Origin of the sequence: Terrimonas alba, assembly GCF_042434975.1 — a bacterium.
Taxonomy (GTDB): Bacteria; Bacteroidota; Bacteroidia; order Chitinophagales; family Chitinophagaceae; genus Terrimonas_B; species Terrimonas_B alba.
The window spans coordinates 403,701-518,452 of the sequence record NZ_JBHMQM010000002.1 but is presented as its reverse complement, the minus strand read 5'-3'; the positions used below and the strand labels follow the sequence as shown (position 1 = coordinate 518,452).

The window sequence follows — 114,752 nt, the reverse complement described above, 5'->3', positions numbered from 1 at the left end:
GCATCATATTGTTTTTTGTACCAGTTCTCAATGCCGGCATAAAGTCCATAATAAAAATCATTGGCGAGCTTTGTTCCTTCGGAGTAAGGAACGGCGGCTTGCTGCATTTGTTGAAGGCATTTACCCAGCAGCAATTGAATGGCGGCGCTGTTATTCGTTTCATTTCTTTCCCGCATCGATTGTTCAAAAGCAGCATCATCTCTTTTCACCGTCTTATTGCTCATATATTTTTTCAGCTCTGCTTCTTTCTGCGCCTCGGTCATCTTGTTATATTTCTGTTGGTATTCTTTATCGGTCATCAGGCGTTGCATCATCGCATTCATTCCTTCGTCAGGCACGCCACTGTAAGCCGCTGTGTTGGGCATCGCACCCGGTTGTATTTTTTTAGCGGCCGCTTTTCTTTCTGCTTTACTCATATTCATCACTGCATCGACGCCACCCATCTGCATCACCACGGCGTTTTTATTGGTCATATTTTTGGCATCCTGCATCATGCTGGCCTGGTCGGTCCTTTGCTGGCCCAGGTGCTGCTGCTCCATATCGCCCAACTGCTTTTTCATCATTTCCACCTTATCAATATAGTTTTGATATTTGTCGAAATTGGTTTGTACAGCTTCCGGCAGGGATGGAACAGGCGCCGGTATTTCTTCCCAAATGGGAAACAGGTTCATTTCACCGGGCTTATGATTGTAGCCGGGTTGATAGTTTTTCTTAAACTGTGCCTCTTCTTTTTCGTTGTTGGCAATCCATGTTTTCAGTTTTACCATCATTTCATCTATAGCTTGTTCCAGTATTTTTTCCATTTCTTTTTCCGCGGCTCTTTTCACTTGTATCTCCCTGAATTTGGCCAGCATGCCATCCAAAGCTTCATCGGGTATGGCAGATCGTTGTTGTGAGAAAGATGAAGTGGCAAATACCATACATGCCACTGCAACAACAAATATTTTCTTCATACAAACTGTTTTTTTGATTGAGGCTCAAAACTATTCTCCATTAAAAAAAACAGTGAGCGCAGTTGTGATGAAATGAAGTTTTCTATGAGTGAATTGATTTTCCTGAGGGCAAAAGTCAGTCTACAAAAGGGGACTTTTTTATTAAAACTGCCTGCAGTAGAGTATGTAGAAAAAACTTGCTTATATTTGAAATAGAGCTTTTCCACCTCAATAACAAGCCAAACCTTCTTCTATGTCTTCACAAAACTCTACGCATTTGAAGATTATTCAAATGCTCAAATCTGACAATTTTTATATTGAATGCCCCTGTTGCAACAAAGAAGTGCCATTAAAGACCATGCAATTATTTGACAACAACAACTTCAGTAATGAGGCCTTAGAAATTTATACTGCGCAATTAGAAGCAATCAAAGAAAAAAAGCAGTACTTAAAAAAGTTAAAGGAAGTTGGGACAACAAAATCAGAACGGGGGGCTCTATCAATAAATATAGGTTTTATACTAGAAAGATTGGCTCCCACAATGGGTTCCTTTCGTTTTAGTCATAACGATTGCAGATCATTATTTGATCCAATAGATTATATAATATTTGAAGGTCTTTCTAATAATGGAAAAGTGAATAAAGTCTTTTTTGTTGACATAAAAACGGGAAATGCAAGATTGACAAAAAGACAAAAAGAAATTAAATCCGTTATCGCCAATAAAAATGTAAACTTCAAAATATTTTAACTATGCAAAAACAGGTTCTTGAGTTTTACTCAGCATTAAGGCAAATTTTTGGAGTTTGCCCTGAGTGTGACGAAATAATTAGATTAAGCGATGGAAAGCTTTATCAAAAGCAAAAACCCGAAAATGATTGGAAAGAAAATATTGATAGAGAAATTTACAAACTTGAGTTATTAGAAGAAAAAATAGAAGAAAAGATTAAAACCGCACGTGAAGCAGCAAGAGAAGCAGGAAGGAAAGCAGCAAAAAAAATTATTAGAAAGATTGATCCAATCTTTCATCCGTTAGGTTTGGATTGTAATGACTGCAAGGTTATTTTTCATCCTGTTGACTTTGTAGTTTTCAAAGGGATGAATAGTACCTCGGGTGATTGCTCAATCAAAGAATTACTGCTATTAGATAAGAATAGCAAAAATGGTGAATCTCTTTCAGTTCAAAAAAGTATTGAAAAAGCAATTCACAATGAAAACTATGAATGGTTGACTTTAAGAATCGAAAATAACGGCAATATTGTCGAGGAATAATATTTTTAAACCGATGTCCAAACCACATTCACCCAATCAAGCGGTAAATCAATTAGGAGATCAGCTATCATCTGAAAAAAGAAAACTTAGTTTTTTCTTTGGTGCGGGTACTTCAATGTCTGTAGGATTACCTGGAGTTTTTGCATTAACATCAAAAGTCATTGATGATATTGACGCAAAATATAAGGATAAGCTAATCAAGTTAAAAAATCTGTGCAGCTCTTCGAACATCGAAGTAATACTAAACAAACTGCGAACGATACGGGAATTAATAGATGATAGCGAGACAGAATCTTATCATGATATAACGGGAAAAACATTTGCCCAAGAATTCGACCTCGCAATTTGTAGTACTATAGCAACTCTTGTTGCCAAAACTGCAGCCACGTCAATAGACCCACATCTAAATTTTGCAAACTGGCTTTTTAAGTATCAAATAAATCGACTTAGTCCAGTGGAATTATTTACTACAAACTATGACCTGTTATTAGAAGAAGCCTTTGAGGAAAGAAAAATTCCATATTTTGATGGCTTCGTAGGTACAATCAACCCTTTTCTTGTACCTGAATGCATAGATGCTGAGAATACAAAACAATACGACCATGTTTATGTACCCCCAAGCTGGTTAAGGCACTGGAAAATTCATGGTTCCGTTAATTGGTTTCTTTACAAGGATGGTGGAGCAAAAAAAAGAATTACAAGAAATACTAGTCGAAAAATTATCCCGGGTGATGAACTAATGATTTTCCCTTCAAGACAGAAATATGATGAATCCAGAAGATTACCTTTTTTATTATTTCAGGATAGACTTAGAAAATTTTTGTCACAAGGAGAAGTATTATTAATTATAAACGGATACAGTTTTAACGATGAGCATATAAATGAAATAATATTTCAAGCCTTGAGAGCAAACAAAAGATTAGCTGTAACAGCACTAATGTTTGGTGACTTTGTCGATAACTCTTCTGGCGGTCCAAAAATTAGAAAAATAGATGAAAAAATCCTTAAGTATGGATTAGAATATCCAAATCTAACAATCCTCGGCCCAGATAAGGCATGCGTTGGTGGCAATATTTCCACCTGGTTATTCGATGGCACACCAACATCTGATGATATTTTTTGGATCGATACTGAAAAAATATTTGATCTGGGAGACTTTGTGACTTTTACTAACTACTTAAAAGTACAATTCCATCATGCGTAGTGACGTAACTTTTTTAGGAACTGTTATAAGAGTAGTGGGCTCAAAAGTATTTATTGAACTTAGTGAAGCTCTCCCATCGTCGACACCGATCATCAGTGGAAAAATATATAAAATAGGTCAGGTCGGATCTTTTGTAAAAATCCCTATGGGTACTTTAAGTGCATTTGGTATCGTTACTATGGTTGGCGCGAATCCTTATAAAACAACAGATGAACATGCTGAGCAATTTCCTTATGGCAATCGTTGGTTAGAAATTCAATTAATTGGCGAAGCTACTGGTGAAAAAGATTTTCAAAGAGGAATTAGCGTTTATCCTACAATTGATGACGAGGTGCATATTGTCACGGATCAAGATTTAGTTCTTATTTATGCCACTAGCAGTCCGACTGCAATAAAAATCGGAACTCTTGCATCCTCAGAGGATTTATCGGCTTATATCGACATTGATAAATTATTGACTCGCCATGGAGCTATTTTAGGTTCTACTGGTTCAGGAAAGTCAAATACAGTATCGGCTATTTTAAAAGCAATTACAGCAGGCCTTTTTCCAAAAGCGAAAATAATCTTAATTGATCCGCACAGTGAATACCGCTCAGCGTTAAAAGATTATGCAAAAGTGTTTTCATTAGAGGACGAAACGAACCCATTACAAATTCCATTTTGGGGTTTATCTTATTTAGAGTTAGCTCTCATTCTTTTTGATAAAAAACAAGCTGCGGATTCCCCACAGGATACAGCAGTGAAAGAAAGGATATTTGAATATAAAAAAGAAATTATTGACAAATTAAAAACCGGTGCACTTTCGCCTGAGCAAATAACTGTAGATTCCCCGATACCATTCGATATAAAGAACCTTTGGTTCACTCTTTATGAAGAAGAATTCGCTGTGGTAAATACAAGAGGAGACTTGTCTACGGCCGTGTACAAAACCGACAATCAGAGTCAGCCAATAAAAGGTGATAAGAGCAAATTACTTCCGCCAGAATATGTCCCCCCCGGTCTTGGAACGTCTGCGCCCTTTAGATTTAAAGACCAGAAAATTCTTTCTTCATACATTCATCAGTTAGGAGGTAAAGTAAGAGATAACAAATTGAGTTTTTTGTTCGATGTGGATGAGTTTGATGGTATCAATAAAGACCTTGGAGATTTATTAAATATTTGGTTGAACCATGACAAACCAATAACAATACTTGACTTGGGAGGAATTCCTTTTGATATAATGGATTTAGTTGTTGGATTAATATCAAGAATATTATTTGAAAGTATGTTTTGGGGAAGAAATATTGAAGGCATAGGAAGGCAGCGACCTGTTTTATTAGTCTTTGAAGAAGCTCATTCATATTTGCCTAAAGGAGGCAGTAATCAAACAGTTTCCGGATATGCCAGCAAGGCTGTAAGAAGAATTTGTAAGGAAGGGAGAAAGTATGGTGTAGGTGCCTTAGTGATTAGTCAGCGTCCTTCAGATTTGGATGAAACAATTTTATCGCAGTGCGGTACTTTTATTACTCTAAGACTTTCGAATAGCCAGGATCAAAGTATTGTTGGAGCTGCAATGCCTGACAATTTAGGAAGTTTATCCGATTTACTTCCGTCATTAAGAACTGGCGAAGCCATAATCGTTGGAGAATCAGTTAAAGTTCCAAGTAGAGTCAGATTGCCGTTAATTGTTCCAAGACCTGATAGTGGCGATCCTGAACCATCAGAACAATGGAAAATTACTGAACCAGAAAACCCTAATTTTAATCTTGCCATAAATAATTGGCGTAAACAAAAAATACCTAAAACTTAGCTTATGGAAATGATTCCTGTTTCATCCAGCAATCTATCTGCTGTAGGGTACGATTATGATACATCAACTCTTCGTATCGAATTTTTAAAAAGTGGTACTTATATATACCAAGGGGTACCTGCAGAAGTCTATGAAGGATTACTAGCAGCTGGTAGCAAAGGACAATATTTTGACCAGTTTATAAAAAAAGGTGGTTACCCTTATTTTAAAGAATAAGATTATAGCTGGCTTGGTTCTTGAAATACATTCAGGAAAAGAAAAGATGGAAAATCTATCTTTAATTCCTGAACAGGAAAGGTATCACTATATAAGGTGCGTGCTTTGTAATCATTACTTTGATTGTAGAGATTTATCCCAAGTTTTTGATCACATTCATGAAAATATGCCCCAGCCTGTATTCACGTCTTCAAAAAAAATTGACGAGCCCATTGAGTATATAAAGGGCAAGCTTGAAGTGATTCAAAATTAACCCTCAGCTCTCGAAACTTACGGTTTCATGGTTTTTTCGCCACTGTTCCCGCCCTTGCAGGTGTTCGCCGAAAAAAGCACGCCGTGGCCGGTGTTTTCTTTCACCGGCCACTCGAACTAAAGACTATCTTCTTCCTTCCCGAGTGTCCCGCCCACTTTTATAGTAGGGCGATGTGTCAGATAGCCTTGTGCGTCGCTTTGTGGCACACGCTATATTATGGAAATGTAGATGAGTAACTGGCGAAAACAATTCTCAGCGTACATAGTTTTTTGTTTCAATTAGTATTGATAAATAGTTAGATTTGGAACAATAAACGTCAGTACAGGCACTGGGGTGCATAAGAATTACCGGGCAAAAAAAAGAATCATGCTGTACAGCTACGAAGAGCATTTAGTTAATGAATAGTTCTGCGTAATAATTAACTTAGCGATAGTCTATTTTATGCTGATTAAATGCTTATGCCTGCAGATACATATGTAATAACCGAAAGAACCATTAAGGAACCACCGGTTTCTTTTCTTAAAAGATTAAAATTTCTCGGACCCGGATTTATTCTTTCAGCTTCCATTGTAGGTTCAGGTGAATTGATTGCTACCACAACATTAGGAGCAAGAGCAGGATTTATTGCTTTCTGGATCATCATTGTCAGTTGTCTTGTAAAAGTGGCAGTACAATTGGAGTTTGGAAAAAGAGCCATATTAACCGGGCAAACAGCTATGTGCTCATTTAATAAACTGCCCGGTCCACGCCCCTCGAAAGGCAACTGGGTTGTTTGGACCGTGTTCATATTGATATCGCTTAAAATAATACAGATAGGCGGCATACTCGGTGGGACTGCTATTGTATTACGTATGCTTTTTCCTTTTGTTCCTGTCTATGCATGGGCTTTCTTTATCGGCCTCATAACTTCAGCCATGATATACAAAGGTTACTATAGTGTAATAGAAAAGGTATCGCTGCTGATGATCGCTGGATTTACCATTGCTACTATTACCGCTGTTTTTATGCTGCAGTTTACATCGTTTAGTTTTTCATGGGCTGATATAGCCGAAGGGTTTCAATTTGAATTACCTCCCGCCATCGTAGCTGTTGCCTTTGGCGCTTTTGGTATTACAGGAGTCGGCGCCGATGAAATTATTGCATACAATTATTGGTGCATTGAAAAAGGATATGCCGCTTATACAGGCCCTCGAAATGACAGTCCTGAATGGAAACATAGAGCCCGTGGCTGGATCAGCATAATGTATCTTGATGCCGCTATCGCCATGATCATCTACACAATAGTAACAGCAGCCTTTTATTTACTCGGTGCAGCAGTACTTCATGGTAGTGCCATTATTCCGGAAGGGAACGGTGTGATAGAAACACTAGCACTTATCTACACACAATCATTAGGGCCTGGAGCCAAGACACTATACCTGGCCGGCGCTTTCTTTGTCTTATTCTCCAGTGTATTTGCTTCGCTGGCGGCATGGACAAGAGTATTTCCGGATATATTCGGGCAAATGGGCTGGATCAATTTTTTCGATATTCAACAACGTAAGAAAGTGGTAAGTTGGCTTGCATGGATAATACCCATGCTATGGGCTATAATGTATCTTTTTATCAAGCTGCCGGTGATCATGATTATATCCGGCGGTATCATAGGTTCCGTTTTGCTTTTTGTTATTGTATTCACAGCTATATCGTTTCGCAATAAGAGAGCGCAATTTTTTCCTTCGGGCATTTTGTACAATATCGCTTTTGCGATCAGCGTACTATCCATAATCACTATTGGTGTGTATGGCTTAGTACAGTTTTTTTCAAAATAAATTTTTATACATCTTACACAACAAAATTATTTCTTCCGCCCTGGGAGGTGTGCACGCCGTGGTCGGTGTTTTTCTTCACCGACCACACGATCTAAAGACTATCTTGCTAAATTAGCCATACCATTAAAATCAAACCTACATGAGCTTTACTGAAACTGAAATACTCAAACAATTAGATCTCACTTTTTCGCCTCTGTTGGTGTTTCCAAACTGTAGGCCGCCTTTGTTGTGTGTTGCGCCCGGCTTTTGTGCCAGGCTGAGCACCAACAAAGCTGGTATAGGACACTCAAACTCATTTATTACATCAATCCCGATAGTAAGAAAGCCCCAATTATCTATTCCTGTTTCATAAAATAATGCAGATGAATAATTGTATTCTTCCGGCAATTGACATAGGCCAGCTTTTACCGGAGTCCAATGCAGGTAATTCAATTTTTGCCGGAATACTTTATCAGTTCTCAACTCTATACTTAATGCATTGCGCTCCCAAAACTGGTATTCCCTGTCCTTAGCATCTACTTTAAAACTTGCCATCACCTGCGGATGATTTTTTTCTAAATCATTCTTAATACGTTGAGCTGTATATTTCAAAAAATCCCGTTGCACGGCTTCCGGATCCATATCAGGCTGCATCTGCCATATTAAATGCACGTGGTTGTCCATTATAATAAAAGCAAATAAGGTTATCCTTTTATGTTGTACTAAAAACCGCAGGCTATTTATAATAATGTTCTTATATTTTTCAGGCTGCAATAACTTTTTCCACTCCAGATTGGTAGCAGTGAAGAATTGAGGATATTCAGTTACAAAGGATGGCATGGTCGTTGGCGGGGTAAAGATATTAGTTTCCTTATTTCGGTTGTTGGTGCCCCCCTTCACACATCCCCCATGCGCAACACACAACAACGGCCGCCTATGTTTTCGAAAAAGCAATGCCTTCGTGTGTTAGCCATTGACCCGGCGGCAAAGCTGAAAAAAATATCATGAAGGAGAAACGCCGACACGGCGTAAATGCAGTACAGTTCATATATTTATACCTATATGCATATTTTTATTTACACCTCATGCATATTTTGATAATCATCTAAATTTTGAAAATGAAAACAACAAGGCATCTTTGCCTCTTCATTTTTTTATTGGCGGTGCTGCACTTTCGTTCTTTCGCCACCTGGTCGATTATCGTGATCGATCCCAAAACAAAAGAGATAGGAATAGCCGGCGCTTCCTGCACGATGAGCGTTTATGGCATCGGCGCCATCGTTCCCGGCAAGGGCGCCATAGTGGTGCAGGCCATGAGCAATGGAATAGCAAGATTACAGGGATTCAGAATGATCATGGACGGCGCCACACCGGCCGCCATCCTGGAAGAAATCAGGAAACCGAATTACAATCCTGAACAACAGCAGTATGCCATTCTTTGTATGAATGACATCAAACATCCCGCAACCTATACGGGTACAGAAGCCACACCACACAAAGGCACGTTGACAGGCAATGGCATTTCCGTGCAGGGTAACACGCTGACCCATCCCGAAGAATTGCAGGCGATTTTCGATGCGGCTGTAAAAGCGCAGAAAGATTCGCTGCCTATCCAGGATATATTGATGCTGGCATTGGAAGCAGGTGCAAAATCCGGCGGCGACAAACGATGCGGGGAACGAAAAGCATCCAGCGCTTTTGTAACCGTTTCTAAGCCTGGCGACGTTGAAACGCACTGGCTAAACCTGGTTATTTACGGAAACGATGACCATACCAATGCAGTGGAAGCGCTGCGTCAAAAATTCGATGACTGGAAATCCAAAGAAAAATCTGCTAGCAAGAGTCCATAACCCCGATCTTCAATCTCACGAACCGGAATCAATTAATTTCATTGCATGTAAGAATACATATGACTATAAATATTCTTCTGCCTGGTACTATGAGTTGAACGAAAAAAACTTCTCCTTTTTAAAAGATTTATGGGAAGTGTTTTAGTTTGCTGGTTCGTGGGACACGAACTAAGGCTACGGAAAATATTAATCCGCCATTTCCTTTTTCAAACTATTCAGCAAGACATCGAACCTTACCCAATAAATATTACAGTCTTGCTCACCTGTACCTCTGGTATAAAACAGGTATTTTCCATCTGGTGAAACATATTGGCCGAAACGATGAGCCAGGCCATCATTTATCTTTGGACCCAAGCTTCGGGGGGATGACCAGGATTCGTCAGCCTTTCTGAAACTTATCCAAAGTTCACTTTCATAAGTAGGAGTCTCTTTGGCTGATATGATAATGTATGATTCATCTGGTGCTATAAAAAAATCACCATCGAAGGCCGGAGTATTGATGGCTGTTCCGAGGCTGCTGATAATTGTATCTGTCCCGGCAATGGTCATTTTACAGAAATCGTAGGTACTCCAGTCGCTTTTGCTGCCCTGGATACCATTGCTGCCCAAATAAAATGTACCGCTGTTCGCTTCCTGAAAATTGTAAAGCCCGTAGTTTTTTTCCAGCCAGAATTGTGGCTTTGACCAGCCCTGGCCCATTTTGTTTAATACCCATACCTGGCCACCCCCTGCGCCGAGATACAATTTTGTTTCATCAGGCGAAAATGCGGGATTGGTGATTTTTTCGGCTATCACATTTGGTTTCTGCCATTTCTTTCCGTCAAAACGGATTTCTTTGGTGCCTGAGCCATTGTCATCAAACCAATGCCTTGCAAAGGAGTAATAAAATGACTTGCCGTCTCCGGAGAAAGCTACTTTTCCAAGGACTATCCCCGAATCAGCAAGCATACCGGGAGCAAAAATTTTTGGAGTATTCCCCGGAGACGTTTGTCCCAGGTAAGCAGCTTTACTACTCAAAAAACTTTTTTGAGCACAGGAGCTTACTATAAGGTGCATAGAGAGAATAAATATAAGGCAGGCATTTACTAATTTCAATTGAGGAAACTTTTCCATTTTTGATTTTTTTTGGGTGAGATCGTAAAGTTGAAAAACACTTTAAATAATGTAAATTCATCGCTTGTTCAAGGCTATTCAAGTTTGTTCAAGCGTAAAACCTGTTTAATAAATGCCGGATGAAACGTTTTATATTGAAAAATGCCGCAAGCTGATTGAAGAAAAATTGGCCTGGGGAAGCAGTGAAACCTGGCAAAGCACCGATTTCGAAAATTTAAGCGAGAGAATTTTTGAAGAAACTAATTCCATGATCAGCAGCAGTACCCTGAAAAGAATTTGGGGAAAGGTCCGGTACGACAGTAAACCCAATATGGCTACCCTAAATGTTTTAGCCCAATTTATAGGATACGAAAATTGGAGAGCCTTTACTTCTGCCGGTTCTCAGGCTGTAAAAGAAAAAGAAGATGTAAAAGTTACAGAAACAAAACCTGCTTTAAAATTTTCTGTAAAGTGGTTGCTAACAGGTGCGGTCGTTATCGTTTTAAGTATTGTTCTTCTTTCTTTATTTCAAAAAAATGATCATCATCTAAAGATTGGTAATGTGTCATTTTCCAGCAAGCCGGTTACATCGGGTGTGCCGAATACCGTCATTTTCAAATATGATGCAACAGATTCTAACGCTGATTCTGTGTTTATTCAGCAAAGCTGGGATGCAAGGCTGCGGTTTAAAGTAGATAAACAATTACATGAGTATGCCAGTACCTATTATATGCCCGGTTACTATAAAGCTAAATTAGTATTAAACGATTCGATAGTTAGACAGCACGATGTATATATTGAAACAGGCGGCTGGATTGGACTTATTGAAACGAAACCTATACCCGTTTATTTGCCAAAATCTGTTTATGAAAATAAACAGCAAATGGGCATTACAGAAAAAATATTGGCTGATCAGAACATTGATTTTAGAAAAGAACCACCCATTTTTACACTTACTAAGGTTGATAAAGACATTGACTTGCCAGGTGACAATTTTATAATAGATGCAGAATTGCAGAATACTTTTAATGATAACAGCAACGGAATTTGCAGGGAAACACATATCTCTGTTTTAGGAACAGAAGGACTGATTGACATTCCTCTTTGCAAAAGCGGTTGTGTCGGGGCGATTGGCATCATGTTAGGGATGAAATATATTAGTGGCAAAACGGCAAATTTATCGGGGCTGGGTGTAGATTTTGACAAACCGGCGAAAGTGCATTGCGAAACCAAAGATGGGCGAATTAAAATAGTTGTGAATGGTAAGATAGGGTATGAAGGTGAGTTCAGGCAAAATATTGGGCGTATTGTTGGTTTCCGGATTACGTTTATGGGAACCGGTGTGTTAAATAGTTTTGATTGGAAAAAATCCTAAAGGATAGTTTCATTGTTCCGCCTTTGTTGGTGTTGCGCCCGGCTTTGGCATGGGCTATCACCAACAAAGCTTGTATAGACAACAGTCTTTACTTGTTACATCAATCGCAATAAATAAGAAATGGGTTTCCTCATTTCGGTCGTTGGCGTCCGCCTTCGCACATACCCATGCTCAACACACAACAATGGCCGCCTCCTTTTTCAAAAGACCAGCAAAGGGCTGATATTATGAATTGGGCAAGTATGGAACTTCTTTTAAACCGGTAAAACCCGACCGATTACTAAAGGATGGTGATACCATCCTGCTGGGCAATATGCAACTGGTGATGCTGCATCATCCCGGACATACGAAAGGCTCCTGCAGTTATTTGTTTACAGTTACCGATGAGCAGCAATCTTACAGGGTGCTGATCGCCAACCTGCCGACGATCGTTACAGAAGAACGATTTGAAAGTATTGCCACTTATCCCGGCATAGCCGCGGATTATGCTTACACATTTAAAGCAATGAAAAATATCTCTTTCGACATATGGCTTGCATCCCATGCCAGCCAGTTTAAACTGCATGATAAACATCAGCCCGGAGATGCATACAATCCTGCTGCCTTTAAAGACCGGCCCGGGTATGATAGAGCCCTAAGCGATTTGCAAAAGCAATATGAGGAGAAGATTGTATCCAACCGTGGTTCCCACTAAACTATCTTCAATGGCTAAAACATTTTCCGCCTGGCGAGATAAAGATATTGGTTTCCTCATTCCGGTTGTTGGTGTCCGCCTTCGCACATACCCATGCTCAACACACAACAACGGCTATCTGTGTTTCCGAAAGACCAGCAAAGGCTAAACACTAACAGCGGCGTAAAAAGATAAAGCTGACTATTTAGGGAACGCCGCTGCCTCGTTGCGTGTCTCCACGCAACGAAACTTTCGTTGTTAATACTGGTGCGTGAGACACGCACCACGGCAATAGGAATTATCGAACCATGAAGTGTGCGACGCAACAGACGATGCCAGTAGTACAAAAGCCGGCCACATAAATATCTTCGTCGCTGCCTCCTGGCTACCTGACATCATTCATCTATTTGCCTGGGAATGTTTTACTTTCATTTTTGTAAATTACAATCACATAAAAACCTTAATCATGGTTTTAACTATTAATGGTGTAAAGCACGAAGTAACGGTGGATCCCGATACCGACTTATTGACCGTATTACGTGACACGATTGGCTTAACCGGAACCAAATATGGTTGCGGCGAAGGAGCTTGCGGCGCCTGTACGGTACTGGTAAATGGTAATCCTTCACCATCCTGCATTACACCTGTCAATTCCATTGCCGGCAAAGAGATCACCACCATTGAAGGTCTCGAAATAAATGGAAAGCTTCATGCTGTGCAGGAAGCGTTTTTGGCGGTAGATGGTTTTCAATGTTCCTATTGTGCTTCGGGCATGATCATGTCGGCCGTGGCACTGCTGAAGAATAATCCTTCCCCTTCGGAAGATGCCATTATAAAAGCCATGAACAGGAATATCTGCCGTTGCGGAACCTATCCCTATATTATCAAAGCCATTCAACTGGCTTCCAAATCTTAAATACATGACGATGGAAAATCCGGATCATTTATCTCATCCGTTTGAGCCAACCAAAGATGAACTACCACCTGCACCACGCTTTTCCTTTTCACTGGACCGGCGTAAATTTCTTCAACTCACCGGTGGAGGTTTAGTCGTTGCGTTTGTATGGCAGGATATATTTTCCGCTAAGAACAAAACTTTATTACACGAATCCTCGCCTGACCCGGTAAGCGGAGTAGACGCATGGATACACATTGGCAAAGACGGAAAAGTGACCGTGTACACAGGTAAAGTGGAAGTGGGACAAAACATACGGACATCTTTGTCTCAATTGGTGGCGGAAGAACTGATGGTGCCTCTCTCCTCTGTTATTATGATCATGGGTGATACGGACCTGGTGCCTTATGATAGGGGTACTTATGGCAGCCTCACCACGCCGCAAATGGGTCCGCAATTGCGTAAAGCTGCGGCAACTGCCCGCGAAGCCATGATAGAAATGGCGGCAAAAAACTGGAACACTCCCGCTGCTAATTTAAAAGCAGCAAACGGGATGATCATTGATACCGCTGCCAATAAAAAAATAGGATATGGTGAATTAACAAAGGGTCAGCAATTGCTGATGCCCGTTTCAGAAAAAGTTCAATTGATCGCGGCAAAGGATTGGAAGGTCGCAGGAAAGACGGTGCCCAGGGTAAATGGACGGACTTTTATCACCGGTAAACATGTATATGTCTCGGATATGAAGTTGCCGGGTATGCTGTATGGTAAAGTATTGCGGGCTCCTTCTTACGTAGCAAAATTGCTGGAAGCGGATACTACAAAAGCAAGCAGTATACCGGGTGTAACGGTAGTAAAGGATGGAAATTTTGTTGGCGTAACAGCACCGGATGTAAAAACTGCGGGAAAGGCATTGCAGTCCATTAATGCCAAATGGGAAGAACGAAAAGGGCAACCATCGAATGAAAACATATTTGACTGGCTCGTTCAGGATGCGGTCCGTACCGATGGCGGCAGAAACCCGGGTGACCTTAAAGGAGATATAGAACGCGGATTAAAAGAAGCTGACTTCAAACATTCCAAAACATATAACATCCACTATATCGCACATGTACCACTGGAGCCAAGAGCAGCGGTGGCAGAGTGGGTTGATGGAAAGCTGACTGTATGGACCGGTACGCAGCGTCCCTTTGGTGTTCAGCAGGAACTGGCTGAGGTTTTTAAAATGAATAAAGAAAAAGTGCGGGTAATAATGCCCGACACCGGATCGGGGTATGGAGGAAAACACAGCGGTGAAGCGGCTATTGAAGCTGCACGTCTTGCAAAAGAAGTAAAGAAGCCGGTCAAACTGGTCTGGTCAAGAGAAGAAGAATTTGCCTGGGCTTATTTCAGACCGGGTGGCGTTATTGAAGTAAATGCCGGCGTTAAGAAAGATGGCACCATCACTGGTTGGAAATTTATTAACTACAATTCCGGCGGCGCCGGGCTCGATACGCAATACAAAATCAGTAACCAGCAAATAAAACATCTTCCTGCCGATTCGCCATTAAAACAAGGCTCCTACCGTGGGTTGGCGGCAACGGCGAATGTGTTTGCAAGGGAATGTCATATGACCGACCTGGCAAGATTGATTAAAATGGACCAGCTTGCCTTCCGGGTAAAAAATTTAGAAGACGATCGTTTTATCGCAGTGCTGCAAACTGCCGCTGATGCGTTTGGCTGGAACGGCTCCAAAACCCGCGGGCATGGATACGGTATAGCAGGAGGTTTTGAAAAAGGCGGTTACGTAGGTTGTTGCGCCGAAGTAATGATCAATAAGGATAAAGAAGTAAAGGTGGTTCGCATCACGCAGGCATTTGATTGCGGCGCTATCATTCATCCGAAACATTTGGAAAACCAGGTGATGGGTTCCATTGTGCAGGGCCTTGGCGGCGCTTTATTTGAAGCGATTCATTTTGCCAATGGCAAAATCCTTAACGCAGGTCTTTCCGCTTACAGGGTTCCCCGCTTTAGTGATATGCCAAAAATTGAAATCGTTTTAATCGACCGGAAAGACAGGCCATCCGCCGGCGCTGGCGAAGCATGTATCGTTGGCATTGCTCCTGCCATCCGCAACGCCATCGTGGATGCCACAGGTATAGCTTTGAATACTTTGCCCATGTTGCCAAAGGGAGTATTGGTTTAAACTTCGTTAGCAGCCGGGGTAAAAGACCTGGTCAATAATTATCTTTTCTGATTTCCTGGCCATCCAGCTTGTGCCTGTTTAATTATTTCCAGGCCTGACTGATTACGGCGCTCATTGGAGCAATCATGGGTGCGGCTCCAAATTTTTCAGCGAGTTCTTTTTCTACTTTAATTTTTATCTCGTCTATCCAGGCAGGATTGCATTTTTTGATCTCCTTATAAATGAGTCCTCCTTCTACAAGGCCGTATGTCGCATCTTTTGCAGTTGGACTGACGGAAAAATGTTTTACTTTTTCAATTGATATTTTTGAAAAGCCAGCATCCTGCAGTAATCGTCTTAGGAAGGCTTCATCACTCATCGAGGTCGCCAGATTATAAGACTCAGGCAACGGCTCTTCCAAATATTGCTTTGCTATAGATCTGGAAACATAGGACGCGGCATTATGCTCCAACGCATCCCAGGTTGTAATTAAAAACATGCCTCCTGGTTTTAAAACGCGATATGCCTCGGCAAATGCCTTCGGCTTATCCGGAACGAACATATAACCAAAGCAACAAACAACCAGGTCGATATTATTGTCGCAAATAGGGAGTTGTTGTGCATCGATATTTTGCCAGTCAATATTAAGATGGCCTAATTTCTTCTTTGCTTCCGCCAACATTTCCTCGCTAATATCCGAAGCGATTAGTTTTGCTGAGGGTTGAATACGCTCCCGAATATGGCGGGTAACCCGGCCCGTTCCTGCAGCAATTTCCAGTGCAATAGCAACCGGGGCTGGATCAATTCGTTTTGCCACTTCTATGGCATATGGTTCAAAAAATAAGGGGCCAAGAAATTGATCATAATGAGTGGCAATTTCTCCGGAGAAGTCAGCGGAAGGAACTTTAGCCGAAGTATCATTCATAATTTATTGTATTTATATTTTAAGAAACGGCGCACCGTTTAATTTCCCGTAAAGATACCCTTTCGCTTCTGTTGGTATTCCCATTACTGTAGGCCGTCTTTGTTGTGTGTTGCGCCCGGCTTTTGTGCCAGGCTGAGCACCAACAAAGCTGGTAAAAGATATTGTCTTACAAAATAGCATTTCATATTTGGTTTTATTCCCTTCGGCAATAATTTATGTGTATTGGTCAATTGATTATAGTGGATAGAATAGAAACGAATAGTTTTGATCACTAAACAATAAACAGGTCAATTATGAAATTTATAGTAAAGCTGATTTGCGTTGTCCTTTTAACGACGGATTTACACGCACAGATTTCGAATGGTACCGAAGAAGAAATGAAATCATTGGGTAAACACATCGCAGCGTTGACTGAAGCGTTCGCTAAAGGGGATGCAGCAGCAGTCGCCAGGTTGCATCACCCGAACATCGTAAAATGCTTTGGGGGCAATAACGTAGTCACTGGTCGCGACGCCCTGCAGAAAGGGGCTGAATCCTGGTTTAAAAATGCAACTATTGAATTTGTTGAAAACATAGTGGAAAGCACTTTTTTTAACGGGGAAACGGTGATCCAAACCTGCATCTTTTCAATAAAGAATACACCAAAAAACGGTGGTAAACCGGAAATCTCAAGGGGACGAGCCATGGTAATATATATACGCGACAAGGATAGTCCCACCGGGTGGTTATCGCTGCGCGAAATGACACAGGCTGCTCCAGAGAAGAAGTAAATCCTTTATCTCCCCAATCTTCTCTTTTAATTACTTTTAATTGTAATTAAAAGTTTTCGCCGGTGGTTGGTTTTTTTTCCAATGAAAGTACTTCATCATCAGTTAGCTGAATATTCGGGAACAATCAACTCCGTCATTAATTTTCCTTCCCTTAATAAACCAATGTGCACAGGAATTCCAATCGTTTCTTCTGTCAGGTGTTTAAATAAGCCGTCAATTGTTTCAACTGTTTTGTCATTGAACTTTACAATGATGTCCCCATATCGTATCCTGCGATGGTTCAGCGCATTTATCTTCATCACTTCAAAAACAAAAACACCGGTTTTATTAGTGATCCTGTTAAACTCTCTCATCCGGTTGCTCAACTGCACTGTCTGGCCGGCAATACCGATCAGGGCTCTTGTTACTTTCCCTTTCATAATAATTTGCCCGGCTATATAACCCGCCAGGTTGGATGATACCGCAAAACAAATTCCCTGTGCTGAAGAAATAATGGCTGTATTTACACCTATCACATGACCTCCTGAATTTAACAATGGTCCTCCCGAATTACCGGGATTTAGTGCAGCATCTGTTTGTATCACATCATCAATCAATCTTCCATTGGCAGCCCGCAGGCTTCTGCCTACAGCGCTTACCACCCCGGCTGTAACAGTTTGCTGCAAGCCATAAGGATTTCCAATAGCAATAGCGATTTGACCGGGCCTGATGGCATCCGAATCTGCAAATGATAAAGATCTGAAGCTTTTGCCATCTGCTTTAAGAACAGCTATATCAGTTGAAGCGTCGCTTCCCTTTAGTTCTGCTTTCAAAACATTGCCGTCATCAAGTGTTACATAAAGTTCCCTGGCCTTATCAACAACATGATGATTACTGATAATATAGCCATCAGAGGAAATGATAAAACCGGAACCCATGGATTCATTTTTATCCGCCCGTCTTTTGTTTTCTGTTTTATCACCGACATTTTTTATATGCACTACTGAAGGTGCAATCCGTGTGTAAACATTACCAATAGTTTCCGAATAGGCATCTAAAAGCTGCACATCTGTATTTATTGTTTCTAACATACCGGTATTAGCTCAATGCCTGTACCGTCTTAAAAAAGCTGACAAATTGGAAATGTTTAACAAAATAATCAGTCATACTTAGCTCTTCTAAATTGAAAAAATGCCGGCTTGTCATTTTTCCGCGTGTGTTGGTGTGATCTTCCATTTCGGCCTTCGTTCTGCTTTTGGCCCTTATACGCTGCTTGTCATTCAGTATTGATATATAGAAAATCACAAAGCCATTTAGAGCCTGATTCGTAAATTTGATACATGGCAAAAGCTAAGAAAACAACTCCCCCAAAGCCAGTAGCCGATAAGAACGACGAAAAACTTGCCGCCAAAGGCAGGTCTGCAGACCCATCTAAGGTTATCAAAAAGAATAAAGAGGATAAGAAAAAGCCTGCCCCCTACGACTTTGAAAATGACCAGGCATTAGATGAAAGAGAATTAGGTGGTGAAGGATAATTAGCGCAACTATATACCACCTGGATTTTTAAAATTCTAGGAGAGAAAGATGGAGCCCCGGCAAAAACTTACAATGGAGTCGCTAAGCGAATTGGAATTTCCTCGACATAGCGGAAAAGAGTGAACAGATGGGTTTCGCTGGAAAAAAGCTATGCTACACCCTGGCTTCGACAACTTAGTAATGATAGCGTATCAATCATCATCATACTAATCCTCTCAAAATTTTTACGCTTTTTGCCAGCTCTTCTTTCGAAGATGATGCAAAGCCCAGTCTGACTGCATTCGTGTTGAAGTTAGGATATTGATGTACTTTTCCGTCCGACAGGTATAACCCTTTCTGGTAAGCCTTTTTCGCTAACGTGTCCAGGTTAATTGATTTTGCAAACTTCGTCCAAACCGTCATGCCACCTTCAGGAATAGTAAAGTTGACAACATCATTTAATTCTCTTTGTAACAAATCGCAAAAAAAATCACGCCTTTCTGCATATACCGTCAATGTTTTTCTAAGATAGCGTTGTATAGTACCGTCATTCAACAAGTCGGCCATTGCATTATCCAGGACATGATCGCCTTGCCGGTCTAATAAAATGCGTACCCTTGCAAGGTGTCCAATAACATTTTCCGCAGCTACTAAATATCCCATACGAAAAGCCGGGGAAAAGCTTTTGCTGAATGAACCGCAGTAAATCACCATTCCGTTTTCATCGGCGCTTGCAAGCGGTAATAATGGCCGGTGCTTATAGTGAAAATCAAAATCGTAATCATCTTCAAAAATTATAAAACCATACTCATTGGCGAGCCTTAGCAATTCCAATCTTCGGTCAATACGGAGAGATACCGTGGTAGGATAATGATGATGCGGCGTCACATACACCATTTTTACTTTTTGTTTCTTGCAGATTTTCCTCAGTTCATCCACCACCAATCCATTTTCATCCACCTTTATCCCGATATGTTTAGCTCCGGCGTGGAGAAAATTATGTTCCGCCCTTTTCCACCCGGGGATACCCGAAACGATTACATCGCCGGGGTTAATCAGTGCATTACATACAAGGTTTATGCCCATTAAGGTCCCTCTTACAGAGAGAAGATTCTTTGCCGTTGTTTTTAACCCCCTTGTTTCATTGAGATGGTTAGATAATGCTTCCCTGTAATAGCCTGGACCAGCGGGATTGCCGTAACTGCCGAATTTGTGATATACTCCGCTTCTTGTTAGTTGAGTACGGTAAGCACGATAAAATTCCTTTAATGGCGCAAGCCTGGGATCCGGGTACCCATCATCCAAATGAAGTTCTGTGATAGCAATGTCAGGGGCGTTATCCGGGTAGTTCAGCGATTGTATAACATACCCTGCTTTTTTTAATGAAGCAGGCACCAGGCCACCACCTAATATTTTGGGTTGATGGTCGGCGATATACGTGGATACGAACGTGCCCCGGCCAACAAAACTTTCTAACCAACCCTGCATTTGTAGTTCTTCGTATGCTTTGGATACGGTAATCCGGTTAATATGCAGAATAGCCGCAACATCCCGTGTGCCAGGCAGTTTTTGCCCTGAACGTAGTTTGCCATTTTTTATAAATGTCAGTATAGCATCTGTTAGCTGTAAATACACAGGTCTTTCGGCTGCATGGGCAAGATTTACGCCGGCAAAAATCTGTTTTAAAATTGGACTACCCATTTTATATAAATTGGACTATAAATGTAATCCAATTTGGGAATAGCTTTGCGATACTTATAAACGTACTATTTTATTACGGGATCAGAGGTGTAAGGTTTGCTAATTAAAAAAAGCATTTTAATCAACAGCTATACGATAAATTATCATGTACATATCCAATCATTTTCAGTTTAAGGACGATGCGGGAAAAATAGCTTTTATGAAGCAATACAGTTTTGCAACTATCATTACTATTAAAGAGAATATTCCCATTGCTACTCAGCTACCGTTTTATATAGACGATCGCTCCGATAAATTAGTTTTAAGTTCTCATTTTGCCATTGCCAACGAGCAGGCCAAATATATTGAAGCAACTACCTCTTTAGTCATATTTACAGAGCCACACGCCTATATATCGCCTGTACATTACGATAAATGGGAAAGCGTTCCTACCTGGAATTACATTGCTGTACACGCCTATGGAAAAGCAAAAATTCTTGAAGATAAAAATTCCAAAATCAAAGTCCTGGAACAGATGATAAAGTTGTATGAGCAAAATTATTTGGAACAATGGAACAGCCTTTCCGACAGGTTTAAAAAAGGAATGATGAGCGGTATTGTCGCCTTTGAATTGGAAGTAACCGACCTGCAGGGACAAAAGAAATTGAGCCAGAATAAAACCGAAACCGAAAGGCAGCGAATAATAAACCACCTGGAAAAAAGTAAAAATACAGCGGAAAAAGATATAGCAGCCTATATCAAAAATGCATCGTCCCAAAATAATCAACAGGCCTTAAATGATAAAATCTAAAAACCTATGGAAAATATAGCCATCAAAAAAGTAACGCTAAACGACATTGAGCAATTGCAAAAGATTGGCAGACAAACTTTTTACGAAACATTCTCGGCAGGAAACACCGAAGAAAATATGACAAAATATTTAGAAGAAGATTTTTCTTTAGAAAAACTGACTGCCGAATTGAATGACGAAAGTTCAGAATTTTATTTTGCTGTACTGGGTAATAATGTAATCGGTTATTTAAAACTGAATGTTGGACAATCACAAACAGAATTACAGGATGACAAAGCACTTGAAATTGAACGAATTTATGTGTTACAGGAATTTCACGGTAAAAAAGTCGGGCAGGTACTTTATGAAAAGGCAATGCAAATCGCAAAGCAGATAAATGCCCACTACGTTTGGTTAGGTGTTTGGGAAGAAAACCCCAGAGCAATCAATTTTTACAAGAAAAATGGTTTTGCAGCATTTGACAAGCACATTTTCAAATTAGGCAATGATGAGCAAACAGACATAATGATGAAACTACAATTGAAAGACAAATGAACTTCAACATACAACCCATATTAGAGAATGAAAAAGTAATCCTTTATCCTTTGCAGGAAGAGGATTTTGAGGCTTTGTATAACGTAGCGTCAGATCCCAAAATATGGGAGCAGCATCCCAATAAGGACCGCTGGAAAAGAGAAATATTCCAAATATTCTTTGACGGAGCGATACAAAGCAAAGGAGCATTTAAAATTGTAGACAAAGAGACAGGAAATATTATAGGAAGTACACGGATCTATGACTACAACGGGCAGGAAAACAGCCTATTCATAGGCTATACGTTTTACGCTACATCCTATTGGGGCAAGGGCATTAACCATTCAGTAAAAGCAACAATGTTGGATTATATTTTTCAATTCGTTTCAAAGGTTTATTTCCATATCGGGGCAAACAATATCCGTTCACAAATTGCCATTGGCCGTATTGGCGCAGAAAAAATTGCCGAACAGGAAGTGACCTATTTTGGAGAAGCACCGAAATTAAATTTTGTGTATGAAATCAGTAAAAAAAATTGGAAAAGGTAAAAAAAACAAAAGGAATGAATTGGATTGTTCATGAATCAATATCTATTTCTCAGCCGGGTCATCCGAGACACTGCGAAGCGTCCCGAAACCTTACAAAGCTTTTTTAAGTTTAATAACAAACAACTCCGCAGACATTTCACCGGGTTGCATGCCGGAAACATCAATGATGCAATCATTACCGGTTTGTTTAAATGACAATGATTTAGTGTTGCCTTCTTCCCTGCCGGGCGTCCTTTACCCTTTTAAGGCGCTGCACTTGCTGAAAAAGTATTTATAATCAAAAAGGTCAGCACGAAATTAAGCTGATCACTTTTTGTTTTAATCAACTCACTCTTTTTTATAATCAACTCAGGCGCTGTCATCTTTTCATTGCTATTGTATCGCGGCAATTTTACTTCATCAACAATAAAACATAGTATGACAAACAATCCATTTATCAACAAGCCGGATTCGGAGAATACAAGAGCTATCCCTGGCGCGGTATTTAATTTTTTAGTTCGGGGTGAACAAACCGGTAACAGTTTCTCTCTTGTAAAAATAGAAGTGCAGCATGGCAATGAACCGCCGGCACATACACATACAAAGGAAGATGAGTTCTATTATATACTTAAAGGCAGTATAAAGTTTATTGTTGGCGGCGCGGTAATTATAGCTAACGAAGGCGATTGTGTTTATTTGCCCATGCATACGCAGCATGCATTTGAAGTGCAAAACGAAAAAGCAGAGGTGCTGATGTGGATGAGTCCTGCCGGATTAGATCAATGGTTCTGGGATAACAGTGTTCCCGCTCCTGGCATGAAGCCCTTACCATTGCAGCAGGGTCCTCCACCTGCCGCCGTAATCGAACACTTTGTAAAATCATTAGGCGAATATGGCGTAGTGATGCAATAATATTGTCCTGTATGTAAGTGATTAGCAGGACAAATGCTCCGGCTTTGGACCTGGATGATTGCTTCAGCTGAAACAATGATTTAAGCAATTCACACATAAAATTATCCTCCCGGCGGGTAAATTATTTTTGGATAAAAGTATTCCTCGCTATTTTACAATAAAGTATTCCGGGTATGAACATTTTAATTATTGAGGACGAAGAGTTGGCTGTAAAACGCCTGAAAGGTTTACTGAAAGAAGTGGATCCAACCGCTAGAGTCGTAGCTGATACAGACAGTATCGAGACGTCTGTTGAATGGTTGCAGAACAATACAGCCCCCGACCTTATACTGATGGATATCGAGCTGAGCGACGGGCAGAGCTTTGAGATCTTTGACCTGGTGGATGTAAAAAGCACCGTTATTTTTACTACTTCGTATGACGAATACGCCATCAAAGCATTTAAAGTAAACAGTGCGGATTACTTATTAAAACCCATCGAAAAAGAAGACCTGCAGGCCGCTTTAAAAAAATATGATAACCTGAAAGAACATTACAGAAGCAAGAATATCATGGTGGACCTGCTGGTGAAAGAGCTGCAGCAAAAAATGCAGCCAAAGGAATACCGCAAACGCTTCCTGGTGAAACAAGGTATAAAACTGTTGAGTGTGAACACCAGCGACATCGCTTATTTTTATACAGATGGCCGGTTAAATTTTTTTAAAACGAAAGACAACAGGAAATTTATTGTTGACTACACCCTCGAAGAACTCGAAGACATGCTGGAGCCCGGCAGTTATTTCCGCATCAACCGTTCCTTTTATATTTCAGTGGAGAGTGTGGCAAAGATTGATGACTACTTTGGCCAGAGACTGATGTTGGGACTGCAGCCTGTTATTGATAAAGAAATACTGGTGAGCAGGGAAAGAGTAACTGAATTTAAAAAATGGATGGGCAAGTAAGTGATATTTTCATAATCGCATTAACAATTATATGTCAAACCAAACTGAGGAGTTTAAAAAATTCCGATGGCTATTTTTCCTGCTTCTCCCTGCTTTTGCAATCAGTACCTGTTATATCATGTATGGCAGCAGATACACCGGCGGGTGGCGGGTATTGTTGTTGTCAACTTTACTCACCTCGGTTATTACATTTATACTGTCCGCTACCCATATCACCGTAGCGAATTTTATACGCAAACGGATGGAGAATGATGATAAGACAGTCAAAAGGCTTTTTATTTCGGCCTGCATCTATTTTCCCATCACCGCTTTTTTTGTGACAGGGATTTTTTTGGGGTATGATGCTGTTCATTTTCTGGGTTATGAATTTAATGTGATACAATACAGGTGGGGGCTATTTACGGGTATTGTTTGTGATATTATTGGTATGGCTATGAATGAAGGAATATACGGCTACAGCAAGTGGAAAGAAAGCAAACTGGAAGCCGAACAACTGAGTAAGGAAAAATTGCAGACGCAGCTTAACGGATTGCTGCAGCAGATAAATCCGCATTTTCTTTTTAACAGCCTTAACTCATTATCAGCATTAATCAATGAAGATACAAGGCTGGCTCAGAAATTTCTGAGTGATCTGAGTAAAGTATATCGTTACCTGCTTCGCACCAATGAAAACGAACTGACCACACTGGCCGTGGAACTACAGTTTATCAGTTCTTATTTTCATATGATTGAAACCCGTTTTGGTAACGGCGTTCGCCTGCATCAAAAGATTGATGAGCAATATATGACCTGGTTGCTTCCTCCATTAACGCTGCAACTGCTGCTGGAGAATGCGGTAAAACATAACAGCGTAAGCAAACACAAACCGCTGACTATAGAAATTACTTCAGAACCGGGAGACCGGCTGGTTGTACGCAACAACCTGCAGAAGAAAAAAATAAAAGTGGAAAGTACCAAACTGGGTCTCACTAATATTGCAGAAAAGTATCGTCTTATCAACAGATCTTCTATCAATATTACCCAGGATGAAAATTATTTCTCAGTAAGCCTGCCTTTGATTGCTCCTGCCGTAACGGTAGAAAACAGCTAAAGCATGCAGCATATTTCTTCGGTATAAAAAAATTTCAATTCAACACCGAAAACACTCAGCATAAACAGCGCAGGCTTTCCTTTTCTCTTTCTCTTTCAATTTTTGTATAATACAAAATTGAAGAGTTATGAAGCTACTTTTCATAGGCGATAGCATTACCGACCCCGGTTCGTGTTACGAACCGGAATATTGAATGGTCTGAAAGATGTATCCTATATGTCCGCAAGAGCACATTGCACCCCTGCAGGGTGCCAATAATATTGGCGTCTACCAACACGCAGCCACGCTGGGGCTCAGTCCGGTACCAATCTCCGGAGTCTGCTTATCCGAAAGAAATAATCGGGAAACAGATACATGATTAAACTATAATGTAATATGCATGGATAAAAATTTGGGTAAGGATAAGCTGGCCGGTAGGCAGGTCTTCACGAACCGGAATATTGAATGGTGCGTGAAGACACGCAAGGCAAAGGAATCTCAGCGAATGCAGGATAGTTCCGGCATAATGTAAACCTATCACCTGAAATTTACCTTTCATACCATCCTTCGAAGAATACTATCATTTTGTAGTAGCTTTAAGTGTAAAGTGTATGAGACGTTGAAGAAGTTTGGTTTCATATTCATTATTCTTTCTTTCGCCCTTTTATCGATGGCGCAACCGCCGAACTGCATCTTTAAACCACCTCAATACACCATACACTTTGGCAGGGGTAATGTAAAAGACCTGACCAGCCCCGGCCTTTCCTATTATCAACGGGTTGCCGGTTCATGCCCTACAGATGGACATTATTCGTATGCTTCGTATACACAAGCCTGCTTTGGTGACGATTGGCATACACTTTCGGAGGACCACACTCCTGGCGATGTTAACGGGAATATGCTGCTGGTAAATGCAGGCCCGCGTGGAGGTGTATTTTTAAGCACTTCCTTCGGTGGACTGAAGAGCGCCACCACCTATGAACTCGGTGTGTGGCTGATGAATCTTTGCAAGCCTACCAAGAAATGTCCATTCGTGTTATTGCCCAGTCTCAACATCCGGTTGGAAACACCGGAAGGTAATTTCATCGCCGATATGGTGACAAAAGATCTGCCCAGGGTGGACGAGCCCCGGTGGACACAGCATCGTGTTTATTTCACCACCCCTGCTTCCATATCAACTGCAATCTTGTTTATGACCAACAATGCGCCGAGTGGTTGCGGAAACGATTTCGCCGTAGACGATATTACCATCCGCGAATGTGTGAAGCAAGACCCGAAACCCACAGCCGCGCCAACAACAAAGCCTCCCGCAAAACAACCGGCTGCTAAAAAAACACCCTCTAAAAAAATTACCACCACGCCTCAAAAAAAAGTTAACCCAGCCCAGGTGACCAAGCCGCAACGGGATACGGCCTCCAAAACAATTGCTGCGATAAAGCAACCGCAGAAAATATTTCCCCCACCTCCCCTGGTGTTAAAGACCCGGGAAAATGCACTGGTCAGGAAAATTGAGACCAGCGCTGGTGAGATTAAAATTAACATCTATGATAATGGTGAAATAGATGGCGATACGGTTAGCATATACCACAACAATACACTAATAAGATCGCACGTCCGCCTTTCTCAAAAACCAATTTCCTTCAGCATCGGTGTAAATCCAGCTCAACCCCACCATGAACTGATTATGGTCGCTGAAAATTTAGGTTCTATTCCACCGAATACTTCAGTCATGATCATCACTACACCCGGCAACCGTTATGAAGTTTTTATTTCATCCAGTGAGCAAAAAAATGCGAAGGTTGTTTTTGACTTAAAGAAATGAATGGACGTTCCTTTTTATCTAGCACTCAATTGACTACTGTACTGCGAAACGTCCCGAAACCTTACAAAGCGTTTTTAAGTTTAATAACAAATAACTCCGCCAACATTTCACCGGGCTGCATGCCGGAAAGGTCGATGATACAATCAGTACCGGTTTGTTTAAAGGGCAATGATTTACTATTGCCCAAAATGCTAACCGTAGTTCCTGCCGCTGGTTTAAAATTGCGCAGCTTTATTTTTGAACGGTAGCCAGGAACAATGCAAAACAGGTCTTTGTTTTTGGCAGTAAAAAATGCCTCGATATGTGCATTGTCCTTGCCGGGCTTTACGAGTTGACTAACACTGTAACCTGACATAAAACTCTGATCCTTTTTTTGGGGTATCTTACCTTCGCTCCATTGATAAGACTGTTTGTACGCTTTTGTTCCGTAAATAGCTTCTCCATTTGTTTGCAGCCAGGTTCCCATATCTGCCAAACGTTGCTCCATAATGACCGGGATGCGGCCATCGGCTGTTGGGCCAATATCCAGCAACAGGTTACCACCCCTTGATACAATATCTACCAGCACTAAAATAAGATCATGGCTGCTTTTATAATCCTCCAGTTTTTCGTTGCGGTTGTATCCGTACGAGTGGCCGATACCCTGGCTTTCTTCCCATATTACACTCGCATCCATACCGCTTCCATATTCCGAAGTAGTGTAGGTGGCCCCGGTATTTTTTCCACGGGTATTGCTTCCCCAGCGATCATCTACTACTACTTCCTTTGCTACCGGTGATTCATTAAACAACCAGGCCAGTAACGCTTCACTTTTCCAGGCTGTATCAGAAAGTTCCCATTCACCATCAGAAAATATAACGGCCGGTTTATATTTTGTTACCAGGTCTTTGAACTGGGGTATCATATGCTCGTTTACATATCTTTTCTTATCGGTCAGCCATAGCGGGTTGAACCATTCATAGAGCGAATAATAATAGCCCATTTTTAAGCCGGCTGATCTGACCGCGTTACTGAGGTCGCCCAAAAGATCACGTTTGGGTGTACCTGTTACAGCGTTCCAGGGTCTTTGCCATGTCCGGTCCGCTTCAGCGCTGTTCCATAAGCAATAGCCTTCATGATGTTTGGATGTTAAGACCACATAGCGGGCGCCTGATTTTTTAAACACATCGGCCCATTGCTGCGGATCAAACAGTTCGGCTTTAAACTGCGTTTCAAATTGCGGATATAAAAAATCAGGTCCGTAATGCTTATCATGAAATTCTTTAAATCCTTTTTTCTTTTCATTAATACGGTACCAATACCATTCTGCATAACTGTCCCCGCTGTTAGGTATCACCGGCGCATAAGAAGGCACGGCATACAGGCCCCAGTGGATAAATATGCCAAACTTATCCTGGTGGAACCATTCCGGTATCTTCCGTTTATTGAGCGAAGCCCAATTAGCTTCGAAAGGTTGCGAAGAAGCCAGGTAAAAAGTGATCAACGCCGTGATAAAGGAGAATGTTTTTTTCATCTGCTTATTTTTTATTGCTTTTTGGCCAGATGCCGACCGGCAGGCAGGCAGGGAATTCAATATAAAAATTTTCATCGCGGTTGGTATAAATTGCCCGTCCGCCGCATCGGATTATGGCTCATTTCATCTGCTGTAGTTTGTGTGATCAATCGTTTATTATTATCCTTCGAAGTAACAACTAAAATTGAATAGTTCCGTGGGTGCCGGTTGAATCAACGACGATAGCTGTTCCACGAAAAACGTCTGCAGGTTGTGCAGACGCTTTTTTTACACGATTAGTTTTAGTTAAAACATACTGAGGCCTACTCGATCCTTGGCAATTCGCTGTTGGTATTGTTCATATTCAGGTTGAGCTTTGTAGCCTTGCCATCTTCGCCTTTTACAAAAGAAAGTTTTGCATTGATCTCCAGTATCACAAAGTCTGTGTCAGACTGGGGCAACATTTCAAGCCTGGACTGACCGGTCGGATGCGCATACAGTTTATTGTTTTCTTTAAAAATAGTAATAACAATATTGCTGTTCAGCCTGTATTTGCCGGTGTAATTATCAAGAACAGCGGGATCAATGGTCGCAATTTTTTCTTCCGGCAATTTGTTTAATACCATTTGCTGCCCGTTTTGAAATAAGGTAGCCTTGTTAATAATGCCTTTCTCATCTTTGTCAAATTTCAATCTTGCCTCCACCACCTTCCAGAAAAATTCGTATTCGGAAGCGGGAAATATTTCAAACTTCGGCTGGCCGCTTAACTGTGCAAATAATTTTCCTTCGGCAGTGGTAACAGTTAATACGCCCATACCAGTCAACTCATACCTTCCGGTAAACCTTTCCAGATTCGTAGGGGCTACCGATGAAGATGAATAGGAAGACTGCGTATCCATTTTATTCCACAACCAGGCTTCGGCAATTTTGTTAGGATCAAAATTTATTTCCGGGTCGGAAGTGTTGGTAAACATTACTACCGTCATTTTTTCTTTGGGATAATACAAAAGCTGCGTCAGGAAACCATGCAGCCCGCCGCCATGCCCGATAATATCAAGACCCCTGTATTTATTTAATCCCAATCCATAGCCATATTTATTAGGCGGTTCTTTGCCGTCTTTCAAAACAACCGGTGTGATGGCTGCCTGGTAACTCTTTTCATTCAGCACTTTGCCATTATACAATGCCTGGTTCCACTTCAACAGGTCATCCACTGTAGAATACATGGCTCCTGCTCCCCCCGCCCATGACATGTCCCAGTTCAACGACTCATCATACTTATTGCCGGATTTGCTATAACCTTTTGCTTCCTGTTCCAGTTTTATCCCGGCATAATGAACGCCGGTATTATTCATCTGCAGCGGATCAAAAAAGGTTTCTTTCAAATATGCTTCATAAGGTTTGCCCGATACCTTGCTGACGATATAACCCAAAAGAAAATAGGCGGAGTTATTATACTGGTATCGTTCACCCGGGTTGAAATCATAAGGATCATTCCTGAAATAAGCGATCAGCGAATCAGGCGATATGGTTTTTGTCACCTTATCAAGAAAATCAGGTTTGCCGGTATAGCTGTGTATCCCGGATATATGTGTCATTAACTGGTGAATGGTAACTTCATCACCTCTTGGAAAATCAGGAAGGAACTTTGACAGCTTATCATTTACACTTAATAAACCATTCTCCTGCAATTTTAAAATAGCAGCAGCCGTAAACTGTTTGGTCACAGAACCAATCCTGAATTTTGTGCCAGGGGTGGCCGGTACTTTATTCTTAATATCGGCATAGCCAAATCCTTTTTTATATAAAATAGCTCCATCCCTGGCCACGAGGACTGCAATACCGGGATAGTCTTTTGATTTTAGCGATTTATAAAAATTATCAACGATGATTTCAGAAGAAGGAACCGGCTTATCTTTAGCGCCTTTCTTTAGAAGCAACTTAACCATTTCATTTCTTCCGCCGATTTTAGCGGCTACCACGGGGGTTATACCATCCGTTTCAGTATTGACATCGGCGCCATGCTCAATAAGCATTTGTATTTTATCCAGGTTACCATTTGCCGCGGCGGTATTCAACTGCTTGCCTGATGCAGCCTTATCAAGCAACCGTGCGGCAAAACCCCAGCCGCCTTCGATATCCTGCACCTTTAAAACTATCTGGTTACTTCCCTTTACCAATTTCAATGGCACCAGGTCATCATCTTTATTGACTCCTCTTGGTATCCAGTTTTCATGCACCAGCTTTCCATTAAGCCATATTTTTATTCCATCATCACTGCCTACTGCAAGCATTGCGCTGGCCGGAGCAGCGGCTTTGATCTCCGCCATAGCATAGGCATACGCAAAATCTTTTCCTTTATAAAAAGTATCGAGATCTATGATATCGCCACCGGTAATGAATTGCCAGTTGTATTCTTTCTGTTCTATTGGAAATGATTTACCGGCTGCAAAATTTAACCCTTCTGTTGCATTTGCTTTGAATACTTTTTCCTGCCATGCATCATCTGGTTTCAGTGTATCTTTTTTTACCGAAACAGGTCCGGCTACAAGCCATGTATGCATAAACTTTCCGGCTTGCGAAACATGATAAGATGCTTTACCATATCCGGTAATCTTGTCTTGTGATAAAACTGTAAGCTGACTGATAAAAAAAAGAAAAACAAACAGCAAACCAGCATGCAGGGTTTTGCCAGGAGATCGTGTTGTCATGGAAGAAGGTTTTACTAAAATTAGTACTTTGTTTCTGTTGATAAGCCGCCTGCATAGCTAATCCCTGCCGTTAAACAATAATTTAACGATAAGGCTAATTTATCAATAGTATACCTTCTAACGGACTGACTGCAACTAAAACATCTTCGCCTTCACCTTCTTATCCACCCTCAACACCGACTGTTGCTGATGGATCTGCTTATACCAATAACGAAGACTATCAATTTTTTGACTTTGCGTAGCGGAAGGTTTGCCAATGGCAATAACTACTTTGGAGGGTTCTGTTACCAGTTTGTGCTGCGCGGTATCGTACCAGTTGCCGGTAGCGTTTTCGATAGTGCTGCCCTCAGGAAAAACTCTGCTCACATACTGCTCCACAAAGGCATTCCATTCTTTTTCAGATACCATGCCCCCGTCCAGTTTGAACTGACCAAAATAAAGTCTTGTTTCCACCTGGCGGGAGGAACTGCAGGAATAAACCAACAGGCAGCATAAAATTAAACGTATCCACATAGTTAGTTTTGTTTAAGCGGACGCAAAACTAACAGCTCCGGGTATAGTCAATCAGCACAGTTGAGTAAATGGACAGTTTAGTGAGTAACCGGCAGCAGGCTAACTACATCTTTCCACCAGTTAATTCGCTGGTTATACGTTCTTACGGGATGTTGAGGGAAGTCACAGACTGCTTTACTGGATCCTCCAACTATCAATTCCCGACTTTGCCGGGACAGGGTATGCAAACACTAACGATCATCCCCCTGTCAATTATTTTTTTACACGTGTAATTCATACACTTATTTTTGGTTTTATCTCTTTTTTTTTGCAACTTAGGATCACGAGCCTTATCCACAACCTATAAAAACCGCTTTTCATGCGAACCGAAAACCACCGTTCCGGATCAAGGACTCGTTCTAAACAGGTTCTGAATGCAGATGGAAATATATTTCCGGCAATACTCAATACACTGAAAGAACCACTCTTTCTCTTTGATGATAAATTTAAAATGGCCTGGCACAACAAGGCCTGTAATGAATTGTATCAATATGTTTCCGGAAAGCAACTGGATCGCAATTTTGATTTTAATGAATTACTTACAATAGAACAACAGCTTGTATTCAGGGATTACCTGGAAAAAGCGCTGGGCGGCGAGCAGGCTCATTTTGAATGGAAATATATGCAGTCCATTACAAAATGGCTAAGCGTTTCATTATATCCGTTTATTGCAGATAACGGCGCTGTTGTTGGTATCTGTGGCAGCCTTCGTGATATTACTGAAAGAAAAAAATCTTATGAGATTATAAGGGAGAACGAAGAGAAATACCGGACGCTGGTAGAATCATTGAACGAAGGTGTCATTTTACAAACACTTGACAAGAAAGTATTGACTGTAAACAAAAGCGCAGAGCTCATATTGGACCTGCCAGCCGATGAGTTGATGGACAAAGGGTTTCCTTACCCCGGCTGGAAACTCCTGGATGAAAATGAAAAAGAAATACCCGGAGAAAGACTTTTTTATAAAAAGAATGGTAAAATAAATACTGTCAAAAGTAAAAATTTCGGCCTGCAGAAAACTGATCACATACAATGGCTGAGAGTGAGTATATCATGCGTCAGGAATTCTCAGAATAATGAACCCTATGCTCATGTCATTTCCTTTGAAGATATTACGGAACAAAAAAGAATTTCAAAGGAAATGGAAGTGTTGTCACTAATAGCCAGGGAAACAACTAACGGTATAATAATCTTTGATAAAGCTTCCAGTGAAATCTTATGGATAAATGAAGGCTTTACCCGTCTTACGGGATTTCCGGCAAAAGATGTTATTGGTGAGAACCCGGTGCGGCTGTTACAGGGACCTGAAACAGACCAGCATACGTTGAAATACATGAGCAGGCAGATACAAAATAATTTATCTTACAATGGCGACCTGCTTATTTATGCAAAAGATGGCAGCAAAAGGCTACATAACGTTACCGGGCAACCTATTAAAGACGCAAATGGGTTTGTCACCAAGTATTTTGCCATTTCCACCGATATCACTGAACGCCACCGGCTGGAAGAAGAAAGGTTGCAAAAGGAAATTGAACAGCAAAAGGAAATAAGCCGTGTAACACTACAAGCCAGGGAAGCCGAACGAAATGAATTGGGAAGGGAATTACATGACAATATTAACCAGATACTGGCGACGGTAAAATTGCAGTTGTCTCATTGTCTCGCAAACTACAAAACCGGCAAACCGGTTATAGTAAATAGTCTTAAAAATATACAGGAAGCCATGGGGGAGATTCGCCGTTTATCCCACAAAATGGTTATGCCCCGGTTTTCAGAAAGTTGCCTGAAAGAAAAGTTGCAGGGATTAATTGCAAACTATACTTACCAACAAACCATTGAACTGGTGGCAAAAGAATGGGATGATAAAGGGATGCCTCCTGCCATTAAAGAAACTTTTTTCCGGATAGCCCAGGAGCAACTGAGCAATATACAAAAACATGCGAAGGCAAACAAGGTGGTGGTACATATAAAAAACGATCCCGGAGCTGTAGCTATGTCCATTGAAGACAATGGTATTGGTTTCAACACCAGGCAGAAAAGAAACGGGATTGGCCTCACCAATATCATCAACCGGGTAGAATCGTACAACGGGGCTGCCCAATTTATTTCTGCCCCCGGAAAAGGATGTATACTATCTGTTACTATCCCGCTACCCAGAGCATAGCTAATGCGTGGAGACAGGCACCATTGCATCAGATCCTATTGAAATTAAGGTTGTGGCGTAACCCGTAAATACGGCTTTATAATTTTTACACCTTTTGGAACTTTTTCACTGCATCTTCAGCAGCCATCGTATTGGCAACAATCACATCACTATCTTGCCTCCAGTCAGCAGGGTTGAAATACTGTGTGCTGCCGTATTTTCTTCCACTACGTTATCAGCATAAGAAAGCTTTATTAAAAGCAGCGGGAAAAAATGTCGCCGATTAACGCTATACTGAACAGCTGATTTGATGCGCCGCATCCTGGTACTTTTATTCGATCCATCAGCTTTATTTATTTCAATCAAATTATTGAAAGACGGTTTACGGTTTGTACCGCTATAAAATATGGCTCACCCCTGAATAGGGAGGCGTAGTTCGCAATAAGGAAGAAATTCAACAGGATTGGGTATATATATCCACACGGCATGGAAACAAGTGCACGCAGATCAGGCGGCCGTCACGAAAACAAACTAAGACGGAAGAGATGCAACCTGATCTGAAGCGACCTTTAGTGGCTGATTATTTGTACCGGAAAATTGTAATTGATTTTTTATGTCAACGATCCGGTCACAAAAAATTCCTGCTCAGCACCACGGAGAAGAAGCTGATATTATCGAAACAGTACAAGCAGCTACCGAAGAAGATGCCAGGCAAATTTTCCGGGCGGCAAGGCAAAGATTATTCGATGTTTCGCATTGGGAAAATATCAGCAAAGGCATTTCCGCATCTTTTGTATTAACTGATCAATCAGGAAGGCCCAAACAGGGAGTACCTGCTCCCGGTGATCATTTCAGGATAAATATTCCGGGACCCGGCTCCGCAGCCGGCAGTGGATATGATTGGGTAAAAGTTGAACTGGTTGAGGATAACAGTGATGCTGCCAGTCCATCCGAATCGGCTCTTATTAAAGTAAGACCGGCAGAAGATCCTGTTAAGCAGGAAGGCATCGCCCATTTTTTAGATAAAGAAGCAACCAGTTCTTTTATCGTAAAAAGAGAAAACAAACTGGTGACGGCAGCCGTGCACGGTAGAAACGAAAAACCAAATACCGCAGCAGAAAAAATCACTGATAAAATAAGGAACGCAGTAGTGGGTACTGCAGCCGTGAAAGGCATTGCTAAAATACAGTGGCAAAAACTGGTAACCGGATTGCTGAACATAAGATGAGTGATGCATATTGTTAAAGACAATAAATATGACAGAGGAACGAATACAAACCTTTGCCGCTATCAATAGCGGATCATCTACACTTAAGTTTGGGCTGTTCCCGATAGAGGAACCAATGCAACAGGTAGTAAAAGGTAAAATTTCGGGAATCGGCTCCCGGAAATGTTCCTTCAGCGTTATCACGTCAACCAAACATAGTGTTCTTTGTGATCCTGTTGATGTGGAGACAGCAGAAAAAGCAGCCATATTGGTGATAAAGTGGTTGAAGGAACATAATAAGCAATATGAAATAATGGGAATAGGTCACCGCATTGTGCATGGGGGGTTAAAGTTTCATGAACCCTTGTGTATTGATGATAAATTGATGAATGACCTGGAAGACCTCGCAAGCTTCGCTCCGCTCCATATGCCTGAAGCCATTTCCATCATCCATGTATTCAGGCAATCTTTTCCGGGTGTTGCAGAGGTAGCCTGTTTTGATACAGCCTTTCATCACCAGATGCCATTTGAAGCCCGGCATTATGCAATACCCCGCTCGCTATGGGCAGAAGGCGTTATCCGTTACGGCTTTCACGGTATTTCCTGCGAATATATTTGCCGTTATTTTCAACAAGCCGGTTTGGACCTGGCAGGTAAAAAAATAATTGTTGCACATCTTGGTAGCGGATCGAGTATAACAGCTATCAAAGATGGTGTGAGTATGGATACCTCCATGGGTTTCACGCCTGCCGGTGGTATGATGATGAACAGCCGTGCCGGTGATATTGATCCGGGCATTGCAAGTTATTTGGTAAAAAAGGGAATGAACGCAGATGAAATAGATGAACTTTTTAATAAACAATCCGGGTTAAATGCCATTGCCGGATCCAATCATTCCATTGCGCAGTTGCAGGAAGAAGGTGCTGATCCGAAAGCTGCGCAGGCAATAAAAATGTATTGTTACCAGGCAAGAAAACAAATTGGTGCATTAGCAGCAGCCATGGGCGGAGTGGACCTGCTGGTGTTCACAGGGGGCATTGGTGAAAATGATCCGCCTGTCCGTAAGCAAATATGCACCGGCCTGGAATTTTTAGGAATAGAGTTGAATGAAGCTTCAAATGACCGCAATGATGAAATCATCAGCGAACTCCGCAGCAATGCCATTGTGTATGTAATACCGGCCAATGAAGAATTAATAATCGCCGGGCATGTGAAAGAAGTATCTCAAAAATAATTTCACCCGGCAAAAAGATAAACAATGGCAACACTCAGCAAAGGAAAAATAGCATTGATGCAGCGATACTGGCAGGCTGCCAATTATCTTTCTGCAGCACAGATATACCTGCAGGCCAACCCGCTCTTAAAAGAACCATTGAGGCCGGAACATATCAAACCAAGATTGCTGGGCCATTGGGGTACCTGCCCCGGATTGAATTTAATCTATGTCCATTTGAATCGGTTGATACAGGATACCAATGCCAATATACTTTTTATTGCGGGACCCGGACATGGTGCTCCCGCTGTTGTAGCTAACATATATCTTGAAGGAACCTATTCAGCAATTTATCCTGAGGTTTCACAGGATGAAGAGGGCATGGCAAAATTGTTTCGACAATTTTCTTCACCCGGGGGTATTCCGAGTCACGTAAGTGCAGATATACCCGGATCTATTCATGAAGGTGGTGAATTGGGTTATTGTCTTGCACATGCAGCCGGAGCTGTGTTTGATAATCCTGATCTTATTGCTGCCTGTGTTGTTGGTGATGGCGAAGCGGAAACAGGGCCGCTGGAAGGAAGCTGGAAGTCAATAAAATTTTTAAACCCGCAAAGAGACGGAGCTATACTTCCTTTCCTTCATTTGAATGGTTATAAAATTTCAAGCGCCACCGTGATGGCAAGAATGAAAAATGAAGAACTACAATCATTGCTGGAAGGATATGGTTATACTGTGCTATTTGTTGAAGGTGATGAGCCGGAAAAAATCCATTTCTCATTAGCGGAAGCGCTGGATAAAGCGTACGAACAAATCATCAGCATCCAGCAAGAGGCCCGCAACGGAAAAGAATATTTGCACCTGCGATGGCCGCTTATTGTATTGCGAACTCCCAAAGGATGGACAGGCCCTGTTGCCTGGCAAGGTAAAAAAATTGAAGGGACCTTTCATTCCCACCAGGTACCGCTAACCGAAGTGATTAAATATCCCGAACAATTAAAATTATTGGAACAATGGCTGCGCAGCTATGATCCTGAAAATTTGTTTGATATAGAAGGACAATTATTTACTGAACTGGCAGCGCTTATTCCTACGGAAGAAAAAAGGATGGGCACTAATCCACATGCCAATGCAGGTCATGTATTGAAAGATTTGATATTACCATCCCCGGAAAAGTATGCAGTGGAAGTAGCATCACCCGGTACTATAGAAGTGCAAAGCACCAGGGAATTGGGTAAATACATCCGTGATATTTTTTGGTTGAACAAGGCGAATGATAATTTCCGTTTGTTTTGTCCGGATGAAACAGAGTCAAACCGTTTGCAGGCAGTATTTGAAGCTACCAACCGTTTTTATTTGGGTGAAATAAAAGAAACCGATGAACACTTATCGGCAGATGGAAGAGTGATGGAAGTATTGAGCGAACATTTGTGCCAGGGATGGATGGAAGGCTATCTTCTTACAGGACGACATGGATTATTTTCCTGCTATGAAGCATTTATCACCATTATTGATTCCATGTTTAATCAATATGCAAAATGGATAAAGACCTGTCAGGAATTACCCTGGCGCCATCCATTGTCTTCCTTTAATTACCTGCTTACATCGCATACCTGGCGGCAGGATCATAATGGATACAGTCACCAGGGGCCGGGTTTTATTGATACCGTTGTCAATAAAAAAAGTCATATCATCCGCATTTATTTTCCGCCGGATGCCAATTGCCTGCTTTGCATCATGCATCGTTGTCTTGCATCGAAGAATGATATAAACCTGGTAGTAGCAGGCAAACAACCCCAACTGCAATGGCTCAATATGGAGCAGGCCAAAGAACATTGCAGGAAAGGAGTATCTGTATGGCAATGGGCCGGCAATGATAACGATAATGAGCCTGACATTATACTGGCATGTGCCGGCGATGTGCCCACCATGGAAACAGTAGCTGCCGCATGGTTATTAAAACAACACCTGCCCGAACTGAAAGTAAGAGTGGTCAATGTGGTTGACCTGATGTGTCTCCCACCCGCTATGCATCATCCGCATGGAATAAGCGAGGATGAATTCGCTGCTATATTTACTGACACGACTGATGTAGTTTTTGCCTTTCATGGTTATGTACGCATCATTCACGATCTTGTACATGGCCGGCCTGAACCCGAACGTTTTCATGTCCGTGGTTTTATGGAAGAAGGCACTACCACCACTCCATTTGATATGACTGTATTGAACAATATCAGCCGTTACCAGTTAGCCATCGAAGCTATTTTCAGAAGCGGCAAATCCGATTCAAGCCATGTGGTTGATCTTTTTGAACAAAAACTGAAACAGCATCATCACTATATTCGTGAACATCTCGATGATATGCCTGAAATAAAAAACTGGAAATGGACATAAAATGGCATGCTATCTCTCCCAAAGAACCATTTCGAAGTTAAATCAATCTGCTCAGCCGGACTGCGCCAGAAATCTATTTTCCGGCCACTGGTTTAATTAGGTTACCTTGCAGATGACTGCCGATCCGTTCAATTAAACTTTTTACCATGAAAGAATTTTTGGCAAGAACGTTCAGGGGATATCACTTTGAATTCACAAGAGTACTTTCTTCAAGTTTTGACCCCTGGTATCATATTTTAGTCCACCTGGCTGAAAAGGATATCAAATTCAGAATGCACAGTAATAAATCAGGCGACTGGAAAATAACCGAGGGACGTTTACCCGCTTTGCTCTATTCACTCGAACCGGAATTTGCGGAGCTGATACAATTGAATGAAAAACCGCCGGCTCCCTCTCGCACCCATTGATCCTCTTCTTTAAAGCTTCATTGGTAAGAAAACAGGTCCACATAAACGGACAAGCTGTTCTCCCGCTGCGGTAATACTCTTTCCTTCCTTCAATCGCATCTCATCTCATCTTAGTTAGTTGACGGTACAAAGCATACTGTTGAATAGAATAGCATAAATTTAGTGTTACATGCCATTTTGTATGAAATCTCTACTATTTACAGCTTTAGGGTTCTTATTGACAATTATTTCATTTGCTCAACCCTCTTTTGAGACATGGGAAGCGGAATCAAAAACAAACAAACGTCTATTGCCTCGTTATGGAGATCTTCCAAAAACGCAAGAGGAAATCAAATCAGACTCCAACTATATTAAGCAAATGATGGCACTGCCGCAATTCAAGACACGGAGAGAGGCTTCAAACCATCTGATTAGCTTAGGGTTTCAATATTATTATCGCCCAGATTTCAAAACCGCAATGTATCGCTTCAATCAGGCTTATTTGCTAGATTCAACAAATACTGATATATTCTGGGGATATGGTGCCATTTATATGGCATTTGGCCGCTATGACTTAGCAAAAAAACAATATGAGGATGGGCTATCTATTGATTCTATGAACACACATCTGATGACAGACCTTGCTACTTATTATATGGAGCAATTCTATTTGACAAGTCAAATGCCCAAAAATGATATAATCAAAGACACCAGGGCTCAGGCAAAACAATTCATTGATTCAGCAGTATATTATTTAAATAAATCCTACAAGCTAAACCCCAAAGATGTTAATACAGTTTACAAGCTTTCTATTTGTCATTGGAACCTTGAAGATTGTGTCAACGCCTGGAGATATTATGATGAGTCAGTAGCGCTTGGTGGAAAACCAATAACTGAAGAATATACTAGCGACCTAAAGAAACGTTGCAAACGATGACTCTAACAATAAAAACCTGCCGCCAGATATAGAAAATGAAAATAGTAATTTCAATACTCGGTATTCTGAATGGTGCCTATATGCTCCTTGATGGAATATTTGTACTGATTAAGGGTAAATATATCGGCCCTGAAAAACCCGGTCCCTGGGCAAATCTTTTTTACAAACTTAACATTGACGTTTTTAAACTGGGTCCGCTGTTTATAGTGTTTGGATTACTTTGGCTAACCTGGCTTTACAGTTTATGGACCAATCAAAGTTGGACACATCCGTTTGGAATTGTGCTGAGTATTCTCACACTTTGGTATTTGCCGGTTGGAACAATTTTCTCACTCATTATTTTACTGGCACTAATCTTTGCCAAACAAAAGATTGGGTTATGAAAGGTTATTGAATTTTCCTGTGATGCTGTTCCCATAAAATAACCCGGTCAGTCATCCTCGTTAAAACAGCAATGCCACTTTCATATACTTTGCTGAACGAGATCAAAGATTTGTCGCTTTGCTTTTTTGGATTCAGGAAAATTTAAGAACATCCATGCATGCGCCATGTCTTCATATTCATAATAGTCCAGCTTAATTCCACTGGCTGCCGCTATTCCCGCCAATTTTCTGGTATCAGCCGCCAATATATCTTTCGATCCCATAAAAACAGAAATTCTGCCAAGACCATTGAGTGAACCATTAACAGGACTTAGTAAATAATGAGCACGATCTGTATCACCAGCATATAATTGACCAGCCTGCATGAGACTTTGCTTATCTAAAAAGCGGTCGTTTGGTTCAATGCCGGCTATACCGGGGTTTGTCAATGTTATATCAAGCCAGGGTGAAAGCAAAATAATACGGTTGGCCTGAACGATATTTTCATCTCTCATCTTTTGTGCAAGGGCCAATGCAAAACCGCCACCTGCGGAATCGCCCATCAGTATGAAATCGTTCGGATCAATTTTCGAAATTAACTGCCGGTAAAGCTTAGATACCATGTCGAAAGCAGCCTGGTAACTATACGCAGGCGCATACGGGTAATCAGGAGCCGTAATGCTGCAGCCCGTAGTTTGTACCAGCTGAGCTAAAAACCTCCAGTGAAAAATATTAAAGTTTTGAACATAAGCACCGCCATGCAGGTACAGGATATGCTTATTGCCGGCTGGTTTGTTTTTGGGAGCCAGGGTGAAAACATTGCGGCCGTTTACCCGGAACTTTTGAATACGACAGGTTCTTTTCACCCTCCTTGTAGGTTCGGGACGATCAAAGAAAGAAGGTTTGCCTGAAATTAATTGCCTTCGCAGGTATCTTTTTTTATTAACTAATCGCAGCAGGAGGTTAAATAATTTGCTTTGCGTACTTGCCACTGGGAATAATTTAATAAATTAGAAATAGCACAGCGGGGAGCGACGGGATTGTTAATACATGCAGTGAAGGTACAAAACTACCGGGGGCAGCAACCCATTTATTGCAGGAAACAATGACTCATGACTGACCACATTCAGCACATAAATGATTTCTGGTTGCGGCTGGATAATGCAGCCAAGATCTATCCGGCTATAAAAAACAATGAACTTACTTCTGTTTTCAGGGTAGGCGCTGAACTAAAAGAAAGAATAAAAGCAAAACAATTCATTGAATCTATTCATTCATTGGAAGATCGGTTTCCTTATTACAAAGTAAAACTCAAAGCAGGCTTTTTCTGGTACTATCTTGAACCCGGAAACCTCCCCATTGCCACCGAGCCGGACCATTCCACACCCTGCAGGGCCTTTGAGAACTACGAACTCCTGTTCAGAGTGTTGGCAAAGAAAAATACTATTAGTGTTGAGTTCTCGCATATCCTCACAGATGCCACCGGGGCTTTTGAATTTTTAAAAACACTCCTCCTCACCTATTTTGAAAAATGTGGGTTTCCTGTTCCGCCAGGCATTCCTTTTCTATGGCGGGAAGAAGCGCCGGCGGAAGAAGAATATGAAGATGCCTATAAACGCTACTTTAAAAAGATATATACCAAACCGCCAAAAATACCGGCAGCATTTCATGTTCCTTTTCATTTGAACACTATACCCCGGTTCGGTGTATTGACCGCCATTATTTCGCTGGAGACCATTTTACAAAAAGCAAAAGAATATAAAGTGAGCCTTACGGAATACCTTACCGCTGTGTATTTATATTCTCTTCAAAAGATTTACGAGCAGCAAACTGCATTGAGAAAACGCACCGCACGGAAAATAGTAAGAATAGAAGTACCGGTCAACCTGCGCAGGATCTTTCCTTCCCGTACCATGCGCAATTTTTCACTGTATGTGATCCCCGGTATTGATATGCGCCTGGGTCACTACAGTTTTGAAGAGATTATCAAAACAGTTTATCACCAGATGCAGTTGGAAACCGATGAGAAGCTCATCAGCAAAATGATCTCAAGAAATGTAAGCGGTGAAAAGAATTCATTTGTAAGGGGCTTGCCTTTATTTATTAAATCATTTTTTCTTTCGAAGCTATATGCGCTGGGCACCGGCCAATATAGTGGCGTTGTCACCAACCTGGGACGTATTGATTTAGGCGCCGAAATAAATAACCGTATCGATAAATTCATATTTATTCCGCCGCCGCCTAATAAAATATTAAAGGTCAACTGCGGCGTAGTAGGTTTCGGCAATAAACTTGTATTAACATTTGGAAATATCACGACATCTAAAGAACTGGAAAGACAGTTTTTTACTTTTCTAACAAGCCGTGGGATCCCTGTCAAATTGATAACCCTTTAATGTATCAGCTCATGATCATTTGTAAAAACTGTGGTGTGCAGCTGGAGGCAGATATGCAGCATTGTCCTTTATGCGGGCAAGCTGTAAAAGGTAATGGCACAAACGAAGAGACCGCATTATACCCGCCGCAACCCATGTCGGGCAGAAACAAATTGACCGAACCCCAGAAAAAATTTACCTGGGAGATCATCTCGCTCATTCTTTTATCGGCCATCGCAGCAACATTTATCATTGACTTTATTATCAACCGAAAAATTACCTGGTCCGAATACCCAGCCGCTATCAGCCTTATTATTTTTTCTTATATCTCCCTGTTTGCATTCTCGCAGCAAAACAGTTTTCTTCAAATGCTGATTGGTTTTGTTTTGTCTTCAGTGAGTATGATAGTGCTTGATGCCCTCACAGGCGGCTTGAGCTGGGCGATACAACTGGGGATTCCGTTGCTTCTTGCGACTAATTTGATTGTGGCAGTTATGCTAGCTATTATCCGTGGATCAAAGTACAAAGGGATCAACCTTCTCGCCTGGGCATTTTTAGGCACCGCTCTTCTCTCCATTTGCATAGAAGCCATTCTGTCTTATTACCAAATGAAGGCATTTCGTTTTACGTGGAGTGTCATTGTTGGCGGCTGTATTGTACCGGTTGTGTTGGTATTGCTTTTTGTACACTTCAGGTTAAAGAAAGGCAGGAGTCTGAAAAAAACTTTTCACATATAAAGAGCAAAACGATAAGATCTCCCTTGCCCTGGTGTATATCCGCTATTGTTGTTGTATCATATCCGATAAACAATTATTCAGCTATGACTTTTTTATCAACAATTGAAATAACTTACCACGCTGACGGAATTTAATGCCGGGGTATCGGCAAGCCCTTTCCGTTAATTAAGTTAAAATGAAAAACATCCCAATCAGGTCCATTAAGTCAACGCAAAAAGAGCCGGTTTTTTCCGGCAGCTTTAGCATCCGGGATGTTAGGGACCTGCTGGCCGGAAAAGATATGGTGCAGGAACTTCACAGGCATGATTTTTTCTACCTGCTTGCGTTGAAAAAAGGAACCGGCAATCATGAGATAGATTTTACACCGTACAAAGTTTGTGACAATGCTGTTTTCCTGATGCGTCCCGGCCAGGTACACCAACTTACCCTGGAAGCAGGAAGCACGGGCTACCTCGTGGAATTTAAAACTGATTTCTATTACCCGCATGATAAGTCATCAAACCAACTATTACGCAGAGCCAGTAGTATGAACTTTTATCAGCCTGATGCCGATAGCTTCAAAAAGTTGCTTTCTATATTAACTTATATTTTCCAGGAGTATGCCGGCAAACAGGAAAGCTACCAGCAGGTCATTACAGCAAACCTGGATATTTTATTTATCGAACTGGTTCGACAACATAATAAACGCTCCCCGGACAATGTCAGTCCTTACACACAGGAACGTCTTGAGAAATTTTTAGAACTCCTGGAGACACATATTGCTGAACATAAACAAGTATCTCAATACGCTGCCAGGCTGAATCTTACCCCTTACCAGCTAAATGCTATCACCAAGGCAACACTAGGTAAAACCTGTTCAGCACTTATTGATGAACATATTATCCTGGAGGCCAAAAGATATCTTCTTGCAACATCTAACCAGGTAACCCAAATAGCCGATCACCTGGGTTACGAAGATGTTTCTTATTTTATCCGGTTCTTTAAAAAACAAACCGGGCATTCACCTGAATCGTTCAGGCACAACTTTAGATAAATCCAATACAATTACATTTTTGTCCTATCATGCTGCTTTCTACTGTAGTTACTTTTACGAACAAATAAAATAATTGTTCAAAAAAGTAATTATTATGAAAATGAAAGCAAGATTAATCGCCTCATTAAAAATCTGGATTGCCATCTATCCGTCCATCACGCTGTTTCTGTACACATTTGGGGAAGCACTATCCGTCCTGCCCTTGTATCAACGAACCTTATTGCTGACGTTGTCATTAGTTCCCTGGATAGTATTTGTGGGTGTACCTTTTGTAGATGCAATCATCCGTCTGATTTCTTCAAAGAAAGAAAGAAGATAAAACAGGAATTAGTGATAATTTAATAAAAACTATAAATCAGCAAAACATGAATGAACCCTGGATCGAGCGATGGAATGACAGATATCGTAAAGACGAGTTTGCGTATGGCGAACAACCTAACAACTATTTAAAAGAACAATTAGAGAAGCTAGCTGCTGGGACAATACTTTTCCCGGCAGAAGGTGAAGGACGGAATGCAATTTTTGCAGCCAATTTGGGTTGGACCGTTTCAGCCTTTGACATAAGCGTGGAAGGGAAAAATAAAGCCCTTCGGCTTGCCGCAATGAATAAAGTGACGATTGACTACCAGGTTGGTGAATTACCAGCATTGAATTACAGGGCCGAACAATTTGACGCTATTGCACTCATCTATGCACACTTTCCTGCAGGCATTAAATCATCATACCACCGGACGCTTGACAAATATTTGCGCAAGAACGGCATTGTTATTTTTGAAGCATTTAGTAAAAAACATCTTGACTATATCTTGAAGAACGAAAAAGTTGGCGGGCCAAAAGACATAGCTATGTTATTCTCCATTGACGAAATAAAGTCGGACTTTGCGAATTATGAGATAGTGGAACTAACAGAAAAAGAAATTGAATTGAGTGAAGGACTGTTTCATAACGGGAAAGCTTCGGTGATCAGATTTGTCGGGCGAAAAAAATAGCCTGTTGCTATTGCCTCAAATCAATGGAAATAAGCCGCCAAATATTCCACTTTTTATACTCTTTTAATATCAATATATTTATTGCAACGATTGCGCACGCCATATATTTGATTCAACTGATTAATAGCATTTAGCATGGAAGAAGTGCGCCTCTCCCAATCCGACGATAATAAAAACTGGAAACGCTGGGGTCCTTACCTGTCCGAACGGCAGTGGGGTACCGTCCGCGAAGATTATAGCCCTGAAGGACATGCGTGGAGTTTCGTGAACCATGACCTGGCCCGCAGCTATGCTTACCGCTGGGGCGAAGAAGCCATCGCCGGCTTTTGCGATGCCGACCAGGTCTTATGCCTCGCTCCTGCATTTTGGAACGGCAACGATACGATCTTAAAAGAACGGCTCTTTGGCCTCACCAATAATGAAGGCAATCACGGCGAAGATGTCAAAGAACTGTATTTCCATTTGGATTCTTCGCCCACGCATTCTTATTGTAAATTTTTGTACAAGTACCCACACAAAGCTTATCCCTACCTCGAACTGTTACAGCAAAACAAGAAAGGCCGCCATAGTCCCGAGCACGAACTCCTCGACACCGGCATCTTTAAAGAGAACCGCTATTTTGACTGCTACATCGAATATGCAAAGAATGATATCAATGATATACTCCTGAAGATAACGGTGTATAACCGGGGACCGGAGGCGGCTGTCATTCATGTGCTCCCCCATCTTTGGTTTCGTAATTTCTGGAATCATAACGGCCGCTTTAGCAAACCAAAGATTGCATCGGTTTCAACAAACTGCCTGCAAAGCACGTCAACACGTAATGGCAATTTTTTCTTTTACCACCAGGGTGGTGAACAATTATTTTGTGATAATGAAACCAACAACGAACGAATGTATCACCGGCCCAATGAGGCGGCCTATGTGAAAGACGGAATCAATAACTACGTGGTTAACGGGGAGGATACTGTCAACCCTAAAAAAGAAGGCACCAAAGCCGCTATTTGGCTTCAGCAGGAAATAGCAGCAGGCGGAAAAGCAGTTTATAAACTTCGGCTGAGCAAAACAGAACTGGATGCCCCCTGGGCTGATTTTGATACAATCGTTGCAAAGCGATTGATCGAAACCAATCATTATTACGAAAAATTAACACCCAAAAAATTATCGGGCCATCATCGCTCATTATTGCGCAGTTCCGTCAGTGGTTTGCTATGGACAAAACAATTCTATTACCTCGACGTGTTTAAATGGCTGTTTGGCGAACCCCATGAGAAGCCTCCCTTCCGGCATCAAAAGCGAAATTTTGACTGGCAACACCTCACCTGCCGCAATATCATTGCGATGCCCGACAAATGGGAATATCCCTGGTTTGCCGCCTGGGACCTGGCTTTTCATGCGGCCACCTTCATCCACGTCGATCCTTTTTTCGCCAAGCAACAATTGTTGCTCGTGCTGCGGGAATATTATATGCATCCCAACGGACAAATCCCCGCTTACGAATGGAACTTTAGTGATGTCAATCCCCCCGTACATGCCTGGAGTGTGTGGTATGTGTTTGAAGCGGATAAGAAAAAAACAGGTACTCCTGACTGGGACTTTTTGGAAAGAGCGTTTCAAAAATTGCTGATGAACTTTACCTGGTGGGTAAACCGGAAAGATGCCAGCGGTACCGATATATTTGAGGGCGGTTTTCTTGGCCTGGATAATATCGGTGTGTTCGACCGCAACCATATGCCACCGGGCATCCGAAAATTGCAACAAGCCGATGCTACCAGCTGGATGGCCATGTATGCCATCAATATGTTACGCATCTCGCTGGAATTAGCACAGCACAACAAAGCCTATGAAGAATCGGCAGCTAAGTTTTTCCGGCATTTTTTGAATATCGGCTGGGCCATGCACCATATTGGCAAAAAGGACATTTCATTGTGGGATGACCAGGATGCTTTTTATTACGATGCCATTCAATTTGAAAATGGAACCAGCCAACGATTGCGCATCCGCTCGCTGGTAGGCATCATCCCTTTATTGGCCGTAGAGATCATGCACAAAAGCATTTTTGAAAAACTGCGGGAGTTTAATACCCGGTTAGAGGTTATCCGGCTTACCCGCCCCGATCTGACCCGTATCATTTCTGATATTGAAAAAAAGAACAAGGACGACAATTATCTTTTTGCCATCATGATTGGTGACAGGCTGGAGCATTTGCTGAAACGCCTGCTGGATGAAGCGGAGTTTTTATCAGACTATGGTATCCGATCCCTGTCAAAATGCTACCAGGATAAACCTTATGAGTTCGGTTACCAGGGCAGTAATTATGTGATCCAGTATGAACCCGGGGAAAGTTCCAGCGCTATGTTTGGTGGCAATTCGAACTGGCGCGGCCCTATCTGGTTTCCGTTGAATTATTTGATCATTCATGCCATTCGGAAATATTATACCTATTATGGGGATGCTTATACTTTTGAATTTCCGGCCCGGTCAGGTAACAAGCTTACGCTGAAACAAATTGCCAATCAACTGACCAAAAGGCTCTTGAAAATTTTTGAACAGAATGACAAAGGACAATTTCAATATCATGGCCCTCATCAACCCCAATGGACAGACGATCATTTCAAAGACCATCACTTGTTTTATGAATTTTTTCATGGTGATACCGGCCAGGGTTTGGGCGCCTCGCATCAGACCGGGTGGACTGCTCTGGTGGCTAATTTGTTGTTGGAGATGGATGAAGAAGAGTAGTTGATTATCTTTGGCAACTTTGTTTGTCCCGACAACAATCAATGTATAATGCTAAAAGGCAACATTACGACTTCTGGGTTTCTTTGAATAGCAGGTCTTGTAGCATAAATTAACGTGTTGCCTGAAATGCAAAAATCACACAGATATTAAATTGAAAATTTGAAAACTTCATTACTCATAGTTCTATTAACATTCTTCTTGACTAGTTGTCCCGGACAACAAGTTCAGCCGAAAGAGGAAAAAATATATTACGACACATTGAAGCTCTTTGAACCCAAAATGGGTAAAGAAGATATTGCATCCCCGCAGGACTACAAACATTGCATTGATTTAACTCAAAGCGGTTATATAATAATGATTAACGCAACAAGATATCGCAGGTCAAATGAGCAGGAATTAATAGCATTCATAAAAAACAATAGAAAGGATATCAATAGGCAAAAAATAAGTATCATCTCCGACTCAATAACTTCTTATGAGAAAATTGTAAATACACTTGACATAATAACCGAGCAAAAAATCAAGAATTATAAGCTTGTTTCAGTTGATGGAAAACTTCCTCAGACATCACCAATTATCGTTCAAAGCACAAAGTCATTCACAAAAGATATAGATGTTACTGACTCGACAGTATTAGTAATCTTAATTTTGGATAATTCTTTCGAAACTTCACTATTAAATAAAAGAACCATTCACAGACAAATATCAGAGCTTGATAAATTCATTGGTAACAATAAAAAAAACATTGATCCGTATAAAATAGTAGTTACTAGCGCAGGGACCTTGCCGTACAAAGTTGTAGAGCCAGTCATTTCTCTTTTAACAAAGCACGAATATCATAATTATCACATTAGTTCCAAGAACTGATTCTAATGATGCACATGCAGGCAACATGCTTGGCTCCATGTGTACACGTTAACCAATAAAAGGTCTGTTATCGCCACACAAACACGCCACAAAGGTTGCCGGGTTCATGCAACGAAACCTGGCAAGCGGCTGTCATTCGGGTTGCGAATAATCAATACATAAAAGAATACTATTTTTGCCCCGCTTTACGCAGCAGGTCATTTACCTGTTTTTAAGATGTACCTTATTTTATAAACAATAACGATAATGTCACAAAAAATGAAACCCAATATCTTAGGATGGAGTTGTACAATGATCGCAGCAGTTCTTGTACTAACCGGATGTTTAAAATCGCCTGACAACATCACCCAGCCGCCTGCCACGGCCTATGTTTCAATTATGCATCTCGCACCCACCGCACCTTCCCTTGATGTTTTTTTTAATGAAACTAAAGTATCCAATGCCTCCTTCGCTCCTGGCACTGTCACCACGGGTTATAATGCGGTGGATAAAGGCGCCTTTGCGGTAATATTTAAAAAAGCAGGCTCGGATAGTATCGTTGCATCCATATCACCGGCAGAGTATGATTCGCTCAATTATTATACGTTGCTGATCTATAATCAGCAGGCAGGCGGTGCGGCAAGCGCCACCCGCATCAGGGATGATTTTTCGACGTTGACAAACGATAAAGCGTATTATCGGTTCTTTCATGCCAGCCCAAACACCGGCGCGGTGGATATCTATATCGATAATATAAAAGTGCAGAGCAGCCGTATGCTCGCAGATAATACCGGCTATGACGCATTGAATAAATTTTCAGCCACTACTTCCGGTACCCACGACATACAGATCAAGCTGGCCGGGACTGAAACGGTAATTGCCACTCTTACGTATACAGATCTACTGCCGGGCAATGCCTATACTTTTTATTTAAAAGGCCTGGAAGGCGGCACTGGCGCCAACCAGTTATCGATCGGGCTACTGCGGGCTAATTAAAAAGGAGACCGCTATCACCATTATTTTAAACCACGTTTTTTAATAACACAAACCTGGAAATGCCGGCAAATCATTTTGCCGCATTCTCTTTTTTTCCTTTTGTGTCAATAACGTATTGAGCCAAACTGGCGCCAACCTTCAGTCCTGTTTCGTTGTCCGTCTGAAAATGAATACCTGCATAAAATCTTGAGTCCGCACACTCCTGGGCCTTAGCTCTGAAAAACACAGCATCCGCCGGGAAAAAAGATGAAAGTATACCGGCCGCAGTAGCCGACGCTGTGGCGTGACCGGAAGGATAACCCGGGAAGGGCGGTGTTTGAACTAATGGCACGTAAGTGGTGTCGTATTGAAAAGGCCGTATTCCCCAATAGGCATATTTGGCATCCATAATGACGATGGCTGCTTCATGAAATGCTACATGAAGCAACGTATATAGCCGGGCACATTCGGGTGTATTTCTGTCGAGTCGGTACTCAAATATTTTTTTGCTGGCAAGATCCGTCCAGAAGTCCAGCCCGCTGAGGGCATGCCAGCGAAGGGCCTGCTCATCTGTTTTAAAATTTCTTTTAAACTCCCTGAGTGCACGCATGTCTTTTGCAAAATCCGGCGGTGCAGGCGGCCTGAACTGGTCAGGAGATTTCAGCACAAGAGGTTTGAAGCCCACCACATTGATACCAACGGGATGTGGTCCACGCCATAGTCCCGGATCATTGGGCATAGTGCCATTCCAGGCTTTATCCGATCCATCTTTTTTGGCTTCTTCAATCACAATAGCCGCCACCTGCTCGCCAAGTTTCCAGCCGGCCGACACATCGCTGGGAAACTGCACCCCTGCGTAAATTCTTGACTGCGCTGCCTCATTTGCCAGTTTCAATATTGAATCGGCTTTCTCAGGAAAAAAATAAGCAAGTACATGTGCAGCTGCTGCCGCTGTCACGGAATGTTCGCATGGATAAGAAGGCGTAGCCGGAGCTGAGATTACCGGCTTAAATGAAGACGTGATTTCACCCGGACGTTTTCGCTGGTAATTGTATTTTGCTTTCCATGCTGCAACAGTAGCATCGTAAATGGCCATATTCATCCAGGCAGCAGGTTCCCGGGTAAAAGCAGTAAAATTTTCGAAAGTGGTGAGTTGACAAGCTATTTCATTCCAACGGTATGACGGGGCGCCTGCATCCCAGTATTGTATCCGGCCCAATATCTTCTCATCCTGCTTTGTTATTTTATCCTTTATTTCTGCCAGCTCTTTTTGTGTTTGCGTTTTATCCGGCGGAGCGGCAACACTTACCTGGTTTAAGTCTTTGAGCACCCAGGTTTTCCAATGAGCAACATCTCTTGAAGATTGTGAAAAGGCATAAAAAAAGACTCCGGAAAGTAAAATGCTTAAAACCGGTTTCGCTATGGTAAAAACGAATGGGTAAGGTGCAGACATGGCTTAAGGTTTTCGGTTATTAAAAAATAGGCGCAAGAAGAACTTCATCAAATGAAGGAGAATGATGGCTATTCAAAGCTATCTTCAATACATGTAAATGGATATGCTTTGCAGTTCAAAAATTTTACCATAGAGTTCAATATTCCGGGTCAGGATAGCGAGATGCTGTTGGCAAAAAATTGTTTCCTGTATTGTAGCGGAGATTGGCCGAATTGTTTCTTAAATACTTTGTCAAAATGAGCGATGTTTTTAAATCCGCTTTCCTGCGCCACGTCCATCACCTGCATACCAGGTTGTTTTAAGAGTTTTGCCGCAGCACCCAGTCTTTTTTCCAGCAGCCACCGTCCGGGTGAATTGCCAAACCTCGCCTGGAAATCCCTTTTAAATGTAGATAAACTCCGGTGACAAAGCCGCGCATATTCCTGCAACTGCAGGTTGTAAAGACAATTAGTTTCCATAATTTCCTGCAGATCGTCCATACCGGTCATTGCCAGCCGGTAGAAATAAGCTGTTAGTTCCCTGTTTTCCTTATTGGTGATAATATGAAGCAATAGCTCCCTGAATTTTAATTCCACCAGGTTTTCGGGAGGTTGAGTGGTCAATGAAAAATAGGCAAGCACCGATTGATAAAAAGCTTCCATCACCTCTGTAGTATGCACCGGCAGCACTTTCTGTGCTGAAAGCATTGCCAGGTCGACGGGAGGAAAGAGGGCTATATTTTCTCTGACAAAGGAACAAATGTATTTGTCGGGAACATAAAACATCAATGCACAAAAACTATCATCGTCTACTCTTTCTACTCCCAGGCCTCCTTTCTTTACGAACATAGTGGAACCGGCTTTTAGATACCACTCATGTTCACGACTGTACAGGTTGTGTCGCCCGGTCATCACATAAATAAAAACATTATGCTCCGCCCACTCCTCTCCTTTTTTAAACTCAGGAGGACATTCATTGATCAGAAATAATAAATCTTTACAGGAAAATTGCTTAAGCTGTTCCGGGTGGGCTCTTACATGGTCGTAGAAGTTTAGCATAACGCCGGCTTAATTGCTTTTACTAAGTTAAAAAAATGGCCGTAAATAGCCGCAGTTTTACACAGTTGAACTTTCTTGCCTGGCCGTTTCACCGTCATCAAATTGCTTTCCCGCATTTAATTCCGCGGTAAATAAAAAAATCCCCTAAAACTGTAAGAAATTCATTGCGGGGCCGACTAATGTATAAAGCCACAAACCCGGATGGAAAAAAAATTCATTGAACTGGTCAACGATTACAGGGCATTAATATTTAAAGTATGCAATTTGTACTGCCGCGATCCTGAGAGTTGCAGGGACCTGTTCCAGGAAGTAGTGTTACAACTTTGGAAATCGTATGCCGGCTTCAGAAAAGAGTCAGCCGATAGTACCTGGATCTATAAGGTGGCGCTCAATACTGCAATCTCCAATCTCCGCAAGGAAAACCGAAGCCCGCACAAAAAGCCCCTTGACCTGGAAGAATTGGAGATACCGGATCTTTCAATTGCAACTGATGAAAACGAAAGCAGGAAACTTTTGCATCAGGCCATCGACAGGTTATCGGAAATAGAAAAAGCCATCATCCTGTTGTACCTCGATGAAAAGAGCTATGATGAGATCAGTGAGATCATCGGTATTTCCACCAGCAATGTGGGTGTCCGGCTCAACCGCATAAAAAATAAATTAAATAAAACCATTAAAACAAATTAAAATGACAATTGAAGAATTAAAAGGCGCATGGCAGCAATACAATCAAAAGCTTGTGTTTTCGCAGCGACTGAATGATCGACTTATCCTGAGTATGCTGAAAGAAAGATCCCGGTCGAGGGTATCTGCAATCAGGCGGGAAAACTGGCTCTATATGGTATGGATGATCGTCGTCCTTGTATTCCTGGGCGGAGTTTTTGCCGGCAATCCTTTTGATTTCACTCAAACATGGCAATACATACCTTATGGTGTATTGGCAGTGGGTGTGATCCTGGCCATCATCTCGCTGGTCAACAGCCTTCGGAACTTTACAGTAGATATAAACAAAGCTGACCTTGGCACTTTCTTAAAGAGAACCATTGAAGAGTATGAGAAAAACAAAAAAATACAGGCCTCCTTTGGCATCATTATGTTGCTGGCCGGCATTTCAACTGTATTCTCTTTCTTACCAAAAAAGTTGGAGCATAAGGAGCTGTGGCCGGCATTGGGAGAAACGGCATTGATGATCGGCATAATTTTTCTTATTTATTTCCTGGCTTTTAAATTTGGAGCGTTTAAAAACAGGAAAAAAGAGGGTTTTGAAAATGATCTGAAAGAGTTGAATGAATTAAAGGCACTTTCTTCAGAATTAGGAGAATCAGCAGCCAGTTAAGAAGGCCTGTAACTGCAGATCGGGACAATGAGTAAATTTGTTTTATAAGGTGTAGGATAAAGACGCCTACACCTATTATCACTTAATTCTATCTCCCGCAGACTCCAGTTTACCGGAAATAGGTACCAGTTCTCCCACCTTGCCTAATCCTTTCGGCGGCATATTATTGTAGATGCATTCATATTCGCCGGCATGCACTTTATAAGTTTCGTGCCAGATACCTACATCGCCATTGCTTCTCACTTTAGTATTAAATTCTTTCCATGCAGGATAGTGTAACGCATCCCTGTCTTTAGCATAAGCTTCAAGATCTTCAAAGGATCGCCAATACTGAACAATCGTTCCAAAACTGAATTCGGCGCCAAGAAATCCTGTTTCGCTACTGTCTTTTGCTTTCAGCTCATTCAGCATCCGCGGCATGGCTCTCGCTACAGGCAACCATTTGTGTATTTTCCAGAATTTATTGATCCGCATACCAATAAGGAAGACAACGAAATCACCTTCCAACTTTACCGTCATACGTTGGTTGATTGTTTTTGGCATAGCTAAAAATTTTTATGTTCTGATAAGTTACTAAAATGAAATTAGATTTTCTACCAGGCCGGGTTCTTGATTTTGTAGGCACGGGGAACTAACATAAATTACACAAATCAAGATCAACTGAAATGGCAAAAAAGAAATGCATTAACCGGAGAGATTTTATTGTTCAGTCAACATCGCTGGTATCTGCCTCTATACTCGCTATACACGGCATCAGTACTGCTTCGTCCCCCAAATATAAAATGGGTCTGCAACTCTTCACGATACGTGAGCCGCTGGCGAAGGATCTAAGTGGCACGATAAAAAAAATCGCGGCCATCGGTTATGAAGATTGTGAAACCTATGGCTACGAACCGGAAAAGGGTAAGTATTATGGATTAAAAGCCGCCGCATTCAAACAATTGCTTGCGGATCACAACATGATCACCACCAGTGGCCACTATGATTTCACCAAATTTTTCGATAAACCCGCTGATGCTTTGATGCGCTACGCTGATCAATGCATCGAAGGCGCCCATGCGCTGGGTCAGCGTTATATTACCTGGCCCTGGCTCGATCCTGCTTTCAGAACCCTTGAAAACTTTCATGCACTGGCCGGAAAATTAAATACTATTGGTGAACGGGTGAACAAAGCCGGATTGGGATTTGCTTATCACAATCATGATTTTGAATTTGTGGATTATGGCGGTGAGAACGGCTATAACATCATCATGAATGAAACAGATCCTGCGCTTGTCAAACTTCAAATGGATCTTTATTGGGTGATGCATTCATCAAAACTGAGTCCGGCTGAGTTGTTTAAAAAACAGCCGGGTCGTTTCGTGATGTGGCATATAAAAGATATGGACAAAACAACCCGCGATTATTCGGAATTGGGTAATGGCTCTATTGACTTTACCGTCATTCTGCCTGAAGCATCCCAAGCCGGCCTTCAATACTATTACATAGAACAGGGTGGCAATTTTGCGAAAAACCCCATGCAAAGTATTACGGATAGTGCGGCCTACTTCAAAAAACATCTTGAGAAGTACCTGGGATAAGATTGCCTGGCTTCAGTGAAGTATCCGAACTTTTTGTTGATATCAGCTTGAAAAGAAAGGGCCAACCGCATTAAATCTGTTGTTTCAGCAGTTAAATACGGGGCTTTATCCGGACTTTCTCTACATTCATCGACTACTCAGCCTGTCACATATAATAGATTTTCTCTATCGTGTTGCTGTAGAAGGCCATAACATTGATTGATGATAATTTTTTGTTTGAAAACCGCTATTTTATTTACTTTTTATTGGAACTACCCGATTTTTTTCAAATATTTATTGGACAAAGAACACGAACCGAAAAGTTATCTTAATCATGTACCTCAATAAGCACCTCATTTGCTGGCTCACCCGCTATCCAAAAGCTATGGATCTTACATTGGAAGATCTGGTGGAAGGCTTACAATATAAATTACCCGGCACGATGATGGAGGGCACCAAATTTAATGGTGGCTTCGAAATCTTCATCCCTATTGAAGGAGTAACCTATATCAATGATGATGGTTTAGAACGCCAGCATTATTTTATCATTACCGTCGATTCTATCAAATGTGCCATCCGGACGTATATCTACCGGGAAGAAAAATTAAGTGCCGACTTTTCCCGGATCCGGGGCCCTTTCTGCAGCATAATTGAGGCGATAAAAGAATATGTGAAAGAGCATCGCAGCATTGACAAATTCCTAAGTAAAATAATTTCAGTTTAACCGGTTGTAATTATCTCTTCCGTGTCCTTTCTGACTTCCGCAAATGGTTATTCGGTTGGCAATACAACTTATTCATACACTTTTCAACAGTAAGGATAGAATCAGCACGAAGAAAGCGGTTGTCAGCGAAGGAAGCGTCGTGGTAAGACCTACACTTATTTTTAAGCAAAGACTTATTAATGTTGCTATTTTCCTCTCAAAAGACAGCCGGGATCTTTTTTTTGAAAGAAGCTTTTAGGTAACTACTCTCGCGGTCAAAAATAGACAGGTATCGAAACGGGTCCCGGTCATATTACATTATTTTTCAAACAAAATCAGGGGGAGCGGAAAAACTTATTCACGTTTTTTTATCACAATTAATATTTTTCGTTACTTTAAAACTTTGTCGATTCTACCCCCTGAAAGAATTTGTCTGTCTGTACTCCCCTGCTGATTGGTGTTAATCTTATAAAAATTCAAAAACTTTCTGTTTATGTTTTTACAACTGAAGTTCTTTCGGCTACAAAACCTCGTAACCGTTTTGTCCCTGTTCCTGCTCCTGGTTTCGTGTAGCAAATCTCTGGAGTATAAAAGAAGGAAGCCAACCACCACTCCAACCATGCCAACTACCAACACTCCTGTACCTGCCCCCGCTCCTGCAACTATCAATTACCTCGCATTACCCAAAACAGGCTCAAAATTTATTTATGAGCAGTCGAATGTGCTGATCGAAAATGTACAATTTGAAAATAGTGACAGCATCTCCATTTATGTCAAGAAGAGTTCAAATATTACGATACGCAATTGCCTTTTCAATAAATCGGCATTAGAAGCCATCAATATAGAGAGCTCATCAAATATTACCATTGAAAATTGTTTATTTAACCATGCACAGTCCGGAGTGTATGTAATGAATTCACAGGTGATAAAAGTCATCAACAACCAGTTTGTCAATGTTCGCAAACGGGAAGATGGAAGCCGGGGGCAGTTTGTACAATTCAACCAGGTAACCGGCGAAGGCAATATCATCGAAAATAACAGGGGCGAAAATTTCCTGGATGAAAGTGATCCGGAAGATCTGATATCGTTATACATGAGTAATGGAACTGCCTCAAGCCCGATTATAGTACGCAATAATATTTTCAGGGGTGGTGGCCCGTCGATCTCCGGCGGCGGTATCATGACGGGTGACCAGGGAGGAAGTTATTTCCTTGTAGAAAATAATACATTAGTAGATCCCGGCCAATACGGCATAGCGATAGCGGGTGGCAGCAGTATCACTATTCTCAATAACAAGATATATGGCCGGCAACAATCATTTACCAATAACCCTTTATATGTTTGGGCACAAACGGGTATTGCCTGTTACGATATTAATGTAAAAGGAAATAAAATTAACTGGACTGATAAAACAGGTTATATGAACATGGGCTGGAACGCTGGCAACTGCGCCGGCACCTTATGGGAGCCCCCGGTTGTAATCAGCCTGGAAGAAATGAATGTTCCTTCACACCTCATCACTTTTATTACTCCCGGGGAACTGCTGCAGATTAGAAAGTAATAAAACAGGCCCATTTACTCCCCTGCATGTCCGGTATGATCCAACGACCCACCGCAATGCGGGCAAACATGCTTTTTAGGTGATTTCAGTTTCCTGATCTCTTCCAGGAAACCGGCTGTGATGATGCCTGCCGGTAAAGCAAAAACGGCTAAACCGGATAACGAAACAAGGCCACTCAGGATTTTGCCCAGCGGAGTTATTGGCACCATATCACCATAACCCACCGAGGTAGCGGTGACAACCGCCCACCAGATAGTAGCCGGAATACTTGAAAATACTTGCGGTTGCGCCAGGTGCTCTGCAAAATAAAGCAGGCAGGAAGCCATGATGATAAAAAACAAAATCAGCACAAGACTTAATTTTAATTCACTGGCCCTGGTCTTAAATACATTCTTTACCATCTGTGCCGATCGCATATAAGCCGTTAATCTAAACAACCTCAGAAAACGGAGCAAACGGAAAATACGCAGTACCCGCAGATCGAACCCGATAAAAATGTGTACATAAAAGGGAAGAATAGCCAGCAGGTCAATCAGGGCATCGGTTGAAAGCATATACCGGATACGCCCATGAAAACTGTGTGCATAGCGCCGGTCATGATTACTGCTCCACACCCGAAGCACATATTCGATGGTGAAAATAATCACAGATACCACGTCAAAAACGTGGAAGAACTTTGCATTTGGATCGTGAATAGACGGAACAGTCTCCAGCATGACAGCTGTTATATTCAGAATGATAAGAGTGATAATAAAGCCATTGAGAATCTTATCCCATTTTGTATCACCTAATTCAGGATGAAGGAGGATATGCACCTTTCTTTTACTTTCATGATATCTCACTGAAGACAGTTTTTGGTTGTCTTAAAGTTAGTGAATAATCGATCCAAATATTATTGCACCTATGGAGTAAAATTAATTGAGTAATAGTTGCTTTGCCTGATGCAGGTGTTTTTGTTTAATGTTACTAATTTGAACCTTGCCCGAAGGGATGATGTTAACAGTAGTATATGTCTTCGCTTCTCATCGCCCATTATTTTTTCAAGTTAGTTTTTGCAGCCGGTACGGTTTTCAGGTAAGCATAAATCGCCTTCAATTCTGTATCGGTCATGCGTTTGAAAGCCGTCCATGGCATTGGACTCTTTGGCACCAACCTTCCTATTCTAAACCGGTCTACAAAACTCTTTTCGGACCAACCAAAGATGCGGCTGCTTGAATCCGTGGTGAGGTTGGGAGTAACAAAGCCTTCAATTTCACTTCCACCAGCAAAGGGTTCACCGGTAAACTCGCCGCTCAGTGTTCTTTGTGTATGGCAACCACCGCAATTAGCTACATTGTTTGCCAAATATTTTCCATAAGCAGCTGTACTGTCTGCAGCCACTTCTTTTGGCACTTCACCATTTGGGCCTACTGGTTTCACCATAAAAGCTTTTACTGCTTTGCCCAGCATATTCAGGCTATGATCCGGCACTTCATTACGAACAGGCTTTTGTGCACGCAGGTAAGAAATGATAGCTGTCAGGTCTTCATCAGACATATTGTGAAATGGCATAAAATCAAAAACCACCGTTCCGTTGGGATGAACGCCATATCGCAGGGCTCTTGCAATTTCGGCGTCGGTATATTTGCCAATCCCGGTTTCTTTATCAGGCGTAATATTTTTTGAGTAAATCTTCCCGACCGGCAGATTAAAAACGACGCCGCCTGAAAGGGGTACATCCTGTCCAAGGTTGAGTAGTGAATCAGCATTGGTCTTGCTGTGACAATCGGCACAATGGGCCGCACCAAAAACTAAATGTTTGCCACGCAAGATCACATTCGTGTCAGCAGATGCGGTTATAGTCGGGTAAGGACCTTCATATTTTAAATTTTGCCTTGCCATCACCGTAACAGTGATGCCGAGAACCAGGAACAACAGGACAAGACCTGTCCATTTCAAAATCTTTTTTAGCCTGCGCATGAAATTTGGGTTTAATGCGGCCAAATTATAATCAGCGATTTTGTTTACGAATGTTATAGTGGTTGAATTGCGTGTAATACTGGATGAAATGAACATGGATGTAAAAGCCTTGTATTGCCCTCTATCCAATCTTCAAGTTCATTAACTTTACCCCTTACCTGCACAACGATAACTTGCTAATGATAAACAGTTCAACTGATACCATTTCTATACCCGGTAAAAAAAAGACTCACCTGATAGAGGCCATCAGGAATAGCGGGGAAATTTTAAAGAAAAAAATAGTGACCGCCGGTTTTGATGGTTTTGTAGATTCCCTCGCTAAAGTGATAAAAGAAAAAGACCAACAAACAGCTACACTGTTCAACACCATTGAAGAGTTTGGAAACTATATTCTCGAAAAGAAAGGCGCCAGCTTTAGTCTTGAATTGTCAAGCCAAAGTATAAAACTGGGTGGCAATATGCCGATCATGGCGAATGCACTGGGTAAGTTTGGCATGAAGGTAAATTGCATAGGCGCTCTTGGGTATCCCCAACCAGAGCCATTCTTTAATTTTCCGCCTAATTGCCGCCTATACAGTTTTGCCAATCCCGGCAGTACAACGGCATTGGAATTTGCCGATGGAAAGATGCTGCTGGGTGACATGGGTGCCTTAAACACCACTGGCTGGGAAGAAATAAAAAACAGGATCGGTATAGAAACGCTGGATCAACTTTTTAAAGAAAGCGATCTTATTTGTTTACTCAACTGGAGTGAGATCGATGTCTCCACGGACATTTGGAAAGGCCTGTTAAAAGATATCTTCCCGTCATCCTCTTCCGGAAAAAGGCAAACTGTATTTGTTGACCTGTCTGATTGTTCAAAGCGAAGTACTGAATCAATAAATGAAGCCCTTCAATTATTGAAAGAATTTGGCCGGCACAGTGAAGTTATTTTAAGTCTAAATAAAAATGAAGCCGGCGTTATTTCCAGGACATTGTCTCTGACAAATGATAATGCTGACTCCGTTAAAACAGCCGTCTGTTTGTTTGAAAAGTTGGATATCCATGAATTGGTCCTGCACAGTTCCAAAGAAACGCTTGCCGTTACAAAAAAAAATGTTGTTAGCGTCAAAACTTTTTATACCGGTAATCCAAAAATATCAACCGGCGCAGGTGACAATTTCAACGCAGGGTTTTGCACTGCACAATTACTACAATTAGATACCGAAGAATCCTTGTGGCTGGCCAATGCTTTTTCGGGTTATTATGTAAGAGAAGCTAAAAGTGCTGACACTAATGAGATTATTGATTTTTTTGAAAACGTTTAAAATCATTTCGGGATGGAGTTAAAAGTTTATCCGGGTTATACCGCCCTGTCAGATGCAGCAGCCGATGAAACAATTGAATTGATAAAAGGAAAACCAAACGCTGTCATATGCTTTGCATCCGGCGACACACCCAGGCTCACTTGTCAGTTGCTGGTGCAAAAAGCAAAGAGTCAGCAAGTCGACACCGGCAAGATCGTTTTTATTGGCCTCGATGAATGGGTCGGCATTCCCCTTTCAAATGAGGGAAGTTGCCACTACTTTTTCCGTCATGAAGTGTTTGAACCGTTGAGCCTGTTACCGGCACAAACACATTTGTTTGATGCCATGTCAAATAACCTGGATAACGAATGCCGTAAAATGGATACCATCATCGCAAAAAATGGTGGCATTGACCTGATGATCGTTGGCATCGGCATGAATGGTCATATTGGCTTTAATGAACCTGGCGTATCCTTCCATAATTACTCTCACGTCATTGACCTGGATGAAACAACACTAATGGTTGGCCAAAAATATTTCAAAACAACTGTTGCATTGCAACAGGGAATTACATTGGGACTACAGCACCTTCTCGAATCCAGGAAGGCGATATTAATAGCTAATGGAAACAAAAAAGCCGAAGTGATAAAAAAGACAGTTGAGGGAAAAGTGACAAATAAATTCCCCGCCAGTATTATGCAAATACATCTCAATGGGTTTGTGATGGTAGACGAAGGCGCTGCTTCGCTGTTAAATAAAAAATAGTTTAGAAAAGTGATGAGATTGAGCGAAGCCAATAAAGTAAGGCCACTCTATTTTCTTATTTTTTCCTGCACGGACATTAAAACGCCGTATAAAATTTAATGAATATCATCAAGCGGCTGATCAGCTCAGCCCTTTAAAATATGTATCTTCAGCGTTAATATTTATCACTATGATATTGGAACATGTTGCCATATGGACCAACCAACTGGAAGTGTTGAAAAACTATTATATAAAATATTTTGATGCAAAACCAAACGATAGATACAGCAATCATCAAAAACAATTTCATAGTTATTTTTTAAGTTTTGCATCCGGTGCCAGGCTTGAAGTAATGACGATGCCCGGTTTGCCTACCAATCAGAATGATACCAAACAAAAACAGCATCTCGGTATCATCCACCTTGCGTTTGGTGTTGATACTATGGATGAGGTAGATGCAAAAGCAAAACAACTGGCTGCGGATGGATTTCCTATTCTCAGTGGCCCAAGAAAAACCGGTGACGGGTACTATGAATTTGAAACGTTGGACCCGGATCAAAACAGGATCGAGGTCACCTGTGTCTATCCTTCATAAATTTTAAACAATCTGTTTTCAAACTGTTTCAACCTTCTTTAAAAACAAAAACCGATGATACTAAAAATTCTACCGTGCCTGATGCTGACTTTTCTTTACTCCTGTGGCCAAAAAGATAAATGGAAATTAGTTTGGAGTGATGAATTCAATTACTCGGGCTTGCCCGACTCAACAAAGTGGACAGCTGAAGTGGGCGGCCACGGGTGGGGGAATAATGAACTCCAGTATTACACAGCCGGGAGAAAAGAAAATGCAAGAGTGGAAAATGGTATGCTCACCATTGAGGCCCGGAAAGAAAACTGGGATAGTATGAAATATACTTCAGCCCGGTTGATTACAAAAGGAAAAGCTGATTGGCAATATGGAAAAATTGAAGTGAAAGCAAAACTGCCAAAAGGTCTGGGCACCTGGCCGGCCATCTGGATGCTCGCTTCAACCACGCCGCTCAACTGGCCCGATGATGGTGAGATTGATATTATGGAACATGTGGGTTATAACCAGGGATTTGTTCACGGTTCCGTACATACTAAGAAATTCAACCACGTTATTGGCACCCAAAAAACAGATACTGTTCTGGTAAAAGATTGTTCTGAAAACTTTCACGTGTATAGCATGGAATGGAACAAGGATTCGTTGAAAGTAGCGGTGGATGGTAGCTATTATTTTCATTTTGCCAATGAACATTCAGGTTATGATGCGTGGCCCTTCGATAATAAAATGCATTTACTCTTAAACATAGCTGTGGGTGGCAACTGGGGAGGTAAAATGGGTGTGGATGAAAATATCTGGCCGCAAAAAATGGAAATTGATTATGTGCGGGTTTATCAGCAATAAGACGTAGCGAGCCATAACTCTTAACCATCCTCTAACACAATAGTTTCGTAAATTGTATAAGGAGGAAAGAGATATGAAGAGATTAGTTTTTGTCTTGCTATTAATCATTCCGTTGCTTAGCGCTGTGGCTCAAAAAAGAATTTCCCAACCCAAAACAAAGGCGGAAATTTTAAACGAAAAATATTGCAGCGCCTTATTCTCAACCACGCATGGCGACTATTTTGACTTTTTAGATGAAGGAGTAAATGCCTCAGCATTAGCTTATTTCAATATACTGGATTGGTTACAAGGAAGAGTAGCGGGCTTACAAGTTTATACGACCCGTTTTAATAGTCGTATTCCTTTTATTCGCAATCAAAGGGCCGTAGTATATTTAAATGAAATGCGGGTAGACTACGACTTCCTGAATGCCTTGCCTGTTGCAGATATCGCCATGATAAAAATTATAAAGGGACCTTCTGTTTTGACCTATGGAGGTGGTGGAGGCGTGATTGCAGTTTACACCAAGACCGGCGATGACGAAGAGCTTACGGAAGAGTAATTTACTCTTTCGTTTCAGGCCAGTAATCCAATGGCAACATATTGGCCATTTTTTCTTCCCATCCCCAATAAGCTGTTGAAAAAACTTCCTGTGGCGGATAACAACTTCCGTTCGCATCAATTCCGACGGCATTTCCATTAGTTAACCAGATATACGAACGCTGGAAAGCAGGTGATCTTTTTTCATGAAAAAAATCCAGGTAGGACCTGTCTTCCATTTCCTTCTTATACGTTATAAAGAGATAATCGCTAAAAAAAATTATTTTATAACCCGCTTCCTGCTTTGCCACCAGGCTATCGCTGGTCAACGTGGCGGCCTCATACACTTCCGTGTAATCCTTTTGTCGTAACACCCGCTGATAGTAATCAACAGAATCTTTTTGCAGGCTATCTAACTTATTTTTCGATATATCACTACTCCCGGAATGACGCAGCAAAGCATATATTTTTTTTACTCTTTCCTTTTCTGTATTCAAAACTTTTTTCATACGCCGAACTTCAAAACCTTCTTCGGTCAGCTGATTGTTATAGACACTACGCATAAAATGCATCATCGATCCGCTATAGGCTTTCTCCCGGTTACGTCCCCATTTTTTACGATTCTTATCCATTTCTTCAAAAAAAGGATAACCTGCAAAGGAACTGGTACCACTCTTAAAATTCACTTCAAAGTCTTCCATCTGGTACCGAATGATATAGCCCAGAGCTTTGTTCTCTACAATAATGGGTTCATCTGAATAGGCAATCACCCGGTTTGATTTCTTATAGTAACGAAAGCGGATAGCCTTGGGATTTTTAATCTTACAGTGAAAGGCGTTAGGAGTACTGCCTATAAAACTCTCCGAAAACATTCTCCCCCATTTATCCCATCCTTCTTCCACCGAGGGCTCTACCGTTACATTTTCCAGTTCTCTTACTTTTACCCGCAACTCTATTTTTAGTTGCAATGGCAATTGATCGGCGCTAAAACTAAAAACACTTGTCTCATAGCCAATGGAAGAAATGATGAGTTCATGATTGCCTGCAGGAATATCACGCATTTCAAACTGACCGGCTTTATCAGAAATGACACCTTTGGATGAATTGTTGATAAAAACGCTGCTTCCGGGAATGGCTTCACCGCTGGCAGCATCAACCACTCTTCCTTTTATGGTTCGTTGAGATAAAACAGTAAGTGAAAAAAATAATTGAACAAATAAAATGGCCGGCATCTTATACATGCCGGCAATATACTATCAAATAGCTACTGAAACTATCAGTTAAACTCTATATCCAACGAGATTATATTCGCATTCATGCCAGCCGATTTGGCCTGGCTACCTGTTTGAGGCGGAATAAATCCACTATTTTTTTCTGAAAAAATCCCTAAACTCCATGTCGGCCAATAAAAAAAGTGAGGCTTTATTGCATATACGTTTTATTAAAGCCTCACTTTAAAATTATCCAGTGCTCAATCATTCCAGGCCAAACATCCCCCTGTTTAGCTGCTGCAGTATCCGTCCCTTATTTTCAGCAGCTATCAATAAAGAAATATTGTGAGGACTACCTCCATAAGAGACCATCCTGACAGGAATATTCATAATAGAACCAAATAATTTCTTTACAATATCTGTGGTCTGAGAAATTTCATTACCCACTACCGAAATGATTACCTGGTTATGATCTACTTCCGTCGTACCAAATGGTTCTAACTCTTTTAATATTTCTTTCAGGAAAACGGGGCTATCGATCGTCAGCGAAACTGCTACTTCCGAAGTAGTGATCATGTCGATGGGTGTGCGATATTTTTCAAACACTTCAAATATTTTACGCAGGAAACCATAAGCCAATAACATACGACTGCTCTTAATACGGATAGCAATGATGTTGTCTTTGGCCGCAACGGCTTTCACCCCAACACTACCAGCCTCCTGGGTGATCAATGTTCCTTTGGCTGTAGGCTGCATAGTGTTCAATAACTTCACCGGGATTTTATACATCTGCGCCGGCCAAATAGATGCAGGGTGTAAAATTTTTGCCCCGAAGTAAGCCAGCTCAGCGGCTTCATCAAAGCTTAGCTGCTCAACAGGCACTGTTCTCTTTACCACCCTTGGATCGTTGTTGTGCATGCCATCGATGTCAGTCCATATTTCACACACAGAAGCATTAATGGCAGCAGCGATAAGAGAAGCGCTGTAATCGCTTCCGCCTCTTTTTAAATTATCCACTTCGCCTCTTGAATTACGGCAAATATATCCTTGCGTTACAAAAAACTTTTTGTCTTTGTATTGCTGTAAAAGTTGGCTCAATCTTACTTTAATGCTGCCGATCTGCGGTTCATCATACGCATCAATCGTCATAAACTCCAAAGCGGGTAACAATGCATGATCAACACCTTGCTCCTCCAAATAAGTGCAAAACAATTTTGTTGATAGTAATTCACCCTGCGCTAAAATATCTTTACTCAACGCTTCGCTGAAAGAAATTTTGAGAATAATATTCAGGAATTCGAAATGTTCTGATAAAATATTCTTTGCCTTTGCAAGTGTCTCCGGCTTCTTCAATAAATCAGTAATGAATGCCTGGTAATGTGCTTCCAGTTTATCAATGGATTGTTTGGCTGCCGTGCGATCACTTTTGGCAATATAATCACCAATTTCTACCAGTGCATTGGTAGTACCCGACAAGGCGGATAAAACAACAATCGTCGGTTCTGTTTCTTTTGTAACCAGCGAAACAATCTGGTGCATACGTTCAGGCTTTCCCACACTGGTGCCACCAAACTTCATTACTTTCATGTGTATATTTTTAGTTTTTCTTTGGTCACATAGAATCTTGCCTGTCGGCAGACAGGTTCACCATTAAAATTTTCATCGTATTAATTACTTGAAAATTTTTACGGCTCATTTCATATCAAAATAAATTAGGTTGCAAAAGTATTTGATGGCGGGGTTGCTACCAAATGGAAAAATAAAATTTACAACTGGCTATGAATTCGTTATATGAGTGATAAATACAGGCTTCAACCGATCGGCTATATTGTATAACATATGCTATCACTGACCCGGCATATGAGCAGATCATTGTAAGAAATCAGGTCGATAAAATCATAGCCCGGTATTGTTTGCCTTTCCTCCGGATTATATACATCGTTGATAGCGTAAACGCTCAAACCTTCGACTACTGCCAGCATCGGTACACTGCTTTTTTAAAAATCCAGGCTGAATTTTTCGGCGAGTCCCTTTAGGTCCCTGACAACCACATCCAGCAAATTAATACCCTTTGTAGATCTTTCTGCTTCCATTTCCCGTTCTGGATCACCGGGCACCAACACTCTCTCTTCCCCGGGAATTGTTTTGCAGGCTCTGAAACCTTGTATCCAATGGTCCATATGTTGCTTAAACTCATTGGCAGGCCGAAATGCATCAATACGCATGGCGCCGAGGAAATGACCAATACCTTTTCCGGGTTGTTGCGATGGCATTGGCACATAAGCAGGGAAGGGCGGCACCCACGGTGCATAGTTGGCGCCACTGAGGAGGGCAGAAAAAATATCGACTATAGCACCGAGAGCATAGCCTTTGTGACTACCATGATCACGATCTCCTCCTAATGGTAATAAAGCCCCGCCTTTTTTCAATATATGCGGATCGTTGGAAAGATTACCATCTTTATCCTGCACCCAACCGTCGGGTGTTTCTAAATTTTTACGTTGCAAAATTTCCAGCTTCCCGTTGGCAGCGGTTGTAGTAGCCAGGTCGGCTACAAATGCAGGCTCTTTACCAGCGGGAGCCGCTACACAAATAGGATTTGTGCCGAGCATTTTATCTGTGGAAAAAGTAGGCGCCACCAGCGGGCTGGCATTGGTCATGGCCATGCCAATCATATCATGTTGTAGGGCCATCATGGCATGGCAGGCTGCAATGCCAAAATGATTACTGTTTTGAACGCTTACCCACCCTGTTCCAACATTCTTTGCTTTTTCAATGGCTATCTGCATTGCAAAAGGAGCCACTATTAGTCCGAGACCACTGTCGCCATCCACCACGGCAGTAGACGGTGTTTCATGAATAACTTTTATAGATGGTGTAGCGTTAACCCTATTCACTTCCCATAATCTTACATAGCCGCTGAGCCGGGCAATACCATGCGAGTCGACGCCTCTTAAATCGGCAGATAACAAAGTTCTGGTTGCGATTGTTGCATGATCGGCAGAGCAGCCGATACTTTGAAAAACACGATTAGTAAACCCGGATAGTCTTTCGTAGGAAAAATTTTTTTCTGGCATGCGCAAAGAAACAAAATTAATAAAGCCCGAAAACAAAAAAGTCCTTCCCCAAAATGGAAGGACTTTAAATACTTATCAGTTATGTTTAGAAAGGAAGATCATCCATTGGCTCAGTAATCTCACTGGCTGAAGGAACATTGGGTGATGAGTAGCTGCTGCCTGATGATGCCCCACTGCTATAAGACGGTGAACTGCTGCCACCTTCACCTTTGCCACCCAGCAACTGCACCTCACGAACCCTTAGTGACAATGAGGCTCCGCCGGTTCCATCCTGGCGGGTAAAACTTCTTACTTCCGGAGTCCCTTCTACAAAAACCTGTTTTCCTTTTGTAAGGTACGGTGAAATAGCTGTACGATCTGTCCAATAGGCACAATCAACCCAGGTTGTTTTCTCCTGGTTGTTGCCCTGGCTGTCTCTATACTTTTCGGTGTGGGCAACTGTAAAATTGATAACGTTTTTACCGTTGACAGTGTTAACCACGCAATCCTTGCCGAGGTTACCGATAACTTGCATTTTAATCATAGTGCTCAAATTTTAATTGACGTAATAAATAAATTAAGGCAGCAAATTAAGCTTATTGTTTAAAATCATAGATACTACTTACCGGGAGTTTTTCACTTCATATTAACGGTCTGAGAATCCCGGGAGACCATATTGATTTATGCTTCCATAAAAATTAATATTATTCATTTTAGTAATACAAATGGGATACTTCATTTTTTAGGAAAAAAAAACTGCTCCAACCACTTCAAAAAAACTATTTATTTGAATAGCAATCAATTAATAGTTACCAGATAGTGTCAGAGCGACATATTAAATTTTTAAACAATTGGAAATTTTATTAACAAAAATCAACTTTTTTTCACACTGGCATAAATAAACAATATAATTTATAACTATTATTTAAAAAAGGCCTAATTTACACTATCGATTGCTGCATTATATTTTTTCTTAATAACTATAAACCCCACGTTTCTGATTATGAGTAAAACAACTGTGAAACAGGTGGCGCCATTCCTCGTATTACTGGGAATCGCAATTGCTGCAATCTTCGTAAGCCCTGCAGCCTCCTTTGATCCTGCATCTGTATTAGGCGAAGATGGAAAGACGCCAAAATACGTTTACAACAGCGGTGACATTGCCTGGATGTTAGTGTCGTGTGCTTTTGTTTTTTTAATGACCCCCGCTCTTGCTTTCTTTTATGGCGGAATGGTAGGCCGTAAAAACGTTTTGTCTACCATGATTAAGAGTACTGTTTCAGCTGGTATCATTTCAGTTCTTTGGATTGTTGTTCAGTTCAGTCTTTGCTTTGGAAAATCAATCGGAGGTTTTATTGGCGACCCCAGCACATTTTTATTCTTTAAAGGTGTGATGGATGGCGAGCCCTGGAGCCTCGCGGCAACTATTCCCCTGCCCTTATTCGCATTCTTCCAATTGATGTTTGCGATCATCACTCCGGGTCTGGTGGTTGGTGCGGTTGCAGAACGTATCCGCTTTAGCTCTTACACACTATTCATTGTTTTATTTGGAGCTCTTGTATATGCTCCTTTGGCCCACATGGCATGGCATCCTGATGGCCTGATGTTTAAATGGGGTGTTCTTGATTTTGCGGGTGGTACGGTAGTACATATTTCAGCAGGTATGGCTGCATTGGCTGGTGCGTTGGTGCTGAAACCACGTAAATCAACTACTGCCACTTCTCCTGCCAATATTCCTTACGTATTAATTGGTACTGGTTTACTTTGGTTTGGTTGGTTTGGTTTTAACGCCGGTAGTGCCGTAGGCGCAGGTTCATTAGGTGTATACGCATTTGCTACAACTAATACTGCAGCAGCAGCGGCGGGTCTTTCCTGGATGTTCTGGGATGTGATCCGTGGTAAAAAACCATCCGTACTTGGCTTTTGTATCGGTGCGGTGGTTGGTCTTGTTGCCATCACCCCGGCTGCAGGCTTTGTTGGTGTACCGCAAGCCCTGTTCATCGGGTTTATAGCGGCTATCGTATCGAATGTAGTTGCTGAATTCCTGAAACACAAAACCAAACTGGACGATCCTCTGGATGTATTTGCCTGCCATGGCCTCGGTGGTATGACTGGTATGCTCCTCACCGGTGTTTTTGGAAGCAAAACTGTTAACTCACTCGTATTAGATGGTCAATTCCTGATCCAGTTAAAAGGTATGGCATTGGCTGTTACTTATAGCTTCGTTGTTTCCTTTATTCTTTTCAAGGTAATTAATATGATATTACCAATGAGGGTAAATGAGAAAGAAGAAGAAGAAGGTCTTGATGCTTCGCAACATAATGAAAAATATCTCCAGGGTACTTTATTAGTTCATAATAATGGTACTGTTGAAGAAAAGACCGTTACACATTAAGAGGTTAGTATCCCTACCCCGTTTCTCCTTATTTTAAAATAGAAAAGGCACAGATGAGTTGGTATAAACTTTTTTACAAAAGTTTATACCGGCTGTGCCCTTTCCTTAACATCTAAAATGTAAATACAATGCTACGAAAAAAAACTGCTTTTATTCTAACAACGCTATCTCTGTTTTTTTCACTTTCCCAATTGGCAATCGCACAGGACGACACTACAAAGGCGCTTACCATTTCGGGCAATGTGGATGCTTATTACCGGTATAATTTTGCCGGCAAGTCTGATGTAACAAATAATTATACCAGTTTTACTAATTCTCAAAATTCATTTGAACTGGGTATGGCAAGCCTTCGGGCGGATTTTACTGCGCTATCAGGAAAAGTAGGCGGTACAGTAGATCTGGGATTTGGCCGCAGGGCTGAAGAATTTTCTTATAATGATGGAGCCGAAGCCGACGGCAAGAATGGTTTTGTCTCTCTGTCCAATGTAAAACAGGCATTTGTAACTTATTCGCCTTCCTCCAAAATAAAATTTACCATGGGTAAGTTTGGAACACATGTAGGTTATGAATTGCTGGATGCCCCGCTAAACAGGAACTATAGCATGAGCTATATGTTTACCAACGGGCCGTTCTTTCATACCGGTTTAAAGGCAGATATTACTGCCGGCCCTGTCGGGTTTATGGTTGGCGTAGCAAACTACACTGATCAAAGCACCTCTACTACCTCTGTAAAAACTGCTTTGGCGCAGTTTAGCGGCTCTGCTGGCGAAGGAGCTTTCAAATATTATTTGAACTATGTGGGCTTTGGAGGATCGAAGAGCGGTAGCAACCCAAGTGGTTTAAAATCGTTAAACCAGTTGGATTTGGTTTTACTGGGAACTCTTAGCAGTAAGTTTAATATAGGCTTCAACGGAACGCTGCAATCCAGGAAACAAGCTAATGGATCAACAGATGAAGATGGGTCCTGGTGGGGAACTGCTCTTTATTTGAATGCTGACCCTAGCCCCAAAATCGGGCTTACGCTAAGAAGCGAATATATTGGCGACAGCAAAAATGTTTATTTCCCAACTGATAATATTTTTGCCAATACTTTATCGTTGAACTATAAAGTGGGCCCGCTTACCATTATTCCTGAATTACGTTTCGAAACTGCCAAAGATGAAATATTTACCGATGGCGATTCGGATCCGACAAAATCAACATTTACCGGTCTGCTGGCAGCGGTATTGAAATTTTAATAACTTTATTATCTTAGTGCTATTAAAAATGCCGGATTCGTGTCCGGCATTTTTAATATAGAAAAGTGTGGCTTTTATGCTGAATTTCTCCCTGCATTAATAATTCCAAACGAACAACGCATCACCAGCTTCTCATATACTTCTTTCACCGGCGCCTGTACAAGCTGCTCATCTATCTCCCTGATTTTGGTAAGAGCATATTGCTGAATAGTAAGCAGCGGTAATACAATCCGCTCACGCATTTGAATCGACAACTGATCCACCGGGTAGTCAGCCATTAACTCCGTATGGCCCGATAATTTTGTCAGGTACTGGCGTGTCAGTTCATACTCATCAAATATCATTTGCCATATCTCACCAAACAACTTATGCTTGCTGAGATAAGCCGTCAGTGGGAAAAATGATTTCAGCATTGCCATCTCACAATTGTCGAGCAAGGTTTTAAAGAACAATGATTTTTTATACAGCTCTTTTATTGCAGGGAATTTTCCCTGCTCCTCAATTTTACGAAGTGCCGAACCTACACCGTAAAATCCTGTTACGTTCTGCTTCAGTTGGCTCCATGAACCGGCAAATGGTATGGCCCGCAGATCTTTCAAAGTAAGTCCCGAAGATGCCCCTCTTTTTGCTGGCCTGCTCCCGATATTCGTTTCACTGTAAAATCTTAAAGGGCTTGCCTGCAACAGGTAATCTGCCAGGTAAGGATGATCTCTTAATCGCTGGTAAGCGTTATAAGAAAATTCAGAAAGTTCCTGCAGCAGTGCATCTTCTTCTTTTGTAAATGTCGTTTGCAAATGTGCATACAACTCATTGGTGATGCCCGCATTCAACAGCTGCTCCATGTTATACTGTGCAGAGTCTATCGTACCAAAGTTGGAACTTACTGTCTGGCCCTGTATGGTCAATTGTATTTCTTCATTCGAAATATTCTGACCCATCGAAGCATAGAACTTATGCGTTTTACCACCGCCTCTTGAGGGAGGACCGCCTCTGCCATCAAAAAATACCACCTGGATATTGTACTGGCGTGATATAGCAGTAAGCTCTTCCTTTGCTTTATAAATTCCCCAGTTGGCCATCAGGTAACCACCATCCTTGGTACCATCGGAAAAACCAAGCATAATTGTTTGCTTGCTATTTCTTCTTTTTAAATGCTCACGGTAGACTGGGTTGGTATATAATGTTTGCATTACCTGTGCAGCGTGTTTCAAATCGCCGATGGTCTCAAACAATGGTATAATGTCAATATTCATTTCTTCCGGCTTCCATCCTCCCAGCAGAAATAACCCATAAACCTCCATAGCATTCTGTGCACTGTTACACTGGCTGATGATATACCGGTTGCATCCTTCCGGGCCATTGAATTGCTGTATCGTCTTTACACACTGAACAGACTTGAGTGTATCCTTGTGTATGGGATCCTCTAACTCCTCAATATCGGCCGTCTTATCGATAGCTCCTAATACATTGATTTTTTCATCGTCAGTTAGCTCGCCATAGTGAGCAGGCAGCACATGTTGTTTATTCGCCAGTGCCTGGAACAATTTCCCGTGCACAGAACTTTCCTGCCGGATGTCTAACGAAGCAAAGTGCAATCCGAATACCTCTATTTTATTGATAAGATTAGTGACCGTATGCAGGAACAATCCATTATGCTGGTGAATGATTGTTTGGCGTATTTGCTCCAATGTAGCCAAAATCTCTTCTTTGGTTAGCCTGGTTTTAAGCCCCGGGATGAAAAGGTTACTGTATAATTTATTTTCCAATTCGGCTAACACTGTATCAACACCTTCAAATGTAAGTCTGCGCTTCAACCGGCGAACTTCCAGGTAATAGCATTTAATAATACTTCCTCTCAATGCGTCTGCCACCTGTAGTGTAATATCACTTGTAACGAATGGATTTCCATCCCTGTCACCACCGGGCCAGAATCCCATTCTGATAATTGGGTTTTCATCACTCACCGCATCCGGAAATTTCGACTTTAGTGACGACAATATTTTACCGGCAGCTGAATAAAAAACATTCTCCAGGTACCAAATCAAACTGACGGCCTCATCATAAGGCGTGGGCTTTTTCTTTTTGAAAAAAGGAGTTTTTCCCAACTGCTGCAAATAAGTATTTACAACATTCGTGTTGTTATCAGCAAGAGCTCTTGCCAGATCATTGATAATACCTAAGACAGAACCCGGATAAAACTGTGTAGGATGCGCGGTTAATACAAGCCGGATGGAAAAGTCTATTAACTTCTTTTCCAGTTCTTCTTCTTTATTATCCTGGATCACTTCTGACTCGATATGCTTTAATGTACCGACCCCATTCAGATCATGTACTTCTTTAAACGCAGCATCCTCCAGGGCATCGAATAGTACAACCTGTCTTTCGAGATATTGTACAAACCGGAAAAGCAAATCAGTCTTATCCTTCTCATTAAAATAGGAGGTATGCTTGGTAAAAAATTCGTCGATGATGCGAATAGGGCTTAAGTTTTTCTTGTATCCTTCTTCGCAGTTACTGGATAATAAGGACAATAAAATTCCCGTCTTTTCAATCCGGTGAAAAGGCAACGAAGTAAAAAGGCTGTTGTAAAGTTGAAAACGTATCCCAACTTCATTCCGATACTTTTGTAATGGTCTGTTTGACTGATGGTTCATGCAATGAAAATTAAAAATTCTGGTATAACCGGCAAGCAGTCAATCGTGTCTGAAAATGAGCCAAATAATAGTGTTTTGTTTACCGCAATTATTATTCGGCGAATTTCATGTGGCTAAGAACGATAGTAATAAACACATGAAAATAATTCATTTTACGCAGGCAGAAAAAACTACTCTTTAAAGTAAAAACCCCGTCTGGCCTAAGGCGAGACGGGGTATAAATATTCGTTAGAAAAAAATTACTCCGCTGCTTTAGCTTCAGTAGTTGCTTCCTTCTTCGACTCTTCTGTTTTAGCAGCTTCAGTCTTCTTAGAACCTCCACGGCTACGACGGGTTTTCTTAGCTGCTTCTTTGGCCTCACCTTTACCCTTACCATAGATTTCATTAAAGTCCACTAGCTCGATCAATGCTTTTTCAGCATTATCACCAGGACGGGCACCCAACTTAATGATGCGGGTATAACCACCGGGACGACCACCTACTTTTTCAGCTACGGTACCAAACAATTCCTTGATGGCCTCTTTATCCTGTAAATAACTAAATACCACACGACGTTCGTGAGTAGTATTTGTTTTACCCTTTGTAATCAGTGGCTCCACATAAACACGCAAAGCTTTTGCTTTGGCAACTGTGGTTACGATCCTCTTATGCGCAATTAACTGGCAGGCGAGGTTGCTCAACAAAGCATCTCTGTGTGCTTTGGTGCGGCTAAGATTTTTTACTTTGTCTCCGTGACGCATGACGTTTTAATTTGAAAATTTGAAAATGTGGAGATGTGAAAATGAAACCATTCTTACAAAATCCTTATTCCAAATTCATGTTATAAAATATCCGGCTGTACCGTGTCAGGAATTACAGCCTTCGCTCATTAGATGCTAATAAGCCTTTATTAAAAAAAAAATTAAAAGAACTTTCCAAACTCCTCTTCAGGATCGGGGGTTACAGTTCATCTTTATCAACACCCAGTTTCTGAAGATCCATCCCGAAGCCAAGGCCTCTTTCACCCAACACCTGTTCAATTTCAGCCAATGATTTCTGGCCGAAGTTGCGGAACTTCATCAGGTCTTCCTGCTCATATTGCACCAGCTCACTCAATGAGTTGATCTTAGCAGCTTTCAGACAGTTGAAAGCACGAACAGAAAGATCGAGGTCCTCTAATGGAGTCTTCAACACTTTGCGCAACTGCAGGGTTTGTTCATCCACCAGGTCTTCTTTTTTCTCTTCTTTGTTGTCGAAAGTGATGTTTTCATCAGTGATGATCATCAAATGCTGGATCAGGATCCTTGAAGCCTGTTTCACCGCTTCTTCCGGATGGATAGTACCATCGGTAGAAACTTCCATGATCAGCTTTTCAAAGTCTGTACGTTGTTCCACACGGGTATTTTCAATCGTGTATTTTACATTCTTGATCGGAGTGTAAATAGAATCGATCGGAATATAACCCAATGGAGCATCCTTTGGTTTGTTGTCTTCAGCAGGAACATAACCACGGCCCTTACCAATAGTCAGTTCAATATCCATCTTGGCAGATGAATCCAACGTACAGATTAGTAAATCAGGATTCATGATCTGGAAAGAATGAGTTGCCTCACCAATCAAACCAGCCGTGAATTCAGTTTTATTTTTCAACGACAAAATGATCTTCTCATTTGCCACTTCGTGATCCACGATTTTTTTGAAACGAACCTGTTTCAGGTTAAGGAATATCTCCACCACATCTTCTGAAACACCCTTCATGGTAGCAAATTCATGCTCTACACCTTCTATTTTTACGCCAACAATTGCATAACCTTCTAATGAATTCAGCAATACACGGCGTAGCGCATTACCAATGGTTACACCATAACCAGGTTCCAATGGACGAAACTCGAACTGAGCTTCGAAATCATTTGCTTTTTGCAGTATGATCTTATCCGGCTTCTGGAAATTTAAAATGGCCATATTTAGATTTAGTTTTTAAATGATTGGGAAAAGCTGTGAGCTTTTAGCTACGAGCTGTGAGCAAAGGCTCGAAGCTCACGGCTCATAGCTCGCGGCTTTCTTATTTAGAATACAACTCTACGATCAGTTGTTCCTTGATATTTTCAGGAACGTTTTCTCTTTCCGGGTAGGTAATGAAAGTACCTTTCAGTTCAGTTTCATTCCAATCCAGCCAGCTGAACTTTGGATTCTTTCCTTTAATTACGCTTGTGATAGAAGTTCTTTCTTTGCTACCTTCTTTGATAGTGATGATATCACCGGCTTTCAATTGATAAGAAGGTACGTTTACTACCTCACCGTTTACTTCCACATGTTTGTGGCTTACCAACTGGCGTGCAGCAGGACGACTGGGAGCAATACCCATACGATAAACTGTATTATCCAAACGGGCTTCAAGTAATTTGATAAGGTTTTCACCTGTTACCCCTTTGATACGGGAAGCTTCTTCAAATGTTTTGCGGAATTGTTTTTCCAAAATGCCGTAAGTGTATTTGGCTTTTTGTTTTTCACGAAGCTGTAAAGCGTATTCACCTAAAGTTTTACGTTTACGCTTTTCACCGTGCTGACCGGGAGGGTTGCTGTTTTTACCCAACCATTTACCATTGCCTAAAATTGGCTCACCGAAAATACGGGAGATCTTGGTCTTTGGACCAGTGTAACGTGCCATAGTTTTTATTCATTTACGCTTTTTTGTACCGGTGCTTTGATCAGTAAAAGCGTTAAAAAATCAATCAAGCACCCTTTTTAAAATGAAACCAAATTGGCTCAAATATGTCGAGGTCAGATGTCTGAAGTAAGAAGTCAGAAAAGTTGCTTACAATTAAAGTAGTTTTCCGTTTTTCTGGCTTCCGCCTTCCAACTTCTTCCTTTTAAACTCTTCTTTTCTTGGGAGGACGGCAACCATTGTGTGGTAACGGAGTGATATCCTTGATCATCACTACTTCTATACCTGACTGGGAGAGAGAGCGGATAGCTCCTTCACGGCCTGCGCCTGGTCCTTTAACATATACATCTACTCTTTTCAAACCTGCATCCAGCGCCACTTTTGCGGCGTCGCTTGCAGCCATCTGAGCTGCATAAGGCGTGTTCTTTTTAGAACCTCTGAAGCCCATTTTACCAGCGCTGCTCCAGGCAATAACCTGGCCCGTTTTGTTGGTCAAACTAACGATGATGTTGTTGAATGTAGCTGAAATGTGTGCATCGCCGTAAGCGTCCACTTTCACCACTCTTTTTTTAGCTGCAGCTTTTGCGCTGTTTTGTGCTTGTGCTTTTGCCATAATTGTTGTTCTGAGGTAATCTTTTCTCTTTTTTAAAAATTTCCGGCTTCAAAACTGAACCCGAAACTGAATCAATCCTCCTGCTGACTTACGAAGCGATCCGCAATTGATTCATTTAAATGTAAGTCGTATAATGAAGAATTCGGAATCTCATTGCTGAGACTCCGAACTCCCGTTTATTACTTCTTAGCGGCTTTTTTCTTACCGGCTACTGTCTTACGTTTACCTTTTCTTGTACGGCTATTGGTCTTGGTACGCTGACCACGAACCGGCAGCCCTTTACGATGACGAAGGCCACGGTAGCAAGCGATATCAAGCAAACGCTTGATGCTCATTTGCACTTCAGAGCGAAGTTGACCTTCAACCTTTAACTCCTCCGTAATGGTGTTACGGATTGCATTCAGGTCTTCATCATTCCACTCATGTACTTTCTTATCACGGCTAATATTATTCTTATCCAGAATATATTTAGCAGTAGATGGACCAATACCATAGATATAGGTCAGACCTATTTCGCCTCTTTTATTTTTTGGTAAATCAACACCGGCAATACGAGCCATAGTTTTCTATTATTTTTTTGATTCTTTTAATTCAAACTGGCAATAGGCAATTGACAATGGGTAAGCTGCACATTGCATATTGCTAATTGTCTATTATCCCTGGCGCTGCTTGAAGCGGGGATTTTTTTTGTTAATTACGTACAGTTTGCCTTTACGACGAACGATCTTGCAATCTGCGCTACGTTTCTTAATGGATGCTCTAACTTTCATAATATTTGCTTTTCTGCCAAACAGTCAAAGACTATTTGTATCTGAAAATGATTCTTCCCCTTGATAAATCATACGGCGAAATCTCCACTCCTACTTTATCACCCGGCAAAATCCGGATGTAGTGCATCCTCATTTTTCCAGAGATGGTTGCCAATATTTCGTGACCGTTTTCCAGCTTCACCCTAAACATGGCGTTTGACAGGGCTTCCAGAATGATACCATCTTGTTTAATAAGGGGTTGTTTCGACATACAAATTTTAGGGGTGCAAAGATAGGAGGATGAACCCACAAAAAGAAAAAACCCCGATTATTTTTCGGGGCCCAAAACTAAATTAATAATTTAACCGGGCAAAAAGCCCTTAACTCATTTATTATTAATGTATTCCAAGAGGAACTTTGGTCATATCATGATACAAATTTTGCAAATCATGTACGCCAAGTGGAAAGTTAAAATGCCGGCGATCTTCCCGCCACCACATTTCAATGTTCGAAAAATCATCCTTATGAGGAAGTAGCAACCTGAAAGAGTCCTTTTTATATTTTACGGCTCCGGACCCGTTCATCTCCTCTTTGGTAAAGCCCAACCGCATCAATTGCTTTTCGTCCAGGGGAATTGGCCGGATCTCATCGAGGTTATACCAAAATTCCTGTACGCCGTTATTTACCAGCGCCTGCCGTTCCTCATGGCTCACTTTTACTACCGTCCCTTCTCTTTCTACACCCTCATCATTTAATAAAATATGGTCGCCTTGTTTTAAATCTCCGAGTTTGAGCATAGCATTCGTTTTTAGTTATCCGAATATAACGAAAAATTGAAAATTGAACCGGCCGTGATTTAATTTTCGGTAATGCCCTACACCAGAACTAGCTCCTTTTTCGATAATTAATCACCGCCCAACTATTGAGGCCAACAGCAAATGCCGCCATTATCCACAAGTATTTGCTGATATCAGCCAGGCTGCTTCCTTTTAGAACCACCATCCGCATTACCTCAATAAAATAAGATACCGGATTGAATTTAGTAACCCACTGGGCCCAATCCGGCATGCTATCAATGGATGTATAAAGCCCCCCCAGCAAAATAAAGATCATCATCATAAAAAAGGAGATCAGCATGGCTTGCTGTTGGTTAGACGTATAAGTCGAGACCAACAAACCCAGCCCCAAAACAGCCAGCAGGTACAAGGCAGCAAAAACATAAATGGTAAAAAAGCTTCCGGCCGGTATGATGCCGTATACGATCCTCGCAATCAGGAAACCAATCGACATCACCAGGAGACCCAGGATCCAAAAAGGTATTAGTTTACCCAAAATAAAATGATGCTTTCGGATAGGTGTTACATTTATTTGCTCAATTGTTCCAATCTCCTTTTCCCGAACGATATTTAATGAAGTGAGAAAAGCGCCTACCATTGTCACCAGTATCACCAGGATACCGGGTACCATGAAATAATGATAATTAAGAAAAGGATTGAACCAATTGGAAGAAGTGACTTCAATATTTAGTTCAGGGTTAAATCGGGGAAACTGTACCCATTCCGTTCGAACCTCACGGTTATAATCCCGGATAATGCTTTGCAGGTAGGAACTACCCAGCCCGGCCTTTACCCCGTTAATGGCATTAGCAGCTACAAATAATGTTGCCTGGTCCTCTTTCACAAGTTCTTTTTCAAAATGGGCTGGAATTTCAAGTATAATATCCGAGTGATCTTTTTCTACCTCCGTTATAGCATTTTTAAAAGACCCTGAATAGTCATTTAATTGAAAATACCCGGAAGCCGTAATCTTGTTGATTAATTGGCGGGAGTAAGCCGAGTGATCATGATCCACAACACTTAGCTTGATATTCTTCATTTCGTAATCGGCCGCTAATGGGAGAATCAGCAGTTGTATCATCGGCATGACAAAGATGATCCGCAGGATAGACTTATCGCGGAAGATCTGCCGGAACTCTTTCTGTAATAAAAAACGTAAACTTCTCATGCCAATCTGATCTTAAATTTTTTAATACTTAGTACCAGTAACCCTAGTGTCATCCCGATTAATACCAGCGTTTCCTTCCAAACACCTGCCGGCCCCACTCCCTTTATCATCACGTCTTTTACAATGGCATAAAACCAGCGGGCAGGCACAATATTCGATAGCAGCTGCAATGGCTTTGGCATGTTTTCAATCGGGAACATAAAGCCGCTCAGCATAATAGTAGGTAAAAACATTCCTGTTAGCGAAATAAACATGGCGGTTTGCTGTGATGCGGTGGAAGAAGAAATGAGTAACCCCAATACAAGGCAGGTAATGGTAAACAGTGTGCTTTCAGCAATAAGAAATGGGATGCTTCCATTGATCGGCACATCCAGCACAAAAACGCTTAAACATAAAATACTTGCAATGTTGACCAGCGATAACAATAGATAAGGAACGGCTTTCGCCAAAATGATCTTTAAGGGCTGCATTGGTGAAACCAGCATTATTTCCATTGTTCCCAATTCTTTTTCCCGGACAATAGTAATGGCGGTCATCATCGTACATACCAGCATCAGCACCATCGCCATCACACCCGGCACAAAACTATAGGCTCCTTTTTGCTGGGGATTATATAACATCCTTGTCTCGGTGTTGATCGTATACGGCAGCTTGCGGTCATGCGTAATGCGATCCTGGTAGTTTAGGATAATAGCACTGGCATAATTGGTAAGCGTGGTAGCAACATTGGGATCAGAGGCATCAGCGATTAGTTGAACCTGTGCTTTGTTAAAGTGCTGCAGCTCTTCATTAAAGTTCCTGGGCAAGACAATGGCCAGCTTTATTTTTCCTTTTCTAAAAGCGGCTTCAATGTCCTTATATGAATAGAGATTTTCTTCGATGTCAAAATACCGGCTGGCATTTATTTCCTGCAGCAACGAGGCGGTGGCCACATCCCTGGATTGATCAAACACAGCAATCTTCGCATTCTTCACTTCATTAGTCAACGCAAATCCAAAAATGATGATCTGCACGACGGGCATTCCCAACAAAATAAGCAGGGTGCGCCTGTCACGAAAAATGTGGTGAAATTCTTTTTTTACAAATGATATAAATTGCTTCATCCGATAAAATTGAAAATGTTGTTCGGCATTAATCAGCCGTCCGTTTGGCATTCCTTGCCAACATCAAAAAAACCTCATCCATTGATTTCGCATTGAGCGACTTCTTCAAACCTGCCGGCGTATCCAGGGCTTCTATTTTACCATCCACCATGATGCTTACCCGGTTGCAATATTCCGCTTCATCCATGTAATGCGTCGTAACAAAAACGGTAATGCCATCGGCTGCCGCTTTATAAATCATGTTCCAAAACTCTCTCCTCGTTACCGGGTCAACGCCGCCCGTTGGTTCATCTAAAAAAACAATTTGCGGTTCATGAAAAATAGCTACGGAAAACGCCAGCTTTTGTTTCCAGCCAAGCGGCAATGATTTAACCAGTTTGTTGGCCTCTTTTTGCAAATGCAGTCCATCAATGATAGCTGTAGTTTTATCCTTTATAAAGGCATCGGTTTTTCCATAGATGCCACCATAAAATCGCATATTTTCTTTCACGGTCAAATCTTCATACAAGGAGAACTTTTGACTCATGTAACCAATGTTTTTTTTGATATGTTCTGTTTGCCTGAATACATCAAACCCGGCAACCGAAGCTTTGCCGGAAGTCGGAATTGAAAGACCACAAAGCATGCGCATCGCTGTTGTTTTACCGGCACCGTTCGCTCCTAAAAAACCAAAAATCTCACCTTTGCTTACTTCAAATGATATTTCACTGACGGCAGTGAAATCGCCAAACCGTTTGGTCAACTGATCTGCTATAATTGCTTTATCATTCATATTAACTCTTCATTAAAGCCATGAAACAATCTTCTATATTTGGCTGCACCGGTTTTAATTCAACATCTTTATTATTTGTCAGCAGGTAATTCCTTAGCCGCTCTTCATTAAAACCATTTTTTAACACCACATGATGATATTCACCAAAGGGATAACTGTCTTCAGCATCTTCGAATCGCTTTAACTCGTTTAAAAGCTCAAGCATATTCGTTGCACGGGCTGCCCACAGAGGTTTGCCAAATTTTGCAATCACTCCCTGGGGTGTATCCATCGACAACATTTTTCCTTCCTGCATCAACATGACCCGGTCACAAAGACTGGCTTCATCCATATAAGGAGTGGACACTAAAATGGTGATCCCTTGCTCCTTTAATTTTTTCAGCATTTCCCAAAATTCTTTTCTCGAAACTGCATCCACGCCTGTAGTAGGTTCATCCAAAAACAAAACAGATGGCCGGTGTATCAAGGCACAGCTTAAAGCCAGCTTTTGTTTCATTCCTCCCGATAATTTTCCGGCACGACGATTTTTAAAAGGCTCGATCTGTACATAGATATCTTTGATCAGCTCATAATTTTCTTCAATACTGGTATTAAAAATCGTAGCAAAAAATTCCAGGTTTTCAGCAACGGTCAGATCCTGGTACAGCGAAAATTTGCCCGGCATATAGCCTACTCTCTTCCGGATCTCTTTGAAATCTTTTACGACATCAAAGCCATCCACTTTCGCACTTCCACCATCGGGCAACAACAGTGTTGTAAGAATGCGGAATAGGGATGTCTTCCCAGCTCCATCCGGACCAATGATACCAAACAACTCGCCCTTGCCCACGCTAAAACTGATTCCCTGCAATGCCTGTACAACAGCTTTTTTAGTACCGTAAAATTTGACAATGTTGTCGGCAACAACGCCCCCATCTCCTGAAAAGGAGCTGTTAGCCCTGATGTTTTTAGTTTCTTTCACAGGTTCCTTTTTTTTAAATTTCCATTATCACACGTAATCTTTCTAAACGCCCCTTTAGGGGTTAGGGGGTAATTTCACCTCTCCATACATCCCGATCTTCAGGTAGCCATCATTCTTCACTTTTACTTTTATCGCATATACAAGATTGGCCCGCTCATCTTTTGTCTGGATAGTTTTTGGAGTGAATTCAGCTTTATCAGATATCCAGGTGATTGTCCCACTCAATTCTTTATACCTGTCAGCCCCGTCATCTACCAGTACTTTCACCTGCTGTCCCAATTTGACCTTGGATAACTGAACACCGGTTATATATGCCCGCAGTGTCATCGTTGACAGGTCACTGATCTTATACAAGGCTTTACCGGGAGAAGTAATTTCACCTTCCTCTACATATTTTGTTGTAACGGTACCGGTCACAGGGTTCACAATATTTGCTTTCTTCAATTGGTCATCCAATTGCGCAACCCTTTTTTCCAGCGGTTTTCCTTCGCTTAGTATGCTTCTATTTTGCGTAGAAATATTATTCCGCTGCACATTGATCTGTTGTTTGGTTACCGACATTTCCCTCATCACCGATTCGATTTGAAAGTTGATATCATCCAGTTGCTTGCCGGTAGCTGCATCTTGCTTTAATAGATTTTCTGTTCTTGTTTTTTCATGCTGGAGATTGGCAAGCTTTGCCTGCTGTACGGCCAGTTGATCCTCCAGTAGCTTTACCTGTGGTGATACATCCGAAGTCTTTTGGCCCAATGACCTGATACTTTCTTCTACCTGCTCTTTTTGCAACTTTGTATTTTCTGCATCGATCTCCCCCACTATCTTGTCTTTACTCACCGTATCTCCTTCGTCGATCGTAAATGACAGGATCTTTCCACCCAGTTCGGATGATACGATCACCTCATCGGTTTCAAATGTGCCCATCGCATCAAATTCATGATCGTTATTGGTACAAGCTGCCAATAAAAAAAGGGTCAGCGGCAGTATAAAAATTCTTTTACGCATAAATGATTTATTGATTTCCGGAAATGGTTTTATAATTAATAGTTGCCTGAAGTAATTGCAGTTCATGGGTGATTAGAGCCTGTCTCGCCTGGTCCTCCGCATTTATTTCACGCAGGTAATCATTAGCTGTTATCACCCCATTTTCCAACTGTGCTCTCGCCGCATCTTTCACACTGGCTCTTATGTCGATGATCTCTTTATCCGTTGTGATCAGCTGTTCCAGTTTTTCAATATCCGACTGCTGTTGCTTTAACTGTGTGTTGGTATTTAAGAGGAAAGTTTCTTTTTTGGTATCCACTATTTGCTGGCTCACTTTTACCAGTTGCTTCTCCTTTTTCTTCGTATACAAATTGCTTACGGGCCAGTTCAATTTTACCCCGCCGATGTAAAAAAGGTCAAACTGGTTATCGAGCATATTCAAACCGGGCCGGCCATAACCACCCTGGAAAAACAAACTGGCCTTGGGCAAATTCTTCGACTGGATAACTCTATTCTGTTGTTCATATAATTTGATCTCGTTATTGTACAATTTTAGTTCGGGTCGCTGGATCGGATCTTGTATGGCAGAAAATTTTTCCGCTGCCGGCTTTTCCAGCACCACATTTTCATTGAGCGCCTGGTTAAGAAACAATCCTAATGTCTCCACGTAACCCTTACGGGAAGCTTTTATCTCAATAAGACGTTGATTGGTGTTCAACAACTCGGCTTTCAATACATTCAGATTCGATTTAAAAGCCACTCCATTATTTACCTGTGCCTCTACCCTCTTGATACCGATCTGGATATCCTGCTTTACCAGGTCAAGCTGTTTCAACTGTTCATCGAGATACAAAATTCCCAGGTAGATCTGGTTGATCCGCTCTTTCAACTTGTATAACTCCACTTCCACTTTTTGTTCTTCTACGCCGGCATTTAATTGCTGCATTACTTTTTGCTCTTTTATCACTCCGCCGTCAAACAGCACCTGGCTGATATCAGCTGTAATCTTATATTGATCCTTTTGCGCTGTAGGAATCTTGATTCCGGGAAGCGGCACATTCACCCTGGTTACATCGGATTGATAACTGGCCTGGCCATTAAATGATAGTTGCGGCAAATTCCCTTTGGAAAGATTACTAATATTCAGCTCAGCCGTTTGCCTTACCAGGTCCCTTTGCTTAATGACAGGATAATTCATTTGTGCCTCGCGGTAAGCATCTTCCAGTGTTAGTTTATTTACCTGGGCCCACAACACATTGGGAAGAAAAACTAAAATAATCAGCCCTTTTTTGAGTTTAACCATTTGGTTAATTTTAGATCAAAAAAATTATTTTCGAATACTGTCTATGATAAATTTGGGTATTTCTTTTTTACGCTGTTCCATAATCGACCTGAACTGCAACTCATCCAATCCAAGGTTTTTTTGAAACATGGGCTTCGCCACAAAAGGAAAGATGGTCAGCGAAACCAGGTTCATTAATAAACTCACCGGGCTTATTCTTTTTATCGTCCCCTTTTTTACTTCCCGCTCAATTTGTTGCAGAAATTTTTCCGGTTGCGGCTTGTTTTGTCCGATCCATACTTTTTGCAAAAAATACTCAGGGTCCTGGTTTATTTCGTTCAATACAAACAAAGGCAGGTAAGGGTTTTCGGAAACAACAGTAATATATTCCGAACAAAAACTTTCTATCTTCTCAAACAGGGGCTGATCCGAGGTGAACACTTCGTTGATCCTGGGAAACAATTTGCTGGCGGCTTCCATAAAGATCACTTCAAACAGCTTTTCCTTGTTGCGGAAATAATAATGCAGTAACGCTTTATTGATACCCGCTTCATCAGCAATGTCCTGCATTCTTGCACCCGCCATGCCTTTCTTCACAAACACCTTTTTGGCAGCGGAGAGTATTTTTTCCTCTGTGCTCTTATCTTTTTCTTTATTAACCATACGTTTTAACCAAATGGTTAACAAATGTAAAAACATTTGCCGGTTTGCACCAAATATTTTTTTATGGTTCGTTGATTTTAGCCGGTGGATGTCGGCTTTAACTATCAAAGGCCTGCATTTGCAGGCCTTTATAAATTATCTTTACCTCAAAAAAAGTCTGTTCTAAGCTCGCAACTCACCGCTCTAAGCTCATGGCTTTTCTACTCCGCCCAACTCATGACATAGTCGTTATTTTCAATCTCCAGGGCTCCTTTGGTAAGCATCAATGGATGGAAAGTATCCACCATCACGGCGAGTTCCTTTGTTTCTTTGGCACCAATACTTTTTTGAACAGCACCCGGATGTGGTCCGTGTGGAATACCCGCGGGATGCAAAGTGATCATCCCCCTCGTTACGTTTTTGCGGCTCATAAAATCACCGTCAACATAGTACAGCACTTCATCACTGTCAATATTGCTATGGTTATAGGGGGCGGGAATAGCCTGCGGGTGATAATCAAACAATCGGGGACAAAATGAACACACTACAAAATTGTTGGCTTCGAAAGTCTGGTGCACCGGTGGTGGCTGGTGCACTCTCCCGGTGATGGGTTCAAAATCATGAATGGAAAAGGCGAATGGATAGCAACAACCGTCCCAACCAATAACATCAAACGGATGTGTGCCGTAATGCAATCCATACAACACACCCTTCTTTTTTGCCCTGATCAAAAAATCTCCTTTTTGATCAAAGCTGGGAAGGTTTTGCGGTGGCCTGATATCCCGTTCGCAATAAGGCGAATGCTCCAGCAGCTGACCATACTTGCTCATATATTTTTTTGGATAGCGGATAGGACTAAATGATTCTACGATAAAAAGACGGTTATGAGAATTGCTGAATTCAATTTGATAAATAGTACCCCGTGGTATTACCAGGTAATCGCCATAGTCAAAAGGTAGTTCCCCATACATGGTTCGCAGCACACCTTTTCCTTCGTGAACAAAGATCATCTCATCCGCATCGGCGTTTTTATAGAAATAGTCCTTCATGCTTTCCTCCGGCGCCGCCAATACAATATGACAATCATTGTTGACCAGCACCGGTACACGGCTTTCCAAAAAATCTTTTGCCGGTTTAATATTAAATCCCTCGAAGCTGCGATGCTTCAACATTTTTTCTTCGGCTATCGTGGGAGCAACGCTGATTTGCGGTTCTGTTTTAATGATCTGTGTAGGTGGATAATAATGATATAGCAACGAATAGTCATTGGAAAAACCTTCCGTTGAAAACAACTGTTCAGAATATAAATCGCCGTTTTGTTTTTTGAATTGGGTATGGCGTTTATGTGGAATGTTCCCTAGTTTATAATAATGAGGCATAGCAATTTGAAAATTTGAAAATGAAAAAAATTTGAAAATATTGATGCCGGCATACTGAATCTTTTGTTATGCAAAAAATTCCTACAGTTTAATTAACTATTCGGGAAAGTTCAAGGGTAGCCAGCAGAAAAATATATTTCCACTTTCTCTTATCAATATAATAAGTAAAGTTCCGGTGAAATGGCATGATCAAAATTACTATTAAATTCGCCAGATGACAAGGATAGGATTAATGGCGGATACACATAGCTATTTAGATGAAGCGGTTTTTAAACATTTTGAACACTGTGATGAAATATGGCATGCCGGTGATTTTGGAACGATAGCCCTGGCAGAAAAACTGGCCGCTTTCAAACCGTTAAAAGGAGTATATGGAAATATTGACGATCTTTCCATCAGTAGTGTGTATCCCGAAAATCTCATTTTCACCTGTGAAGAAGTAAAAGTTTTTATGACCCATATTGGCGGCTACCCGCCCAACTATAACAGCCGTGTCAAACCACTGATGCTGGAACATCGTCCCCAACTTTTTATTGCCGGGCATTCGCATATTCTGAAAGTCATGTACGATGAAAAATTGCAATGCCTGCACATGAACCCCGGTGCCGCCGGCAACCAGGGCTGGCATAAAATCAGAACCATCATTCGCTTTGCGATTGATGGTTCTGATATAAAAAATTGTGAGGTAATTGAATTAGGAAAGAGATGATCAGGCATTTTCATGTGCCATTTCTTCCATTTTCTTATGGATCTCTTCTTCGGAAACATCCCTTACATGCGTGGCAACAAGCCAGAGATAACCGAAAGGATCTTCAATACGGCCAACCCTGTCGCCATAAAACATCTCCTCTGCAGGCTTTATCACTTTGGCATTATTGTCCTTTGCTTTCTTTATAGTTGCATCTGCATCGGGCACATAAATATAAAGGTTGACGGAGTTTCCATTCAATGTTCGTGGGCTGGCATTATACTCCAGGTTTTCTTCGCCCAGCATGATCATAGAATCACCGATGATAAGCTCAGCGTGACCAATTGTTTTGTCAGGATTTTCCAGGCGCATTCTTTCTTTGGCGCCAAACACATTTTTGTACCAGTCAATCGCTGCACCTGCTCCTTTAATGGCAAGTCCCGGCGTTACGGCATGATAGCCTTCGGGGCAATAATTTTTCTTACTCATTTGTTTGAAGTTTAAATTAATAAATCAGGATTGCTTCTTCGATCCTGGGGAAGAGGAAACAGAGTGCCGCAAACCCAATACCAAACAGGAAATGCCGAGTGTACTATTTGGCAGTGTGCAAAACTTCGGAAATTTCTTTTGTAAACTGCGGGATATATTTTTCGTCCCTGTCAAGAGTGGGATCAAGAATAGTGATCTCCATACCTGTAAGAAGAGGTGATTGAATTAAAGGTTTGAGCATTTCTTTTAATTCGTTGTACCAAAGTCCATCTTCAGACCTGGAATCAACACAAGGCATTATTTCGTCATTCAATGCATCTACATCAAAATGTATCCAGAAACCATCCAGCTTTTTGTCATGGATCATTTTCAAAAAATCATTAATAATATTTTCAATTCCTTCACTGCGTATGCCTGCAAGATCAATATAGCGCATTTTGCTGTTAAGCGACAAGGCTACATAAGCATCATCATATTCACGGTTGCCAACACAATAAATATTTTCTTCTTTAATATAAGGCCGCAGACCTGATATATTTGTCAGCTTCTCATGTCCCACACCCGCCACCAGGGCAAGTCCCATTCCCGCGGCGCCGCCCGTTTGCGAAAATTCCGGCCACATATAATCAGTATGCCCATCGAGATGAAACAAACCATAATCGCCCTTTTGTTTTAACACCAGTGCATTCCCGATCATCACCGAGCAGTCGCCGCCGATCACCAGTGGTATTTTATTTTCTTCTATTACTTGCTTTACAACTATAGCCAACTGTTGACTATAACCTGCGATAGCATCAGCATTCCTGATCTTACTTTCGTTATCCAGTTGCATTGAATAAGCGGGCGGAATCACCACCAGCTTTTCTTCTATTCCGGCCAATTCAGAAAATTTTTGTTTTTCAAGAGCAGCAGGGAAAAACTTTACTCCCGGCTCAATACCCGGAGCCGGTTCTTTCAATCCAAGATTGGTTGGTGCTTCAATCAAAACAATTTCTTTCATGTGTATATTTTTATTGCTTTTGGCCACAGGTCCGCCTGTCGGCAGCTAATCGTTACCCAAATCTCTTCCTGTGGTGTCTTCGCTTTGATTGCCCCAGGTATAGGAAATATTCCAGCGCCTTGTTTTTCGCCGGCCTACTGGCCACCAGATTTCAAAAGACTGCAAGCGAAAAACACAGCGCCTCCAGCAGCTGCTCATAGTACGCAGCGAAGTCCTGCTCCTGTAAGTTTTTCAAATTTCATGTTGCTCCCATCGGCCAATTCTGCAGAGGAAATCTCTTATAAGGAAATGTACCTCATACCTGCCTGACGGCAGACAGGGAATTGGCCTTGAATTTTCTTTGTTACTTTCTTTTTTTTATGAAAAGAAAGTAAACGGAGTCTGCTTATCCGAAAGAAATAATCGAAAAACAGGCACATGTTTAAAGTTTGTGTTAATCAAATAAAATGATCAAAGATTCCATAATACATTATTGCCGCATTTCTGTCCGTGAAAATCTGTGTAATCTGTGGCAACCAATAAATTCGAATAATCTCTTGGTCTACTTCCGCAAAAAAATTGCTTTCAACATTTGATCCCTTGTAAAAACGGAAAAGCAACCAGGTTATCAACGGCTACTCGTCTCATTGATTTAGTTGATCGTTTGACTCTTGTTGATACGATAGCTTGTAGGGCTTGATCCGAACCGCCGGCGATATGCTGTGGTAAAATGCTCAATGCTGTTATAACCACACGCAAAAGCGACATCCGTTACAGGTTGGCTGGTAGTAGTCAATAATATTCTGGCATGATTCAAACGGATCTCCGCCAAATATTGATGTGGTGAGACATTCATGATACTTTTAAATATACGGCTGAAATGGAAGGGGCTTATAAAGCAGTGTTGTGCCAGTTGCTGTAACGAAATATCCTGGCCAAAATTTTTCAGCATGTATTCCTTTGCGTTTTCAATGGTGCCCAAATGAAATTGTTTTAAAGAATCAGCCACAGGTGGTACTTCCTTTGCATTGCCCAATATCTGCATCACTTTTTCCAGCAGCTCCATCACCATTTCATCTATCTGCAAACCAAAAAATTCTTTGCTTGCCGTCATTTGCAGGATGCGGTGATGCAGGTAATCCAGCTCTGCATTGCTGCGCAGCATCAGGGAATGAATATCATTATTGTTCAGAAACCAACCTGCCTGTGTTACGTATTGATCCTGCAACAGGCGAAAAAAATCAACCCTGAATTCAAAACCAGTTGTCATATCGGGCTGGTCATCTATGTGCCTGGTCACATGCTCATACCCCGGTTTGGTGATAAGCATCCTGCCTACATGTAATTCATCTTCGCGGCGGAATGTCCTGTATTCAAAAAAACCTTTACGGATAAAATTGATATAAAAACTGCTGTTATATTCAGGTTCAGACAAAGAACAAAAATCGCAATGGCATCTAAAGTCATTGATACGATAAAAATCAGACCGGTGTAATATGTGAATATCTGCTAACAGCATGAGAATCTAAAGTTACAACAACCCCTGTTAAAGAATGTTGAACGCGAAAGTATAGCAAGATTTCGCAGGTGACTCGAATGTCCCATTTGGAACTTGCACTCCAATAAAAATATACGGATGAAATGAGCCATAATCCGCCGCGGTGGACGAGCAAATTCATACTAACCGCGATCAAAATTTTTATGGCGAACCTGTCTGCCGGCAGGCAAGATTCCATCTGGCCAAAAAACAATAAAATTAACACATGAAATTTCAATTAAAAATTGTGCTGGCCTTTGCGGCTATTTACATTATCTGGGGCTCCACCTATCTCGCTATCTTATTTGCAATCCACGATATTCCACCCCTGCTTATGTCTGGCCTTCGGTTTATGGCGGCTGGTATTCTACTATTTGGCTGGTGCGCCTGGAAAGGCGAAAAACTGCCTGGCTACTCTTCCTTTCTCAAAAATTCTTTTTGTGGCATACTAATGTTATTGGGTGGCACCGGGGCACTGGCCTGGTCGGAGCAATATATTCCGAGTGGTCTCGCCGCGGTAATTGTTACAACCGTTCCTTTTTGGTTTATCCTGCTCGACAAAAAACAGTGGTCTTTTTATTTTTCCAATAAATCAATTATTCCAGGTCTGCTGGTTGGTTTTACAGGGGTGTTATTGCTGCTATTTTTTAACACGTCGGACAACGCCCCAACTATTTATTCCGGGAAACATTTATTGGGGATATTAGTGATCATACTGGGTGGCATTGCCTGGACAACCGGATCACTTTATTCCAAATACAAACCGACCGGCGATTCACTGCTCGTAAATGCTACCGTACAACTTTTAGTAGCGGGAGTAGTTAGTTTACTGATCAGCATTTCTTCCGGTGAGTCACGAAACTTTAGTATTACAACAGTCAGCACAAATGCATGGCTTGCATTATTGTATTTGATCGTTGCCGGTTCATTGATTACTTATTTATGTTATCTATGGTTGTTAAAAGTAAAACCTGCGGCGCAGGTTAGTAGTTATGTATATGTAAATCCTGTCGTGGCTGTTTTATTGGGAGCATTGATCGCCGGTGAAGAAGTTACACCAATACAGCGGGTGTCTTTATTATTAATATTGCTGGGTGTATGGCTGGTGAATTTACCCAAATACAAAGTGGTCAGTAACCCAAAACTATCGGCAACCTGAATTGGATACTTTTTTGAAACCTTTATTTTTTATTCCTGGGCGAAGCCGAAGGATTGCATCAAAGCCTGTCCCGATAAGTCGGGAGCAAAAAGTAAATAAAATCTAAATTTTATGATCGTACGCATCTGGCATGGCCGCACCAAAACAAGCGACGCCAAAGCATATCGTGAATTTGTTATTAAAACAGGCATCACCGATTATCAATCAGTAAAAGGAAATTTGGGTGCACAGGTCTGGCAACGGGAAGAAGGTGATATCACACATGTATACACCGTTTCGTGGTGGCAGAACTGGGACAGCATCAAGACCTTTGCCGGCGAGGATATGGCGAAAGCAAAATATTACGAAGAAGATAAAAACTTCCTGCTGGAATTTGAACCAACGGTGATGCATTGCGAAGCCTATGATTTCAGCTAGTATCAAACAAAAACAAACATGATCAAACATCACCTACTGCTATTTGATCATGGGATTGTTGTACCTTAATGCAACAATCTTTTTGTATGCATCGTCGTGAACTACTCAGGCAAAGTGCTCTTGCTGTCGCTGCTTTTACGTTAAGCAAGGATTTGTTTTCCCGCGAAACAGAAAAAATCATAGCCACTGCGGGCTTTATTGATTTTATCAAATTAAGTTCAAACGAAAATCCGCATGGCCCATCTCCAATGGCCAAAAAAGCAATGATGGAGGCAGTGAAAACTTCTAACAGGTATCCCTGGGATACAACCTCCAAATTGAGAGAAAAGATTGGCAACCTGTATAATCTTTCCATGGATCATGTGACCATGGGAGCAGGGTCATCTGAGTTGCTGGGAGTTGTTTCGTTATTAGCCGCATTGCAAAAAGGTAATGCGGTTGCCCCCGATCCTACTTTTCGTTTGTGGATACCTGCTGCAAAAAAAACGGGGCTTCCCATCAAGCTGGTTCCGCTTACCGCGGCTAAGATGACTGACCTGCAAAGAATGAAAGAGGCCATGGATGCCGATACCAAAATGGTCTACATCTGTAATCCCAATAATCCTACCGGAACGGTATTACCTGCCGCCGAACTGGAAACGTTTATTAAAGACATCGCAGCAAAATGTATCATCCTGCTCGATGAAGCTTATACTGAATTCAGTGATGAACCTTCGATGGCGAAACTGGTGACCGATTATCCGAATCTTATCATCGCAAAAACATTCTCTAAAATTTATGGAATGGCTGGGGCCAGGATTGGTTTTGCATTGGCGCATCCGCAAACGATTAAGAAAATGAGTGAACTGCAGCCATGGCCCAATGCCGGAGCAAGCGCAGTAGCATTGGCCGGCGCCATGGCGTCATTGGATGATAAAGAGTTCACCAGTTTCTGTAAAAAAGAAAATCAAAAAGCGAAAGCGATATTTTATGCGGCCCTTGACAAAGCTGGCATGCGCTATATTCCCTCTCATACCAGCTTTGTTTATTTTGACTCCTCTACATATAGTAAAGATGTGAAAACATTACTGGAATCACAACAGATCATCGGCGCCCGTACGTTCGAAGAAGGAACTAAATGGCTTCGGTTAAGCGTTGGCACAACAGAAGAAATGCAGAAGGTGGCTAATGCTTTGAAAGCATAAATAAAAACTGCCGAAACGTTCAAATCCGGAGGAAATTATAAAAGCTGGTGATTGACCGTTGCAAAAAATGATTCCCGGTATTTATCACTTATAGGAATAGCAGCATCTATCAGGAACACCTGGTTGTCTTCAATCTTGCGGATATGTGCCCGGTTGATGATATACGAATTATGCACTCGTGAAAATTGCACCGGTAAATTTTCCTCCAGCTCTTTCATCCGCTTGTAGGCAATATGTTTACCACTGCCGGCATGAAATATCACATAGTCTTTTAATCCTTCCACAAAGTATATTTCGTCATACTGCAACCGGATGATGGCTTTACCAGCTTTTAAAAACATCGCATCGTCCTGCCCTTTAGCAGCGGCCGGTCCCGGCTCCTTCAACACTTTGTTCACCGCTTTTAAAAAACGGTCGAAGGTGATTGGCTTCAACAGGTAATCCACCGCATTTTTTTCATAACTCTCCACCGCAAATTCTGAATAGGCGGTAGTAAAAATGAATAACTGCCCCGCAGGAAATAACGAAGACAACTGCATTCCCGATAATTGTGGCATATTGATATCTAAAAAGATCAGGTCAACTGAATTTCTCTTCAAAAAATCCAGGGCCTCCAGTGCATTGTAACACTTACGCACCAGTTGCAGGTAGGGCACCTGAGCCGTGTACTCTTCCAGCAGGTTGACAGCATAAGGCTCATCATCCACTATCATACAGCTAAGCTTCATACCGAAAATTTAAGTGAGGCTTTAAAATTACCATTCTCCAGGCTGGTAGTCAGTTCGAAATTATCACCATACAGAATTGCTAATCGCTTCCGCAGGTTCATCAATCCCGCACCATTTTGCCGGTCAGTCAATGCAGGACCTACCTGGTTACAGGTTGAGAAAACTAATTGCTGATCCAGCCTTTTCAATTTTATGGCTACGTTATTTTCTTCAACGGTTTTATCAACGCCGTGTTTAAAGATATTTTCTACCAGCGGAATCAGCAACATGGGCGGCAACAGGATTGATTCGTCTGCTTCAATCATAAATTTAGCTTTTACGGGATGAAGCATGCGGATTTGTTCCAGTTCTATATAATTTTTTAAAAATTGGATCTCTGTTGACAGCGGCACTTTTTCCTTAGGCGCTTCATCTACGAAATAACGCATGATCTCAGAAAGTTTGGCGATCACTTCGGCAGTATGATCACTTTTGGTGTAGGCCAGGTAATAAATATTGTTCAGTGTATTAAACAAAAAATGAGGCTGCACCTGCGCCTTCAGCAAATTTAATTCAGTCGACAACTGCCTTGTCTTCATTTCCTGTTGCCGCTGCAACAGGGACAAATAATCGATGCTGACCCGCAGCAATGCACCAAATGCAAAGGCGAGAAAATTGGTAATAAAGACAAAGGAAAAATGCGATAAGGTCCAGCTATAAAATTTCAGGTGCAGGGGCAGCAATATCCTGTACTCGGCATACATTCTCACCAGTTGCAATACGGCCAGTATAATGACAGAAAGCGAAAGGTAGGCAACCTTTTTACCCCGTTTATAAAAGTTGGGAATCAGCCAATGTGCATTGCTATACACCGCGAAGAAATAAGCGATCGTAGCAATAGTAGCGGCCCAAAAACCAAATTTGGGGTACTCCCATTTTTGTAGAGTGTATAACAAAAGAAAAATATAGAAAATCGTCCAGATCGAAACCTGTAAAACGGTGATCCGCTTGCGCAACGCGGGGTCATTATGCAGATATGTTTTCAACATTTTTTTTCAATCATTAATTGGCTCGCTACCTAACCGGCCCACCTCTTCGTTCAACGGCTGTTAATAGCATCCTTCGTATCATTCATGTTCGTCTTCGTGTCATTCGTTCCTTCGTGGCCTTCGTGTCTCGTTGTGTTCTTAGTGCTCCTCTCGTACTTCTCACCAAAATACACAAATTGATACAACTCCTGCCAGCTTCCTAACAGCCTTCGACAGTTGGTTGCTTTTTTTCGACCATCTGGTGACCTGGTCAACCGTCGAAAAAACAACAGCGATGGCCGAAACATTTTTTTATCCGCTTACTACCCTGTTAATATTGCCTGATAATTTAAATCAACGCTATGGGACAAACAATTGACCGCCGCTTCTGGCTTAAACAAGCTGCACTCACCATCGGAGGCTTATCTATTGCTCCACACCTGGTCGCCGGTGATCACCAATACATGCCACCCGGAACATCGATTCGTCTTCATGCCAACGAGAACCCTTATGGCCCTTCGCCACTGGCGAGAAAAGCGATGGCCGATGCGATTCTCTCTTCGAATCATTATCCCTGGGAAGTAACAACCCAGCTCAGGGAAAAGCTTGCTACAAAATATGGATTGACAAAAGAAAATGTATTAATAGGCGCCGGCTCTTCAGAAATCCTGGGCATCGTCGCTCAATATGCCGGTCTTAAAAATGGAAATGCGATTACCGCTAATCCCACATTTGGCATTTGGTTTACCGCGGCAGAGAAATCCGGATTGCAATTGATCAAAATACCGTTGACTGCTGACAAAAAACATGACCTGCAGCGGATGAAAGAACAGATCACTGATGATACCCGCCTGTTTTATATCTGCAACCCCAACAATCCTACGGGCACTGTGTTGCCTGCTGATGATTTAAAAAACCTGGTCAGTGACGTCACCAAAAAAACGCTGGTATTACTGGATGAAGCCTATACCGAATATTCAGATGAGCCCACCCTTACCGCCATGGTCAAAGACAATCCCAACCTGGTTATTGCCAAAACATTTTCCAAAATATACGGGATGGCCGGCGCACGGATCGGCTTTGCACTGGCACATGCCGACACCATTAAACAACTAAACGAATTACAACCCTGGGCCAATGCCGGCGCCAGCGCTGTTTCACTGGCCGGTGCATTAGCCTCACTCGACGATCAGTCATTTGTAAAAATGTCAAAAGCTAAAAACACGGAAGCAAGAAAATTAGTAACGACTGCATTTGATGAGCTGAACATTCCCTATATCCCTTCGCACACCAACTTTCTTTACTATTCCCTCAAAAATCAAAAAAGCGATCTGTTGACTGCATTGGCCAATCAAAATATCCGGACCGGGAGATTATCGGATGATAAAGAAAAGTGGACCAGGATTTCCATCGGTACAAAAGACCAGATGCAACAATACCTCCAAATAGTAAAACAATCTTTCAAATCATAAACCATTAACCATGCAAACTTTTCGAAAAACAATTGTAACGCTGCTTACCAGTTTTCTTTTTTCAACCATTTTGTTAGCACAGCAAAACGAAGAAGCAGCCGTAAGAGCCTGTCTTGAAAACTATATGAGTGGCGATGGCAACCGGATGGAAAAAGCCTTTCATCCCAGTGCCACCATGAAATACATCGACGCAAAAACCAACGAGTTCAAAGATGTGCCCATCGCTGATTTCATTGCACGGGTAAAAGCCAACACCAATAAATCAGAAAGAAAAATAGAGATCGTGGCCCTGAATATTGAAGGCAATGCCGCTAACGGAAAAATCAGGATCGAGTCAGGAGATGTGACTCTTTACGACTACATGAATATGCTGAAGATCGATGGCGAATGGAAGATCGTCAGTAAGATTTTTTCAAGAACGAGTAAGTAAGATGCCTGAGGTCGGATGTCTGAAGTCGGAACGTAAACTCAAAATAGAACATCTGACCTCCGATCTCGGGCTTCCGACTTTGGACTTACATTCCCGGAAACCACGGCCGTCCAATTCCCACCCTGAATGGCCAGGGAACTGCTACCAGGATCATCAATAAGGCAATAATAAAAAACCAGAATGCTCTTTTATATTTCACTTCATCGGCAACGGCTTTCTTGGCCATACCATGACCGAGTGTGATCATGGTAATAGCGAGGATCATAAACACAGGATGCTCTACCCAAAAAAAGCGGAAGAATTTATCTTTCATCACACTCACACCTTCGGGCGGTGACACCACCAGCATACCATATCTTCCCCACAGCCATTGATACAAACCGACCAGCAGAGTGATATGTCCGGCGATCATTGTAAACAACCACACTTTTTTATCACCCGGCGAAAACGCCTTTTTTCGCTGCCAGCCTGAAAATGCTTTGAAAATGGAAATCACTAACAGAATAAGAATAACCCAGCGAAGAAGATTGTGCAAATGAACTAACCCTGTATCCATAAACAATTGGTTTTAGATTGAATATTTGAGCTTCGAAGTTAGGGCAATCAGGTTAACCTCAAAACATCTGAAGCCGACGTGGTCGCAAGCATTTTCACCTTTCACTTGTCATACTGAGCCTGCCGAAGTACACTTTTCACTTCTCACCTTTCACTTTTCACTTTCTCATTATTCCACCCAATCGGCAATAAACACATTGGTATCCCTGGTGCCGCCATTGTTGCGGTTGCTGCTAAAGATAATTTTTTTACCATCGGGTGAAAACATCGGGAACGCATCAAAGCCTTTGTCACGGCTCACCTTATTCAATTCCGTTCCATCTTCGTTGATCGTATAGAGATTAAAAGGAAACCCTCTTTTATACTCATGGTTGGAGGCAAAGATGATGCGCTTGCTGTCCGGCATATAAGTAGGCGCCCAGTTGGCCTGGCCGAAGCTTGTTACCTGTTTTACATTCGAGCCATCTGCATTAGCAACAAACACTTCCATATTCGTCGGCGCCACCATATTTTCCACTAGCAACTCTTTGTATTCTTTTATCTCTGCATCGGACTTAGGCCTTGATGCCCGCCAGATAATTTTTTTACCATTGGGACTAAACCAGGCCCCGCCGTCATAGCCCAGCGTATTGGTGATCCGCTTTTCTTTTCCTGTTTTCAGGTCCATGATATAAAGATCAATATCGCCATCCTTGTCACTGGTGTAGATCATTTTCTTACCATCAGGACTCAATGTAGGCTCTGCGTCATATCCTTTTGCATTGGTCAGTTGTTTCACAATTTTTCCATCGAGGTCGGCCATAAAAATATCATAGCTGTCGTACAGCGGCCAGATATATTTATTGCCATATTTTTTCCGGTCGGGAACAGGCGGGCAATCGTCACTACCGAGGTGAGTAGAGGCATAAATAATATGTTTACCGTCTTTGGTAAAATAGGGGCAGGTGGTTCTGCCTTTGCCGGTACTCACCATTTTATAGGTAAATTTTTCACCCGGTGCCGGCACTTTACCAATAAAGATCTGGTCGCAATTAATCCCCTCTGCCGGATTGGTACGTTGAAAAATAATATACTTGCCGTCATAGCTCCAGTAAGCTTCCGCATTATCACCACCAAATGTCAGTTGCTGAATATTTTTAAAATGAGTTTCATCGGGATAAAGGATGGTGTCGTTGGAAATGAGTTGGGAGCCGGGAGTTCGGAGTCCGGAGTCGGAAGAAGTTTTAAATGAAGTGATCATCACCACCAATAAAACAGTCACCAGAGATAAAATAAGTTTTTTCATCATTGATCGTTTATATGAAGCGAAGCAAAGTTATTTTTGACAAACTTAGCTTTGTCAGCAAATTGTAATAGCTGCTTTTAGATACATTAGTTTTGAAGATATGAAATGAGCCGTAAATTTTTCGAGGTAAATTAAACCAACCACCGGTGAAAATTTTATGGCGAATTCCATTTGGCCGAAACACAATAGAAATATACAAATGAAATCGATTTCTTTTTTTTTATTATTCGTGATGATATGGGGTTGCAACAATAACGAAACCAGGTCCCCTTATGACGATATTCTATCCCAACCTCCCTATTCATCCATCACCGACAGTATCCGCAAAGAACCCAACCGCGATGAGCTGTATTTCCGCCGTGCGGTGTTGTTAAATAAAAATAATTTACCCGAACCCGCCTTAGCCGATTTCAAAAAAGCCTGGGTGTTGGCCCCCAATGAAACCTATGCAGTAGGTGTAAGCAATATCCTGTTGGAAAAAAAACCAGACTCTGCCGTTATTTTTTTAAACAAAGCGATACAGGAAATTCCCAATAGTCTTTTCTTACAGCTTAGCCTGGCTCGTTCTTATGATGCATTGAACAAAACAGATGAAGCCTTAGCAGTTTGTGATCGTATCCTGCAGGCGGAACCTAACCAGGTCAATGCGCTGGTATTAAAATCGGACCTGCTGCTCAAAAAAGAAGATATTCCCAATACCATTGCAACATTGGAAAAAGCGTATGCAATTGTACCATCCAACCGGGAGATCAGTAACAAACTCGCTTATCAATATGCGGAAAGCAAAAATGTCAAAGCCATTCCACTCGCCGATTCCATGATCAGCAGAGATTCGCTGCATTTGTTTGCCGAACCTTATTATATCAAAGGACTCTATTATTCCAACATTAAAAACCACGCAAAAGCTATCCAGGAATTTGATGCCACCATCAAAACCGATCACCGTTATTTAAACGCCTATATCGAAAAAGGAAAGATCTTGTTTGACCAAAAGAAAACAACGGATGCTTTAAAAACATTTCAGCTCGCCAACACCATTACTCCCTCCTTTCCCGATGCCTGGTATTGGATCGGCCGTTGTCTTGAAGCACTCGGCCAAAAAGAAGAAGCCAAACTGAACTACGAAAAGGCCTACAGCCTCGACAAAACTTTCACGGAAGCCAAAGAAGCAGCGGAGAAGATTTGAGTTTTCGATTGCAGTTTGCGGCTTATAGTATTCAGTTACCGGTTACCAGTTGCCCGTTACCAGTTTCAGGTTTTTCCAGCGCCTCTTTTTTTTTTAGAGATGCTACGAAGGCAAGTCCTTCCGCCGCGGCGGAGAGGATTTAGGAGGGCGCCGAAAAAGCAGCCTGCCTGCCGGCAGGCGCTTCCCGTAGCCCCGCATACTACGAGGCGGAGTCTCCGTCCTACTATTGGGGATTAGACAAGCGACCTTCAAATCATCAAACTCTTTGTGCGTTGGCCAGAAAAAAAGGCGGAGCATTCTTTTTTTCTTGATCTTTTTGCCTGGCTGCCGGCAGGCAGGTTTCTCCAGAGCTTGCCGAAGGATTCCATCAAGGGAAAAAGAAAAGAATTAAAAATAAGCCGAACATCAATACTGAATCCGGTTGCCGGCAACTGGTAACCGGCAACTTATATTATCTTGCGCCTCAAAAATATTCCTATGCCCATTGTCGCTCCATCGCTTTTAGCTTCCAACTTCTTCCACATGGAAGCCGAATGTAAAATGCTTAACGAAAGTGAAGCCGATTGGTTTCACCTCGATGTGATGGATGGACGTTTCGTTCCCAATATCAGTTTCGGCCCCATGATCATCGAGTTCTTCCGCAAAGCCACAAAAAAACCCTGCGATGTTCACCTCATGATCCTCGAGCCCGGCAACTATGCCGAAGAATTTAAAAATGCCGGCGCCGATCATCTCACCGTGCACATCGAAGCCTGCCCGCACCTGCACCGTAATATAGAACAAATCAGATCATTGGGTATGAAAGCGGGTGTTGCCATCAACCCACATACACCTGTATCAGCCTTGAATGATGTGCTGCATGAAATTGATCTCGTCTGCATGATGAGCGTCAACCCCGGTTTTGGCGGACAAAAATTTATTCCGCATACATTAGAAAAAATAAAACAACTCCGCAAGATGATCGATGAGCGTGGACTAAAAACCCTGATCGAAATAGATGGTGGCGTCACATTGGAAAATGCTACCACCATCATCGCCGCCGGCGCCGATGTATTGGTAGCAGGCAATACAGTCTTCAAATCCCCCGATCCAAAAGCCACGATCAAACAACTAAAGCTACTATAAGCCACGAATTACACTAATCACACTAATTTTTTTGTACCGCCAGGTTTCTTTTGATTCATTCGTGCAATTCGTGGCTTTCCCTATCTGTGTCAATCTGTGTTCATCTCCCGAAGTGTCGGGACAAGTCGCGGCAAACCTTTTATTCGTGTACTGAGCTTGTCGAAGTATTCGTGTCATTCGTGGCTTTCCCTATCTGTGTTAATCTGTGTTCATCTCCCGAAGTGTCGGGACAAGTCGCGGCAAACCTTTTATTCGTGTACTGAGCTTGTCGAAGTATTCGTGTCATTCGTGGCTTTCCCTATCTGTGTTAATCTGTGTTCATCTCCCGAAGTGTCGGGACAAGTCGTGGCAAACCTTTTATTCGTGTACTGAGCTTGTCGAAGTATTCGTGGCTAACCAATGCAATTCGTGGCTTATCTACTTCGTTATTGCACATTAATTGCCTAATATTGTCCGCAAATCCGCCACTACCGAATGAACCGGCCAAAAACTCTCTTATCCTGCTTATTCATTTTCCTTAGCATACTGGGCTTTGCCCAAAAACCGCCTGCCGCCAAAGCAAGTAAATCAGCTTATGTCTCCGGTAAAGTCATCGATGAAAACGAAAACCCTTTACAAAACGTCTCCGTCATCATCCTCGGCAAGCAAACCGGCATTGCCACCAACGACAGTGGTTACTTCCGTTTAAAAGTACCCGCCGAAAAAGCCTTCGCCATTGTATTCAGCTATACCGGCCACCGCGAAGAACAAAAAAACTTTCTGCTCAGCCCCGATGAAGAAGAACACATCACCGTGCGACTGGAACAGGGCAGCGCCACGGTGTTGAAAGAAGTCATCGTCACCGACCAGCGTGAAAGAACCGAAGCCGGCCTCATTCGCCCCAATCCCAAATCCATTATCAACCTTCCTTCGGTGACCACCGGTGTGGAAAGCCTGATCAAAATATTTGTCGGCTCCAACAATGAGCTCACCTCGCAATACTCCGTTCGCGGCGGCAGCTATGATGAAAACCTCATCTATGTAAACGACTTTGAGATCTTTCGTCCCTATCTCGTCAGGAATGGCCAGCAGGAAGGACTCAGCTTTATCAATCCCGAGCTGGTGCGCAATATCAACTTTTACAATGGCGGCTTCCAGGCAAAATATGGCGACAAAATGAGTTCGGTGCTCGATATCCAGTACAACAAACCAAAACGTTTCGGCGGTTCAGCTTATATTGGTTTATTGGAGCAGGGCCTGCATCTCGAAGGCACCTCGGCCAACAGCAAATTCACCTACCTGGTCGGTGCCCGCAACCGCAGCAACAAAAACTTACTGAGCCGGCAGGAAACCCAGGGCAACTACGTGCCTTCCTCCGCCGACGTACAGGCGCTGTTAACTTACCAGCTTACCAACAAATCAACGGTTGAACTCTTCGGCAACATCTCACAAACCAAATTCTCCCTGCAGCCCGAGTTCAGCCAGCTCACGTCTTCGGTGTTCTCGCCTTTCTTCACGGCCAACCTCGGTCTCGACATCTATTTTGATGGCAATGAAAAAGACGAATACCGCACCAACATGGTGGGCCTGTCCTTTACCAACCAGCTCAGCAAAAAGCTAAAGCTAAAATGGATGGCCTCCCGGTTTGAAAACGATGAGCGGGAAAATGTCGACATCACGGGAGCTTACTTATTTGGCCAGCGGGACTTTGATAAAAGCAAGCCCAGCTACGGGCTTATTGTAAATCCCCTGGGCGCCGGCGTGTTTCAGAACTATGCAAGAAACCGGCTCAACATCGAAAACTGGAGCTTTGCCCACAAGGGCAATTTGGAAAAAGGCCGGCAGGCTTATCAATGGGGCATCACGTACGACCGCACATCCATCAATGATAAGCTCAACGAATGGGAATTCCAGGACTCGGCCGGTTATTCCCTGCCCTATCATCCCGATATGCTGCGCCTCAGCAAAGTGCTTAAATCAAAAGCCGATCTCAGTATTGATAAATTCTCCGGTTACGTGCAGGACAATATCCGCTTTGGCGACTCATTAAATGCTTATACACTCACCGTCGGTGTACGATACAACTATAATTCGCTGAACAAAGAAACGCTGATCTCACCCCGTATCGGTGCCAGTTGGAAACCCAACTGGAAACGTGATTTTGTTTTTCGCATTGCCGCGGGTGCTTATCATCAGCCGCCCTTCTATCGTGAGTTGAGACGTTATGATGGCACAATCAATACCGAACTCAAAGCACAAAAAAGCTGGCAGGGCCTGTTGGGATTTGATTACAACTTCATTGGCTTTGGCCGGCCCATGCGCTGGACCACTGAAGCCTACTATAAACACATGACCGATGTAGTGCCTTATGATGTAGACAATGTTCGTGTCCGCTACTTTGGTGAGAACAGTGCCAAAGCCTATGCCGCCGGTATTGAAATGCGGCTCTATGGCGAGCTGGTCAAAGATGCCGAATCATGGATCAGCATCGGCCTTATGAATACCAAAGAAGATATCAAAGGCGATACCTACAACGAGTATACCCTCAACGATCTCAACGAACCTATCGACAGCGTCACGCTGGAAAAAGGTTGGGTGCGCCGCCCCACCGACCGCCGCATCACCTTTGGTATGTACTTCCAGGACTACCTGGCTACCAACAAAAATTTAAAAATGTATCTCAACCTGCTTTATGGCAGCAACCTTCCGTATAATATTCCCAACAATACCAAATACCGCAATGGCCTGGAGATACCCGCTTATATCCGTGCCGATGTAGGCTTTAGCGCCCTGCTGCTGGATAGCGACCGCAGCAAGCGCCGCAGCCATAGTCCCTTTTTGGGTTTTGATAATATCTGGGCCAGCCTCGAAGTATTCAATATCATCGACCGGGACAATACTATTTCCTACCTGCTCATCAAAGATTTTTCCAATACTACTTATACCATGCCGCAACGATTAACGCCGAGATTGTTGAATTTTAAAATTGTGGCGAGGTGGTAAAGGGAAGATGTCATGGTGAGTTTATCGAACCATGACTAAGAGTGAGCTCGTCGAAGGGTGACGCAAGAAAGATGATTATGTAGCCAACTTTAGTATTTCATGGCATCGCCTGTTGCGACGCTCCGTTCAGGGTTCGGTAATTCTGCTCAGCTATGCTTTGATAAAACGGTTAATTCGAAACACAAATGACATCAATAAAAATGAACATCGTAATTGCTACTACACTTTTGATTGCTCTTAGCTGTGGGCAACTAAATAGTTCTACGAATGAAAGCGGCCAACTTGTGGTTAAAGAAGAAGAGCGGAAAAAAGAGTCTACCAATATTCCCAACACAGATACAATAAAACCTCTGACAAAGGAAACACCGGCCAATAAATATTTCCCCTTTGAATTACTTGACATCGAGGGACACTTTCAAATAGTTGCTCCAATCGAAAGCAAGGATCTGTATCCAAAATATTATGACTTTTTTCAAAAGCATGGATACGAAGGAAATGGATATTGCTGGCAGGGGCACATTACACAAATACTGGAACAGCTTGATAAATCCCTATTAAAACATATAGACTTTGATCCGGAAGCAGGCGGCTTTTATGCCACAGCTGACACAAAAGAAAACCAACTAAAATTTGTAGAATTACTAAGTCCTATTTTTTCAGACCTAAGGAAATTAGAGGAATGGATAAAAAAAGCTGACCGCTCGAGAATTGATGACTGAAAATAAAAAAATAACTTTCACTAATAAAGTTCGTGAAGACACGAACCTCGGCAAGAGGTACATACTGATTATCTTTAAAAAAGTTAGCAATGGAGTTTATTATTACATCGAGTGAAATAAAAAAAAATAACGGTGCTAATAGTTTGTTTGACAAACTTAAAAATATTGCTAAAGGTCAAAAAGGCTATTGCTACTACAAGTATCCAATCGCCGGGGGGTTAGAGTCTCATTTACCCGATATCGTAATAATTGACCTAGATTATGGCGTTTGTGCCATCGATGTATATTCATTCACTAAGATTGATGACATTGATTCAGCTGCAGAGCTAGAATGGACTATAAATTCAAAAAAGGTTGATTCACCTTTACTAAAACTTGAAGACTATGAAATTAACTTAAAAGGGAAGTATGAAAAATATCGTTTACTTAGAGGTAAAGTGAAAATAAACTATCTTTTAATCTTTCCCCAAATTAAAAAATCTGAATTTACCTCAAAATTTAAAATTTATGCTTATGACGTAATTGATCATTTTATTTTTTCTGATTTTTTGGACCAACCTTATGAAAATTTCTGGAAGGAAAAATCATATTTCGAGAATAGCTCTATTAAAGGCCTATTTTTATCTGTATCACAAGGAGCTGGAAGACTGAACAATTATAAAGGAATAGTTGAGGGAATAAAAGCAAATAAAATCGGAGAAGCGATAAAATTAATCGATACAAGAATATCCTATTTAGACAAACAGCAACATGCTGCAGCGATTCAAATTCCAGATGGTCCTCAAAGAATCCGAGGAATGGCTGGGACAGGAAAAACAATAATCTTAACGATGAAAGCTGCATTCCTACATAGTAGATATCCAAACGCTAAAATCCTATATACTTTCAATACTCAAAGTCTGTATAATCAAATTAGGGATTTAATTACCAAGTTTTATCGGGATACAGAAGAGAAGGATCCGGACTGGAATAATTTATTGATCCTCCATTCGTGGGGCGGTAAAGCTAAAGAAGGAGTTTATTCAAGAGCTTGTCTTCGAAATTCCATTGAGTTTATTCCTTTAATGCAAGCTTCAAGTTTTAGTAAGGGTGACGATGCATTTAACTATGTATGTAATGATGCTCTCAAATATCCTTTATTAAAGGAGTATGACTTTGTTTTAATGGATGAAGCTCAGGATTTTCCACCAAGTTATTTCCAACTTATTTATCGACTTACAAAAGAACCAAAAAGAATCATTTTTGCGTATGATGAATTGCAATCATTGAATAATCTCTCAATTTCAGATACTGGCGACTTATTTGGATATGCTAAAGATGGAAGCAAGATTGTGGACTTCAGCAAAGGATATTATGAAGGAGGAATTGAAATGGATTATGTTTTGTACAAATCATATCGAAATCCGTTACAAGTGTTAATGACTGCACATAGTATTGGGCTTGGATTATACAACAAGGATGGCTATATGCAAGTTATTGACAACAAAGAAGTATGGGACGCAATAGGATATGAAGTAATTGAAGGATCTTTTCAAAATGTTGGTGAGCAAATAATTATCGAGCGACCTCAAAAAAACAGCATTAGCCTAGCAAATGAATTGTATAGCGGAAACCGTCAAAGTCTACAGTACTTTAATTTTAAAACAAGAGATGAAGAAATTTCATGGATTGCAAATGAAATAGAAAAAGACGTCAAACATGAGGGCATTGAACCCCATGACATAATAGTAATATCGTTGAACCAAAAGTTCATAAAGAATCATTTCATTCCTCTACAATCAAAGCTTTTTTCAAAAGGAGTACCAAGCATTATTCCAGGTATTGGAGGGGTAGATAGAGATAAGTTTGGAGAAAAAGGATTCGTTACTTTATCTACGGTTTATAAAGCAAAGGGAAATGAAGCATTTGTTGTTTATATTATGGCATTTGATTATCTATATGATTATATAGATTTTGTTTTCGCAAGAAATAGAGCATTTACTTCAATAAGCAGATCAAAGGGCTGGTGCAGAATATCTGGAACAGGAATCCAAATGGAAAGAGCTATTTCTGAAATAAAGGAAACAATTCAAAGAATTCCTAGATTCCTATTCAACTTTCCCGATCCTGATAAAATCGCAAAAAAATTAAGCCAAGAAGAACACGCTAGAAGACTCCAAGAAAAAAAGAAAAGTTCTAAAACAATTCAAGACCTTTTGTCATTGGATGAAGAAGCAATAGAATTAACTGAAGAACAACGGGAAGTGCTAAGAAAAAAACTAGGACTATGATCTCTGCAAAAAAATTACACTCAAACTTACTTTTAGCATATAATCATTATTCAAAAAAATATTCAATATCAAATCCACTATTTCATTTAACACCCAACGAAAAAATTTTAACCTGGGTTAATTACAAAACAAAAGAATTTTTTTATTCCTACGAGGAATATTATCAGTGGGTGAATGAAAATCTTCAATACAGTTTAGCAATTTCGGAAACAGCTCTTATACAAGTATTTTTTGAAGAAAGAAATCATAAAATAACACGAGGATCTCTTTCTTTTTTACCTCATCCCGATTTATTAATGTCATACTTCAGGTTTGACATGGATATAATAAACTGTAAAAACTATTATCATAACACTTATCACATTAATTTTGGATACAGGTCAGACGACGTAAGATATAGCTTAAACCGATTCCCATATCCAAGCGAATTTGTTAAGTTTTGTCTTTTTTTAATAGGGAATGAAGAATTCAAGCACTTTAGTAAGAAGAAATTTTTTTTAGACCTGAATTCTTACGGCGAAACTTATTCGCATTTGTTTGATTTTACTATACTTTAAATTTCTACCTACCCCCGCTGTCAGTTGTTCAATAAATAAAAAATGTCGAACGGTTCCTCGCTCTAACTTTCAAAAATTCAATGAGCAATTACTATCTTGTCTAAAAAAAATAAATGTTGGCATTATTAAAAAAGACAAAGACCGAGATTTGGGAAGGTAATTACAAATATGATGAACATCATTCTTTTTCGAAAGATTACGGCGTGCCTTTCACAATCGAACTGAAAAGAAAATGGTTTGGGAGAATAGAAGGAGTCGTTCAGGATGATTTTAATAAAGGAGGAATGAAAGAAAAGGGTAAGATCAAAGGAAGAATCAAGGCCAACCAGATTACTTTTGTCAAAAGGATGCCTAATTTTTTTGGTCACGATCTCCTGGGAAATCCCATTAATCTCAATATACCTCATCCCTTGCTACATTATAAAGGAAACTTTAATTCACTGAAAAAAAATTTGAAGGCACATGGCGCATTGATCCGATTATATTTAAAGGAGAAGATAACAAGTACTATAAAAGCGGTACCGCCACTGGAAGATGGGAAATGAGCCAGCGGACTTAAATTTCCTTCCTTTGAGTTTTTGTCACGAAGATTTTCAAGCCGCAGATCGTCCGTAATGTTCAAAAAAATAAAAAACTAGAACGGCCGATGCGGAGACTGCATCTCCGCATCAGCTTCGCAGAAGCTACCTATATCTGAATATGCTTGCTATCGACTTTTTCAGATAAAAGCTATGTAGAAATGGATTTTTTTGATACTATTGTTTTCAAGTCTCTTTTGTCTTATACTGTTGAACTACATCAATTAATTAAAAAAATTTATGCTACTAGGAGTTTTGGGAACAAACGAATTAATAATATTATTAATTCTAGCCATTGTCATTGGAATCTTAATTTCAAAATTTGGAAAAAACATGAAAACGTTTTTCGGGGTTTTCTTTTTAATTATAGGATTAATTGGCATTGGTCTCGGCATAGCTGCTTTAGTTGAAGTTTCCACCAGAACAGATTCGTTTGAAGGAAGAGTTAAGGACAGATTTAATGAGTATTATAGGTCTGAGAACGAGACCAACAAACTGCAGGAATTCTTTTAATAGCCGGTGGTGCAGTTTTTTTTATCATTGGTATAATAATGGTCGCATCCAAATCAAATTCACAAAGAAAAAAAGAAGCGGAACTTGAAGTTTTAAAAAGCATGCCATCCTACCTTAGTCAAACAGAACAAAAAATAGAAGCTCAAACAGTTAAGAACTTTGGGCCATCTGTTAATGACATGTATGCCCAGCTGGAAAAACTAGGAAAACTAAAAGAGCAGGGTATATTAAATGAAGAAGAGTTTCAACAACAAAAAAAGAAAATTCTCGGATAGTTTCCAGTTGTCCTTAGTGTCCTTTGTTATCCGTAGTGTTCAATAAAATGAAAAAGCCCAATGGCTATGCGGAAATTCCGCCTCCACATGAGCCTGCCCCTATTAAATAATTTTGGATATATTGCAATAACTAAATTCTTCATTATGAAATTCAATTTTTTTAAAAAGAATAAAGAAAATGTAGAGGTCAAAGAAGGTCAATCTGAAAAAATTGAGGTTTCAATTAAATATAGTTATGAATGGAATGAAGACGTTCCTGAAGCAGAGAAAGACACGCCTGATTATCCATCGAGAGCATTCTGCAAAAAATTACTTGAATTAAATAGACTTTACACTCGTAGCGAAATAGAACTAATAAGTCAACGTGTGGGTTATTCCGTTTGGGATAGAAGAGGCGGTGAGGGCTGCAGACACAGATGGGTTTCTCAAACAGTTGTAAAGAAAAGTGAGCAATAATTCGGGGGGGGGTGAAATAGTTAGTATTTGATCTTACGGACAATGTCAGACAAGCTTAAACTAATCGTACAGTTTTAAACCCTTGATATTTTCTTGGCAATGTCCTCCCAGTTCTCCTTAGAATGTCCGCTTCGGTTGGTATGGCGGGAGGAAGAAAAACACTTGCCAAGGCGGGATATAACTATCGATAATTTTTATTTAAGACGAACATTTTGATGGACTATACTTTGAAATTTTTTAATTAATAACTCCAGTTGATGCATGGTGAGCATAACCTCAAACCAATTATTAGGATGTTTCGGATCCACGTCTCTAAAGGTAAATTTTGTTAACGTATGTATCTTACTTAAATCACCATTAACTTCCTCTGGTGTAGGTACGTGCATAGTAAAATTGGTATGTCCTAGGGCGTTCCTAACTCGCCGTATCACGTATGACAATTTTGGATCGGCTTTATCTTCGGGAAGACCAGATACTCCAGATAGTCCCCAATCTGGATCAAGAGTAGAAATAGCTTGATCTGGAAGCAGGTCGCTCCAATTTTCTTTCGTAATAAGTAGCCCGCAAAACAAATAGCCGACAAAACTCCCTGGACTAAATGGTATTTTCTGGTCTTTTGCACCTGTTCCTTTTAGCCAATAATTATAAAAATCAATTAAGGATTGAGTATTTGCTTCATGATTAAATAGTGCATTAGTTATCGTGTCCAAAAAACTGATTGAGAACATTGCTCCAGTAACCAAATCAATCGTATTTTTTTCCTCGTCAGGCGTTTTAGCCATATTTATATTTTGAACTTCGAAGTTAATGCTCCACCGAATTAAATACAACTAAATGCGTTTTCCCCTCGTCGCCCGTAGTGTTCCGAGCAATTAGAAAAATAAAAACTATAGGATGTTATACGGGGACTGCGTCTCCGTATCAGCTTCGCAGAAGCTGTCATACCTGCAAATAACAACAGCCGACATTGTGGAAAACACCGTCGCTTTGTGTGCAAGCTGTGGACCCGGCCCCGGTTGCCTGTAGTGTTCTACAATAAAAAGAAGATTACTTCCCAGGTTATCCGTAGTGTTCAATAAAATAAAAAAAGTTCAATGGTTATGCGGAGATTGCATCTCCGCATCAGCCTCAACGAGGCTGGCAAACTTGCACCAAAAATAACAGCCCGGAGATAAAGGAAACCTGGCAATGAAGTAATGGATTTGCGCTAAACTAAGCTCTGCTTTCTCGAATCGCTTTTACAATTCTGTCTGTCCGTCTTTCTTGCCTTGAATTATTAAGAGATACTACTGCCCATATTGCTGCAGGTATCCAGCCCAATACTGTAATCTGTAAGATGATGCAAAGAATACCAGCAAAAATCTTTCCGCGCAACAAAAATGAAAGCCATGGAAGTAAAATAGCCAGCAGTGTCATTTTTAGTCTTTGTTTATAGATGAAAATAAGTCAACCTAAATTTTCAAATTATCGTGATTGCTTAACGATTGGTATGTAAAGTTTATTGTAACCTTAGCGATGTGATTTGCACCTGTCGCAGTGCTCAATAGCTGATTATTTTTTATCCAACATCTTTTCCAGCAAAGCAATTTTTTCTCTTTCGCTTTTTAGTAATGCTTCATAAAGCTCAACCATTTTTTCCAATGGGTTAAAAGTAGGGTAACAGTTAACAGCATTCATTGTTGATGCATCATGACTGTTGAATGTATTTGAAATAATATTTATTACACTCTCCTCACTAAATGTTTTAATAGCCTCAGGTGTAACCTTCAACACCTTCGCCACCTTCTCCAACATATCCTTATCCAATGCTTCCTTTTGCTCCATTGCAGACACAGCCTGCTGGCTAAGGCCCAGCTCCAGGGCAAGGGCATCCTGTTTTATACCCAATATCTCCCGTATGCGTTTTACATTTCTTCCTTCGTGTATTGTTTTTTCTGTCATAGTTGTTGGTTTAATAAAGATAGCATCTTAGTATGTTCCTGGCTCCGACCAAAGCGTCGGAGGTGAGGTTTTGCAAGTATAAGCCATTTATCAATGGTAAACTACAAGAATGCTACGGTAAAATACAATCCGGTATGGTAGGTCACGGCAATAAACCGTTTTTACTTGCAGCCATAAATCAGCCCGCCAGGGAGTGTATAGCAAAAGCCGGCAACCTTGTTTTTAATCTTTATACAAAACCTTATTCACTATGCGAATCACCAATGACACTAAACCCCTTCCCAAAAAACTGCCCAAACCAGGAGCCAAATGGATGATTGAAGACTATGCCCGCATCCAGGAGTTTCGTTTTCCCTTGCCCATGGGCTTTTTGGTGCTCTGCAAATTATGGGATACCACTCCCAATGAACTGCTGTCCGATTTTATAGACAACCTGGGCTGCGGCAGTTGGAAACGGGAGGGCCGTGATGAGGCCAAAGTAAATCTGTTAAACTATGCTATCGAAATGAACTACGGCCAGCAGTTCTACACCAAACAGGAAATCCTGCAAATGTTCACCGAGCTCGATGCCATTGGCATGCTTTGGCCAAACGGCGCCAAAGAAAAAATGATGAACCTGCATGCAAAATGGCGCGACAAATACTATTACTGGTGGTTCAAAAAATGGTACAACAAGCTCCGCCGTAAGTAAAATGAAAATAATATTCACAAAGGGTTGCCAACCTTTCAAGGGTTGGCAATCCTCAACCAAACTCTCACCCCAAAACATAAATCCAATCAATGAACAGCACAAACTCAATTCAACTAATAAAAGGACTCTTGCAGCGCCTCTTTTTCGCCTGTTATAAAACCTCTTGCTGCAATCAGCAAGCCGGCGAAAAAGCAGCGCCTCCAGTTGCTTCGCATAGCACGAAACAGGGTCTTCGTACTTCCAACCAATGCGGTTGAGGAAACGACCAACCGCCATCGGAGTCCTCGTGCGTTGGCCCGGCAAAACCCGCGGAGCGTTGGTGTTTGCCTTGAACTTTTGGTTCTTTTCGTTCAAGCGAAAAGAACAGAAATAAGTGATCGCTTATAAAAACAAAATAGCCAGGTATGCTCTGCTTCAATGAACCCGAATGGCTCAAACTCCTCTTCCTCCTCGCCGATACCCAACAATGGCTCGACGACATGAGCAAAGAAATGTTCATACATCTCCCCCTCGGCGACAAAAAGAAATTCCTTCGCAAGAATTATTACCTCAGCATTTCCGCATTAGCACACATTATAGAAAGACATTACTACAAGATTCCCCGTTATCCCAACACCGGTAAATTCCATATTCCGCTAACAGAGATCTTACATCACATTCGTGAAGCCCATGCATTACATGCCAATCCTGTAAATGGTTCTTTAAACTTTCAGCGCATAATAAACACCGGGCAGCCCATCGGCTTCGACAAAGCCGGCCAGCCCACTACCATTATTACCATCCTCACCGATGGTGGTGGCAAGATCATCACCGCGTTTCCAGGCACTGTAAATAACGAGACATAAGAGCACATGTCGCCCCTACAGGGCTTGAAATAATAATTGATGAACAGGTCTACCCACATCAGGCCCCGCTGGGGCCAAAATCTTCGCCACCAGAAAAATTAAGTCAATACTCTTTTCCCAATTATCATTGCCCGGACATCGCCTAAGAATCATTATGAGCGAAGACGGCTGCAAATCACGCAATACCGCTTTACTGACATGAAGATCGGGGAAGGTCGCCCCAATAACGAAAACGTAATGGAGTCTTCGCCGAAATTAGAAGACTCCATTTAAACAAAATGATCGCTTACAGATTCAACTATTTAAGCCTTTGCCGGAGCGATGTTTTGATTAATGCGAAACATGTTATCAGGATCATACTTACGCTTCAAAATAGCCAACCTCTCATATTTTTTTCCATAGCCTTCTTTAACGCGGTCCTGGCCTTCGTCTCCAATATAGTTCAGGTAAACGGCCTTTGCCATAAAAGGCTTCATTGCATCATAAAACTCCCGTGTCCATTGGATATTTGTTTCTGAATCGGCAGCATCGGTCCATTCGGATGTAACAAGAAAATTGAATTCACAATTCCGGTTTCCAAAAGCGGTCTCATCTTCACCAATTTGACTCATAGCGCAGTTGCCAATATGTTCGAGAACAACTACAGTTCGTGGAGAAGGAGCACTGGCAAAGAATTTAAGCATAGTATCAATGGCGCCATCATCAAGCCCATTGAGAAAGTTTGACTTCCAGTAATTATATAATCCCCGCGGCCATAGAAAATCTGCCATCGTTTGAGCCGCACTGTAAGGCATTGGTTGAAAAATGTCGGCTGCAGGCGGGCCAAATTCGCGGAGCGGACGCAAAACCTCTTCACCGATGCTGAGAGTTCCCGTATAAACGCCGCCCATTGCTACGATACCTTCCTGGTGCAATACCTCCGGCAAGGGGAGTTCAGCAGGGGGATGAAATAGCAAGGCTCCTCCCGTTAGCTCCATCGGTGATTGATTCGAAAAGTCACGCCAGTACTGTAGAGCTTTTCTGCCTTTTGATGCAGGATGCAATACCAGGCCACCCAAAACTGTACCGGCAGGATGTACTTTGAATTCGAACGATGAGACAATTCCGAAATTCCCACCACCACCGCGAACACCCCAGAAGAGATCTTCATTTTGAGTTGAATCAGCAGTAAGAAGCCGTCCATCTGCAGTTACAACATCTGCGGACAAGAGATTGTCCAGCGCCATGCCATGCTTGCGAAGGAGCCATCCCAGTCCGCCACCCAACGTAAGTCCTGAAACCCCGGTGGTAGATACATAGCCGCCTGTAGCAGCAAGACCGAAAACTTGCAGGTCGTGGCTAAGTTCGCCCCATG

Annotated in this window: 115 protein-coding genes (2 of these 115 cut by a window edge); 66 read left to right on the top strand and 49 right to left on the bottom strand. The window is 41.6% G+C overall.

Features of this window, described 5'->3' with window-relative positions; all coding sequences use genetic code 11:
• Positions 1 to 953, bottom strand: partial view of a hypothetical protein gene (locus ACFEL9_RS07005; RefSeq protein ID WP_385887611.1) — the 5' portion only. 373 nt of this gene lie to the left of the window's left edge; the window shows 953 of its 1,326 coding nt (coding positions 1–953); it begins with the start codon at positions 951 to 953; the stop codon falls past the left edge of the window.
• 232 nt (positions 954 to 1,185) lie between these two features.
• Here ACFEL9_RS07005 and ACFEL9_RS07000 point away from each other — a divergent pair, with 232 nt between their 5' ends.
• The 6 genes from ACFEL9_RS07000 (at position 1,186) to ACFEL9_RS06975 (ending at position 7,474) form a co-directional block, all read left to right on the top strand.
• Complete coding sequence (locus ACFEL9_RS07000) at positions 1,186 to 1,680, top strand: Holliday junction resolvase-like protein (protein ID WP_385887608.1); 495 nt, start codon at positions 1,186 to 1,188, stop codon at positions 1,678 to 1,680.
• A 2-nt stretch (positions 1,681 to 1,682) separates the two neighbouring features.
• The gene (locus ACFEL9_RS06995; RefSeq protein ID WP_385887605.1) at positions 1,683 to 2,201 is read left to right on the top strand and encodes a Holliday junction resolvase-like protein; all 519 of its coding nucleotides are present in this window, start codon (positions 1,683 to 1,685) and stop codon (positions 2,199 to 2,201) included.
• 13 nt (positions 2,202 to 2,214) lie between these two features.
• A complete protein-coding gene (locus tag ACFEL9_RS06990) occupies positions 2,215 to 3,405 on the top strand; it encodes an SIR2 family NAD-dependent protein deacylase (protein ID WP_385887602.1) in 1,191 nt (396 codons plus the stop codon).
• Positions 3,398 to 5,194: an ATP-binding protein gene (locus ACFEL9_RS06985; protein ID WP_385887600.1), complete on the top strand. Its 1,797-nt coding sequence runs from the start codon at positions 3,398 to 3,400 to the stop codon at positions 5,192 to 5,194. Before ACFEL9_RS06990 ends, ACFEL9_RS06985 begins: the two co-directional genes overlap by 8 nt.
• Positions 5,195 to 5,197: 3 nt before the next feature.
• The gene (locus tag ACFEL9_RS06980; RefSeq protein ID WP_385887597.1) at positions 5,198 to 5,410 is read left to right on the top strand and encodes a KTSC domain-containing protein; all 213 of its coding nucleotides are present in this window, start codon (positions 5,198 to 5,200) and stop codon (positions 5,408 to 5,410) included.
• Between the two features lie 711 nt (positions 5,411 to 6,121).
• On the top strand, positions 6,122 to 7,474 hold the full coding sequence (locus ACFEL9_RS06975; RefSeq protein ID WP_385887595.1) for an Nramp family divalent metal transporter: 1,353 nt from the start codon (positions 6,122 to 6,124) through the stop codon (positions 7,472 to 7,474).
• Between the two features lie 135 nt (positions 7,475 to 7,609).
• Here the strand turns inward: ACFEL9_RS06975 and ACFEL9_RS06970 are convergent, their stop codons facing one another.
• On the bottom strand, positions 7,610 to 8,293 hold the full coding sequence (locus ACFEL9_RS06970) for an REP-associated tyrosine transposase (RefSeq protein WP_385887592.1): 684 nt from the start codon (positions 8,291 to 8,293) through the stop codon (positions 7,610 to 7,612).
• A gap of 278 nt (positions 8,294 to 8,571) precedes the next feature.
• Between ACFEL9_RS06970 and ACFEL9_RS06965 the strand changes: the two genes are divergently transcribed.
• Entirely contained in the window at positions 8,572 to 9,303 is a 732-nt protein-coding gene (locus ACFEL9_RS06965; RefSeq protein WP_385887590.1) for a DUF1028 domain-containing protein, read from the top strand.
• Positions 9,304 to 9,489: 186 nt separating this feature from the next.
• On the opposite strand, the gene ACFEL9_RS06960 is transcribed toward ACFEL9_RS06965, so the two are convergent.
• Positions 9,490 to 10,416, bottom strand: coding sequence for a hypothetical protein (locus ACFEL9_RS06960; protein WP_385887587.1), 927 nt, complete (start codon positions 10,414 to 10,416; stop codon positions 9,490 to 9,492).
• A gap of 112 nt (positions 10,417 to 10,528) precedes the next feature.
• Here ACFEL9_RS06960 and ACFEL9_RS06955 point away from each other — a divergent pair, with 112 nt between their 5' ends.
• The 4 genes from ACFEL9_RS06955 to ACFEL9_RS06940 all read left to right on the top strand — a co-directional run bounded on the left by ACFEL9_RS06955 (position 10,529) and on the right by ACFEL9_RS06940 (position 15,523).
• Entirely contained in the window at positions 10,529 to 11,770 is a 1,242-nt protein-coding gene (locus ACFEL9_RS06955) for a hypothetical protein (protein WP_385887584.1), read from the top strand.
• A gap of 232 nt (positions 11,771 to 12,002) precedes the next feature.
• The gene (locus ACFEL9_RS06950; RefSeq protein ID WP_385887581.1) at positions 12,003 to 12,464 is read left to right on the top strand and encodes an MBL fold metallo-hydrolase; all 462 of its coding nucleotides are present in this window, start codon (positions 12,003 to 12,005) and stop codon (positions 12,462 to 12,464) included.
• Positions 12,465 to 12,909: 445 nt separating this feature from the next.
• Positions 12,910 to 13,359, top strand: coding sequence for a (2Fe-2S)-binding protein (locus tag ACFEL9_RS06945; RefSeq protein WP_385887579.1), 450 nt, complete (start codon positions 12,910 to 12,912; stop codon positions 13,357 to 13,359).
• A 4-nt stretch (positions 13,360 to 13,363) separates the two neighbouring features.
• The gene (locus ACFEL9_RS06940; protein WP_385887577.1) at positions 13,364 to 15,523 is read left to right on the top strand and encodes a xanthine dehydrogenase family protein molybdopterin-binding subunit; all 2,160 of its coding nucleotides are present in this window, start codon (positions 13,364 to 13,366) and stop codon (positions 15,521 to 15,523) included.
• A gap of 82 nt (positions 15,524 to 15,605) precedes the next feature.
• On the opposite strand, the gene ACFEL9_RS06935 is transcribed toward ACFEL9_RS06940, so the two are convergent.
• On the bottom strand, positions 15,606 to 16,427 hold the full coding sequence (locus tag ACFEL9_RS06935) for a class I SAM-dependent methyltransferase (RefSeq protein WP_385887574.1): 822 nt from the start codon (positions 16,425 to 16,427) through the stop codon (positions 15,606 to 15,608).
• A 293-nt stretch (positions 16,428 to 16,720) separates the two neighbouring features.
• Here ACFEL9_RS06935 and ACFEL9_RS06930 point away from each other — a divergent pair, with 293 nt between their 5' ends.
• Positions 16,721 to 17,197, top strand: a complete 477-nt coding sequence (locus ACFEL9_RS06930) for a YybH family protein (protein ID WP_385887571.1) — start codon at positions 16,721 to 16,723, stop codon at positions 17,195 to 17,197.
• Positions 17,198 to 17,295: 98 nt separating this feature from the next.
• Here ACFEL9_RS06930 and ACFEL9_RS06925 read toward each other — a convergent pair whose 3' ends face one another.
• The gene (locus tag ACFEL9_RS06925; RefSeq protein WP_385887568.1) at positions 17,296 to 18,267 is read right to left on the bottom strand and encodes a S1C family serine protease; all 972 of its coding nucleotides are present in this window, start codon (positions 18,265 to 18,267) and stop codon (positions 17,296 to 17,298) included.
• Between the two features lie 249 nt (positions 18,268 to 18,516).
• On the opposite strand from ACFEL9_RS06925, the gene ACFEL9_RS06920 reads away from it, so the two are divergent.
• Positions 18,517 to 18,711, top strand: coding sequence for a hypothetical protein (locus ACFEL9_RS06920; protein WP_385887566.1), 195 nt, complete (start codon positions 18,517 to 18,519; stop codon positions 18,709 to 18,711).
• 202 nt (positions 18,712 to 18,913) lie between these two features.
• Here ACFEL9_RS06920 and ACFEL9_RS06915 read toward each other — a convergent pair whose 3' ends face one another.
• Positions 18,914 to 20,392 (bottom strand): aminotransferase-like domain-containing protein, encoded by a 1,479-nt coding sequence (locus tag ACFEL9_RS06915; RefSeq protein WP_385887563.1) that lies wholly within the window; start codon positions 20,390 to 20,392, stop codon positions 18,914 to 18,916.
• A 145-nt stretch (positions 20,393 to 20,537) separates the two neighbouring features.
• Here ACFEL9_RS06915 and ACFEL9_RS06910 point away from each other — a divergent pair, with 145 nt between their 5' ends.
• The 8 genes from ACFEL9_RS06910 to ACFEL9_RS06875 all read left to right on the top strand — a co-directional run bounded on the left by ACFEL9_RS06910 (position 20,538) and on the right by ACFEL9_RS06875 (position 26,966).
• On the top strand, positions 20,538 to 21,182 hold the full coding sequence (locus ACFEL9_RS06910; RefSeq protein WP_385887560.1) for an FMN-binding negative transcriptional regulator: 645 nt from the start codon (positions 20,538 to 20,540) through the stop codon (positions 21,180 to 21,182).
• Between the two features lie 6 nt (positions 21,183 to 21,188).
• Positions 21,189 to 21,716 (top strand): GNAT family N-acetyltransferase, encoded by a 528-nt coding sequence (locus ACFEL9_RS06905; RefSeq protein ID WP_385887558.1) that lies wholly within the window; start codon positions 21,189 to 21,191, stop codon positions 21,714 to 21,716.
• Positions 21,713 to 22,243, top strand: coding sequence for a GNAT family N-acetyltransferase (locus ACFEL9_RS06900; protein ID WP_385887555.1), 531 nt, complete (start codon positions 21,713 to 21,715; stop codon positions 22,241 to 22,243). Before ACFEL9_RS06905 ends, ACFEL9_RS06900 begins: the two co-directional genes overlap by 4 nt.
• 417 nt (positions 22,244 to 22,660) lie before the next feature.
• Positions 22,661 to 23,134 (top strand): cupin domain-containing protein, encoded by a 474-nt coding sequence (locus tag ACFEL9_RS06895; RefSeq protein ID WP_385887552.1) that lies wholly within the window; start codon positions 22,661 to 22,663, stop codon positions 23,132 to 23,134.
• A 173-nt stretch (positions 23,135 to 23,307) separates the two neighbouring features.
• Complete coding sequence (locus ACFEL9_RS06890) at positions 23,308 to 24,075, top strand: LytR/AlgR family response regulator transcription factor (protein WP_385887549.1); 768 nt, start codon at positions 23,308 to 23,310, stop codon at positions 24,073 to 24,075.
• A 31-nt stretch (positions 24,076 to 24,106) separates the two neighbouring features.
• Positions 24,107 to 25,165, top strand: coding sequence for a sensor histidine kinase (locus tag ACFEL9_RS06885; protein ID WP_385887547.1), 1,059 nt, complete (start codon positions 24,107 to 24,109; stop codon positions 25,163 to 25,165).
• Between the two features lie 379 nt (positions 25,166 to 25,544).
• Positions 25,545 to 25,676, top strand: coding sequence for a hypothetical protein (locus ACFEL9_RS06880; RefSeq protein WP_385887544.1), 132 nt, complete (start codon positions 25,545 to 25,547; stop codon positions 25,674 to 25,676).
• A gap of 87 nt (positions 25,677 to 25,763) precedes the next feature.
• A complete protein-coding gene (locus tag ACFEL9_RS06875) occupies positions 25,764 to 26,966 on the top strand; it encodes a hypothetical protein (RefSeq protein ID WP_385887542.1) in 1,203 nt (400 codons plus the stop codon).
• A 61-nt stretch (positions 26,967 to 27,027) separates the two neighbouring features.
• Here ACFEL9_RS06875 and ACFEL9_RS06870 read toward each other — a convergent pair whose 3' ends face one another.
• The 3 genes from ACFEL9_RS06870 to ACFEL9_RS06860 all read right to left on the bottom strand — a co-directional run bounded on the left by ACFEL9_RS06870 (position 27,028) and on the right by ACFEL9_RS06860 (position 31,682).
• Complete coding sequence (locus tag ACFEL9_RS06870; protein WP_385887539.1) at positions 27,028 to 28,479, bottom strand: alpha-L-fucosidase; 1,452 nt, start codon at positions 28,477 to 28,479, stop codon at positions 27,028 to 27,030.
• Positions 28,480 to 28,781: 302 nt separating this feature from the next.
• Positions 28,782 to 31,169, bottom strand: a complete 2,388-nt coding sequence (locus ACFEL9_RS06865) for a serine hydrolase (protein ID WP_385887537.1) — start codon at positions 31,167 to 31,169, stop codon at positions 28,782 to 28,784.
• Positions 31,170 to 31,304: 135 nt separating this feature from the next.
• The gene (locus ACFEL9_RS06860) at positions 31,305 to 31,682 is read right to left on the bottom strand and encodes a DUF3574 domain-containing protein (RefSeq protein ID WP_385887535.1); all 378 of its coding nucleotides are present in this window, start codon (positions 31,680 to 31,682) and stop codon (positions 31,305 to 31,307) included.
• A gap of 358 nt (positions 31,683 to 32,040) precedes the next feature.
• On the opposite strand from ACFEL9_RS06860, the gene ACFEL9_RS06855 reads away from it, so the two are divergent.
• Entirely contained in the window at positions 32,041 to 33,885 is a 1,845-nt protein-coding gene (locus ACFEL9_RS06855; RefSeq protein ID WP_385887533.1) for a PAS domain-containing sensor histidine kinase, read from the top strand.
• A gap of 141 nt (positions 33,886 to 34,026) precedes the next feature.
• On the opposite strand, the gene ACFEL9_RS06850 is transcribed toward ACFEL9_RS06855, so the two are convergent.
• A complete protein-coding gene (locus ACFEL9_RS06850) occupies positions 34,027 to 34,185 on the bottom strand; it encodes a hypothetical protein (protein WP_385887530.1) in 159 nt (52 codons plus the stop codon).
• Positions 34,186 to 34,477: 292 nt separating this feature from the next.
• Between ACFEL9_RS06850 and ACFEL9_RS06845 the strand changes: the two genes are divergently transcribed.
• The 6 genes from ACFEL9_RS06845 (at position 34,478) to ACFEL9_RS06820 (ending at position 40,384) form a co-directional block, all read left to right on the top strand.
• Entirely contained in the window at positions 34,478 to 35,092 is a 615-nt protein-coding gene (locus ACFEL9_RS06845) for a hypothetical protein (protein ID WP_385887527.1), read from the top strand.
• Positions 35,093 to 35,120: 28 nt separating this feature from the next.
• Positions 35,121 to 36,305 carry an acetate/propionate family kinase gene (locus ACFEL9_RS06840; RefSeq protein WP_385887525.1) on the top strand — a complete coding sequence of 395 codons (1,185 nt, stop codon included), beginning with the start codon at positions 35,121 to 35,123 and terminating at the stop codon, positions 36,303 to 36,305.
• A gap of 24 nt (positions 36,306 to 36,329) precedes the next feature.
• Entirely contained in the window at positions 36,330 to 38,678 is a 2,349-nt protein-coding gene (locus tag ACFEL9_RS06835) for a phosphoketolase family protein (protein ID WP_385887523.1), read from the top strand.
• Positions 38,679 to 38,824: 146 nt separating this feature from the next.
• Positions 38,825 to 39,085: a hypothetical protein gene (locus tag ACFEL9_RS06830; protein WP_385887520.1), complete on the top strand. Its 261-nt coding sequence runs from the start codon at positions 38,825 to 38,827 to the stop codon at positions 39,083 to 39,085.
• A gap of 181 nt (positions 39,086 to 39,266) precedes the next feature.
• Positions 39,267 to 40,001: a tetratricopeptide repeat protein gene (locus tag ACFEL9_RS06825; protein ID WP_385887517.1), complete on the top strand. Its 735-nt coding sequence runs from the start codon at positions 39,267 to 39,269 to the stop codon at positions 39,999 to 40,001.
• A gap of 35 nt (positions 40,002 to 40,036) precedes the next feature.
• On the top strand, positions 40,037 to 40,384 hold the full coding sequence (locus ACFEL9_RS06820) for a hypothetical protein (protein ID WP_385887514.1): 348 nt from the start codon (positions 40,037 to 40,039) through the stop codon (positions 40,382 to 40,384).
• Positions 40,385 to 40,464: 80 nt separating this feature from the next.
• On the opposite strand, the gene ACFEL9_RS06815 is transcribed toward ACFEL9_RS06820, so the two are convergent.
• Positions 40,465 to 41,355 (bottom strand): alpha/beta hydrolase, encoded by an 891-nt coding sequence (locus ACFEL9_RS06815; protein ID WP_385887511.1) that lies wholly within the window; start codon positions 41,353 to 41,355, stop codon positions 40,465 to 40,467.
• A 120-nt stretch (positions 41,356 to 41,475) separates the two neighbouring features.
• On the opposite strand from ACFEL9_RS06815, the gene ACFEL9_RS06810 reads away from it, so the two are divergent.
• The 8 genes from ACFEL9_RS06810 to ACFEL9_RS06775 all read left to right on the top strand — a co-directional run bounded on the left by ACFEL9_RS06810 (position 41,476) and on the right by ACFEL9_RS06775 (position 50,081).
• On the top strand, positions 41,476 to 42,759 hold the full coding sequence (locus tag ACFEL9_RS06810) for a hypothetical protein (protein ID WP_385887509.1): 1,284 nt from the start codon (positions 41,476 to 41,478) through the stop codon (positions 42,757 to 42,759).
• 11 nt (positions 42,760 to 42,770) lie between these two features.
• Positions 42,771 to 43,475 carry a DUF6320 domain-containing protein gene (locus ACFEL9_RS06805; RefSeq protein WP_385887506.1) on the top strand — a complete coding sequence of 235 codons (705 nt, stop codon included), beginning with the start codon at positions 42,771 to 42,773 and terminating at the stop codon, positions 43,473 to 43,475.
• 175 nt (positions 43,476 to 43,650) lie between these two features.
• Complete coding sequence (locus tag ACFEL9_RS06800; RefSeq protein ID WP_385887504.1) at positions 43,651 to 44,508, top strand: AraC family transcriptional regulator; 858 nt, start codon at positions 43,651 to 43,653, stop codon at positions 44,506 to 44,508.
• Positions 44,509 to 44,602: 94 nt separating this feature from the next.
• On the top strand, positions 44,603 to 44,827 hold the full coding sequence (locus tag ACFEL9_RS06795; protein WP_385887501.1) for a putative antibiotic biosynthesis monooxygenase: 225 nt from the start codon (positions 44,603 to 44,605) through the stop codon (positions 44,825 to 44,827).
• Positions 44,828 to 44,873: 46 nt separating this feature from the next.
• Complete coding sequence (locus ACFEL9_RS06790) at positions 44,874 to 45,497, top strand: class I SAM-dependent methyltransferase (RefSeq protein ID WP_385887498.1); 624 nt, start codon at positions 44,874 to 44,876, stop codon at positions 45,495 to 45,497.
• Positions 45,498 to 45,632: 135 nt separating this feature from the next.
• Entirely contained in the window at positions 45,633 to 48,239 is a 2,607-nt protein-coding gene (locus ACFEL9_RS06785) for an MGH1-like glycoside hydrolase domain-containing protein (RefSeq protein WP_385887496.1), read from the top strand.
• Positions 48,240 to 48,398: 159 nt separating this feature from the next.
• Positions 48,399 to 49,106: a hypothetical protein gene (locus ACFEL9_RS06780; protein WP_385887493.1), complete on the top strand. Its 708-nt coding sequence runs from the start codon at positions 48,399 to 48,401 to the stop codon at positions 49,104 to 49,106.
• A gap of 258 nt (positions 49,107 to 49,364) precedes the next feature.
• The gene (locus ACFEL9_RS06775) at positions 49,365 to 50,081 is read left to right on the top strand and encodes a DUF4397 domain-containing protein (RefSeq protein ID WP_385887490.1); all 717 of its coding nucleotides are present in this window, start codon (positions 49,365 to 49,367) and stop codon (positions 50,079 to 50,081) included.
• 70 nt (positions 50,082 to 50,151) lie between these two features.
• Here the strand turns inward: ACFEL9_RS06775 and ACFEL9_RS06770 are convergent, their stop codons facing one another.
• Both ACFEL9_RS06770 and ACFEL9_RS06765 read right to left on the bottom strand, forming a co-directional pair.
• Positions 50,152 to 51,513 (bottom strand): phosphatase PAP2 family protein, encoded by a 1,362-nt coding sequence (locus ACFEL9_RS06770; RefSeq protein WP_385887488.1) that lies wholly within the window; start codon positions 51,511 to 51,513, stop codon positions 50,152 to 50,154.
• 149 nt (positions 51,514 to 51,662) lie between these two features.
• Positions 51,663 to 52,550 carry a helix-turn-helix domain-containing protein gene (locus tag ACFEL9_RS06765; protein WP_385887486.1) on the bottom strand — a complete coding sequence of 296 codons (888 nt, stop codon included), beginning with the start codon at positions 52,548 to 52,550 and terminating at the stop codon, positions 51,663 to 51,665.
• 201 nt (positions 52,551 to 52,751) lie between these two features.
• Here ACFEL9_RS06765 and ACFEL9_RS06760 point away from each other — a divergent pair, with 201 nt between their 5' ends.
• Positions 52,752 to 53,237, top strand: a complete 486-nt coding sequence (locus ACFEL9_RS06760; RefSeq protein WP_385887483.1) for an RNA polymerase sigma factor — start codon at positions 52,752 to 52,754, stop codon at positions 53,235 to 53,237.
• 1 nt (position 53,238) lies between these two features.
• Positions 53,239 to 53,886: a hypothetical protein gene (locus ACFEL9_RS06755; protein WP_385887480.1), complete on the top strand. Its 648-nt coding sequence runs from the start codon at positions 53,239 to 53,241 to the stop codon at positions 53,884 to 53,886.
• 78 nt (positions 53,887 to 53,964) lie between these two features.
• On the opposite strand, the gene ACFEL9_RS06750 is transcribed toward ACFEL9_RS06755, so the two are convergent.
• Positions 53,965 to 54,429: a DUF4188 domain-containing protein gene (locus ACFEL9_RS06750; RefSeq protein WP_385887478.1), complete on the bottom strand. Its 465-nt coding sequence runs from the start codon at positions 54,427 to 54,429 to the stop codon at positions 53,965 to 53,967.
• A gap of 122 nt (positions 54,430 to 54,551) precedes the next feature.
• Between ACFEL9_RS06750 and ACFEL9_RS06745 the strand changes: the two genes are divergently transcribed.
• The 4 genes from ACFEL9_RS06745 to ACFEL9_RS06730 all read left to right on the top strand — a co-directional run bounded on the left by ACFEL9_RS06745 (position 54,552) and on the right by ACFEL9_RS06730 (position 57,709).
• Positions 54,552 to 55,466, top strand: a complete 915-nt coding sequence (locus tag ACFEL9_RS06745; RefSeq protein WP_385887475.1) for a sugar phosphate isomerase/epimerase family protein — start codon at positions 54,552 to 54,554, stop codon at positions 55,464 to 55,466.
• 313 nt (positions 55,467 to 55,779) lie between these two features.
• Positions 55,780 to 56,169, top strand: a complete 390-nt coding sequence (locus ACFEL9_RS06740; RefSeq protein WP_385887472.1) for a hypothetical protein — start codon at positions 55,780 to 55,782, stop codon at positions 56,167 to 56,169.
• A gap of 55 nt (positions 56,170 to 56,224) precedes the next feature.
• Positions 56,225 to 56,407, top strand: coding sequence for a hypothetical protein (locus ACFEL9_RS06735; protein ID WP_385887470.1), 183 nt, complete (start codon positions 56,225 to 56,227; stop codon positions 56,405 to 56,407).
• Between the two features lie 234 nt (positions 56,408 to 56,641).
• The gene (locus tag ACFEL9_RS06730) at positions 56,642 to 57,709 is read left to right on the top strand and encodes a right-handed parallel beta-helix repeat-containing protein (RefSeq protein ID WP_385887467.1); all 1,068 of its coding nucleotides are present in this window, start codon (positions 56,642 to 56,644) and stop codon (positions 57,707 to 57,709) included.
• A 14-nt stretch (positions 57,710 to 57,723) separates the two neighbouring features.
• On the opposite strand, the gene ACFEL9_RS06725 is transcribed toward ACFEL9_RS06730, so the two are convergent.
• Positions 57,724 to 58,551 carry an ion transporter gene (locus tag ACFEL9_RS06725; protein ID WP_385887465.1) on the bottom strand — a complete coding sequence of 276 codons (828 nt, stop codon included), beginning with the start codon at positions 58,549 to 58,551 and terminating at the stop codon, positions 57,724 to 57,726.
• A gap of 190 nt (positions 58,552 to 58,741) precedes the next feature.
• Positions 58,742 to 59,668, bottom strand: coding sequence for a c-type cytochrome (locus ACFEL9_RS06720; protein WP_385887462.1), 927 nt, complete (start codon positions 59,666 to 59,668; stop codon positions 58,742 to 58,744).
• A 179-nt stretch (positions 59,669 to 59,847) separates the two neighbouring features.
• Between ACFEL9_RS06720 and ACFEL9_RS06715 the strand changes: the two genes are divergently transcribed.
• From ACFEL9_RS06715 to ACFEL9_RS06695, 5 genes are all read left to right on the top strand, one after another.
• The gene (locus ACFEL9_RS06715) at positions 59,848 to 60,975 is read left to right on the top strand and encodes a PfkB family carbohydrate kinase (protein ID WP_385887459.1); all 1,128 of its coding nucleotides are present in this window, start codon (positions 59,848 to 59,850) and stop codon (positions 60,973 to 60,975) included.
• Positions 60,976 to 60,987: 12 nt separating this feature from the next.
• A complete protein-coding gene (locus ACFEL9_RS06710; protein ID WP_385887456.1) occupies positions 60,988 to 61,719 on the top strand; it encodes a glucosamine-6-phosphate deaminase in 732 nt (243 codons plus the stop codon).
• A 169-nt stretch (positions 61,720 to 61,888) separates the two neighbouring features.
• Entirely contained in the window at positions 61,889 to 62,293 is a 405-nt protein-coding gene (locus tag ACFEL9_RS06705; RefSeq protein ID WP_385887453.1) for a VOC family protein, read from the top strand.
• A gap of 54 nt (positions 62,294 to 62,347) precedes the next feature.
• The gene (locus tag ACFEL9_RS06700) at positions 62,348 to 63,127 is read left to right on the top strand and encodes a glycoside hydrolase family 16 protein (protein ID WP_385887450.1); all 780 of its coding nucleotides are present in this window, start codon (positions 62,348 to 62,350) and stop codon (positions 63,125 to 63,127) included.
• Between the two features lie 73 nt (positions 63,128 to 63,200).
• Positions 63,201 to 63,668 (top strand): TonB-dependent receptor plug domain-containing protein, encoded by a 468-nt coding sequence (locus ACFEL9_RS06695; protein WP_385887447.1) that lies wholly within the window; start codon positions 63,201 to 63,203, stop codon positions 63,666 to 63,668.
• Position 63,669: 1 nt separating this feature from the next.
• Here ACFEL9_RS06695 and ACFEL9_RS06690 read toward each other — a convergent pair whose 3' ends face one another.
• The 4 genes from ACFEL9_RS06690 to ACFEL9_RS06675 all read right to left on the bottom strand — a co-directional run bounded on the left by ACFEL9_RS06690 (position 63,670) and on the right by ACFEL9_RS06675 (position 68,457).
• Positions 63,670 to 64,887 (bottom strand): carboxypeptidase-like regulatory domain-containing protein, encoded by a 1,218-nt coding sequence (locus ACFEL9_RS06690; RefSeq protein ID WP_385887445.1) that lies wholly within the window; start codon positions 64,885 to 64,887, stop codon positions 63,670 to 63,672.
• Positions 64,888 to 65,121: 234 nt separating this feature from the next.
• Complete coding sequence (locus ACFEL9_RS06685) at positions 65,122 to 66,444, bottom strand: aspartate kinase (RefSeq protein WP_385887442.1); 1,323 nt, start codon at positions 66,442 to 66,444, stop codon at positions 65,122 to 65,124.
• A 410-nt stretch (positions 66,445 to 66,854) separates the two neighbouring features.
• Positions 66,855 to 67,934 (bottom strand): Ldh family oxidoreductase, encoded by a 1,080-nt coding sequence (locus ACFEL9_RS06680; protein ID WP_385887439.1) that lies wholly within the window; start codon positions 67,932 to 67,934, stop codon positions 66,855 to 66,857.
• A gap of 85 nt (positions 67,935 to 68,019) precedes the next feature.
• Entirely contained in the window at positions 68,020 to 68,457 is a 438-nt protein-coding gene (locus ACFEL9_RS06675) for a single-stranded DNA-binding protein (RefSeq protein WP_385887436.1), read from the bottom strand.
• Between the two features lie 459 nt (positions 68,458 to 68,916).
• On the opposite strand from ACFEL9_RS06675, the gene ACFEL9_RS06670 reads away from it, so the two are divergent.
• Positions 68,917 to 70,308 (top strand): ammonium transporter, encoded by a 1,392-nt coding sequence (locus tag ACFEL9_RS06670; RefSeq protein WP_385887433.1) that lies wholly within the window; start codon positions 68,917 to 68,919, stop codon positions 70,306 to 70,308.
• 128 nt (positions 70,309 to 70,436) lie between these two features.
• On the top strand, positions 70,437 to 71,546 hold the full coding sequence (locus ACFEL9_RS06665; protein WP_385887431.1) for an outer membrane beta-barrel protein: 1,110 nt from the start codon (positions 70,437 to 70,439) through the stop codon (positions 71,544 to 71,546).
• Between the two features lie 74 nt (positions 71,547 to 71,620).
• On the opposite strand, the gene ACFEL9_RS06660 is transcribed toward ACFEL9_RS06665, so the two are convergent.
• From ACFEL9_RS06660 to ACFEL9_RS06580, 17 genes are all read right to left on the bottom strand, one after another.
• Entirely contained in the window at positions 71,621 to 74,200 is a 2,580-nt protein-coding gene (locus tag ACFEL9_RS06660; RefSeq protein ID WP_385887428.1) for a phosphoenolpyruvate carboxylase, read from the bottom strand.
• 239 nt (positions 74,201 to 74,439) lie between these two features.
• The gene (gene rplQ, locus ACFEL9_RS06655) at positions 74,440 to 74,940 is read right to left on the bottom strand and encodes a 50S ribosomal protein L17 (RefSeq protein ID WP_385887425.1); all 501 of its coding nucleotides are present in this window, start codon (positions 74,938 to 74,940) and stop codon (positions 74,440 to 74,442) included.
• Between the two features lie 199 nt (positions 74,941 to 75,139).
• Positions 75,140 to 76,141, bottom strand: a complete 1,002-nt coding sequence (locus tag ACFEL9_RS06650; protein WP_276501378.1) for a DNA-directed RNA polymerase subunit alpha — start codon at positions 76,139 to 76,141, stop codon at positions 75,140 to 75,142.
• Between the two features lie 100 nt (positions 76,142 to 76,241).
• The gene (rpsD, locus tag ACFEL9_RS06645) at positions 76,242 to 76,847 is read right to left on the bottom strand and encodes a 30S ribosomal protein S4 (protein ID WP_385887422.1); all 606 of its coding nucleotides are present in this window, start codon (positions 76,845 to 76,847) and stop codon (positions 76,242 to 76,244) included.
• Between the two features lie 202 nt (positions 76,848 to 77,049).
• Positions 77,050 to 77,457, bottom strand: coding sequence for a 30S ribosomal protein S11 (rpsK, locus tag ACFEL9_RS06640; RefSeq protein ID WP_276501376.1), 408 nt, complete (start codon positions 77,455 to 77,457; stop codon positions 77,050 to 77,052).
• Between the two features lie 179 nt (positions 77,458 to 77,636).
• Positions 77,637 to 78,017, bottom strand: a complete 381-nt coding sequence (rpsM, locus tag ACFEL9_RS06635) for a 30S ribosomal protein S13 (protein ID WP_276501375.1) — start codon at positions 78,015 to 78,017, stop codon at positions 77,637 to 77,639.
• A 93-nt stretch (positions 78,018 to 78,110) separates the two neighbouring features.
• Positions 78,111 to 78,227, bottom strand: coding sequence for a type B 50S ribosomal protein L36 (gene ykgO / locus ACFEL9_RS06630; RefSeq protein WP_038084689.1), 117 nt, complete (start codon positions 78,225 to 78,227; stop codon positions 78,111 to 78,113).
• A gap of 31 nt (positions 78,228 to 78,258) precedes the next feature.
• Positions 78,259 to 78,477, bottom strand: a complete 219-nt coding sequence (infA, locus tag ACFEL9_RS06625; RefSeq protein ID WP_276501374.1) for a translation initiation factor IF-1 — start codon at positions 78,475 to 78,477, stop codon at positions 78,259 to 78,261.
• A 124-nt stretch (positions 78,478 to 78,601) separates the two neighbouring features.
• A complete protein-coding gene (locus ACFEL9_RS06620) occupies positions 78,602 to 79,003 on the bottom strand; it encodes a hypothetical protein (RefSeq protein WP_385887416.1) in 402 nt (133 codons plus the stop codon).
• Positions 79,004 to 79,091: 88 nt separating this feature from the next.
• Positions 79,092 to 80,210: an ABC transporter permease gene (locus ACFEL9_RS06615; RefSeq protein WP_385887413.1), complete on the bottom strand. Its 1,119-nt coding sequence runs from the start codon at positions 80,208 to 80,210 to the stop codon at positions 79,092 to 79,094.
• On the bottom strand, positions 80,207 to 81,313 hold the full coding sequence (locus tag ACFEL9_RS06610) for an ABC transporter permease (RefSeq protein ID WP_385887410.1): 1,107 nt from the start codon (positions 81,311 to 81,313) through the stop codon (positions 80,207 to 80,209). Before ACFEL9_RS06610 ends, ACFEL9_RS06615 begins: the two co-directional genes overlap by 4 nt.
• 28 nt (positions 81,314 to 81,341) lie before the next feature.
• Positions 81,342 to 82,085 (bottom strand): ABC transporter ATP-binding protein, encoded by a 744-nt coding sequence (locus tag ACFEL9_RS06605; RefSeq protein WP_385887407.1) that lies wholly within the window; start codon positions 82,083 to 82,085, stop codon positions 81,342 to 81,344.
• Position 82,086: 1 nt separating this feature from the next.
• Positions 82,087 to 83,046, bottom strand: a complete 960-nt coding sequence (locus ACFEL9_RS06600; protein ID WP_385887405.1) for an ABC transporter ATP-binding protein — start codon at positions 83,044 to 83,046, stop codon at positions 82,087 to 82,089.
• A gap of 54 nt (positions 83,047 to 83,100) precedes the next feature.
• Positions 83,101 to 84,048 carry an HlyD family secretion protein gene (locus ACFEL9_RS06595; RefSeq protein ID WP_385887403.1) on the bottom strand — a complete coding sequence of 316 codons (948 nt, stop codon included), beginning with the start codon at positions 84,046 to 84,048 and terminating at the stop codon, positions 83,101 to 83,103.
• A 7-nt stretch (positions 84,049 to 84,055) separates the two neighbouring features.
• The gene (locus ACFEL9_RS06590) at positions 84,056 to 85,330 is read right to left on the bottom strand and encodes a TolC family protein (RefSeq protein WP_385887401.1); all 1,275 of its coding nucleotides are present in this window, start codon (positions 85,328 to 85,330) and stop codon (positions 84,056 to 84,058) included.
• A gap of 24 nt (positions 85,331 to 85,354) precedes the next feature.
• Positions 85,355 to 85,972: a TetR/AcrR family transcriptional regulator gene (locus tag ACFEL9_RS06585; RefSeq protein WP_385887399.1), complete on the bottom strand. Its 618-nt coding sequence runs from the start codon at positions 85,970 to 85,972 to the stop codon at positions 85,355 to 85,357.
• 200 nt (positions 85,973 to 86,172) lie between these two features.
• A complete protein-coding gene (locus ACFEL9_RS06580; RefSeq protein ID WP_385887397.1) occupies positions 86,173 to 87,330 on the bottom strand; it encodes a homogentisate 1,2-dioxygenase in 1,158 nt (385 codons plus the stop codon).
• 214 nt (positions 87,331 to 87,544) lie between these two features.
• On the opposite strand from ACFEL9_RS06580, the gene ACFEL9_RS06575 reads away from it, so the two are divergent.
• Complete coding sequence (locus ACFEL9_RS06575) at positions 87,545 to 88,039, top strand: metallophosphoesterase family protein (RefSeq protein WP_385887395.1); 495 nt, start codon at positions 87,545 to 87,547, stop codon at positions 88,037 to 88,039.
• Here the strand turns inward: ACFEL9_RS06575 and ACFEL9_RS06570 are convergent, their stop codons facing one another.
• The 3 genes from ACFEL9_RS06570 to ACFEL9_RS06560 all read right to left on the bottom strand — a co-directional run bounded on the left by ACFEL9_RS06570 (position 88,040) and on the right by ACFEL9_RS06560 (position 91,005).
• Positions 88,040 to 88,507 carry a VOC family protein gene (locus ACFEL9_RS06570; protein WP_385887392.1) on the bottom strand — a complete coding sequence of 156 codons (468 nt, stop codon included), beginning with the start codon at positions 88,505 to 88,507 and terminating at the stop codon, positions 88,040 to 88,042.
• Positions 88,508 to 88,610: 103 nt separating this feature from the next.
• Complete coding sequence (locus ACFEL9_RS06565; protein WP_385887389.1) at positions 88,611 to 89,507, bottom strand: arginase family protein; 897 nt, start codon at positions 89,505 to 89,507, stop codon at positions 88,611 to 88,613.
• 631 nt (positions 89,508 to 90,138) lie between these two features.
• Entirely contained in the window at positions 90,139 to 91,005 is an 867-nt protein-coding gene (locus ACFEL9_RS06560; protein WP_385887386.1) for a helix-turn-helix domain-containing protein, read from the bottom strand.
• 244 nt (positions 91,006 to 91,249) lie between these two features.
• On the opposite strand from ACFEL9_RS06560, the gene ACFEL9_RS06555 reads away from it, so the two are divergent.
• The 3 genes from ACFEL9_RS06555 to ACFEL9_RS06545 all read left to right on the top strand — a co-directional run bounded on the left by ACFEL9_RS06555 (position 91,250) and on the right by ACFEL9_RS06545 (position 93,783).
• Positions 91,250 to 92,182 (top strand): EamA family transporter, encoded by a 933-nt coding sequence (locus ACFEL9_RS06555; protein ID WP_385887383.1) that lies wholly within the window; start codon positions 91,250 to 91,252, stop codon positions 92,180 to 92,182.
• A 111-nt stretch (positions 92,183 to 92,293) separates the two neighbouring features.
• Positions 92,294 to 92,599 (top strand): antibiotic biosynthesis monooxygenase, encoded by a 306-nt coding sequence (locus tag ACFEL9_RS06550; RefSeq protein ID WP_385887381.1) that lies wholly within the window; start codon positions 92,294 to 92,296, stop codon positions 92,597 to 92,599.
• An 86-nt stretch (positions 92,600 to 92,685) separates the two neighbouring features.
• A complete protein-coding gene (locus tag ACFEL9_RS06545; RefSeq protein ID WP_385887378.1) occupies positions 92,686 to 93,783 on the top strand; it encodes a pyridoxal phosphate-dependent aminotransferase in 1,098 nt (365 codons plus the stop codon).
• A 35-nt stretch (positions 93,784 to 93,818) separates the two neighbouring features.
• Here ACFEL9_RS06545 and ACFEL9_RS06540 read toward each other — a convergent pair whose 3' ends face one another.
• The 3 genes from ACFEL9_RS06540 to ACFEL9_RS06530 are packed head-to-tail and all read right to left on the bottom strand — an operon-like array spanning position 93,819 to position 95,826.
• Entirely contained in the window at positions 93,819 to 94,511 is a 693-nt protein-coding gene (locus tag ACFEL9_RS06540; protein ID WP_385887376.1) for a LytR/AlgR family response regulator transcription factor, read from the bottom strand.
• The gene (locus ACFEL9_RS06535) at positions 94,508 to 95,539 is read right to left on the bottom strand and encodes a sensor histidine kinase (RefSeq protein WP_385887373.1); all 1,032 of its coding nucleotides are present in this window, start codon (positions 95,537 to 95,539) and stop codon (positions 94,508 to 94,510) included. The genes ACFEL9_RS06540 and ACFEL9_RS06535 overlap by 4 nt, the downstream gene beginning before the upstream one ends.
• A gap of 50 nt (positions 95,540 to 95,589) precedes the next feature.
• Positions 95,590 to 95,826, bottom strand: a complete 237-nt coding sequence (locus ACFEL9_RS06530; protein ID WP_385887370.1) for a hypothetical protein — start codon at positions 95,824 to 95,826, stop codon at positions 95,590 to 95,592.
• Between the two features lie 54 nt (positions 95,827 to 95,880).
• On the opposite strand from ACFEL9_RS06530, the gene ACFEL9_RS06525 reads away from it, so the two are divergent.
• Together ACFEL9_RS06525 and ACFEL9_RS06520 are read left to right on the top strand one after the other, a co-directional pair.
• Complete coding sequence (locus ACFEL9_RS06525; RefSeq protein ID WP_385887367.1) at positions 95,881 to 96,990, top strand: pyridoxal phosphate-dependent aminotransferase; 1,110 nt, start codon at positions 95,881 to 95,883, stop codon at positions 96,988 to 96,990.
• A gap of 10 nt (positions 96,991 to 97,000) precedes the next feature.
• A complete protein-coding gene (locus ACFEL9_RS06520) occupies positions 97,001 to 97,420 on the top strand; it encodes a nuclear transport factor 2 family protein (RefSeq protein ID WP_385887365.1) in 420 nt (139 codons plus the stop codon).
• An 85-nt stretch (positions 97,421 to 97,505) separates the two neighbouring features.
• On the opposite strand, the gene ACFEL9_RS06515 is transcribed toward ACFEL9_RS06520, so the two are convergent.
• Entirely contained in the window at positions 97,506 to 97,976 is a 471-nt protein-coding gene (locus ACFEL9_RS06515; protein WP_385887363.1) for a hypothetical protein, read from the bottom strand.
• A gap of 168 nt (positions 97,977 to 98,144) precedes the next feature.
• Entirely contained in the window at positions 98,145 to 99,260 is a 1,116-nt protein-coding gene (locus tag ACFEL9_RS06510) for a TolB family protein (RefSeq protein WP_385887360.1), read from the bottom strand.
• A gap of 199 nt (positions 99,261 to 99,459) precedes the next feature.
• On the opposite strand from ACFEL9_RS06510, the gene ACFEL9_RS06505 reads away from it, so the two are divergent.
• The 9 genes from ACFEL9_RS06505 (at position 99,460) to ACFEL9_RS06465 (ending at position 109,921) form a co-directional block, all read left to right on the top strand.
• Complete coding sequence (locus ACFEL9_RS06505) at positions 99,460 to 100,446, top strand: tetratricopeptide repeat protein (RefSeq protein WP_385887357.1); 987 nt, start codon at positions 99,460 to 99,462, stop codon at positions 100,444 to 100,446.
• Between the two features lie 477 nt (positions 100,447 to 100,923).
• On the top strand, positions 100,924 to 101,571 hold the full coding sequence (gene rpe / locus ACFEL9_RS06500) for a ribulose-phosphate 3-epimerase (RefSeq protein ID WP_385887355.1): 648 nt from the start codon (positions 100,924 to 100,926) through the stop codon (positions 101,569 to 101,571).
• A 474-nt stretch (positions 101,572 to 102,045) separates the two neighbouring features.
• Positions 102,046 to 104,553, top strand: a complete 2,508-nt coding sequence (locus ACFEL9_RS06495; protein ID WP_385887352.1) for a TonB-dependent receptor — start codon at positions 102,046 to 102,048, stop codon at positions 104,551 to 104,553.
• Between the two features lie 185 nt (positions 104,554 to 104,738).
• Positions 104,739 to 105,272 carry an Imm51 family immunity protein gene (locus ACFEL9_RS06490; protein WP_385887349.1) on the top strand — a complete coding sequence of 178 codons (534 nt, stop codon included), beginning with the start codon at positions 104,739 to 104,741 and terminating at the stop codon, positions 105,270 to 105,272.
• Between the two features lie 89 nt (positions 105,273 to 105,361).
• Complete coding sequence (locus tag ACFEL9_RS06485; RefSeq protein ID WP_385887346.1) at positions 105,362 to 107,542, top strand: DEAD/DEAH box helicase; 2,181 nt, start codon at positions 105,362 to 105,364, stop codon at positions 107,540 to 107,542.
• Positions 107,543 to 108,212: 670 nt separating this feature from the next.
• Complete coding sequence (locus ACFEL9_RS06480; protein WP_385887343.1) at positions 108,213 to 108,644, top strand: hypothetical protein; 432 nt, start codon at positions 108,213 to 108,215, stop codon at positions 108,642 to 108,644.
• Between the two features lie 273 nt (positions 108,645 to 108,917).
• Positions 108,918 to 109,190: a hypothetical protein gene (locus tag ACFEL9_RS06475; RefSeq protein ID WP_385887340.1), complete on the top strand. Its 273-nt coding sequence runs from the start codon at positions 108,918 to 108,920 to the stop codon at positions 109,188 to 109,190.
• Positions 109,191 to 109,228: 38 nt separating this feature from the next.
• A complete protein-coding gene (locus ACFEL9_RS06470; RefSeq protein WP_385887337.1) occupies positions 109,229 to 109,465 on the top strand; it encodes an SHOCT domain-containing protein in 237 nt (78 codons plus the stop codon).
• A gap of 144 nt (positions 109,466 to 109,609) precedes the next feature.
• Entirely contained in the window at positions 109,610 to 109,921 is a 312-nt protein-coding gene (locus ACFEL9_RS06465) for a hypothetical protein (protein WP_385887335.1), read from the top strand.
• Between the two features lie 194 nt (positions 109,922 to 110,115).
• Here the strand turns inward: ACFEL9_RS06465 and ACFEL9_RS06460 are convergent, their stop codons facing one another.
• The 3 genes from ACFEL9_RS06460 to ACFEL9_RS06450 all read right to left on the bottom strand — a co-directional run bounded on the left by ACFEL9_RS06460 (position 110,116) and on the right by ACFEL9_RS06450 (position 111,862).
• A complete protein-coding gene (locus tag ACFEL9_RS06460) occupies positions 110,116 to 110,703 on the bottom strand; it encodes a HEPN family nuclease (RefSeq protein ID WP_385887332.1) in 588 nt (195 codons plus the stop codon).
• A gap of 430 nt (positions 110,704 to 111,133) precedes the next feature.
• A complete protein-coding gene (locus tag ACFEL9_RS06455) occupies positions 111,134 to 111,337 on the bottom strand; it encodes a YqaE/Pmp3 family membrane protein (RefSeq protein WP_385887330.1) in 204 nt (67 codons plus the stop codon).
• A gap of 135 nt (positions 111,338 to 111,472) precedes the next feature.
• The gene (locus ACFEL9_RS06450) at positions 111,473 to 111,862 is read right to left on the bottom strand and encodes a helix-turn-helix domain-containing protein (protein ID WP_385887327.1); all 390 of its coding nucleotides are present in this window, start codon (positions 111,860 to 111,862) and stop codon (positions 111,473 to 111,475) included.
• A gap of 250 nt (positions 111,863 to 112,112) precedes the next feature.
• Between ACFEL9_RS06450 and ACFEL9_RS06445 the strand changes: the two genes are divergently transcribed.
• The gene (locus ACFEL9_RS06445) at positions 112,113 to 112,553 is read left to right on the top strand and encodes a hypothetical protein (RefSeq protein ID WP_385887324.1); all 441 of its coding nucleotides are present in this window, start codon (positions 112,113 to 112,115) and stop codon (positions 112,551 to 112,553) included.
• 404 nt (positions 112,554 to 112,957) lie between these two features.
• Positions 112,958 to 113,398, top strand: coding sequence for a hypothetical protein (locus tag ACFEL9_RS06440; protein WP_385887321.1), 441 nt, complete (start codon positions 112,958 to 112,960; stop codon positions 113,396 to 113,398).
• Between the two features lie 302 nt (positions 113,399 to 113,700).
• Here ACFEL9_RS06440 and ACFEL9_RS06435 read toward each other — a convergent pair whose 3' ends face one another.
• A protein-coding gene (locus ACFEL9_RS06435; protein ID WP_385887318.1) for an FAD-binding oxidoreductase crosses the window boundary here: on the bottom strand, positions 113,701 to 114,752 show its 3' portion. It continues 439 nt past the right edge of the window; the window shows 1,052 of its 1,491 coding nt (coding positions 440–1,491); its start codon lies beyond the right edge, outside the window; the stop codon is at positions 113,701 to 113,703.

What these genes read in the sequence shown, in the direction of transcription:
- ACFEL9_RS07000 (WP_385887608.1), top strand. Translation starts at nt 1,186, where the DNA reads ATGTCTTCACAAAACTCTACGCATTTGAAGATTATTCAAATGCTCAAA.
- ACFEL9_RS06995 (WP_385887605.1), top strand. Translation starts at nt 1,683, where the DNA reads ATGCAAAAACAGGTTCTTGAGTTTTACTCAGCATTAAGGCAAATTTTT.
- ACFEL9_RS06990 (WP_385887602.1), top strand. Translation starts at nt 2,215, where the DNA reads ATGTCCAAACCACATTCACCCAATCAAGCGGTAAATCAATTAGGAGAT.
- ACFEL9_RS06985 (WP_385887600.1), top strand. Translation starts at nt 3,398, where the DNA reads ATGCGTAGTGACGTAACTTTTTTAGGAACTGTTATAAGAGTAGTGGGC.
- ACFEL9_RS06980 (WP_385887597.1), top strand. Translation starts at nt 5,198, where the DNA reads ATGGAAATGATTCCTGTTTCATCCAGCAATCTATCTGCTGTAGGGTAC.
- ACFEL9_RS06975 (WP_385887595.1), top strand. Translation starts at nt 6,122, where the DNA reads ATGCCTGCAGATACATATGTAATAACCGAAAGAACCATTAAGGAACCA.
- ACFEL9_RS06970 (WP_385887592.1), bottom strand. Translation starts at nt 8,293, where the DNA reads ATGCCATCCTTTGTAACTGAATATCCTCAATTCTTCACTGCTACCAAT.
- ACFEL9_RS06965 (WP_385887590.1), top strand. Translation starts at nt 8,572, where the DNA reads ATGAAAACAACAAGGCATCTTTGCCTCTTCATTTTTTTATTGGCGGTG.
- ACFEL9_RS06960 (WP_385887587.1), bottom strand. Translation starts at nt 10,416, where the DNA reads ATGGAAAAGTTTCCTCAATTGAAATTAGTAAATGCCTGCCTTATATTT.
- ACFEL9_RS06955 (WP_385887584.1), top strand. Translation starts at nt 10,529, where the DNA reads ATGCCGGATGAAACGTTTTATATTGAAAAATGCCGCAAGCTGATTGAA.
- ACFEL9_RS06945 (WP_385887579.1), top strand. Translation starts at nt 12,910, where the DNA reads ATGGTTTTAACTATTAATGGTGTAAAGCACGAAGTAACGGTGGATCCC.
- ACFEL9_RS06940 (WP_385887577.1), top strand. Translation starts at nt 13,364, where the DNA reads ATGACGATGGAAAATCCGGATCATTTATCTCATCCGTTTGAGCCAACC.
- ACFEL9_RS06935 (WP_385887574.1), bottom strand. Translation starts at nt 16,427, where the DNA reads ATGAATGATACTTCGGCTAAAGTTCCTTCCGCTGACTTCTCCGGAGAA.
- ACFEL9_RS06930 (WP_385887571.1), top strand. Translation starts at nt 16,721, where the DNA reads ATGAAATTTATAGTAAAGCTGATTTGCGTTGTCCTTTTAACGACGGAT.
- ACFEL9_RS06925 (WP_385887568.1), bottom strand. Translation starts at nt 18,267, where the DNA reads ATGTTAGAAACAATAAATACAGATGTGCAGCTTTTAGATGCCTATTCG.
- ACFEL9_RS06920 (WP_385887566.1), top strand. Translation starts at nt 18,517, where the DNA reads ATGGCAAAAGCTAAGAAAACAACTCCCCCAAAGCCAGTAGCCGATAAG.
- ACFEL9_RS06915 (WP_385887563.1), bottom strand. Translation starts at nt 20,392, where the DNA reads ATGGGTAGTCCAATTTTAAAACAGATTTTTGCCGGCGTAAATCTTGCC.
- ACFEL9_RS06910 (WP_385887560.1), top strand. Translation starts at nt 20,538, where the DNA reads ATGTACATATCCAATCATTTTCAGTTTAAGGACGATGCGGGAAAAATA.
- ACFEL9_RS06905 (WP_385887558.1), top strand. Translation starts at nt 21,189, where the DNA reads ATGGAAAATATAGCCATCAAAAAAGTAACGCTAAACGACATTGAGCAA.
- ACFEL9_RS06900 (WP_385887555.1), top strand. Translation starts at nt 21,713, where the DNA reads ATGAACTTCAACATACAACCCATATTAGAGAATGAAAAAGTAATCCTT.
- ACFEL9_RS06895 (WP_385887552.1), top strand. Translation starts at nt 22,661, where the DNA reads ATGACAAACAATCCATTTATCAACAAGCCGGATTCGGAGAATACAAGA.
- ACFEL9_RS06890 (WP_385887549.1), top strand. Translation starts at nt 23,308, where the DNA reads ATGAACATTTTAATTATTGAGGACGAAGAGTTGGCTGTAAAACGCCTG.
- ACFEL9_RS06885 (WP_385887547.1), top strand. Translation starts at nt 24,107, where the DNA reads ATGTCAAACCAAACTGAGGAGTTTAAAAAATTCCGATGGCTATTTTTC.
- ACFEL9_RS06880 (WP_385887544.1), top strand. Translation starts at nt 25,545, where the DNA reads ATGGATAAAAATTTGGGTAAGGATAAGCTGGCCGGTAGGCAGGTCTTC.
- ACFEL9_RS06870 (WP_385887539.1), bottom strand. Translation starts at nt 28,479, where the DNA reads ATGAAAAAAACATTCTCCTTTATCACGGCGTTGATCACTTTTTACCTG.
- ACFEL9_RS06865 (WP_385887537.1), bottom strand. Translation starts at nt 31,169, where the DNA reads ATGACAACACGATCTCCTGGCAAAACCCTGCATGCTGGTTTGCTGTTT.
- ACFEL9_RS06860 (WP_385887535.1), bottom strand. Translation starts at nt 31,682, where the DNA reads ATGTGGATACGTTTAATTTTATGCTGCCTGTTGGTTTATTCCTGCAGT.
- ACFEL9_RS06855 (WP_385887533.1), top strand. Translation starts at nt 32,041, where the DNA reads ATGCGAACCGAAAACCACCGTTCCGGATCAAGGACTCGTTCTAAACAG.
- ACFEL9_RS06850 (WP_385887530.1), bottom strand. Translation starts at nt 34,185, where the DNA reads ATGCGGCGCATCAAATCAGCTGTTCAGTATAGCGTTAATCGGCGACAT.
- ACFEL9_RS06845 (WP_385887527.1), top strand. Translation starts at nt 34,478, where the DNA reads ATGTCAACGATCCGGTCACAAAAAATTCCTGCTCAGCACCACGGAGAA.
- ACFEL9_RS06840 (WP_385887525.1), top strand. Translation starts at nt 35,121, where the DNA reads ATGACAGAGGAACGAATACAAACCTTTGCCGCTATCAATAGCGGATCA.
- ACFEL9_RS06835 (WP_385887523.1), top strand. Translation starts at nt 36,330, where the DNA reads ATGGCAACACTCAGCAAAGGAAAAATAGCATTGATGCAGCGATACTGG.
- ACFEL9_RS06830 (WP_385887520.1), top strand. Translation starts at nt 38,825, where the DNA reads ATGAAAGAATTTTTGGCAAGAACGTTCAGGGGATATCACTTTGAATTC.
- ACFEL9_RS06825 (WP_385887517.1), top strand. Translation starts at nt 39,267, where the DNA reads ATGAAATCTCTACTATTTACAGCTTTAGGGTTCTTATTGACAATTATT.
- ACFEL9_RS06820 (WP_385887514.1), top strand. Translation starts at nt 40,037, where the DNA reads ATGAAAATAGTAATTTCAATACTCGGTATTCTGAATGGTGCCTATATG.
- ACFEL9_RS06810 (WP_385887509.1), top strand. Translation starts at nt 41,476, where the DNA reads ATGACTGACCACATTCAGCACATAAATGATTTCTGGTTGCGGCTGGAT.
- ACFEL9_RS06805 (WP_385887506.1), top strand. Translation starts at nt 42,771, where the DNA reads ATGATCATTTGTAAAAACTGTGGTGTGCAGCTGGAGGCAGATATGCAG.
- ACFEL9_RS06800 (WP_385887504.1), top strand. Translation starts at nt 43,651, where the DNA reads ATGAAAAACATCCCAATCAGGTCCATTAAGTCAACGCAAAAAGAGCCG.
- ACFEL9_RS06795 (WP_385887501.1), top strand. Translation starts at nt 44,603, where the DNA reads ATGAAAATGAAAGCAAGATTAATCGCCTCATTAAAAATCTGGATTGCC.
- ACFEL9_RS06790 (WP_385887498.1), top strand. Translation starts at nt 44,874, where the DNA reads ATGAATGAACCCTGGATCGAGCGATGGAATGACAGATATCGTAAAGAC.
- ACFEL9_RS06785 (WP_385887496.1), top strand. Translation starts at nt 45,633, where the DNA reads ATGGAAGAAGTGCGCCTCTCCCAATCCGACGATAATAAAAACTGGAAA.
- ACFEL9_RS06775 (WP_385887490.1), top strand. Translation starts at nt 49,365, where the DNA reads ATGAAACCCAATATCTTAGGATGGAGTTGTACAATGATCGCAGCAGTT.
- ACFEL9_RS06770 (WP_385887488.1), bottom strand. Translation starts at nt 51,513, where the DNA reads ATGTCTGCACCTTACCCATTCGTTTTTACCATAGCGAAACCGGTTTTA.
- ACFEL9_RS06765 (WP_385887486.1), bottom strand. Translation starts at nt 52,550, where the DNA reads ATGCTAAACTTCTACGACCATGTAAGAGCCCACCCGGAACAGCTTAAG.
- ACFEL9_RS06760 (WP_385887483.1), top strand. Translation starts at nt 52,752, where the DNA reads ATGGAAAAAAAATTCATTGAACTGGTCAACGATTACAGGGCATTAATA.
- ACFEL9_RS06755 (WP_385887480.1), top strand. Translation starts at nt 53,239, where the DNA reads ATGACAATTGAAGAATTAAAAGGCGCATGGCAGCAATACAATCAAAAG.
- ACFEL9_RS06750 (WP_385887478.1), bottom strand. Translation starts at nt 54,429, where the DNA reads ATGCCAAAAACAATCAACCAACGTATGACGGTAAAGTTGGAAGGTGAT.
- ACFEL9_RS06745 (WP_385887475.1), top strand. Translation starts at nt 54,552, where the DNA reads ATGGCAAAAAAGAAATGCATTAACCGGAGAGATTTTATTGTTCAGTCA.
- ACFEL9_RS06740 (WP_385887472.1), top strand. Translation starts at nt 55,780, where the DNA reads ATGTACCTCAATAAGCACCTCATTTGCTGGCTCACCCGCTATCCAAAA.
- ACFEL9_RS06730 (WP_385887467.1), top strand. Translation starts at nt 56,642, where the DNA reads ATGTTTTTACAACTGAAGTTCTTTCGGCTACAAAACCTCGTAACCGTT.
- ACFEL9_RS06720 (WP_385887462.1), bottom strand. Translation starts at nt 59,668, where the DNA reads ATGCGCAGGCTAAAAAAGATTTTGAAATGGACAGGTCTTGTCCTGTTG.
- ACFEL9_RS06715 (WP_385887459.1), top strand. Translation starts at nt 59,848, where the DNA reads ATGATAAACAGTTCAACTGATACCATTTCTATACCCGGTAAAAAAAAG.
- ACFEL9_RS06710 (WP_385887456.1), top strand. Translation starts at nt 60,988, where the DNA reads ATGGAGTTAAAAGTTTATCCGGGTTATACCGCCCTGTCAGATGCAGCA.
- ACFEL9_RS06705 (WP_385887453.1), top strand. Translation starts at nt 61,889, where the DNA reads ATGATATTGGAACATGTTGCCATATGGACCAACCAACTGGAAGTGTTG.
- ACFEL9_RS06700 (WP_385887450.1), top strand. Translation starts at nt 62,348, where the DNA reads ATGATACTAAAAATTCTACCGTGCCTGATGCTGACTTTTCTTTACTCC.
- ACFEL9_RS06695 (WP_385887447.1), top strand. Translation starts at nt 63,201, where the DNA reads ATGAAGAGATTAGTTTTTGTCTTGCTATTAATCATTCCGTTGCTTAGC.
- ACFEL9_RS06690 (WP_385887445.1), bottom strand. Translation starts at nt 64,887, where the DNA reads ATGTATAAGATGCCGGCCATTTTATTTGTTCAATTATTTTTTTCACTT.
- ACFEL9_RS06685 (WP_385887442.1), bottom strand. Translation starts at nt 66,444, where the DNA reads ATGAAAGTAATGAAGTTTGGTGGCACCAGTGTGGGAAAGCCTGAACGT.
- ACFEL9_RS06680 (WP_385887439.1), bottom strand. Translation starts at nt 67,934, where the DNA reads ATGCCAGAAAAAAATTTTTCCTACGAAAGACTATCCGGGTTTACTAAT.
- ACFEL9_RS06675 (WP_385887436.1), bottom strand. Translation starts at nt 68,457, where the DNA reads ATGATTAAAATGCAAGTTATCGGTAACCTCGGCAAGGATTGCGTGGTT.
- ACFEL9_RS06670 (WP_385887433.1), top strand. Translation starts at nt 68,917, where the DNA reads ATGAGTAAAACAACTGTGAAACAGGTGGCGCCATTCCTCGTATTACTG.
- ACFEL9_RS06665 (WP_385887431.1), top strand. Translation starts at nt 70,437, where the DNA reads ATGCTACGAAAAAAAACTGCTTTTATTCTAACAACGCTATCTCTGTTT.
- ACFEL9_RS06660 (WP_385887428.1), bottom strand. Translation starts at nt 74,200, where the DNA reads ATGAACCATCAGTCAAACAGACCATTACAAAAGTATCGGAATGAAGTT.
- rplQ (WP_385887425.1), bottom strand. Translation starts at nt 74,940, where the DNA reads ATGCGTCACGGAGACAAAGTAAAAAATCTTAGCCGCACCAAAGCACAC.
- ACFEL9_RS06650 (WP_276501378.1), bottom strand. Translation starts at nt 76,141, where the DNA reads ATGGCCATTTTAAATTTCCAGAAGCCGGATAAGATCATACTGCAAAAA.
- rpsD (WP_385887422.1), bottom strand. Translation starts at nt 76,847, where the DNA reads ATGGCACGTTACACTGGTCCAAAGACCAAGATCTCCCGTATTTTCGGT.
- rpsK (WP_276501376.1), bottom strand. Translation starts at nt 77,457, where the DNA reads ATGGCAAAAGCACAAGCACAAAACAGCGCAAAAGCTGCAGCTAAAAAA.
- rpsM (WP_276501375.1), bottom strand. Translation starts at nt 78,017, where the DNA reads ATGGCTCGTATTGCCGGTGTTGATTTACCAAAAAATAAAAGAGGCGAA.
- ykgO (WP_038084689.1), bottom strand. Translation starts at nt 78,227, where the DNA reads ATGAAAGTTAGAGCATCCATTAAGAAACGTAGCGCAGATTGCAAGATC.
- infA (WP_276501374.1), bottom strand. Translation starts at nt 78,477, where the DNA reads ATGTCGAAACAACCCCTTATTAAACAAGATGGTATCATTCTGGAAGCC.
- ACFEL9_RS06620 (WP_385887416.1), bottom strand. Translation starts at nt 79,003, where the DNA reads ATGCTCAAACTCGGAGATTTAAAACAAGGCGACCATATTTTATTAAAT.
- ACFEL9_RS06615 (WP_385887413.1), bottom strand. Translation starts at nt 80,210, where the DNA reads ATGAGAAGTTTACGTTTTTTATTACAGAAAGAGTTCCGGCAGATCTTC.
- ACFEL9_RS06610 (WP_385887410.1), bottom strand. Translation starts at nt 81,313, where the DNA reads ATGAAGCAATTTATATCATTTGTAAAAAAAGAATTTCACCACATTTTT.
- ACFEL9_RS06605 (WP_385887407.1), bottom strand. Translation starts at nt 82,085, where the DNA reads ATGAATGATAAAGCAATTATAGCAGATCAGTTGACCAAACGGTTTGGC.
- ACFEL9_RS06595 (WP_385887403.1), bottom strand. Translation starts at nt 84,048, where the DNA reads ATGCGTAAAAGAATTTTTATACTGCCGCTGACCCTTTTTTTATTGGCA.
- ACFEL9_RS06590 (WP_385887401.1), bottom strand. Translation starts at nt 85,330, where the DNA reads ATGGTTAAACTCAAAAAAGGGCTGATTATTTTAGTTTTTCTTCCCAAT.
- ACFEL9_RS06585 (WP_385887399.1), bottom strand. Translation starts at nt 85,972, where the DNA reads ATGGTTAATAAAGAAAAAGATAAGAGCACAGAGGAAAAAATACTCTCC.
- ACFEL9_RS06580 (WP_385887397.1), bottom strand. Translation starts at nt 87,330, where the DNA reads ATGCCTCATTATTATAAACTAGGGAACATTCCACATAAACGCCATACC.
- ACFEL9_RS06575 (WP_385887395.1), top strand. Translation starts at nt 87,545, where the DNA reads ATGACAAGGATAGGATTAATGGCGGATACACATAGCTATTTAGATGAA.
- ACFEL9_RS06570 (WP_385887392.1), bottom strand. Translation starts at nt 88,507, where the DNA reads ATGAGTAAGAAAAATTATTGCCCCGAAGGCTATCATGCCGTAACGCCG.
- ACFEL9_RS06565 (WP_385887389.1), bottom strand. Translation starts at nt 89,507, where the DNA reads ATGAAAGAAATTGTTTTGATTGAAGCACCAACCAATCTTGGATTGAAA.
- ACFEL9_RS06560 (WP_385887386.1), bottom strand. Translation starts at nt 91,005, where the DNA reads ATGCTGTTAGCAGATATTCACATATTACACCGGTCTGATTTTTATCGT.
- ACFEL9_RS06555 (WP_385887383.1), top strand. Translation starts at nt 91,250, where the DNA reads ATGAAATTTCAATTAAAAATTGTGCTGGCCTTTGCGGCTATTTACATT.
- ACFEL9_RS06550 (WP_385887381.1), top strand. Translation starts at nt 92,294, where the DNA reads ATGATCGTACGCATCTGGCATGGCCGCACCAAAACAAGCGACGCCAAA.
- ACFEL9_RS06545 (WP_385887378.1), top strand. Translation starts at nt 92,686, where the DNA reads ATGCATCGTCGTGAACTACTCAGGCAAAGTGCTCTTGCTGTCGCTGCT.
- ACFEL9_RS06540 (WP_385887376.1), bottom strand. Translation starts at nt 94,511, where the DNA reads ATGAAGCTTAGCTGTATGATAGTGGATGATGAGCCTTATGCTGTCAAC.
- ACFEL9_RS06535 (WP_385887373.1), bottom strand. Translation starts at nt 95,539, where the DNA reads ATGTTGAAAACATATCTGCATAATGACCCCGCGTTGCGCAAGCGGATC.
- ACFEL9_RS06530 (WP_385887370.1), bottom strand. Translation starts at nt 95,826, where the DNA reads ATGTTTCGGCCATCGCTGTTGTTTTTTCGACGGTTGACCAGGTCACCA.
- ACFEL9_RS06525 (WP_385887367.1), top strand. Translation starts at nt 95,881, where the DNA reads ATGGGACAAACAATTGACCGCCGCTTCTGGCTTAAACAAGCTGCACTC.
- ACFEL9_RS06520 (WP_385887365.1), top strand. Translation starts at nt 97,001, where the DNA reads ATGCAAACTTTTCGAAAAACAATTGTAACGCTGCTTACCAGTTTTCTT.
- ACFEL9_RS06515 (WP_385887363.1), bottom strand. Translation starts at nt 97,976, where the DNA reads ATGGATACAGGGTTAGTTCATTTGCACAATCTTCTTCGCTGGGTTATT.
- ACFEL9_RS06510 (WP_385887360.1), bottom strand. Translation starts at nt 99,260, where the DNA reads ATGAAAAAACTTATTTTATCTCTGGTGACTGTTTTATTGGTGGTGATG.
- ACFEL9_RS06505 (WP_385887357.1), top strand. Translation starts at nt 99,460, where the DNA reads ATGAAATCGATTTCTTTTTTTTTATTATTCGTGATGATATGGGGTTGC.
- rpe (WP_385887355.1), top strand. Translation starts at nt 100,924, where the DNA reads ATGCCCATTGTCGCTCCATCGCTTTTAGCTTCCAACTTCTTCCACATG.
- ACFEL9_RS06495 (WP_385887352.1), top strand. Translation starts at nt 102,046, where the DNA reads ATGAACCGGCCAAAAACTCTCTTATCCTGCTTATTCATTTTCCTTAGC.
- ACFEL9_RS06490 (WP_385887349.1), top strand. Translation starts at nt 104,739, where the DNA reads ATGACATCAATAAAAATGAACATCGTAATTGCTACTACACTTTTGATT.
- ACFEL9_RS06485 (WP_385887346.1), top strand. Translation starts at nt 105,362, where the DNA reads ATGGAGTTTATTATTACATCGAGTGAAATAAAAAAAAATAACGGTGCT.
- ACFEL9_RS06480 (WP_385887343.1), top strand. Translation starts at nt 108,213, where the DNA reads ATGTTGGCATTATTAAAAAAGACAAAGACCGAGATTTGGGAAGGTAAT.
- ACFEL9_RS06475 (WP_385887340.1), top strand. Translation starts at nt 108,918, where the DNA reads ATGCTACTAGGAGTTTTGGGAACAAACGAATTAATAATATTATTAATT.
- ACFEL9_RS06470 (WP_385887337.1), top strand. Translation starts at nt 109,229, where the DNA reads ATGGTCGCATCCAAATCAAATTCACAAAGAAAAAAAGAAGCGGAACTT.
- ACFEL9_RS06465 (WP_385887335.1), top strand. Translation starts at nt 109,610, where the DNA reads ATGAAATTCAATTTTTTTAAAAAGAATAAAGAAAATGTAGAGGTCAAA.
- ACFEL9_RS06460 (WP_385887332.1), bottom strand. Translation starts at nt 110,703, where the DNA reads ATGGCTAAAACGCCTGACGAGGAAAAAAATACGATTGATTTGGTTACT.
- ACFEL9_RS06455 (WP_385887330.1), bottom strand. Translation starts at nt 111,337, where the DNA reads ATGACACTGCTGGCTATTTTACTTCCATGGCTTTCATTTTTGTTGCGC.
- ACFEL9_RS06450 (WP_385887327.1), bottom strand. Translation starts at nt 111,862, where the DNA reads ATGACAGAAAAAACAATACACGAAGGAAGAAATGTAAAACGCATACGG.
- ACFEL9_RS06445 (WP_385887324.1), top strand. Translation starts at nt 112,113, where the DNA reads ATGCGAATCACCAATGACACTAAACCCCTTCCCAAAAAACTGCCCAAA.
- ACFEL9_RS06440 (WP_385887321.1), top strand. Translation starts at nt 112,958, where the DNA reads ATGCTCTGCTTCAATGAACCCGAATGGCTCAAACTCCTCTTCCTCCTC.